General features: G+C 64.8%; 99 protein-coding genes, 1 tRNA gene, 1 other RNA gene and 2 pseudogenes. 58 read left to right on the forward strand and 45 right to left on the reverse strand.

What is annotated here, in order from left to right:
* Window positions 1-63 precede the first annotated feature (63 nt).
* On the forward strand, window positions 64-744 hold the full coding sequence (locus VNW74_RS10305) for an ATP-binding cassette domain-containing protein (protein WP_325676504.1): 681 nt from the start codon (window positions 64-66) through the stop codon (window positions 742-744).
* A 48-nt stretch (window positions 745-792) separates the two neighbouring features.
* On the opposite strand, the gene VNW74_RS10310 is transcribed toward VNW74_RS10305, so the two are convergent.
* Entirely contained in the window at window positions 793-1,074 is a 282-nt protein-coding gene (locus tag VNW74_RS10310) for a hypothetical protein (protein WP_325676505.1), read from the reverse strand.
* 133 nt (window positions 1,075-1,207) lie between these two features.
* On the opposite strand from VNW74_RS10310, the gene VNW74_RS10315 reads away from it, so the two are divergent.
* A complete protein-coding gene (locus VNW74_RS10315) occupies window positions 1,208-2,260 on the forward strand; it encodes a hypothetical protein (protein WP_325676506.1) in 1,053 nt (350 codons plus the stop codon).
* Window positions 2,261-2,278: 18 nt separating this feature from the next.
* Window positions 2,279-2,668, forward strand: coding sequence for a hypothetical protein (locus VNW74_RS10320; RefSeq protein ID WP_325676507.1), 390 nt, complete (start codon window positions 2,279-2,281; stop codon window positions 2,666-2,668).
* On the opposite strand, the gene VNW74_RS10325 is transcribed toward VNW74_RS10320, so the two are convergent.
* The 4 genes from VNW74_RS10325 to VNW74_RS10340 all read right to left on the reverse strand — a co-directional run bounded on the left by VNW74_RS10325 (window position 2,604) and on the right by VNW74_RS10340 (window position 5,763).
* Window positions 2,604-2,912, reverse strand: coding sequence for a hypothetical protein (locus tag VNW74_RS10325; RefSeq protein ID WP_325676593.1), 309 nt, complete (start codon window positions 2,910-2,912; stop codon window positions 2,604-2,606). The genes VNW74_RS10320 and VNW74_RS10325 overlap by 65 nt on opposite strands.
* A 69-nt stretch (window positions 2,913-2,981) precedes the next feature.
* On the reverse strand, window positions 2,982-4,469 hold the full coding sequence (locus tag VNW74_RS10330; protein WP_325676508.1) for a molybdopterin-dependent oxidoreductase: 1,488 nt from the start codon (window positions 4,467-4,469) through the stop codon (window positions 2,982-2,984).
* Window positions 4,470-4,482: 13 nt separating this feature from the next.
* Window positions 4,483-4,968: an oxidoreductase gene (locus tag VNW74_RS10335; RefSeq protein ID WP_325676509.1), complete on the reverse strand. Its 486-nt coding sequence runs from the start codon at window positions 4,966-4,968 to the stop codon at window positions 4,483-4,485.
* A gap of 582 nt (window positions 4,969-5,550) precedes the next feature.
* On the reverse strand, window positions 5,551-5,763 hold the full coding sequence (locus VNW74_RS10340; protein ID WP_325676510.1) for a hypothetical protein: 213 nt from the start codon (window positions 5,761-5,763) through the stop codon (window positions 5,551-5,553).
* A gap of 1,177 nt (window positions 5,764-6,940) precedes the next feature.
* On the opposite strand from VNW74_RS10340, the gene VNW74_RS10345 reads away from it, so the two are divergent.
* On the forward strand, window positions 6,941-7,186 hold the full coding sequence (locus VNW74_RS10345) for a hypothetical protein (RefSeq protein ID WP_325676511.1): 246 nt from the start codon (window positions 6,941-6,943) through the stop codon (window positions 7,184-7,186).
* A gap of 109 nt (window positions 7,187-7,295) precedes the next feature.
* Here VNW74_RS10345 and VNW74_RS10350 read toward each other — a convergent pair.
* The 5 genes and pseudogenes from VNW74_RS10350 to VNW74_RS10370 form a co-directional block, all read right to left on the reverse strand.
* Window positions 7,296-7,514 (reverse strand): annotated as a pseudogene (locus tag VNW74_RS10350) (zf-HC2 domain-containing protein); the annotation flags it as partial.
* 332 nt (window positions 7,515-7,846) lie between these two features.
* Window positions 7,847-7,981 (reverse strand): annotated as a pseudogene (locus tag VNW74_RS10355) (site-specific integrase); the annotation flags it as partial.
* Between the two features lie 166 nt (window positions 7,982-8,147).
* Complete coding sequence (locus tag VNW74_RS10360) at window positions 8,148-8,906, reverse strand: hypothetical protein (protein WP_325676512.1); 759 nt, start codon at window positions 8,904-8,906, stop codon at window positions 8,148-8,150.
* A gap of 696 nt (window positions 8,907-9,602) precedes the next feature.
* Window positions 9,603-11,093, reverse strand: coding sequence for a CoA transferase (locus VNW74_RS10365; RefSeq protein WP_325676513.1), 1,491 nt, complete (start codon window positions 11,091-11,093; stop codon window positions 9,603-9,605).
* A gap of 180 nt (window positions 11,094-11,273) precedes the next feature.
* Window positions 11,274-11,780 (reverse strand): restriction endonuclease, encoded by a 507-nt coding sequence (locus VNW74_RS10370; RefSeq protein WP_325676514.1) that lies wholly within the window; start codon window positions 11,778-11,780, stop codon window positions 11,274-11,276.
* Between the two features lie 320 nt (window positions 11,781-12,100).
* On the opposite strand from VNW74_RS10370, the gene VNW74_RS10375 reads away from it, so the two are divergent.
* The 4 genes from VNW74_RS10375 (at window position 12,101) to VNW74_RS10390 (ending at window position 16,317) form a co-directional block, all read left to right on the forward strand.
* Entirely contained in the window at window positions 12,101-13,459 is a 1,359-nt protein-coding gene (locus tag VNW74_RS10375) for a DUF7159 family protein (protein WP_422656549.1), read from the forward strand.
* A 74-nt stretch (window positions 13,460-13,533) separates the two neighbouring features.
* The gene (locus tag VNW74_RS10380; protein ID WP_325676516.1) at window positions 13,534-14,895 is read left to right on the forward strand and encodes a wax ester/triacylglycerol synthase family O-acyltransferase; all 1,362 of its coding nucleotides are present in this window, start codon (window positions 13,534-13,536) and stop codon (window positions 14,893-14,895) included.
* Window positions 14,896-14,904: 9 nt separating this feature from the next.
* On the forward strand, window positions 14,905-15,390 hold the full coding sequence (locus VNW74_RS10385) for an NUDIX domain-containing protein (protein ID WP_325676517.1): 486 nt from the start codon (window positions 14,905-14,907) through the stop codon (window positions 15,388-15,390).
* Window positions 15,391-15,411: 21 nt separating this feature from the next.
* Window positions 15,412-16,317, forward strand: a complete 906-nt coding sequence (locus tag VNW74_RS10390) for a haloalkane dehalogenase (RefSeq protein WP_325676594.1) — start codon at window positions 15,412-15,414, stop codon at window positions 16,315-16,317.
* 6 nt (window positions 16,318-16,323) lie between these two features.
* Here the strand turns inward: VNW74_RS10390 and VNW74_RS10395 are convergent, their stop codons facing one another.
* Window positions 16,324-16,761: a lipoprotein LpqH gene (locus VNW74_RS10395; RefSeq protein ID WP_325676518.1), complete on the reverse strand. Its 438-nt coding sequence runs from the start codon at window positions 16,759-16,761 to the stop codon at window positions 16,324-16,326.
* Window positions 16,762-16,853: 92 nt separating this feature from the next.
* Here VNW74_RS10395 and VNW74_RS10400 point away from each other — a divergent pair, with 92 nt between their 5' ends.
* Window positions 16,854-18,092 (forward strand): cytochrome P450, encoded by a 1,239-nt coding sequence (locus VNW74_RS10400; RefSeq protein WP_325676519.1) that lies wholly within the window; start codon window positions 16,854-16,856, stop codon window positions 18,090-18,092.
* A gap of 118 nt (window positions 18,093-18,210) precedes the next feature.
* Window positions 18,211-19,728, forward strand: coding sequence for an HNH endonuclease signature motif containing protein (locus VNW74_RS10405; RefSeq protein ID WP_325676520.1), 1,518 nt, complete (start codon window positions 18,211-18,213; stop codon window positions 19,726-19,728).
* On the opposite strand, the gene VNW74_RS10410 is transcribed toward VNW74_RS10405, so the two are convergent.
* The gene (locus VNW74_RS10410) at window positions 19,725-20,807 is read right to left on the reverse strand and encodes an ATP-dependent DNA ligase (RefSeq protein WP_325676521.1); all 1,083 of its coding nucleotides are present in this window, start codon (window positions 20,805-20,807) and stop codon (window positions 19,725-19,727) included. The two genes, VNW74_RS10405 and VNW74_RS10410, sit on opposite strands and share 4 nt — an antisense overlap.
* Window positions 20,808-20,845: 38 nt before the next feature.
* On the opposite strand from VNW74_RS10410, the gene ligD reads away from it, so the two are divergent.
* Window positions 20,846-21,877: a non-homologous end-joining DNA ligase gene (ligD, locus tag VNW74_RS10415; RefSeq protein WP_325676522.1), complete on the forward strand. Its 1,032-nt coding sequence runs from the start codon at window positions 20,846-20,848 to the stop codon at window positions 21,875-21,877.
* On the opposite strand, the gene VNW74_RS10420 is transcribed toward ligD, so the two are convergent.
* Entirely contained in the window at window positions 21,874-22,509 is a 636-nt protein-coding gene (locus VNW74_RS10420) for a cutinase family protein (RefSeq protein WP_325676523.1), read from the reverse strand. The two genes, ligD and VNW74_RS10420, sit on opposite strands and share 4 nt — an antisense overlap.
* A gap of 162 nt (window positions 22,510-22,671) precedes the next feature.
* On the opposite strand from VNW74_RS10420, the gene VNW74_RS10425 reads away from it, so the two are divergent.
* Window positions 22,672-23,955 carry a serine hydrolase domain-containing protein gene (locus VNW74_RS10425; RefSeq protein WP_325676595.1) on the forward strand — a complete coding sequence of 428 codons (1,284 nt, stop codon included), beginning with the start codon at window positions 22,672-22,674 and terminating at the stop codon, window positions 23,953-23,955.
* 16 nt (window positions 23,956-23,971) lie between these two features.
* On the opposite strand, the gene VNW74_RS10430 is transcribed toward VNW74_RS10425, so the two are convergent.
* The gene (locus VNW74_RS10430; protein ID WP_325676524.1) at window positions 23,972-24,820 is read right to left on the reverse strand and encodes a phytanoyl-CoA dioxygenase family protein; all 849 of its coding nucleotides are present in this window, start codon (window positions 24,818-24,820) and stop codon (window positions 23,972-23,974) included.
* Window positions 24,821-24,953: 133 nt separating this feature from the next.
* On the opposite strand from VNW74_RS10430, the gene VNW74_RS10435 reads away from it, so the two are divergent.
* The 5 genes from VNW74_RS10435 to VNW74_RS10455 all read left to right on the forward strand — a co-directional run bounded on the left by VNW74_RS10435 (window position 24,954) and on the right by VNW74_RS10455 (window position 28,561).
* Entirely contained in the window at window positions 24,954-25,481 is a 528-nt protein-coding gene (locus VNW74_RS10435) for a zinc ribbon domain-containing protein (protein ID WP_325676525.1), read from the forward strand.
* A 69-nt stretch (window positions 25,482-25,550) separates the two neighbouring features.
* A complete protein-coding gene (locus VNW74_RS10440; protein WP_325676526.1) occupies window positions 25,551-26,600 on the forward strand; it encodes an ABC transporter permease in 1,050 nt (349 codons plus the stop codon).
* A 3-nt stretch (window positions 26,601-26,603) separates the two neighbouring features.
* Window positions 26,604-27,596, forward strand: a complete 993-nt coding sequence (locus VNW74_RS10445; RefSeq protein ID WP_325676527.1) for an ATP-binding cassette domain-containing protein — start codon at window positions 26,604-26,606, stop codon at window positions 27,594-27,596.
* A 39-nt stretch (window positions 27,597-27,635) separates the two neighbouring features.
* Window positions 27,636-28,022: a PPOX class F420-dependent oxidoreductase gene (locus tag VNW74_RS10450; protein WP_325676528.1), complete on the forward strand. Its 387-nt coding sequence runs from the start codon at window positions 27,636-27,638 to the stop codon at window positions 28,020-28,022.
* A 50-nt stretch (window positions 28,023-28,072) separates the two neighbouring features.
* Complete coding sequence (locus VNW74_RS10455; protein WP_325676529.1) at window positions 28,073-28,561, forward strand: DUF5078 domain-containing protein; 489 nt, start codon at window positions 28,073-28,075, stop codon at window positions 28,559-28,561.
* A 19-nt stretch (window positions 28,562-28,580) separates the two neighbouring features.
* On the opposite strand, the gene VNW74_RS10460 is transcribed toward VNW74_RS10455, so the two are convergent.
* Window positions 28,581-29,285, reverse strand: coding sequence for a TetR/AcrR family transcriptional regulator (locus VNW74_RS10460; protein ID WP_325676530.1), 705 nt, complete (start codon window positions 29,283-29,285; stop codon window positions 28,581-28,583).
* Window positions 29,286-29,627: 342 nt separating this feature from the next.
* Here VNW74_RS10460 and VNW74_RS10465 point away from each other — a divergent pair, with 342 nt between their 5' ends.
* Together VNW74_RS10465 and VNW74_RS10470 are read left to right on the forward strand one after the other, a co-directional pair.
* Entirely contained in the window at window positions 29,628-30,014 is a 387-nt protein-coding gene (locus VNW74_RS10465; protein ID WP_325676596.1) for an MmpS family protein, read from the forward strand.
* Window positions 30,011-32,962: an RND family transporter gene (locus VNW74_RS10470; protein ID WP_325676531.1), complete on the forward strand. Its 2,952-nt coding sequence runs from the start codon at window positions 30,011-30,013 to the stop codon at window positions 32,960-32,962. Before VNW74_RS10465 ends, VNW74_RS10470 begins: the two co-directional genes overlap by 4 nt.
* Window positions 32,963-32,975: 13 nt before the next feature.
* Here VNW74_RS10470 and VNW74_RS10475 read toward each other — a convergent pair whose 3' ends face one another.
* Both VNW74_RS10475 and VNW74_RS10480 read right to left on the reverse strand, forming a co-directional pair.
* The gene (locus tag VNW74_RS10475) at window positions 32,976-35,939 is read right to left on the reverse strand and encodes an MMPL family transporter (protein WP_325676532.1); all 2,964 of its coding nucleotides are present in this window, start codon (window positions 35,937-35,939) and stop codon (window positions 32,976-32,978) included.
* Complete coding sequence (locus tag VNW74_RS10480; protein ID WP_325676533.1) at window positions 35,936-36,466, reverse strand: MmpS family transport accessory protein; 531 nt, start codon at window positions 36,464-36,466, stop codon at window positions 35,936-35,938. Before VNW74_RS10480 ends, VNW74_RS10475 begins: the two co-directional genes overlap by 4 nt.
* Before the next feature lie 245 nt (window positions 36,467-36,711).
* Here VNW74_RS10480 and VNW74_RS10485 point away from each other — a divergent pair, with 245 nt between their 5' ends.
* Window positions 36,712-37,050 (forward strand): DUF732 domain-containing protein, encoded by a 339-nt coding sequence (locus VNW74_RS10485; protein ID WP_325676534.1) that lies wholly within the window; start codon window positions 36,712-36,714, stop codon window positions 37,048-37,050.
* On the opposite strand, the gene VNW74_RS10490 is transcribed toward VNW74_RS10485, so the two are convergent.
* Window positions 37,047-38,102, reverse strand: coding sequence for a dihydrodipicolinate reductase (locus VNW74_RS10490; RefSeq protein WP_325676535.1), 1,056 nt, complete (start codon window positions 38,100-38,102; stop codon window positions 37,047-37,049). The two genes, VNW74_RS10485 and VNW74_RS10490, sit on opposite strands and share 4 nt — an antisense overlap.
* 45 nt (window positions 38,103-38,147) lie before the next feature.
* On the reverse strand, window positions 38,148-38,723 hold the full coding sequence (locus tag VNW74_RS10495) for a TetR/AcrR family transcriptional regulator (RefSeq protein ID WP_325676536.1): 576 nt from the start codon (window positions 38,721-38,723) through the stop codon (window positions 38,148-38,150).
* 85 nt (window positions 38,724-38,808) lie between these two features.
* Between VNW74_RS10495 and VNW74_RS10500 the strand changes: the two genes are divergently transcribed.
* Window positions 38,809-40,044 (forward strand): alpha/beta fold hydrolase, encoded by a 1,236-nt coding sequence (locus VNW74_RS10500; protein ID WP_325676537.1) that lies wholly within the window; start codon window positions 38,809-38,811, stop codon window positions 40,042-40,044.
* Here VNW74_RS10500 and VNW74_RS10505 read toward each other — a convergent pair.
* Both VNW74_RS10505 and VNW74_RS10510 read right to left on the reverse strand, forming a co-directional pair.
* On the reverse strand, window positions 39,991-40,845 hold the full coding sequence (locus tag VNW74_RS10505) for a hypothetical protein (protein WP_325676538.1): 855 nt from the start codon (window positions 40,843-40,845) through the stop codon (window positions 39,991-39,993). The two genes, VNW74_RS10500 and VNW74_RS10505, sit on opposite strands and share 54 nt — an antisense overlap.
* A 73-nt stretch (window positions 40,846-40,918) precedes the next feature.
* Window positions 40,919-41,004: transfer RNA gene (locus VNW74_RS10510), tRNA-Ser, on the reverse strand.
* Between the two features lie 77 nt (window positions 41,005-41,081).
* On the opposite strand from VNW74_RS10510, the gene ffs reads away from it, so the two are divergent.
* The 3 genes from ffs to VNW74_RS10525 all read left to right on the forward strand — a co-directional run bounded on the left by ffs (window position 41,082) and on the right by VNW74_RS10525 (window position 44,381).
* Window positions 41,082-41,176: signal recognition particle sRNA small type (gene ffs, locus VNW74_RS10515), an RNA gene on the forward strand.
* A gap of 39 nt (window positions 41,177-41,215) precedes the next feature.
* Entirely contained in the window at window positions 41,216-42,505 is a 1,290-nt protein-coding gene (locus tag VNW74_RS10520; RefSeq protein ID WP_325676597.1) for an aminotransferase class I/II-fold pyridoxal phosphate-dependent enzyme, read from the forward strand.
* A 34-nt stretch (window positions 42,506-42,539) separates the two neighbouring features.
* A complete protein-coding gene (locus VNW74_RS10525; protein WP_325676539.1) occupies window positions 42,540-44,381 on the forward strand; it encodes a DNA polymerase III subunits gamma/tau in 1,842 nt (613 codons plus the stop codon).
* A 107-nt stretch (window positions 44,382-44,488) separates the two neighbouring features.
* Here the strand turns inward: VNW74_RS10525 and VNW74_RS10530 are convergent, their stop codons facing one another.
* Both VNW74_RS10530 and VNW74_RS10535 read right to left on the reverse strand, forming a co-directional pair.
* Window positions 44,489-45,799: a class I SAM-dependent methyltransferase gene (locus tag VNW74_RS10530; RefSeq protein WP_325676540.1), complete on the reverse strand. Its 1,311-nt coding sequence runs from the start codon at window positions 45,797-45,799 to the stop codon at window positions 44,489-44,491.
* Window positions 45,796-47,175: an FAD-binding oxidoreductase gene (locus tag VNW74_RS10535; RefSeq protein ID WP_325676541.1), complete on the reverse strand. Its 1,380-nt coding sequence runs from the start codon at window positions 47,173-47,175 to the stop codon at window positions 45,796-45,798. Before VNW74_RS10535 ends, VNW74_RS10530 begins: the two co-directional genes overlap by 4 nt.
* Window positions 47,176-47,264: 89 nt before the next feature.
* Here VNW74_RS10535 and VNW74_RS10540 point away from each other — a divergent pair, with 89 nt between their 5' ends.
* A complete protein-coding gene (locus VNW74_RS10540) occupies window positions 47,265-47,702 on the forward strand; it encodes an SRPBCC family protein (protein WP_325676542.1) in 438 nt (145 codons plus the stop codon).
* Here the strand turns inward: VNW74_RS10540 and VNW74_RS10545 are convergent.
* Window positions 47,699-48,469 carry an Rv3717 family N-acetylmuramoyl-L-alanine amidase gene (locus VNW74_RS10545; protein WP_325676543.1) on the reverse strand — a complete coding sequence of 257 codons (771 nt, stop codon included), beginning with the start codon at window positions 48,467-48,469 and terminating at the stop codon, window positions 47,699-47,701. The two genes, VNW74_RS10540 and VNW74_RS10545, sit on opposite strands and share 4 nt — an antisense overlap.
* Window positions 48,470-48,569: 100 nt before the next feature.
* Here VNW74_RS10545 and VNW74_RS10550 point away from each other — a divergent pair, with 100 nt between their 5' ends.
* Window positions 48,570-48,905: a YbaB/EbfC family nucleoid-associated protein gene (locus VNW74_RS10550; protein WP_325676544.1), complete on the forward strand. Its 336-nt coding sequence runs from the start codon at window positions 48,570-48,572 to the stop codon at window positions 48,903-48,905.
* Between the two features lies 1 nt (window position 48,906).
* A complete protein-coding gene (gene recR / locus VNW74_RS10555) occupies window positions 48,907-49,518 on the forward strand; it encodes a recombination mediator RecR (protein ID WP_325676545.1) in 612 nt (203 codons plus the stop codon).
* 110 nt (window positions 49,519-49,628) lie between these two features.
* Here the strand turns inward: recR and VNW74_RS10560 are convergent, their stop codons facing one another.
* Together VNW74_RS10560 and VNW74_RS10565 are read right to left on the reverse strand one after the other, a co-directional pair.
* The gene (locus VNW74_RS10560; RefSeq protein ID WP_325676546.1) at window positions 49,629-50,333 is read right to left on the reverse strand and encodes a type 1 glutamine amidotransferase; all 705 of its coding nucleotides are present in this window, start codon (window positions 50,331-50,333) and stop codon (window positions 49,629-49,631) included.
* Window positions 50,326-51,573: a Mur ligase family protein gene (locus tag VNW74_RS10565; RefSeq protein ID WP_325676547.1), complete on the reverse strand. Its 1,248-nt coding sequence runs from the start codon at window positions 51,571-51,573 to the stop codon at window positions 50,326-50,328. The genes VNW74_RS10560 and VNW74_RS10565 overlap by 8 nt, the downstream gene beginning before the upstream one ends.
* Before the next feature lie 197 nt (window positions 51,574-51,770).
* Between VNW74_RS10565 and VNW74_RS10570 the strand changes: the two genes are divergently transcribed.
* On the forward strand, window positions 51,771-52,775 hold the full coding sequence (locus VNW74_RS10570) for a DEDDh family exonuclease (protein ID WP_325676598.1): 1,005 nt from the start codon (window positions 51,771-51,773) through the stop codon (window positions 52,773-52,775).
* Window positions 52,776-52,842: 67 nt separating this feature from the next.
* Window positions 52,843-53,379 (forward strand): hypothetical protein, encoded by a 537-nt coding sequence (locus VNW74_RS10575; RefSeq protein WP_325676548.1) that lies wholly within the window; start codon window positions 52,843-52,845, stop codon window positions 53,377-53,379.
* Window positions 53,380-53,525: 146 nt separating this feature from the next.
* On the opposite strand, the gene leuA is transcribed toward VNW74_RS10575, so the two are convergent.
* Window positions 53,526-55,355 carry a 2-isopropylmalate synthase gene (gene leuA, locus VNW74_RS10580; RefSeq protein ID WP_414686649.1) on the reverse strand — a complete coding sequence of 610 codons (1,830 nt, stop codon included), beginning with the start codon at window positions 55,353-55,355 and terminating at the stop codon, window positions 53,526-53,528.
* A gap of 174 nt (window positions 55,356-55,529) precedes the next feature.
* The gene (locus tag VNW74_RS10585) at window positions 55,530-55,910 is read right to left on the reverse strand and encodes a hypothetical protein (protein WP_325676549.1); all 381 of its coding nucleotides are present in this window, start codon (window positions 55,908-55,910) and stop codon (window positions 55,530-55,532) included.
* 214 nt (window positions 55,911-56,124) lie between these two features.
* Between VNW74_RS10585 and VNW74_RS10590 the strand changes: the two genes are divergently transcribed.
* Genes VNW74_RS10590 through VNW74_RS10600 form a run of 3 tightly spaced genes read left to right on the forward strand, consistent with a single transcriptional unit; the run spans window position 56,125 to window position 59,601 of the window.
* Window positions 56,125-57,390, forward strand: a complete 1,266-nt coding sequence (locus tag VNW74_RS10590) for an aspartate kinase (protein WP_325676550.1) — start codon at window positions 56,125-56,127, stop codon at window positions 57,388-57,390.
* Complete coding sequence (locus tag VNW74_RS10595) at window positions 57,390-58,439, forward strand: aspartate-semialdehyde dehydrogenase (RefSeq protein WP_325676551.1); 1,050 nt, start codon at window positions 57,390-57,392, stop codon at window positions 58,437-58,439. Before VNW74_RS10590 ends, VNW74_RS10595 begins: the two co-directional genes overlap by 1 nt.
* A gap of 7 nt (window positions 58,440-58,446) precedes the next feature.
* Entirely contained in the window at window positions 58,447-59,601 is a 1,155-nt protein-coding gene (locus tag VNW74_RS10600) for a DUF4185 domain-containing protein (protein ID WP_325676552.1), read from the forward strand.
* Window positions 59,602-59,661: 60 nt separating this feature from the next.
* Here the strand turns inward: VNW74_RS10600 and VNW74_RS10605 are convergent, their stop codons facing one another.
* Both VNW74_RS10605 and VNW74_RS10610 read right to left on the reverse strand, forming a co-directional pair.
* Window positions 59,662-60,582 (reverse strand): MBL fold metallo-hydrolase, encoded by a 921-nt coding sequence (locus VNW74_RS10605; protein ID WP_325676553.1) that lies wholly within the window; start codon window positions 60,580-60,582, stop codon window positions 59,662-59,664.
* Between the two features lie 10 nt (window positions 60,583-60,592).
* On the reverse strand, window positions 60,593-61,000 hold the full coding sequence (locus VNW74_RS10610; RefSeq protein WP_325676554.1) for a nuclear transport factor 2 family protein: 408 nt from the start codon (window positions 60,998-61,000) through the stop codon (window positions 60,593-60,595).
* Between the two features lie 597 nt (window positions 61,001-61,597).
* On the opposite strand from VNW74_RS10610, the gene VNW74_RS10615 reads away from it, so the two are divergent.
* The 10 genes from VNW74_RS10615 to egtE all read left to right on the forward strand — a co-directional run bounded on the left by VNW74_RS10615 (window position 61,598) and on the right by egtE (window position 70,564).
* Window positions 61,598-62,740 (forward strand): helix-turn-helix domain-containing protein, encoded by a 1,143-nt coding sequence (locus VNW74_RS10615; protein ID WP_325676555.1) that lies wholly within the window; start codon window positions 61,598-61,600, stop codon window positions 62,738-62,740.
* A 216-nt stretch (window positions 62,741-62,956) separates the two neighbouring features.
* A complete protein-coding gene (locus tag VNW74_RS10620) occupies window positions 62,957-63,316 on the forward strand; it encodes a hypothetical protein (protein WP_325676556.1) in 360 nt (119 codons plus the stop codon).
* Window positions 63,317-63,515: 199 nt separating this feature from the next.
* Entirely contained in the window at window positions 63,516-63,692 is a 177-nt protein-coding gene (locus tag VNW74_RS10625; protein ID WP_325676557.1) for a hypothetical protein, read from the forward strand.
* A 125-nt stretch (window positions 63,693-63,817) separates the two neighbouring features.
* Window positions 63,818-64,204, forward strand: coding sequence for a hypothetical protein (locus VNW74_RS10630; RefSeq protein WP_325676558.1), 387 nt, complete (start codon window positions 63,818-63,820; stop codon window positions 64,202-64,204).
* A 142-nt stretch (window positions 64,205-64,346) separates the two neighbouring features.
* A complete protein-coding gene (locus tag VNW74_RS10635) occupies window positions 64,347-65,003 on the forward strand; it encodes a sensor domain-containing protein (protein ID WP_325676559.1) in 657 nt (218 codons plus the stop codon).
* Between the two features lie 177 nt (window positions 65,004-65,180).
* Window positions 65,181-66,467 carry an ergothioneine biosynthesis glutamate--cysteine ligase EgtA gene (gene egtA, locus VNW74_RS10640; RefSeq protein ID WP_325676560.1) on the forward strand — a complete coding sequence of 429 codons (1,287 nt, stop codon included), beginning with the start codon at window positions 65,181-65,183 and terminating at the stop codon, window positions 66,465-66,467.
* The gene (gene egtB, locus VNW74_RS10645; protein ID WP_325676561.1) at window positions 66,464-67,771 is read left to right on the forward strand and encodes an ergothioneine biosynthesis protein EgtB; all 1,308 of its coding nucleotides are present in this window, start codon (window positions 66,464-66,466) and stop codon (window positions 67,769-67,771) included. Before egtA ends, egtB begins: the two co-directional genes overlap by 4 nt.
* Complete coding sequence (egtC, locus tag VNW74_RS10650) at window positions 67,771-68,472, forward strand: ergothioneine biosynthesis protein EgtC (protein ID WP_325676562.1); 702 nt, start codon at window positions 67,771-67,773, stop codon at window positions 68,470-68,472. Before egtB ends, egtC begins: the two co-directional genes overlap by 1 nt.
* Window positions 68,469-69,434 carry an L-histidine N(alpha)-methyltransferase gene (gene egtD / locus VNW74_RS10655; RefSeq protein ID WP_325676563.1) on the forward strand — a complete coding sequence of 322 codons (966 nt, stop codon included), beginning with the start codon at window positions 68,469-68,471 and terminating at the stop codon, window positions 69,432-69,434. The genes egtC and egtD overlap by 4 nt, the downstream gene beginning before the upstream one ends.
* A complete protein-coding gene (egtE, locus tag VNW74_RS10660; RefSeq protein ID WP_325676564.1) occupies window positions 69,431-70,564 on the forward strand; it encodes an ergothioneine biosynthesis PLP-dependent enzyme EgtE in 1,134 nt (377 codons plus the stop codon). The genes egtD and egtE overlap by 4 nt, the downstream gene beginning before the upstream one ends.
* A gap of 137 nt (window positions 70,565-70,701) precedes the next feature.
* Here egtE and VNW74_RS10665 read toward each other — a convergent pair whose 3' ends face one another.
* Genes VNW74_RS10665 through VNW74_RS10675 form a run of 3 tightly spaced genes read right to left on the reverse strand, consistent with a single transcriptional unit; the run spans window position 70,702 to window position 72,605 of the window.
* A complete protein-coding gene (locus tag VNW74_RS10665) occupies window positions 70,702-71,382 on the reverse strand; it encodes a class I SAM-dependent methyltransferase (RefSeq protein WP_325676565.1) in 681 nt (226 codons plus the stop codon).
* Between the two features lie 36 nt (window positions 71,383-71,418).
* Window positions 71,419-71,778 carry a hypothetical protein gene (locus VNW74_RS10670; protein WP_414686650.1) on the reverse strand — a complete coding sequence of 120 codons (360 nt, stop codon included), beginning with the start codon at window positions 71,776-71,778 and terminating at the stop codon, window positions 71,419-71,421.
* On the reverse strand, window positions 71,775-72,605 hold the full coding sequence (locus tag VNW74_RS10675; protein ID WP_325676566.1) for an IclR family transcriptional regulator: 831 nt from the start codon (window positions 72,603-72,605) through the stop codon (window positions 71,775-71,777). Before VNW74_RS10675 ends, VNW74_RS10670 begins: the two co-directional genes overlap by 4 nt.
* Window positions 72,606-73,209: 604 nt before the next feature.
* On the opposite strand from VNW74_RS10675, the gene VNW74_RS10680 reads away from it, so the two are divergent.
* Together VNW74_RS10680 and VNW74_RS10685 are read left to right on the forward strand one after the other, a co-directional pair.
* Window positions 73,210-76,386: an adenylate/guanylate cyclase domain-containing protein gene (locus VNW74_RS10680; protein WP_325676567.1), complete on the forward strand. Its 3,177-nt coding sequence runs from the start codon at window positions 73,210-73,212 to the stop codon at window positions 76,384-76,386.
* The gene (locus VNW74_RS10685; RefSeq protein ID WP_325676568.1) at window positions 76,377-79,016 is read left to right on the forward strand and encodes a helix-turn-helix transcriptional regulator; all 2,640 of its coding nucleotides are present in this window, start codon (window positions 76,377-76,379) and stop codon (window positions 79,014-79,016) included. Before VNW74_RS10680 ends, VNW74_RS10685 begins: the two co-directional genes overlap by 10 nt.
* 80 nt (window positions 79,017-79,096) lie before the next feature.
* Here the strand turns inward: VNW74_RS10685 and VNW74_RS10690 are convergent, their stop codons facing one another.
* Window positions 79,097-80,488: a 2-polyprenyl-6-methoxyphenol hydroxylase-like oxidoreductase gene (locus VNW74_RS10690; protein WP_325676569.1), complete on the reverse strand. Its 1,392-nt coding sequence runs from the start codon at window positions 80,486-80,488 to the stop codon at window positions 79,097-79,099.
* A gap of 580 nt (window positions 80,489-81,068) precedes the next feature.
* Between VNW74_RS10690 and VNW74_RS10695 the strand changes: the two genes are divergently transcribed.
* The 5 genes from VNW74_RS10695 (at window position 81,069) to VNW74_RS10715 (ending at window position 89,670) form a co-directional block, all read left to right on the forward strand.
* The gene (locus VNW74_RS10695) at window positions 81,069-82,817 is read left to right on the forward strand and encodes a peroxidase family protein (protein WP_325676601.1); all 1,749 of its coding nucleotides are present in this window, start codon (window positions 81,069-81,071) and stop codon (window positions 82,815-82,817) included.
* 49 nt (window positions 82,818-82,866) lie between these two features.
* Window positions 82,867-83,958, forward strand: a complete 1,092-nt coding sequence (locus VNW74_RS10700; RefSeq protein WP_325676570.1) for a catalase family protein — start codon at window positions 82,867-82,869, stop codon at window positions 83,956-83,958.
* A 66-nt stretch (window positions 83,959-84,024) separates the two neighbouring features.
* A complete protein-coding gene (locus tag VNW74_RS10705; protein WP_325676571.1) occupies window positions 84,025-86,625 on the forward strand; it encodes a LuxR C-terminal-related transcriptional regulator in 2,601 nt (866 codons plus the stop codon).
* Window positions 86,626-86,870: 245 nt separating this feature from the next.
* Entirely contained in the window at window positions 86,871-88,379 is a 1,509-nt protein-coding gene (locus VNW74_RS10710; RefSeq protein WP_414686651.1) for a S8 family peptidase, read from the forward strand.
* A 19-nt stretch (window positions 88,380-88,398) separates the two neighbouring features.
* Entirely contained in the window at window positions 88,399-89,670 is a 1,272-nt protein-coding gene (locus VNW74_RS10715; protein WP_325676573.1) for a serine/threonine protein kinase, read from the forward strand.
* Here VNW74_RS10715 and VNW74_RS10720 read toward each other — a convergent pair.
* A complete protein-coding gene (locus tag VNW74_RS10720; RefSeq protein ID WP_325676574.1) occupies window positions 89,667-91,148 on the reverse strand; it encodes a glutamate--cysteine ligase in 1,482 nt (493 codons plus the stop codon). The genes VNW74_RS10715 and VNW74_RS10720 overlap by 4 nt on opposite strands.
* Before the next feature lie 281 nt (window positions 91,149-91,429).
* On the opposite strand from VNW74_RS10720, the gene glpK reads away from it, so the two are divergent.
* Window positions 91,430-92,974, forward strand: a complete 1,545-nt coding sequence (gene glpK, locus VNW74_RS10725) for a glycerol kinase GlpK (protein WP_414686652.1) — start codon at window positions 91,430-91,432, stop codon at window positions 92,972-92,974.
* Window positions 92,975-93,048: 74 nt separating this feature from the next.
* On the opposite strand, the gene VNW74_RS10730 is transcribed toward glpK, so the two are convergent.
* Window positions 93,049-93,777, reverse strand: a complete 729-nt coding sequence (locus tag VNW74_RS10730; protein WP_325676576.1) for a PadR family transcriptional regulator — start codon at window positions 93,775-93,777, stop codon at window positions 93,049-93,051.
* A 147-nt stretch (window positions 93,778-93,924) separates the two neighbouring features.
* Here VNW74_RS10730 and VNW74_RS10735 point away from each other — a divergent pair, with 147 nt between their 5' ends.
* Window positions 93,925-94,320: a hypothetical protein gene (locus VNW74_RS10735; RefSeq protein WP_325676577.1), complete on the forward strand. Its 396-nt coding sequence runs from the start codon at window positions 93,925-93,927 to the stop codon at window positions 94,318-94,320.
* On the opposite strand, the gene VNW74_RS10740 is transcribed toward VNW74_RS10735, so the two are convergent.
* Complete coding sequence (locus VNW74_RS10740; protein ID WP_325676578.1) at window positions 94,321-95,139, reverse strand: RDD family protein; 819 nt, start codon at window positions 95,137-95,139, stop codon at window positions 94,321-94,323.
* A gap of 81 nt (window positions 95,140-95,220) precedes the next feature.
* Here VNW74_RS10740 and VNW74_RS10745 point away from each other — a divergent pair, with 81 nt between their 5' ends.
* Complete coding sequence (locus tag VNW74_RS10745; RefSeq protein ID WP_325676579.1) at window positions 95,221-96,213, forward strand: stage II sporulation protein M; 993 nt, start codon at window positions 95,221-95,223, stop codon at window positions 96,211-96,213.
* 1 nt (window position 96,214) lies between these two features.
* On the opposite strand, the gene VNW74_RS10750 is transcribed toward VNW74_RS10745, so the two are convergent.
* The 5 genes from VNW74_RS10750 to VNW74_RS10770 are packed head-to-tail and all read right to left on the reverse strand — an operon-like array spanning window position 96,215 to window position 101,627.
* Complete coding sequence (locus VNW74_RS10750) at window positions 96,215-97,537, reverse strand: DUF58 domain-containing protein (protein ID WP_325676580.1); 1,323 nt, start codon at window positions 97,535-97,537, stop codon at window positions 96,215-96,217.
* A complete protein-coding gene (locus VNW74_RS10755) occupies window positions 97,537-98,520 on the reverse strand; it encodes a MoxR family ATPase (protein WP_325676581.1) in 984 nt (327 codons plus the stop codon). Before VNW74_RS10755 ends, VNW74_RS10750 begins: the two co-directional genes overlap by 1 nt.
* Window positions 98,517-99,650: a DUF4350 domain-containing protein gene (locus VNW74_RS10760; RefSeq protein WP_325676602.1), complete on the reverse strand. Its 1,134-nt coding sequence runs from the start codon at window positions 99,648-99,650 to the stop codon at window positions 98,517-98,519. Before VNW74_RS10760 ends, VNW74_RS10755 begins: the two co-directional genes overlap by 4 nt.
* A complete protein-coding gene (locus VNW74_RS10765; protein WP_325676582.1) occupies window positions 99,647-100,300 on the reverse strand; it encodes a DUF4129 domain-containing protein in 654 nt (217 codons plus the stop codon). The genes VNW74_RS10760 and VNW74_RS10765 overlap by 4 nt, the downstream gene beginning before the upstream one ends.
* Before the next feature lie 13 nt (window positions 100,301-100,313).
* Window positions 100,314-101,627, reverse strand: coding sequence for a hypothetical protein (locus VNW74_RS10770; RefSeq protein WP_325676583.1), 1,314 nt, complete (start codon window positions 101,625-101,627; stop codon window positions 100,314-100,316).
* Window positions 101,628-101,757: 130 nt separating this feature from the next.
* Here VNW74_RS10770 and VNW74_RS10775 point away from each other — a divergent pair, with 130 nt between their 5' ends.
* From VNW74_RS10775 to VNW74_RS10795, 5 genes are all read left to right on the forward strand, one after another.
* Window positions 101,758-102,222 (forward strand): GatB/YqeY domain-containing protein, encoded by a 465-nt coding sequence (locus tag VNW74_RS10775; protein ID WP_325676584.1) that lies wholly within the window; start codon window positions 101,758-101,760, stop codon window positions 102,220-102,222.
* Between the two features lie 72 nt (window positions 102,223-102,294).
* The gene (locus VNW74_RS10780; RefSeq protein WP_325676585.1) at window positions 102,295-103,293 is read left to right on the forward strand and encodes an LLM class F420-dependent oxidoreductase; all 999 of its coding nucleotides are present in this window, start codon (window positions 102,295-102,297) and stop codon (window positions 103,291-103,293) included.
* 12 nt (window positions 103,294-103,305) lie between these two features.
* Entirely contained in the window at window positions 103,306-103,863 is a 558-nt protein-coding gene (locus tag VNW74_RS10785) for a type 1 glutamine amidotransferase domain-containing protein (RefSeq protein ID WP_325676586.1), read from the forward strand.
* 98 nt (window positions 103,864-103,961) lie between these two features.
* A complete protein-coding gene (locus VNW74_RS10790; protein WP_325676587.1) occupies window positions 103,962-104,654 on the forward strand; it encodes a HemK2/MTQ2 family protein methyltransferase in 693 nt (230 codons plus the stop codon).
* Window positions 104,651-104,863 carry a CDGSH iron-sulfur domain-containing protein gene (locus VNW74_RS10795; protein WP_325676588.1) on the forward strand — a complete coding sequence of 71 codons (213 nt, stop codon included), beginning with the start codon at window positions 104,651-104,653 and terminating at the stop codon, window positions 104,861-104,863. Before VNW74_RS10790 ends, VNW74_RS10795 begins: the two co-directional genes overlap by 4 nt.
* Here the strand turns inward: VNW74_RS10795 and VNW74_RS10800 are convergent.
* The gene (locus VNW74_RS10800) at window positions 104,843-105,802 is read right to left on the reverse strand and encodes an iron-containing redox enzyme family protein (RefSeq protein WP_414686653.1); all 960 of its coding nucleotides are present in this window, start codon (window positions 105,800-105,802) and stop codon (window positions 104,843-104,845) included. The genes VNW74_RS10795 and VNW74_RS10800 overlap by 21 nt on opposite strands.
* A 108-nt stretch (window positions 105,803-105,910) precedes the next feature.
* On the reverse strand, window positions 105,911-106,732 hold the full coding sequence (locus tag VNW74_RS10805) for an SDR family NAD(P)-dependent oxidoreductase (protein ID WP_325676590.1): 822 nt from the start codon (window positions 106,730-106,732) through the stop codon (window positions 105,911-105,913).
* Window positions 106,733-107,062: 330 nt separating this feature from the next.
* Between VNW74_RS10805 and VNW74_RS10810 the strand changes: the two genes are divergently transcribed.
* On the forward strand, window positions 107,063-108,253 hold the full coding sequence (locus VNW74_RS10810) for a class I SAM-dependent methyltransferase (protein WP_325676591.1): 1,191 nt from the start codon (window positions 107,063-107,065) through the stop codon (window positions 108,251-108,253).
* 122 nt (window positions 108,254-108,375) lie between these two features.
* Here the strand turns inward: VNW74_RS10810 and VNW74_RS10815 are convergent.
* On the reverse strand, window positions 108,376-109,658 hold a 1,283-nt coding region (locus VNW74_RS10815; RefSeq protein WP_325676592.1), incomplete at its 5' end, for a DUF1254 domain-containing protein.

Below are 109,658 nucleotides of genomic sequence, written 5' to 3' on the forward strand. Positions count from 1 at the left end.
AGGCGTTGCTGCAGGCTAATTTGGTGCTCGCCGAAGGCGTCATCGGCGAACAACGACACGATCATGCTCCACGCCGCCCACGCCGAACAGGACGCCTTGACCCTGCTCGCCTTTCAGGCCCCCGTCGCTGGCGACCTGCGCGGCGTCGTCGCCTCTCTAAAAAACGTCGCCGACGCCGAACGAATGTGTGCCCTGGCGCTGCACGTCGCCAAGATCGTCCGCCGCCTTGATGATGGCCGTCAGCGGCCGCACCGCACTGCTCGACAACCTCGACGGGCCCCGTTTTCGGTGCTCTCTGGTGGTGAACGTCGGTTGGCGTTGATGGCGCGCGCGTTGGTCCAAGACACGCCGGTGCTGCTGCTCGACGAGCCCACTGCCGGGCTCGATTTCAGCAACGAGGCCCGCATCCTCGAAGTGGTCGCGGGGCTGGCGCAGTCCGGGCGAACGGTACCCATGACAACCCACCAGCCCTGGCATGCACTGCTCTGCGGTGATCAGGCCGCGCTGATGGGTGATGGGCGGCTGGTCGGCATCGGGCCCGCCGATCAGATCGTCACCGCATCGCGGCTCAGCGAGCTCCACGGTGTGCCGGTGCGGCTGCTCACGGCCGTCGACGAATCCATGGAGCGCCCGGCGTACGCCTGTGCGCCGATCGTCGGCGCCGCCACCAAGACGCCCCGATTTTCCTGGAATCCAAGCTGTCTTAAACCCGGTGCGGCACAACGCGATCAGCGGCAGTGTTAAACCGGTTCGCGCTCAGCTGGCGCAGACCGGCGCACGACAAATCGTGCATCACCCGGGAGCGTCGTGCGGTGTTTCGAATCCTCGAACTCGTCGCGCTTCTCGGGCCAGCCAGAGCCCGCCGGCAGCAATCGCCACCGCCGCAATAACAATGGCGGCGACTCCGGCACCCGCCTGTCGGTGGGCCAAGCCGACCAAACCGATTGCCAACGCCACCAACCCGATCATGATGAACAGTAATCCTGGAACTTTGGCTGAACTCTTCAACGTTTGCCCCACCCGCGGACGGCTGGTCCGCTCATGGTCGATGGGGTCGCGGGAGATGTCGTCCATGGGTTCTTTCCCGTCTCTCACATCACTTTCGCCGTTATTGAAACGTACCCGGATGGGACGGCGATAAAACTGATGAGGACGTGTCACCGGCCTCCAGGCAGGGTATTGATTCGGGTGAATCATGGCGAGGCGGATGGTGAGAATCGTGGAGTTCGGGCAGCGGCACCGATGGGTTCCAGTGCTGGCCTGTGTTGTCACCGCGGCGGGCTGTGCGGCGCCGGGCACCGCGGTGGAGATGACGCCCGAGGTCACCGTGATGACGGCGGGTGCGATGCTGCGTGACCCGGTGTGGTCGTACCGCATTGATGCCCTCGTCGGACTCACCGACGACAACCGAGTCGCCGAAATCACCGATCTGCTTCGACCCGGCCGCGCCACGACGCGGTTGTCGCAACCGATCGCCGTGGGGCGCAACCTACAGATCAGTCGAAAAGACGATCGGCACATCTTTGTGCCACAGCCCCAAAACGGCAAGGTTGCGGTGATCGACCTCCACACTGTGCGCCAGGTCGATGAGTTCGACGCCGGGCCTGCGCCCGCCTACCTCTCCGAAGACAGCGGCATGCGGGTGTTGCTCGCGCTGTCAGCGGACGGATCGTCGGTGACTCCGATCGACGAATACGGTTTCCGGGCACTGCCGACGGCGGAGATCACCGGTGATCCCTCCGACGTGATCGACGGCGCCAACCGTGGGCGCGAGATCGAGTACCACATTTACGGGTCATCCGGGATCCGCTACTACAAAGGGCCCTCGTCGCCACCCGAGCGGCGTGGGTCGCTGCCCATGGACGTCGTCGCCTCCGCGGGTGATGGGACCGCGGTGACCCGCAGCTACGTCAGCCGCCGTAACGACGACATGCTGTATGCGGTCGACTCGCAACGTGGCGGGGAGGGCTTGACGGTGTTGGCCGTGACCCGACTGCCGTCGCCGATCCGGCGAATCGGCACCGACGACACCCGCATTTACGCTGCCACCGATCGGGAGGTGGTGGTGCTGGAGACGAACGATGTCACCGGCTACCCGCACCACACCATCCCGGTGCTGCGGACCACCAACTACCGAACAGGTCTTCCCGACGCGGAACGGTCGGCACCGCTGACCGGGATGGCCCTTGGACCACACCGGGTCTATCTGACTTTCGCAGGAACACCATTAGTGGTGAGCGTGGCCAAACCGCGCCTCTGACAGGACAAATGGAGGACCATGGCTGCCGAGATGGAAGAAAACGACGCACCGATCACCATCGACGATGATGTCGAGTGGCTCAGCCAACAGATACAGGTGCTCAAACAACTTGGTCAACAAGACGAAGTGCACGCGGGCGAGAAATACGACTTCAGCATCAGATGGGGTACGGCGCTCGCCGGGCGGCTGCCCCGCCTGGTGCACTACAGTTCACGCGGGCTGCTCGCCGAGACCGACGAGCGCCGGTTTGAAGCGCTGTGTGACGAACTGCGGGGGCTATCCGATCTGATCGATCGGATCGGACTCGCTCAGCCGGTGCTCACCGATACGCCGCCCGCCAAAGCTAAGCGCCAGCGGGAGCCGAAGCCATCCAAGTCGCGGCGCGGGCTTGCGTTCCGTCGCCGCTGAGAACGTCCTTCTCGCGCAGCCTGATTCCGGTATGCGGCTGCCTGCACTTCGGGTTGCGGCACGTCAACGCCACCATATAGGCGTCGTCGTCCTCGTCGAGAAACAGAAAACCGAGGTAAAGTGCATGGCCGACCTCGAAATCGGTTGCACCGCAAGCCTCACAGTACCCGCCTTTCGCGGCGACATGGGCCAAGACCCGGTCGCGGTCGGCAGGTTCCAGGCTGACCAACTCAGGGCGCACCATCGCATCGGTCACAAGCGCCGCTCCTCCTCATCGCTTTGCTCTGCATCGTCGACGGCGCGGTCGGCCACGTCAGATCTCCACGTCCTTGGCGTAGTAGACGTTGTCTTCGCGCCAGCCGCCCGCACCTTTGCCGATGCCGGAGTAGTCGTTGACGAACTCGATCTGGTTGATCCATTTGGCCATCTTGAATCCGACTTGGGTCTCCACCCGTAGCCGCAACGGTGCGCCATGCTTGATCGGCAACGGCTTGCCGTTCATCTCGTAGGCAAGGATGGTCTGCGGCTTGTACGCCAATTCGAGATCCATGACCTCGTAGAACTGGCCTCCGCCGTGCGAGCTGGGCTCGTCTCGGTCGTTGTCTTGCATCGTCAGAGAGCAGATGTATTTCGCCTGCGGTAGCGGGCGCACCAGTTCCACCAATGCGCTCAGGTGCAGGCCGCTCCACTGCCCGATGCTCGTCCAACCCTGCACGCAGTTATGCATCACCCGCTGAACTTCCGGTTCGCCCAGTGCGCGCAGCGCCGCCAAATCCAAAGTCACCGGATTTTCGACCAATCCGCCGACCCGCAGCCGCCAATCGACGAAGTTGTGCACGGCCATCACCTTGTACTCGCCCGAACAGGGCGGCTTGCCGTTGACGCGGTGCTGCGTGGTCAGCTTCCGCTCCGGATAGTTCTGCCGCGAATCCAACGGCCGCAACAGAATCCGCCGAACGCCGCCGACGACCGCGTCCAGCCGGCGCTGAACCGAACGAGGGTTGCGCAGGCTCCACAGCGTTGCCGCGACGTGGACGGCGATGACCGTCGCGATGATCAGCAGCGAACACGCGGTCGCCCAGTTGGTGTTGCGGACCGAGCCGAAGATCATCGCCGCGGTCAGCTTGCCCCAGCCCCAGAAGAAGACCATCGACAGATGGATGACGATGAAGCCGACAAAGGCGACCAGACCCACGAAATGCAGGCTGCGCGCCCATTGCCGGCCGCCCCACATCTGGACGTACCACGGGAATCGGGCCTCGACCGCCGGGGATTGAGCTGCGCCGGTCAGGATCTGGAACGGCGCCAGCACAAACACCACGCCTGCATAGGCCAGCTTCTGCATGGCGTCCAAGGGTTCACCCGGCAGCAACGGCGGCAGGTTGAACGTCATGTAGGTGACGACGTCGTTCCACGCCTCTGGGAAGATCGACCACGACCCCGGCCAGTAACGATGCCACTGTCCGGTCGCGAAAAGCAGGATGTAGTAGGACAGTCCCACCAGAATCCAGCCGATCACCGCGAAAAAGTGCCAGTGCCGCCCGAGGCCCAATTGCGCGTGGCCGGGCAACGAAATGAACGGGCTGTAGTCCTCCTCTTCGTCGAGGGTGTCGTACAGCTTGTTCTTCGGCATGACCTTGCGGGTAAAGCGCGCCCATTCGCTTCCGGGCCTGCTGTCGTCATTCCAATACAACTTGGGATGGGTGGCGAGGATCTCGATGCCGCTGCGGATGATCAACGTGACGAACAACAGGTTGAGCCAATGGTCAACTCGCAGCCACACCGGATAATCGAATGTCATCGCCGAAGTCCGATCAGTCCGACCACTGCTGACGTTGGGGGTATGCCACGTTGATTCCCAATAGCACCGACGTGTGCACGGCGATGAAGCCCAACGCGAACGCGCCCGCAAACGTCCCGGGTGCGAAATCCCACCGGCCGGTCACCGCCACCAGACCCGGCAGGGTTGGTGCTCGGCTGGCCAGATACACCCCTAGAAAGACGACCGAAACCAGATCACCAAAAAACCATCCTAATTGCGGCACACGGGGATTGCGTCCCAGCCACAGAAACGCGGCAGTTAACAGACAGCAGGCTCCCAGGATGGCGGCGTAGACGACGAAGTACACCGGCAACGACGGCTGGCTGCTCAACACGTAGACATGAGCCGCGGCGATTCCGGTCAGCAGGGCTGCGCCCAGCATGGTCACCGTTCGGGGCAGATTGAAGGCGACGTAACCCTTCAGGCGAAGCCAATCGTATGCCCGACTGCGCTTCCATCTTTCGATGACAACAGCCACCGCGGCTAAATACCCCAGAGCGTGTGATAGCAAACTGGCACGACCGACGACCCGCGAGATCTGCGCGACAGATCTTCCAACAACCGGGTAAGTGTCTGCTGCAGGAGGAGCGTGATCGGCCGTGACCGTACGCCAATAACATCGACTTGCGGGCCGTCGACGAGCTGCTGTCGCTAATGCGTCGCGTAAACGTGGCCCAGTTGACCACTCCGGAAGTCGTCGCCCTCGTAGCCGTTTTCGGTGCCGCGGATCAAAGGGTAAACGCAGCCGCCGCACCGGTTCTCGCGCTCATTGCCCGCGATGGCGAGGGTAGGCCATGAGCCGGCCGGCCGCGTTCCTTGCTACCGACGCATATCCCGGTACGCCGTGCCAAGGGCTGCGGCGCAGCACCGGCCATTGCTCCACGCCTGCGTTGTCCGTGATACATGTCGGCGGCATCGTGTATCCGGTATGCGGTGGGCACCTTTGGGCATTTAAACGCGAGTTGGGACTGTAAGCCATGAGCCGGTCAGCCAAGCTCGTGGCCGTGACCGTGGTGCTGGCGATATTACCGTGTGCACCGGCCGCCGCTCATCCGACCGTTCAAACCTTGGAGCCGTCGCGGCCTTTCACGCCGGCGCATGGCGGCGCCTTTCCTAGTTCTTTCGCCCGCTCGGCCACGCGGTACCAGGCAACCTTGAAAACCTCGTCGGTAAGCGGAAGATGGTCGCCCACTTGCGCCCATACCGCGTCGGAGAAGGCCTGCGCCAGGGCGTCGGCTAGCAGTTCGGTTTCGCGGTCGTCAGTGGTGGTCATGTATGCGGTCATGGCGGCCAGACTTCGTCGGTGCTGTTAAACATTTCCCATTCTTCTCCCTTAAACCGTTTGAATGACCCCTTGGAGTCGGGGCCAATGGCTACCGTTCGATGGTGCCGCGAAGCAGCTGCAACTGACGCGAGTAGTCCACTACCTGTCGTGTTTCGACGGTCACCGAGACAGGCAGGAACCGTCAGGCCACGCCTCACGTCCAAGATGGTGTGGACGCTGAAGAAGCCCAAGCTGTGCGGACTGAAGAGGGTCGCGAGTTTCCGTGCTTCTTGGAACTGTTGCCGAATGTCCTCGGGTATATCCAAGCCGTGCTCACGCGCTTGTCTCCGAATCGCAGCTATCTCGCGGAGATCCGCGACGGCGGCCTCGATAAAGTCCGCTAAGCAGTCGTGGAGCTGCGCAAGCAGCGCCTTCTCGTCTGCCTTGCTAATTCGGCTCATGCGTCGGCCCGTTCCGTCTGGTGCACACCGGCGGCAGTTCGCGCTGCCGTCGGGGCCGCCCCGCGGAATTGCGGGGGAGTCTTGGGTGTACACGTAGTCGCGAGCATTCGGGTTCGGGTACGCAGCCGATACCCAGCAGGCCGTATGGAAACCAACAGAGTCACCCGGCCTTTCGTGCGATTTGTGACCTTCGGATAATCTGCGATCTTGTAACGCTTGCGGTCCCGTGGACGCTGGCCGACCAGTCAGCTTCCAGTCCGCTTGTCGCGTTCGTCGAGCAGTTCGTCGACCTGACGACTTGACGGCTCGCCGCCATGTTTGGCCGCGCTGTGGCGTGCCTGCGTAGTTGAGCACATGCATAACAAGCCGCACATGCGGGTATCCGCAACCAGTGGGTCGGGGGACGAGGCGGCCAGGGGGCCGTTCCCCCATATATCCGCGGGCCCCCTGGCCTCCTTGTCGGCTACCCACAGATGCCAGTTCGGTAAACAACCGTTTACCACGAAGGCATAACTTCCCGCCGCCCAAGCTCAACGGAGCGGCCGATGCCACACCGACTCAGTGCCCTTCTCAGACAAGACGGGTACTGGACTACTCGCGTCAGTTGCACCTGCGTCGCGGCACCATCGAACGGTAGCCATTGGCCCCGACTCCAAGGAGTCATTCAAACGGTTTAACGGAGAAGAATGGGAAATGTTTAACAGCACCGACGAAGTCTGGCCGCCATGACCGCATGCGAGTTGCTGGACTTACTCATCGCCGAACTCGACCAGCTCCGCGCCGCCAACCGCAGGCTCAAGTTCGAACTCGCACTCGACCAGCTCCGCGCCGACAACCGCAGGCTCAACCTCGAACTCGCCGCCGCACGCAGCCAGCGTGACAGCTGTTCAAGTGCCAGTCCGCTTGTAGGCGTCACGGGCCGCCCAGAGTTGTGGTGGGGCGGCCCGATCAACTATTCAGACGCCGACTAGGGCGAGTCGGTTCCCGGCCCTAGCTCACCAGCTCGTCATCCGGACGGACGCAATCTGTTCGTGGTCGCGGCGGTAGCGACATCGCAGGTGTCACCGACTGCGTATGTCTGGACTCCTCGATCGCGGCGACCTCTTCGCGGTCAAGCTGTGAAAGCCGGGCCTGCATGCCGCTCAGGTCGGCGACGGCGTCCCGGCATGCCGAGCAGTTGGCCATGTGCGCTTCGAATTCGCGGCGGTCAGCGGCAGACAGCATGCCAACCACGTATGCGGCGTCCCACATGTCGTACCAGAACACGTACCAGAACACATCGTTGCACTGACTGGTCATGACAGCAGCGTGGCAGCGCGCGAAGCCGTACCACACGCGTAGTCGGCTACTCGAATTCACGGACATTCGCCAACGGGTACATAGTGACGCCCCGGCCCCGAGAGAGAAGGGGCGGGCCGATCAACTATCTCGGCGTGGACTCGATAGATCCGGTTCCCCATCGCCGTCGCAGGGCGGGAGCCGTGGGCACATTCTGGGCACACTTGGGCACAAAACGGGGAATCCCAGAGAATTACACCCGTTGTTATTTCGCAGGTGAATGCTGTTTCGGCGCTCTGACCTGGGTCACGCCGAGGGTTCAAATCCCTCCGCCACCGCCAGAGTTTTACGCCAAGAGCCGACGCGACGGCGTCGAGATCCGTGTCGAAAAGATCGGCGTGGGTGTCGAGGGTGACCTTCGCTGAGGTGTGTCCGAGCATCCGGCACAAGGCCAATACGTTGACACCGGAGCTGATTGCGATCGACGCGATGCCAGTTAAGCCGCCTGCGCCCAGCGGCGGGTCATCATCCGGTCACCACTCCCTTGGAGAGTTGAGACGAGGGTGTCGCGCTCGCACATTCTTTGGCGTACAACACGATGCGCAGGTGTCCGCGCTCCTTGCGCTTCCGCTGTCCCGGCTGATGTCGCGGTCATCAGCCCTTGATAAGTGCGGAATATACCTTGGCCACCGCCGGCACCGATTCGAACTCGGCAAATTCCGGGTGCTGCTGCAATGCGCAGTCAGCGACCTCCTCGCGGGTCAGCCCGGCGCCGTCGATCAGTTCACGCAAACCGTTCAGTACCGCGTCGGTCCCGTCGATTGTCTCGGCGAGCGGGCGCTGCGGTGCAGGCTCGGACCGCAGGCGGGCCAGCGCTTGCTGCATCACCCATGCGCCCTCGACCAAAACGCGCCGGACTGCGATCGTCGTGGCGAGCTGCTCGGGCCCACCGACCTTTTTCGATCCGACTAAGAGAATTTGGTGGTTGTCCGTCCCGCTAGAGCCAGACACGTCGACCCAAATCTTGCTGGTTAACCGGGACTTATACCCAACCGACACCACGTCGGCGTAGCCCGCGGCGAACGCATTGCGTTTCTGTAGGGCGGCCTGCACCGACGCTGAAACACCGATGGGCTGTGCGGCGTTGGCCTGCCTTCGATCGGAGACCGCCTTCGCGGCGCTTGTCACCGCTTCCCCCACGCCGTATACAGATTTCGCGCTTTCCGTGGCTGACTCGAGGAATACCCCACCGACTGAGCCGGGCAAGTACGCCACGCCCCCCGCGGTCAAGAGCAGAGTCCCGTCCATCGAAGTTTCCACAGTGCAAATGGTCGGGGCCAAGACGATGTCCGCGGCCGTTCGGGCGGGAACGAACCCGTGCCGGGCGACGGTCATAGTAGTGCCGGTGGCCATGGTTACTCCTCAGTTGACTGCGGTCGCACAAATGCCTGGCACGGGTGCGTACTGCTGTGATGCCGTGCGTCCGACAAAGTTCTTCGCCGCCAGTTGCACCAGGATCCGGGCACAGCCTTTCTGAATCATAGGGTTGAAGGAACGGCTTGGCGGTGTTTAGTGCACCGCGGCCTATCTCCCACTTCTAGTGCGAGCGCCGCTACCGTCGGCGTGGTGATAAACCGGTATGCGTTCAGCTACTCCTTGCGCATTGTGAGAGTTCAACAAGGGTGTAGGACTCGTACATTTCTTGGGCTGAATGTCACCCCGCCCTTGCGCTCTCTGCCGCGAAAGTTCTGTCGAAGTGGCAGCAGCCCGCCGAGACGCACTCGACGCCGCTGACGTCGAGCTGCGCCGCCTAATCCGCGAGGATTGGAGCTCGGCATCCCCGCTGTACAACTCGCCAAGGCTGCCGGCGTGACGAGAGCGCGCGACTACCAGATAAGGGACGGGCGAAGGTAGCCGGGGCCGCAGGGGGTCGGCGCTAGGGCGCCCGTCGCGGGCCGCCGTGGGCACATTTTGGGCACACTTGGGCACAAACCAGCACAATCTCAGCGAATTGCGTCGCTGTTATTCGCAGGTCACGGCCGTTTCGGCGCCCTGGCCTGGGGTACACCAAGGGTTCAAATCCCTCTGCCACCGCCAAGAGCTACCCGGTCAGAGCCAGCTTGGTTGCCACGAACCAAACGGTGTCAATGGGTACTTGTATTCACCGGGCGTCTTGGACATCTCGACCATTTCCGTGACGCCGGTGTAGTGACCCATGGGCGTATCGACCTCAAATCCATCGGGATCCGGATAGTGGTGCTCGTCGTTTGAGCCGGCCGTTTTCGTCGCGTAGTCGCGGTCGAAGATGCCCAATTCAGGAAGCCACAGAGCCGTGCGTACCAACGAAACCCTGACGCGGTAGCTCCCACCTTCCTTCGCGCGCCGCAGCAATGCCGACAGGATGCCGCAGGTGGCGAGCCAACCCGCCGCGTAATCGCAGGCCACGAAGATCGACGGATGTGCGGGCTTCTCGTCGCTGCCCTCGATGTTGTCCAGACCCAGTGCGAAGGTCGCCGTGACGTCGAACCCCACCCGAGACGACCACGGTCCACTTTCGCCGGCCCAGGTGATCTGCGTATCGATGAGACCTGGTCGCTCTTTGAGCACTTCGTCCGGCGTGATGTGGAAACGCTGCCGCCATCCGGGACGGCGGTTGGTGACCAAGACGTCGGCCTGGGACAGCAGCTCGCGGAACTTGTCATGGCCTGCATTGCTACCCAGCTCGAGCATGGTGGACCGGACTCCGACATGCGAGGTGTAGTGCCAGAGCGAGTGCTCGACGTCGGATGGCCGCCACACGTTGAGTGAATCGGCGCCATGCAGGGCCATTGCGCGACCGATCGACGGGGCGGCGATGACGTGGCTTGACGAGAGCAGACGGATACCATCGAGCGGCGTTGTCGGGTTGGGCGTGAATGGAATTGGATCGCTTTCGCCTACCTTCTCCACGCTGACCAGCGGGATGAGACCCAGGTTCTTGGTGAAGGCATCCAACTTCAGTACGTCTTTGATGTTGCGGGCGAGCGGCATAGGGATAGCCGCTTTCTCGGCGGCGGCTTCGAGTTCCTCGCCGTTCCATTCTTTCACCGCATCGCGTAGCGCCTCGTACGAACCGCCCCTCGGTTTAAGGAGATCGAGGCAACGCTGCCGCAGGGCGGGATAAATCTCGGCGAACATAATCCACTTGCCATCACCGGTCGGCACAATATCTGGACCGTCGGAAAATGGGCTGTACGGATCCGTGCGCCCGGGGAATCCATTGACCAGTTCCCACTTCCCGTCGAGGAAGGGTGTGAGGCGCCGCAAAGATTTACGCACGTCGACGTGGATGTCTTGGCCCTCGCCGGTGCGCTCCTTCCATATCTTCGCAACCAGGATCGCCTTGGCCGCCAGCGAGATTGCGCTGATAGATCCATACGGCAACCGATCCGGCGTAATGGGGTCAGCCCCGTAATAGGTGACTTTCCCTCCGGAATCGGAAGATGTTGCCCCTAAGCTTTGGAGTAAGGACTCAACCTGCGCTGGCACGTCTATGGAGCTGCGTAACGGATTGTCGTAATTAGCGGTTATCTTTTCCGCCAGCTTTTCTACCGCAACCACGGTCCGTCTCCTCTTTCTCATAAAACTCAGTTGCATGGAGTCGGGCCGTGAACCTCGACACGGCCCGACTCCTCACACAATCTTGAGAAACTCCGACGAGGGCAATGTCCTGCGCACCAACGATCGACCCCCGTCGTTGTGTCAGGTCACACCGGGCTGCGCCGACTGTCTGGTTGCTTGCTAAACCGCTCTCTGTGCGGGGTGTGGCACCCAGGCTTGCAATGCCCTGCGCCCAATGAGTTGGCAACGGTGGGTATAGGCCAATTGTCTTGCAGCAGTGGTGAACTCCTGGTTACTCACGACAAGGCTCCGGGTGCAGCCATGGTGCAGCGCACCCGAGACCACCTGCTGGACGGCCGCAACACCGACCGACTTGCCGTGGCGCTTGCACTGGATCGCCACGGACTGGCCGTCCTTTTCGGCGATCAAGTCGACGCCGTAGTCACCGACCGCCGGGGTGAATCTGACCTGCCAGCCCGCACGGCGCAGGCGCGCGGCGACGTAGCCCTCAAACTCCACCCCGCTCATGCCATCAATTGCTGTCATGCCGGCTGGTGGGCGCTCACGCCGCAGCAACAGCGCCAAGAGCACGCCGAAGATGGCTCCCGCCAAGCCCAGCCAGACGCCGCCGACGACGCCGACGACGAGCCCGAAGTAAAGCGGGAGAAAGATCAAGGCAATCTTCATGCCAGGAGTAGGTCCGGCCAGCTCGGGAGGCTACTGGTTGCCGAGGTGACCAGGGACGCCCGGTGCATGGGCCGATAATAAGGACCGGCAACGACAAGTTCGGGCTGCGCGACACGCGACGGCATGCTGACTGGCATCCAGCAGGACGCTATCGATCCCATTTTGGGCCAATCGGGCCACTCGGCGGACTGTTTACCAGTTGACCAGCCTGGCGCTGTTCGATTAATCGGCGAGTAGGATCAAATCGGCCGGGGGGCCGTGCGCGGTTTCGCCGATCGCCAGACCTCCACACTGCACCGCACAACTGCGTTGGAGGGGTTGTGGACATCGTTTTTGGAGTGTCGATGGCACCGTCAACAGTCCGAATGGTGCTGGTCGAAGGGGAAAGCGGTGACGGTGCCACCGTCGACCAGGACGCTTTCCCCGTCACCACGGCAGCGGCTGCCGGCAACGCCGTAACCTCGAGCGCGACCGATCAGGTTTTGGCGGCGATCCTGGGCACTCGACAAGGTGCCGCCGAGAGCGGTTATCGGCTGGCATCGACCGGTGTGACCTGGGTTGATCCCGTCGAGGCCGGCGTCTTGCGGGATGCCTTGGCTGCTCACCGGGTGGAAAACATCATGCTGGTCTCGGCCTTTCTGTCCGCGGCCGCGTTGGCTCAGGCACATGGCACCGCCATCGGCTACGCCCACACCGGGTTGCTGTTCGTCGAGCCGGACTGCGCGACGCTGGCCGTCGTCGACTCAGGGGACGGCTCGATCACCGATGTGCGCCGAGCTTCGCTGCCGAATGATGACGCGGATGCGGTGGCTGAGCTCACCGCGATGGCCGCCGGCGCGACCCGGCTGGAACCACATCCGCAGGGCCTGTTCGTGGTGGGTTCCAGCGGAGTTGACGTCGCGATGATCAAGGCGGAGCTCGACGCCGCGACTCCGCTGACCGTCAGCGCGCCCACCGAGCCGGAATCGGCGCTGGCTCGCGGTGCGGCGCTGGCATCCGCGCATGCGCCGCTTTTCGACTGGTCAACCTCCGCCTTGGCGTATGCCCAAGATCCCGGCACCGGAGCGGCGGAGCCGGTCATGCCGGTTTACGACGGCGCGGACAGCCAACAACGCGCGTACAGCGCTGTGCCGGACGAGGCCAACTTCTATACAGCGGTCGACGACGCTGAGTTCTTGGCCGAGGAAACCGAGCCGGGCCGTCGACCGTTCCTGGTTGCCCTCGGCGTACTAATGGTCTTCGTTTTCGGTGTTGCGGCGCTGACGATCTCGTTGGCGCTCGACATCCGTCCCTCGGTCAGTAGCCGACCCAGCCTTGGGAAAAGTGTGGTGGTTCCGGCCAAGCCGGTGCCACTACCGGCGCAGGCCCCGGCCGCTCCGGTGGTGGCCCCGGCAGCTCCGGCACCTGCTCCGGTCGCTCCGCCCCCGCCGGCCGTTGTGCCGGTGATACCGGTGCCGGTTGCGCCGCTACCAATGCCCGGTCCAGGCCCGCTGGCTCCTGGGCCGCCGCCCCCGATGCCCGGGCCTGGACCGTGGGCTCCAGGTCTCCACCCGGGGCCGCCGGGTCCTGGTCCCATGCCGGGCATCCCGCACGGCCCTGGTCCAGGTCTCCCAGGCATCCCGCACGGCCCGGGTCCTGGGCTCCCACACTTTCCGGGTCTCCCGGGCTTCCACCTGTGACCGCGCGGGTCTAAAACGCCATCGGGCTGTGCGGATCCGGTCGAATCCGCTTCACGCCGCGCTTTAATGGGGCGATGGAGCTGATGTCGCCAACCGACTCGATTTTCCTGCTGACCGAATCGCGCGAGCACCCTATGCACGTCGGTGGCTTGCAACTGTTCAAGCCGCCGGAGGGGGCCGGGCCGGAGTTCGTCCGAGAAGCCGCCGCCGCTCTGGCCGCCAACCGCGAATTCCAACCCACCTTTCGCAAGCGACCCGCCTGGGTCGTCGGCGGACTCGCCAACGTTGCGTGGGCTTACGACGATCCGGATGACGTCGACATCGACTACCACCTGCGGCGCTCGGCACTGGCGTCGCCGGGACGGGTCCGCGAGCTCCTCGAGCTGACCTCGCGACTGCACAGCAGCCTGCTGGACCGGCATCGCCCGCTCTGGGAGGCCTACTTCGTCGAGGGACTGAACGACGGCCGGTTCGCCCTTTACAGCAAGTTTCACCACTCGTTGATCGACGGCGTCTCCGCGCTGAAACTGATGCAGCGCACGCTGTCGACCGACGCGGATGATCCGGAGCTGCAGGCGATTTGGAGTCTGCCCCGACGCCATCGCCGTCCGGCCGAGCGGTCCCGATGGCAGGCGCTCAGGCAGCTAGCGGGATCCGTTGCGGCCTTCGGTCCCTCGACGTGGTCGCTGGCCCGGGCCGCGCTGGTGGAACAGCAACTGACCTTGCCGTTCGCCGCACCGCGCACCATGCTCAACGTTCCCATCGGTGGTGCGCGGCGGGTGGCCGCCCAGTCGTGGTCGCTGGACCGGGTCAAGACCATCAAGCGGGCCGCCGGAGTGACTGTCAACGATGTCGTGCTGGCGATGTGTTCCGGCGCGCTGCGCTCCTACCTGCTGGATCAGCATGCGCTGCCCGACGCGCCGCTGATCGCAATGGTCCCGGTCAGCCTGCGTAGAGCGGAGGAGGCCGACGCCGGCGGCAACATGGTCGGCAGCATCCTGTGCAACCTGGCGACCGACGTTGAGGATCCGGCGAAGCGGCTCGAGACAATCAGCGAATCGATGCGGGGCAACAAAAAGGTGATCTCGGAACTGCCTCGGCTACAAGCGTTTGCGTTGTCGGCGTTTCTCCTGGCGCCGCTGGGACTCGCTGCGGTGCCGGGCTTCGTCTCGTCGGCGCCACCACCGTTCAACATCGTCATCTCCAACGTGCCGGGGCTAACCGAACCGATGTACTGGGGCGGCGCCCGGCTCGACGGCAACTATCCGCTGTCGATCGCGCTGGACGGGCAGGCGTTGAACATCACCCTGACCAACAACGCCGACAACATCGATTTCGGCTTGGTCGGATGTCGGCGAAGTGTGCCGCATCTGCAGCGCCTGCTGGGTCATCTGGAAAGCTCGCTGAAAGATTTAGAACGCGCGATCGGAGTCTGACCGGCGACGATGCCTAGGCTGAGCGCGGGGCTGCTGCTGTTCCGGGTGCGCGACGGCGTCGTCGAAGTTCTTATCGGACACCCGGGTGGGCCGTTTTGGGCACGCAAGGATGACGGCGCCTGGTCGATCCTCAAGGGTGAGTACACCGACGGCGAAGACCCGTGGGCGGCCGCGCAGCGCGAATTCGAGGAGGAGACGGGGCTGGCACCGCCGACTGGCCCGCGAATCGACCTCGGCTCGGTCAAGCAGCCGAGCGGCAAGGTGCTCACCGTGTTCGCCGTGCGCGGCGATTTGGATATCGCCAACGCCCAGAGCAATACCTTCGAACTCGAATGGCCCAAGGGGTCCGGGCGGATGCAGGCCTTCCCCGAGGTCGACCGGGTGGGCTGGTTCCCGCTTGCGCAGGCCAAGACCAAGCTCCTCAAAGGACACCATGCCTTTCTGGATCGATTGATGGCACACCCCACCCTGGCCGGTTTGCGCCAAGGCCGATGAGCCTGGCGTATGTTCACATTTGTGCAGACGCTGCGAACATCTGACGACCGGTTCACGGACGTACCCGAATTCCCTTATAGCCCAAACTATTCTGACGTATCAGACGACGACGGCGGGTCGCTGCGAATGGCCTGGGTGGAAGACGGGCCAGGCGATGCTGACCCAGTGCTCATGCTGCATGGCGAGCCGTCGTGGTCCTTCCTGTACCGCAAGATGATTCCCGTGCTGACCGCTGCCGGGCGTCGTGTCGTCTGCCCGGACCTGGTCGGGTTCGGTCGTTCCGACAAGCCGGCGCGCCGAGAGGACCACACCTACGCCCGCCACGTCGAGTGGGTGCGGGCACTGGCGTTCGACATTTTGGACCTGCAGCGGGTCACGCTGGTCGGGCAGGACTGGGGCGGACTGATCGGGTTACGTTTGGCCGCAGAGCATCCCGAACGCTTCAGCAGGCTCGTCGTCGCCAACACCGGCCTGCCCACCGGCGATATCCCGATGCCGAAAATCTGGTGGCGATTCCGCGAGGCTATCCAGGGGCTGCCGACGATCGATATCGGCCGATTCGTGCAGGGGGGCTGTCGTCGGCCGATGAGCGACGCCGTGCGCGCGGCCTACGACGCGCCATTTCCCGACGACACCTATTGTGCCGCACCGCGCGCCATGCCCGGATTGGTGCCGACGTCACCGGATGACCCCGCGGCACCGGCCAACCGCTCGGCGTGGGCCAAGCTGTGCGCGAGTTCGACGCCGATGTTGGTCGCTTTCAGCGACGGCGACCCGATCACCGGCGGGATGTCGCCGATCTTGCAGCGCGAAATGCCCGGCGCGCGGGGGATCCGGCACCCGGTCGTGCACGATGCCGGGCACTTCCTCCAAGAGGATGCCGGAGAAGAGCTCGCCGGCTATATCGTCGAATTTCTACGCAGCTGACCGGCGTCAGCAGGACACGCGCAGCTCGAACGGCGCCGTCGTCCGTTCGGTCGCCTTGGCGCCGGCGAAGCCGACCGCGGTACCGGCAATGCGATACGTGGGACCGGTCATAGCAACCGCTGCCTCGCCTTGCATATGGCGGTCGTAACTGCCGGTGAAGCCGTCGAAGTTCTGGAACCGCACGAATTCGGCGACCAGCTTTTTCGCGCCGGAGAGCATCACGATGACACTCGAGGCCTCATCGCCGGTCTTGATGGTCCTCAGCCAATCGATGGACTCACATTGCACCGCATCGGTGGCCCGCGTCGTGCTGCCGTTGACGCTGAGTTCGGCAGTGCCGGGCGGCAACGTCCCGGGTGCCGACTTGATCGCTGCGTGCGATGAGCACCCGGCAACGCCGATCATCGCGACAGCCACCGCGACGACGACCGATTTACCGTTCACAACAATCCCCCTGCTGGCGATCCTTAAGCCGAATCTAGCGGGTTGACGTCGCGAAACGGCAACCATCTTTCGAACGCCTGCACAATGTGTGCATGACGAGTGTGTCGAGTGTCGCCGAGCCGCAGGCACTTCTGCTGCAACTACTGGATCCGGCCAACCGAGCCGACCCGTACGCGGTATACAAGCAGTTTCGTGACCGCGGCCCCATGTACCTGCCGGAAGCCAACCTGATCGTCTTTTCGGCCTATCGCGACTGCGACGAGGTGCTGCGGCATCCGTCATCCTCCGCCGACCGGCTCAAGTCGACGGTCGCGCAACGCCTGCTCGCCGACGGTGCGACCGCGCGTCCAATGGGGCCTCCCGGTTTCTTGTTCCTCGATCCGCCCGATCACACCAGGCTGCGCAAACTGGTCAGCAAGGCGTTCGTGCCCAAGGTGGTCAGTGAGCTGCAACCGGACATCGCCGAGCTGGTCGACGGGTTGCTGGAGCGCATCGCCGAGCGGGGCCGGTTCGACGCCGTCAGCGATCTCGCTTACCCGCTGCCGGTGGCGGTCATCTGCCGGCTGTTGGGGGTTCCGCTGGAGGACGAGGCTGAGTTCAGCCGCGCATCGGCGCTGCTGGCCCAGGCGCTGGACCCGTTCTTCGCGATCACCGGCGAACCGATGCAGGGTATGGACGAGCGCATTCAGGCTGGTCAGTGGCTGCGAGAATACCTCCACGAGCTGATCGGACAGCGCCGCTCACAACCCGGTGACGATCTGATGTCGCGGTTGATCGCGGTGGAGGAGTCCGGCGATCAGCTAACCGAGGAGGAGATCGTCTCGACGTGCAGCCTGCTGCTGATCGCCGGACACGAGACCACCGTGAACCTGATCGCCAACGCGATCTTGGCGATGTTGCGCAACCCCACGCAATGGGCCGCGCTGGGTGCCGACGCAGATCGCGCGCAGGCGGTCATCGAGGAAACACTGCGTTACGACCCGCCCGTGCAATTGGTAGCCCGAATCGCCGCCGACGACATGACGATCGGGGATAGCAGGGTCGTCAAGGGCGATTCAATGATGCTGCTGCTGGCCGCAGCTCAGCACGACCCCGCTGAGTTCGAGCGGCCAGAGACCTTCGATCCGGATCGAAACACGTTCCGGCACTTAGCATTCGGACGGGGTCTGCACTATTGCCTGGGCGCTCCGCTCGCTCGGCTGGAGGCGGCGGTCGCGCTGTCGGCGATCACGGCGCGTTTCCCCGGAGCGCGCCTGGACGGTGAGCCGATCTATAAGCGAAATGTCACGCTGCGCGGGTTATCGACGCTGTCGGTTGCGGTCTCGGTGTGAACGTGGGCCGGCCGGTTTTGCCGTCGCCGTTTTGACAGTTGTCCACAGTTAGCGGGTTGTCCACAGGCCGTGGGTTGCGGCGCTGCTCGTGACGCTGGTCGCTATTAGAATCGCACGTATGTTCGATACAGGGCTGCCGGGGCCGGAGGATTTAGCCGTCGCCGACGAGGGCATGGTGATCGCCGCCGTTACCGGATGGGCCTGCGTCGAGGCGGCGGCTTCGGCACGCCGGTTGGCGGCGATCGCGGAGTTGGTGCGCCGACGCGCTGACGGTCCCACCGACTGCGCGCAGTGGTCGTGCGACAACTGGGATTCAATGGCCGCCGAGGTTGCGGCTGCCTTGCATGTCAGCCACGGGATGGCGTCGGCCCAGATGTATCTGGGTGTCGCGCTGCGTGACCGGCTACCCAAGGTGGCGGCGTTGTTCGTCGAGGGGGCGATCAGCGCGCGGTTGGTGGCTGCGATCGTGTGGCGCACCGATCTGATCAAAGATGCGGCGGCACTGGCCTTGGCCGATACGACGTTGGCCGAAGAGGCCATCCGGTTTGGGCCGCTGTCGGTGGCCAAGACGGAGCAAGCGATCGACGCCATTGTTGATCGCTACGACCCCGCGGCGCTGCGCCGGACCCGGGCGGCGGCTCGTGGCCGTGATGTGGTGATCGACTCGCCGCATGGCCAGGACGGCACCACCAACGTGTGGGGGACGTTGTACTCGACCGACGCTGCGGTGCTGAACCGCCGCCTGGGTCAGATGGCTGATGGGGTGTGCGACGAGGATCCGCGCACCATTGCCCAGCGCCGCGCCGACGCGTTGGGTGCGCTTGCCGCCGGGGCCGACCGGCTGGTGTGTGGCTGCGGCGACGTTGCCTGCCCGGCCGGTGTCGATGTCGATCAGCGGGCCAGAAGCGTCGTCATTCACGTTGTCGCCGAAGAATCGGCGTTGACCGCGGCCCCCGACCCGCACATGTCGGGGGAACGGCGCGCGTCAGAGGCGCTTGCTGTCGACCCTGAACCCGATCCACCCGGTGACGGGATCAAACGGCCCGCCGGTCGGATGGTCAGCGGCGGTGCGGTGCCGGCTCCGCTGTTGGCCGAGTTGATCCGCGGCGGCGCCAAGGTCACGCCGGTGGGTCTTCCCGTGAACGCAGCGGCCGAGCCGTGCTACCGCCCGTCGGCCGCGCTGGAGCGGTTCATCCGCTGCCGCGATCTGACCTGTCGGTTCCCGGGCTGTGATCGGGCTGCCGAGTTCTGCGATATCGACCACACGGTGGCCTACCCGCTTGGGCCCACCCATCCGTCCAACCTCAAGTGCGTCTGTCGAAAACACCATCTGCTGAAAACTTTCTGGACCGGGTGGTCTGACGAGCAGTGGCCAGACGGGACCATCGTGTGGACCGCTCCCAGCGGTCAGACCTACACGACTCGCCCCGGCAGTCGGCTGTTGTTTCCCCGCATGTGCCTGCCCACCGGCGAACTACCCACTGCCCCAACGGATGATCGACCACTCGGTGATCGCGGGATCATGATGCCCCGACGTCGCCGAACACGCCAACAAGACCGCGCCTACCGCATCGACGCCGAACGCGCCCTCAACGCCGCCCACGTGGCCGAACGCAACAAACCCCCGCCTTTTTAGACCCCACCCAGGCTGGGCACGATGTCGCCGAGCTTGAAGGTGACCGGGGTTTCGAGCTGAGCGTAGGTGCATGACTGTGGTTCCCGATCGGGACGCCAGCGGTTGAACTGCGCGGTGTGCCGAAACCGTGCGCCTTCCATGTGGTCGTAGCGAACTTCAACTACCCGCTCGGGTCGCAGCGGGACAAACGAGAGGTCTTTGCCCGCGTTCCAGCGGGAGTATTCGTTCTTACGTGGCGTGCGTTCGCCTGCTTCGTGGGCAGCCCAATTCCACGGATGGCCATCGAAGGCGGTGACGAGCGGCTGTAGCTCGGTGAATAGGCGCCGCCGCTCGGCCATCGGGAACGCGCCGATGACGCCGACCGATGCGAGTGTGCCGTCGTTGTTGTAGAGCCCGAGCAACAGCGAGCCGATCGCGTCGCCGCCCGACTTGTGCACGCGATAACCGGCGACCACGCAGTCCGCAGTGCGCTCGTGCTTGATCTTGAACATCACCCGCTTGTCCGGCTGATACGTGATTCCCAGCGGCTTGGCCACGACGCCATCGAGGCCGGCTCCCTCGAACTCGTCGAACCAACGTTGCGCGGTCGCCAGATCGGTCGTTGCGGGCGTGACGTGGATCGAGCGGCCCGAGAGGCCCGCCGAACCAGCTAGAGCGTCGACAAGCGCGGCGCGGCGTTCGGAAAATGGCCGCCCGGTGTAGTCGTCTTCGCCGAGGGCGAGCAAATCGAACGCGATGAAGGACGCGGGCGTGTGTTCGGCGAGCATCCGCACTCGTGAATCGGCCGGGTGGATGCGCTGCTGTAGCGCCTCGAAGTCCAAGCCGTGGTCGGTGGCGATGATGATCTCGCCGTCGATCACACACCGTTCCGGCAGCTCGTCCTTGGCCGCCGCGACCAGCTCGGGAAAATAGCGGGTCATCGGTCGCTCGTTGCGGCTGCCCAGCTCGACCTCATCGACGTCGCGGAAGCATATGGACCTGAATCCGTCCCATTTCGGCTCATACGACGCCTCGGGCGGGATGGATTTGACCGATTTCGCCAGCATGGGCGAAACCGGCGGCATGACAGGCAAGTGCATGTGCACATTGTGCTGGAACCCTGTGCTGGAATCGGGATATGGCTGCGGCAGCAGAAGAACTCGACGTGGACGGGATCGCCGTCCGGCTCACTAACCCGGACAAGGTCTATTTCCCCAAGCTGGGAGCCAAGGGAACCAAACGCAAACTCGTCGAGTACTACCTCGCGGTCGGTCGCGGCCCGATGCTCACCGCGCTGCGGGACCGGCCCACTCATCTGCAGCGTTTCCCCGACGGTATCGACGGCGAGGAGATCTACCAGAAGAGAATTCCGCAGCACCACCCCGACTACCTGGAGACGTGCCGCGTCACGTTTCCGTCCGGGCGGACCGCCGACGCGCTGAAGGTGACCCAACCCGCGTCCATCGTGTGGGCGGCGCAGATGGGCACCGTCACACTGCATCCGTGGCAAGTCCGCTGCCCGGAGACCGAGCACCCCGACGAGTTACGCATCGACCTGGATCCCCAGCCCGGCACGGGTTTTGCCGAGGCCCGCGGCGTGGCCGTCGACGTATTGCGACCGCTGCTCGACGAACTCGGACTGGTCGGCTACCCGAAGACGTCCGGGGGCCGCGGTATCCACGTGTTCCTGCGGATCAAAACGGATTGGGATTTCGTCGCTGTGCGCCGCGCCGGCATCGCGCTGGCACGGGAGGTCGAGCGCCGGGCTCCGGATGCGGTGACGACCTCGTGGTGGAAGGAAGAACGGGGCAAGCGGATCTTCATCGACTTCAACCAGAACGCTCGCGACCGCACGTTCGCGTCGGCATACTCGGTGCGGCGCACCCAAATCGCGACGGTGTCGATGCCGCTGACGTGGGACGAGCTGGCCACCGCCGACCCCGACGACTACACCATGGCTACCGTGGCGGATCTGGTGGACCGCCGCGACGACCCCTGGGCCGACATGGATTCGGTCGATCAGTCGATCGCGCCGCTGCTCGAGATGGTCGAGGCCGACGACAAGCGCGGACTCGGCGATCTGCCCTACCCACCGAATTACCCCAAAATGCCGGGCGAGCCCAAACGGGTGCAGCCGAGCCGGGATACGGATCGGAAGAAGGAGCCCTAGAGTCGGCCCGCGACGAATGTGGCGGCCTGGTTGGTCGAATCGGGAACATATGACAGGTGTGCGAGCATGTTCCCGCCTTCGGCGCAGATCATGTCGTTGGGAACGCATATCGCATCCGTCTTCGCCTGATAGGCCGGGCCGATCGGCGGGAACTGGTCGGCCCCCAACTGCCTCGCGTAGCTACTTTGCGGATTGCCGAAGAGGGCGACCGCGGCGACATGACCACCAACGCGGGCAGGTAACTCATTGGTTGTCAGATCCATGACAGCCGCGCCTTGGGAATATCCACCAAGCACCATCTTGGTGTTTGGGCAGCTTGCAACCATGTCCTGGATGTGAGCACCCGCATCACCCGCGCCGGCCTTCGCGCTGTCGACGTAATCGTCGGTCGCCGGGTAGTTGACCGGGTAGACATCCACGGAACGCCCGGGCACCTGCGCGGTGAGCGAGTCGATGAACGCTTGGCCGGCCCCACCGACGCCAGGGGGCTCGCCGGTGCCGCGAGCGAACACCACCTGGGCGTCCGGACACGGATCGGCGTGGGCGACCCGAAGGCCCACCGGCGCGGTTGACAAGGCCCAAGCCAGCACCAGCGCAGTTGCAACGATGCGAGCAATGCTGCGTCTACTCATCATTAAATGCTGCCATCCTGCCGGAGATGGGGGAGCCGGCGGTCCCCCGTTACTCGTGAAAGTGGATTTCGATACGCCGGACTCTCCATGAGTAATAGCATCACGCCATGATCGGATCGCGGCGCGGCGGTGCGGGTCAACCTCGAGTTGCGCGATAGCACAGTGGTCCAGACGTCTCTGCTTCACGGCGACAGCGGCCTGCCACGCGGGGTCAGCGGCGCGGCCGATCCGCGCTTCGCCAATGTCGTCCGGTTGTTCGCCCGGCTGTTTCCCGGGCGCCGGTTCGGTGGCGGGGCCCTGTCCGTTTACATCGAGGGCCGCCCGGTCGTCGACGTCTGGACGGGGTGGTCAGATCGGGCCGGTGAGGTGCCGTGGACGGCCGATACCGGCGCGATGGTGTTCTCCGCGACGAAGGGCGTCGCATCGACGGTGATTCACCGGCTCGTCGACCGTGAGTTGCTGTGCTACGACACACCCGTTGCCGAGTACTGGCCGGAGTTCGGGGCCAACGGCAAAGCCGACATCACGGTCCGCGACGTCTTGCGGCATCGATCCGGGCTGTCACACCTGAAGGGCGTCAGCCCGACGGAACTGATGGATCACCACCTCATGGAGGAGCGGCTGGCCGCGGCACCGGTTGACCACCTGCGGGGCGCCCCGGCGTATCACGCGCTGACCTACGGCTGGCTGCTGTCCGGTCTGGCCCGATCGGTGACCGGCATGGGCATGCGCGAGCTGGTTCGCAGCGAGCTGGCGCAGCCGCTGAACACCGACGGTCTCCATCTCGGCCGACCGCCGGCCGGCGCGCCGACCAAGGTGGCCCAGATTCTGGCCCCGCAGAGCACTCGGCCCAATCCGGTGTTCAACTTCGTCGCGCCACGGGTGGCCGGTCTGCCATTCTCCGGGGCTCTGGGCGCAATGTATTTCCCGGGTATCAAATCGTTTGTGCAGGGCGATATCCCGTTCCTTGACGGTGAGGTTCCCGCGGCCAACGGTGTTGTCACTGGCCGCGGCCTGGCGAAGATGTACGCCGCATTGGCCAACGACGGTCGCATCGACGGAACACAGTTCCTGTCGTCTGAGTTGGTCACTGGCTTGGCCGGCAACCCGCGGGTGCTCCCGGATTTGAACTTGATGGTGCCGATGCCGTTTCACCTCGGTTATCACGAATCGCCGGTACCCGGCCTGCTCAAAGGGTTCGGCCATATCGGTTTGGGCGGAACCCTCGGATGGGCTGACCCTCAGACCGCCAGCGCGTTTGGCTATGTCCACAACCGGCTGCTGACACCGATGGTGTTCGACATGGCCTCGTTCGCGGGCTTGGCTCGTCCGCTGCGCAGTGCCATCGATGCGGCCCGGCACGCCGGTCCCCTCGAGGTGCCCCGGTTCGGCGCAACCTACCGCGAACCCCGACAGCGAAAGCGGGCGGTATCGGGAAGGCGCTAAGGCTGTTCCAGCAGCCTCATTCCAGCAGCCTTAGTGGATGCAACCCGTCGACCGCACCGACGAACGGCGGGTGGATGCTGTAGCCGAGCATGCGACGGATGTCGTCGGAGACCGTTCGGGCGATGTCGCGCGACACCGAGAGGGTGAAGGCTTCCATCGGTCGCAGCCACGGTTGGCAGTACTGGGCGGTGACAGCAAGACGGTCGTGGGTGGTGGTGTTGGCTCCTCCGCCGTGCCACAGGGTGCCGATAAAGAAGACGCACGAGCCCGCGGGCATCACCACAGGTAGCGAGGGATCGTCCGGGCCCGGTCGCCGCTTGCCCCACCGGTGGCTGCCCGGGTATAGCACCGTCGCGCCGTTGTCGGCGGTGAAGTCGTCGATCGCCCAGATCGTCGCGGCCGCCAACGGAGCCCGCGGGCGGGGAACCGGGTAGAACCCGTCGTCGTGGTGAGCCAGTTGTGCCGACTCTCCGGGCTGAATATTGATGGCCTGCAACGCCGAAAGCAGATAGTTGGCCATCAGCAACCGATCCAGCACCGCCAGCACCCGTGGATGATCGACAAGCCGGTCGCACACCCGCGTCCTGCTCAGCACGCTGTAGATGCGCTGGGTGCGATGGCCCTCGAAAGAATTGCGGCCGGTATGTCCCAGCCAGGGACGCACGACGTCGCGGATCTGCCGGCAGTCCTCGGTGCTCAGCAGGTTTTCCCAAATGACGTAGCCATCGCGGTCGAGGGCCGCCATGTCAGCCTCAACGATCGCGGGGTCGACCGAGGCCCCGCTGCTGGGCATCCACTTGTGTCGAAGCGCCAGATCGCCCCTGAGGTCTTCCAGAGTTGTGACGGACTCGTCGTCAGTGTTCATCTGCGTTCATCTGAAACGTTCATCTGCACTCGTCCTTACTGCTATGACCACACCCTAACTCCGCCAACAACCCTGCCGTCAGCTGTCTGGCGCCCTATCCTGTCAACACGGGGGAACGAGCGGCGGAGGTCGGATGACGGCCGGAACGGCGTGCCGCTCGTGTGGCGTCGAACTCCTCGACAACGCCCGGTTCTGTCACGGATGTGGCGCGGCGGTAGTCGCGACCCACACTCCTGCCGAATACAAGCCGGTGGCGGCGTTGTTCGCCGATGTCTACCTGGCGCGTGAGGGGGCTCGGCGTGGACATTGCGACGATGCCATCCCAGTCATGCGTGCCGCTTTCGACCATTTGTTGCGTGAGCGGGGGCTGTCGGGGTGGAGCACCATCGTCAACGGCGTTCTGGTCGAGACACTCGTGGATCGCGCGGGCGAAGGTGATCTCACTGAGGCCGAGGCCGCGATCGAACAGTTAGCGGGCGCGCCGGTCGATGATGATGACGGTCTGGCTATGCGCGACATCTGGCTGCTGCGGTCGCGCGCCCTGCTGGCCCGGGCGCGCGGCGAAGGTGTGAACTACCTGGAATTCGTGAATCGCTACCGCGACATGGCTGCATCGCTTGGCCTCGAGGGGCACATCGCCTGGGCCGAAGCAATGCCATGACACCCAGCGGGACTGCAAACATGGCCAAACCAGGCACGAAAATGCCTGGTCATCGGTAGCGTCGCAAACATGCTGTCCGCGGCCCTCCGTGACATGCAATGGCGAAGGCGGCGCCTCGTCATCGCGATCCTCAGCACCGGATTGGTCTTCGCGATGACGCTCGTCCTGACCGGGCTTGCCAACGGCTTTCGGGTGGAGGCGCAGCGGACCGTCGACTCCATGGGCGTCGACTCGTTCGTGGTCAAGTCCGGCGCGGCCGGACCGTTCTTGGGGTCAACCCCATTCGCGCAAGTCGACCTGGCCTGGGTGGCCGCTGAGCCCGGTATCGTCGCCGCGGCCCCGCTGGCCACCGCTGCGTCGACGATCAGGGAGGGCACGTCAACGCGAAACGCCACGGCGTTCGGGGCGCCCGAGCGCGGACCCGGCATGCCGGGCGTCTCGGAGGGTCGGGTGCCGTCGACGCCCGACGAGGTCGCGGTGTCGAGCACGCTGGACCGACACATCGGCGAAGATCTACCGGTCGGTGCGCGCACGTTGCGAATCGTTGGCATTGTGCCGAATTCCACCGCATTGGCGAAGATGCCCAACATCTTCCTGACGACCCAGGGACTGCAACAGCTGGCGTACACCGGGCAGCCAATGGTCACCTCGATCGGGATACTCGGCGTTCCACGACAGCTCCCGGACGGCTACCAGACCCTCGAGCGAGCGGCAGGTGTCAATGACCTGTTGCGCCCGTTGAAGGTCGCGGTCGTTTCGATCACGATCGTGGCTGGCTTGCTGTGGATCGTGGCGGTGTTGATCGTCGGATCTCTGGTGTACCTTTCAGCGCTCGAACGCCTGCGGGACTTCGCGGTGTTCAAGGCGATCGGCGTGCCCACCCGGTCGATTCTGGCGGGGCTTGCGCTGCAGGCGGTCGTCGTTGCGCTATTCGCGGCGGCGCTGGGCGTCGCCCTGTCGCAGCTGCTGGCACCGTTGTTCCCGATGACCGTGGTCGTGCCGATACGTGCCTACCTCGCGCTGCCGGTGATCGCGATAGTGATCGGCCTGCTCGCCAGCGTTGCCGGGCTGCGGCGCGCGGTGGCGGTCGATCCCGCGCTGGCGTTCGGAGGTCCCTGAACAGTGGGCGACCTCAGCATCCAGGACCTCGTCGTCGAATACTCCAGCGGTGGCTACGCGCTCCGGCCGATCAACGGCCTGAGCCTCGATGTGCCGGCCGGGTCGCTGTTGATCCTGCTAGGGCCCAGCGGCTGCGGGAAGACGACATTGCTGTCGTGCCTCGGGGGCATTTTGCGACCCAAATCTGGAGCAATCAAGTTCGACGACGTCGACGTCACAGCGCTCGAAGGCCGGGCGCTGGCGAAGTACCGGCGCGACAAGGTCGGCATCGTCTTCCAGGCGTTCAACCTCGTGCCCAGCCTGACCGCCCTCGAGAACGTGATGATCCCGATCCGCGCGGCTGGAATGTCACGCGCGTGGGCGCGTCGTCGTGCCGAGGAACTCCTGACCCGCGTCAATCTTTCAGACCGCATGAAACATCGACCCGGCGATCTGAGCGGCGGGCAGCAACAACGCGTCGCAGTCGCTCGTGCGATCGCGCTGGATCCGCCGTTGATCCTCGCCGACGAACCGACTGCGCACCTCGACTTCATCCAGGTGGAGGAGGTGCTGCGGCTGATCCGCTCGCTCGCGGAAGGCGAACGTGTGGTGGTGGTCGCCACCCACGACAGCCGGATTTTGCCGATGGCCGATCGCGTCGTCGAGCTGGCACCGGCGCTCGTGTCGGCGAACCGGCCACCCGAAACTGTGCGCCTGCGCGCCGGCGAGGTGCTGTTTGAGCAGTGCACGATGGGCGATCTGATCTATGTCGTATCCGAAGGCGAGTTCGATATTGTGCGCGAATTAGCCGATGGCGGAGAGGAATTAGCGAAGGTAGCCGGACCCGGCGACTACTTCGGCGAAATCGGCGTGCTGTTTCACATGCCGCGGTCGGCGACAGTGCGGGCCCGAACCGACGCGGCGGCCGTTGGCTACACCGCACAGGCGTTTCGCGAGCGACTGGGTGTGACGGGTATAGGCGAGCTGATCGAAGGTCGCGAGCTTGCCGACGACTGATCTGAGCACGGCATGCAGTGGGCAGATATAAAGAAGAGCGTGGCTCTTAGTTTTCAGGACGTCATCAGGTCCAAGTACCTACTGTTGACGACGTTCACCAAGGACGGCCGTCCCAAACCGACACCTATCTGGGGCGTGCCCGACGGCGACAAGCTGCTCGTCATCACCGACGACGGGTCGTGGAAGACAAAGCGGATCAACAACACGCCCAGGGTGACGATCGCCAAGAGTGGAGCTTTGGGTAAGCCCAAAAGCGACGAGGTCGAGGGCATCGCCCGGGTACTGCCGAAGTCAGAAACCCGGCGGGTCTACAACGCCGTCCTCAAGCGGTACTGGTATCACGCCCCGTGGTTCTACGTGCACTCGGTCGTCCGCGGCGGCATCGACAAGGTGCACGTCGGGCTTGAGGTCAAGCCTGCCGGATAGATACTTTGGTCACCTAGGCATGGCCTTTACCGAAGCGTTATAGTAGCCGCATGCGTCTTTCTCGTCTCGGCACTGCCGTCGGCGTCGCGGTGCTCGCCCTCGGTATCGCCCCTACCGCCTTCCCCCGGGTCGCCGCGGCCGATCCCGGGTTCCAACCGTGCAACGGCTGCTCGTCCAACGATTCCACCGAGGACTTCCCGATCCCGCGGAGGATGATCTCGACCACCTGCACCGCCGAGCAGATCTTGGCCGCCGCACGGGATTTCGAGCCGGTGTATTACCAGCGATACATGGCGGATTACGACAACCATCCGAACGTTCAGCAGGACACCCAAAACAAGGTGCACTGGTTCTATTCGTTGTCGGCGGCGGATCGCAGGGCCTATTCGGCTAACTTTTATGCGCCCCAGATCGATTCGCTGAACCTGGCCTGGCCCAACCACATGAAGATCTTCTTCAACAACAAGGGCGTCGTCGCAAAGGAAACCGAGAACTGCCAGAACTACCCGCCCAACGACATGTCGGTGTGGAACTGGTAGATCGCAATCCCGAGGCGAATCAGCCGGGATTGGACTCCGCGGGTTCGGCCATCAGGCCAACGCAGGTCGCCGCGATCAAGCGCGTCAGCGCGGACGTGAAGTCAATGTTCCAGTCGGGCGGCAGGTCTGTCGCCTTCGCCTCCGCGTAGGCGTCGGCGAGCTTTTTCGGCGGGTTGGCGACCTGCCACAACGGCCCCGCCAGCGAGTACGCGGCAAGAATGACGTCGTATGCGCCCGGATGTCCCAGCCCGGGCAACGCCTGGTCGATCGCATCGGCGAGCGACGTCACCGCATCGGTGCTGATCTGCTTGACCTCGAGAACCCGGTCGATTTCCACCTCATGCTCGAGGTGAAGATGCAGGTTGGCGAGGAGGTCGCAGAACAGTGGGTCGGCCGCCAGAGCGTCGGCCAACTCCTTGGCGAGCCGCGAGGGCGACACGGGACCGGCGTCGCGCAACCTCTCACACACCGTGTTAGACCACCGCACCCATCCTTCGGCGGCCAGATGCAGCAGCACCTCTTTGTGGGAGGTGAAGTAGCGGCGCACCGCCGAATAGTGCACGCCGGCACGGTTGGCGACGTCGGTCAAGGTCACCGACGCGACACCGGACTCCAGCGCCAGCGAGCGTGCGGCCTCGACCAGCGCCACCGCACGCTGGCGCTTCTTGTCCTCGCTGCGGGCGCGCTGGAACGTAAGCTGCGGCACCGCGCGAGAATAACGCACCTGAGCTGATTGCGGGTGGCCGCGCAACCCGGTAGCGTCCGTTTACGCACGTGCCATGCGTTACTTCGCACGCCTGCAGCGTGCAGCGAAGAGCCGTGGGGAAGGAGCCAACAATCCGGGCGAATGGCATGGTTTACTCGTCAAGGTTCGGTGGTGCCTCCTCGCCGCCGTCGCTCGGTCGCGGTGACTGCCAAGCAGGCACCCTGAGACGCCCCGCCGCGTTCGCTGTGCCGACGGTTGGCGTGGCTGGTGGGATGTCGCAGACCGGAAAGACGGCAAGAGGTGAAGGGGACTTCGATTTTCAGGGTTCTGCAGCGGTCGTGGATTGCGCTCGTGATCGTGATGGTCGTCGGCCTCGGGGGGTTCACGGTGTGGCGGATTCACGGCATTTTCGGCTCTGACAAGCGTCCCTCGTATTCGGACAGCGCGACCGACGACAGTAAGCCCTTCAATCCCAAGCGACTGACTTACCAGGTTTTCGGTCCCGCCGGCACCGTGGCCGACATCAGCTACTTCGATGAGCACGCTGATCCGAAACGAGTTGATGGAGCGCAATTGCCCTGGTCGTTGAACTTTACGACGACGTCGGCAGCGGTCATGGGAAACATTGTGGCACAAGGCAATAGCAACACCATCGGCTGTCGCATCGTGGTGGACGATGTGGTCAAAGCCGAAAAAATCTCCCATGAAGTCAACGCCTTTACCTACTGCGTGCTCAAGGGCGCATGATTAGCGAGCAGACGGGCAGCGGGCACGCCAAACCGCCTTTCGTGCCGCGGACGATCCATCGGCTTGCGGTTCCCATCATCCTGGCGTGGTTGGCGATTGTTTTCCTGGTGAGCACCGCCGTTCCACCGTTGGAGCAGATCGCGGCGCAACGTTCGGTGTCGCTGAGCCCCAAAGATGCGCCTTCGGTGCAAGCGATGACGGTTATGGGCCAGAAATTCAAGGAATCTGATTCCGACAGTTTCGCGATGATCGTCTTAGAAAGCCAGCAGAAACTCGGCGACGATGCGCACCTATACTACAACAGCTTGATTCGTCAGCTGAAAGACGATACGAAGCACGTGCAACACGTCCAGGATTTTTGGGGCGATCCGCTCACCGCGCCGGGTGCGCAAAGCTCCGACGGTAAATGCGTATACGTTCAACTCAACCTCGCCGGTAACCAAGGTACGACCTTGGGAGACGAATCGGTGGATGCTGTTCGGAATATCGTGAACCGCACACCCCCGCCGAAAGGTGTAACCGCGTATGTGACCGGCCCAGCCGCGCTCGTGAAGGATATGCACCATAGTGGCGACAAAACCCTCCTCAAGATCACTGTTGTAACCCTTTTGGTGATCTTCACCATGTTGCTGCTGGTCTACCGCTCCGTCATCACCGTGTTGCTTCTGCTGGTTATGGTCGGCATTGAATTGACGGCGGCTCGAGGAATTGTCGCGTTTCTCGGATATCACGAACTTATCGGTCTCTCTACATTTGCTATTAATCTCCTGGTATCCCTCGGGATTGCGGCCGGAACAGATTACGGCATATTCTTTTTCGGCCGCTATCAAGAGGCGCGCCAGGTTGGCGAAGATCGTGAAACCGCCTTCTATACGACGTACCGCAGCGTCGCCCACGTCGTCTTGGCCTCCGGTTTGACGATCGCCGGCGCGATATTTTGCCTGAGCTTCTGCCGGATGCCGTATTTCCAAAGCTTGGGCGTACCTTGCGCAGTTGGCATGCTCGTAGCGGTAGCGGTCGCGCTCACGCTGGTTCCGGCCGTGCTCGTCGTCGGTGGGCGCTTCGGTTTGTTCGATCCCAGACGCAAGATGCTCGTCCGTGGCTGGCGACGGATAGGCACTGCGATCGTGCGCTGGCCGTTGCCCATTCTGGCCGGAGCATGCGCGGTCGCGCTTGTCGGCCTGTTGACGCTGCCGGGATATCAAACCAGTTACAACGATCGGCTATACATACCTCACGACATTGCCGCTAATAAGGGATACGACGCCGCAGAGCGACATTTTTCCCAGGCGCGAATGATGCCCGAAGTGATGATGGTCGACGCGGACCACGATTTGCGGGATCCGGCAGACTTTCTCATCCTCGACAAACTGGCCAAAGGCATCTTGCATGTTCCGGGAGTCTCCAGGGTTCAAGCCATCACACGCCCCGAGGGCACGGCGATGGAGCATACGTCGATTCCGTTTCAGCTCAGCATGCAAAATGCCGGGCAGGTACAGACGATGAAATACCAAAAAGCCCGCATGGACGACATGCTCAAGCAGGCTGACGACCTCGAAGACACAATCGGGCGAATGCAGCGTATGTACAATCTGATGAAAGAACTCACCGATACGACACACAAAATGGTCGGTGAGACGAAGGAAATGCAAGCCGTCACCGAAGAATTGCGGGACGACATCGCAAACTTCGAGGACACCTGGCGGCCTATCCGCAGTTACTTCTACTGGGAAAAACACTGCTACGACATCCCGATATGCTACTCGTTGCGATCTATATTCGACGCCGTTGACGGTGTCGACGAGATCGACGATAAGTTCCAAATTCTGACCAAAGACTTCGATAAACTTGATTCGCTGATGCCGCAGATGATTGCGGAGTTCCCGCCGATGATCGCGACCATGGAGTCCATGCGGACGATGATGCTGACCATGCACAGCACCATGTCGGGGATCTTCGGGCAGATGGACGAGTTGAGCGACAACGCGACGGCCATGGGCAAAGCCTTCGACACCGCCAAAAACGACGACTCGTTCTATCTGCCACCGGAAGTCTTCAAGAACAAGGACTTCAAGCGTGCCCTGAACAATTTCTTCTCGCCGGACGGCAAGGCGGTCCGTTTGATCATTTCGCACCGGGGAGATCCCGCAACGCCCGAAGGGATTGCGCGTGTCGACTCGATCCGACAGGCAGCCGAGGAGTCGCTCAAGGCCACTCCGCTGGAAGACGCCAAGATCTATCTGGCCGGCACCGCGGCCACCTTCAAGGACTGGAAGGACGGCTCGAAATACGATCTCTGGATTGCCGGGATCGGTTCGCTGTGCCTCATTTTCATCATCATGCTGCTCATCACCCGAAGCCTGATCGCCGCCTTGGTCATCGTTGGCACGGTTGCGATCTCGTTGGGTGCATCGTTCGGGCTGTCCGTGCTCGTTTGGCAGTACATCCTTGGCTTCAAACTGCACTGGATGGTGCTGGCGATGTCGGTGATTGTGTTGTTGGCGGTGGGGTCTGACTACAACCTGCTGCTGGTCTCCCGATTCAAGGAGGAAATCCACGCCGGGTTGAAGACGGGCATCATCCGCGCCATGGGCGGCACCGGCAAGGTGGTGACGTCTGCCGGTCTGGTGTTCGCGTTCACGATGGGCTCCATGGTGGTCAGCGATTTGCGGATCATCGGCCAGGTCGGTACCACGATCGGTTTGGGTCTGCTGTTCGACACGTTGGTGGTCCGCTCGTTCATGACGCCGTCCATCGCCGCGCTCCTCGGGCGCTGGTTCTGGTGGCCGATCAAGGTCAGGCCCCGCCCGGCCAGCACGATGCTGCGCACGTATGGGACCCGTCCGTCGGTACGTGCCCTGCTGGGTGAGGGCAACGGCGAGGTGGCCAACACAGTGCTGGGCGACGGCCACGCCAGGACGGCCCCGTTGCCGAAGGCGCGGTCGTAGCGTCGACCGCTTCTCAGCTGCGGGCTGAACCCACCATCGATCCGTGCGGCCCTTGCCGCGGGTGCCCATCTCCGTTTGACGGATGCCCGTCAACGTCGCCCAGCAGTTCACGAACTGCTGGGCGGGGTCCGTACGGCCGCAGCATCGTGCTGGCGGGGCGCGGGCGCACGTGTTGTGGCCACCAGAACCAGCGTCCGAGCAGGGTGGCCAGCGACGGCGTCATGAACGACCGCACGATCAGGGTGTCGAACAGCAGACCCAAAGCGATCGTGGTACCCACCTGGGCCATGACCTTCAGCGGGCTGAACGCAAACGTGGCCATGGTGGCGGCGAACACCAGACCGGCAGAGGTCACCACTGAGCCCGAGCCGGCCACGGCACGGATGATGCCCGTCTTGAGCCCGGCGTGAATTTCTTCCTTGAACCGCGATATCAGCAGCAGGTTGTAGTCAGATCCGACCGCCAACAGCAGGATGATCGCCATCGCCAGCACCATCCAGTGCAACTTCATCCCGAGAATGTATTGCCACAGCAGCACGGAAAGCCCGAAGGAGGCGCCCAGTGACAGCAGCACCGTGCCAACGATGACCAGGGCCGCGACCACGCTTCGGGTGATGACCAGCATGATGATGAAAATCAAAGTGGCCGCGGCTATTCCGGCGATCATCAGGTCGAACTTGGAGCCGTCGTGCATGTCCTTGTACGTCGCAGCAGTACCGCCGAGGTAGACCTTGGCGCCCTCCCACGGGGTTCCTTTTATCGCCTCGTGCACTGCCTGTTTGATCGGGTCGATATGAGCAATCCCTTCAGGGGTCGCCGGGTCGCCTTCGTGCGAGATGATCAATCGAACGGCATGGCCGTCGGGTGACATGAACTGTTTGAGACCCCGCTTGAAATCCGGGCTTTTGAACGCCTCGGGCGGCAGATAGAACGTGTCGTCGTTCTTCGCTTTGTCGAAGGCCTCTCCCTGGGCCGTGGCGTTGTCGGACAACGCCTCCTGTTGATCGTTGAGACCCTTCGTCGTCGCATAGTTCGACATGATGGTCTCGAGATTGTTCTCCTGGCTGGCGATCTGCGGTGGTATCAGCGCGATTAGCTGCGGCTGAATTGCGTCTAATTTGTCGATATTCGTGCTGAGCGCCTCAATGTTCTCAGTCACTGCGTCGATGCCGTCGAGCGCGTTGAAGATGGATCGCAGCGCCCAGCATGCTGGAATGTCGTAGCAGTGCTTTTCCCAGTAGAAGAAGCTGCGGATCGGCCGGAAGAAGTCATCGAAAACAGCGATGTCGTCTCGCAATGCCTCCGTGATTTTCACGGTTTCTTTTGTGAGCAGCGCGGTTTGGTGCGTGGTATCGCTGAGACTCTTCGTGACCACCATCTGCTGGTGCAGAGTTGCCATCGTTTTCCGGAGCTCGTCCGCTTGCTTCAGCAGGTTCTTCGCCTGTTCTTCCTGGTAATGCTGCGTCTGGATTCGGCCGGCGCTTTGCGCGCTCATCTGGAAACCAAGCGTGCTGTGGTCGATCGGGGTCCCCAGGGGCCTGGTGATGGTCTGCACACGACCGATGCCGGGGATGTGGAAGATGGCTTTTGCCACCTTGTCCAACACGAGGAAGTCGGCCGAGTTACGCAGGTCGTGATCCGTTTCGATCATCAACAGCTCGGGATTCAGCCGGGCCTGGTTGAAATGCCGGTCGGCGGCTGCATAGCCGATGTTGGCCGGGGTGTCGGGCGGCAGGTAGTGACGAGTGTCGTAATCGGTCTGGTATCCAGGCAGGGTTATCAGACCGATCAGGGCGATCCCGATCGTCACCGCCAGAATCGGTGCGGGCCAACGGACGACCGCGGTGCCTATGCGTCGCCAGCCCTGGGTTTGCATCTTTCGCTTCGGGTCGAGCAGTTTGAAGAAGCTGCCCACCGTGAGCACCGCCGGGCCCAACGTCAACGCGGCTAACACCGCGACGAGCATTCCGACTGCGCAAGGCACACCCAAGCTCTGGAAATACGGCAACCGGCAGAAGCTCAAGCAGTACATCGCGCCGGCGATGGTCAGGCCCGAGCCCAACACGACATGCGCGGTGCCGTGGAACATGGTGTAGAAGGCCTGTTCTCGCTCCTCGCCGAGGCCGCGCGCCTCGTGATATCGGCCCATCACGAAAATCGCGTAGTCCGTTCCGGCGGCGATTGCCAACAACACCAGCATGTTGTTGGCGAAGGTGGAAAGCCCGATGATGTTGTAGTTTCCGAGGAACGCGACGACACCCCGGGCCGCGGCCAATTCGACGAAGACCATGAACATCATGATCATGACGGTGCTCACCGAGCGGTAGACGATCAGCAGCATCACGATGATCACCAGGATGGTCACCATGGTGACTTTCTTGACGCCCTTCTCGCCCGCATGGGACTGATCGGCGATCAGCGGACCCGCTCCGGTGACGTAGGCCTTGATCCCCGGTGGCGCAGGCACCGAGTTCACAATTTTCCGGACGGCTTCGGTGGACTCGGTGGACAAACTGCCGCCCATGTTGCCGGCGAGATAGACCTGGACGTACGCGGCCTTTCCGTCGGTGCTCTGCGATCCGGCAGCCGTCAGCGGATCACTCCAGAAATCCTGGATGTGCTGAACGTGTGTGGTGTCTTGCTTAAGCCGCCTGACTATCTCGTCGTAGTAGTGGTGCGCGTCGGGGCCAAGCGTTTGCTGGCCCTCCAAGACGACCATCGCCGAGCTGTCGGAATTGAACTCGTTGAACGTTCGTCCGACGCGCATCATCGACTGGAAAGATGGCGCGTCTTTGGGGCTCTGCGACACCGCGTGGTTTTTGGCGACGACCTCCAGTTGCGGCGCCATGGTATTGGTGATGAAGACAAGGGCCAACCACACCAGGACGATCGGCAGCGCAAGCCGATGGATCATCCGCGGCAGAAACGGCGGGATCAGCGGCTGTGAGACCGGCTGTTCGACCCCGGTCTGACTCATGCGGACTTGTCCAGGCAGAAGGTGAAGGCACGCACTTCGTTGACGACCCTTTCGGTCTTGACGACGCCGTCCACGGTGATCCGGCAGCCGAGGGAATTGCCGCTTCCCTGCGCCACGAGGTTGGCGGGAACCGCAGGCTTCGTAGTCGTCAACGTGATGGACCAGGGCAAGGGCACCTCGAGGGCCTGCCGCGGCTGGGAATCGACATCCAGGTAATTAATGGTTGCCACGTTGCCCGGCGAGCCCCAGACCTCGAGTTTCAACACCTTGGGGTTGAACGGGATGATGTTGTCAGCGACCGAGCCGCCACCGAAGGAATTGCCGTGGACGCCGAAGATGCCGTGCAGCCGGTACACGGCGAGCCCGGAGACCGCGACCACGCCGGCGATCACCAGCACGAGCCAGAATCGGGTAACGAAGCGAGAGAGGATTGACCCGCGCTTGTCCCGGCGCGGTTTGGCGACCGGGGCTTCGCCGTCGCCGACCCGAGTGGGCAGCGGCTCGGTCCTCGGCTCGGCGACGGTCATCGGTGCTTCCATCCTTAACCAGGGGCGAAGGGGGCTCAACTAATTAGCTTGTGTGTAACCTTAGCTACTCTAATCGGAATAGGCGACTAGAAAGATACCGGGAGGGAGAGTTTTCCGATGGTCACATCGCTCGTCCCGACCCGTGGTTCGGTTGGGCTTCGAATGGGGCGAGAGGATCTGTGACGATGGGCGCAAGGAGACGAGCTCGGTCTGCACGACGAACTGCGAGCGGTACGATTCAGCCTATGAAGGCGAAAGTGTTTGCGGGATACGCGGCGCTCGCCATCGCCGCGGCGATTGGCTTGGCCGCGCCCGCAACTGCCGACCCCGACACTGATTTCGACAATCAGATCGCGCGTTACGGCATTTACGGGCCGCATGACTACAACCCGTATCTGGCCAAGATCTCCTGCCGAAGGCTCGCTCAGGGCGTCGACCCCGACGCTGCGGCAACAGCTCATTTCCTCTCCAATAACCTCCCCAGGGGCACCACTCAGGTGCAGGCGTATCAGTTCCTCGGCAGTGCCATCAGCATCTACTGCCCCGACCTGGCGCCCAAGCTGCAGAACATTCCAGCGCACTAGCTCGGGACGACGCCGCGCGGCAGCGTCAGTGGCAGATCGGTGTAGGTGACGATGCCCGGCGCCGCGGCAACGACGGCAGGGATCGCGTTGATGGCGGGCATCGCCGTCATGATGTGACCCAGGTCCATGAATTCCTCGAGCGTGGTGGCCTCGAAGTACGGCGGCGGCAGGAAGCCGACCTTGGTTGTCACCGTCGGCTGCCCGTCGATCTGGATGACCCAGCCGTCCTGGTCGATCTTCCAGTCGGGTTCGAGCGTCTGTCCCTTGCGCCACCGCACATTCAGGTCGATCACGGTGTTGCCGCCGACGATGCCCTGCCAGCTTATGTAGACGCCCGCAACGCATCCCGCGGGTATCGTCCAGGACGCCATTTCGAGGTCAGCGGTGGTTTGGGCAAACTCGGCCACGCACCGCACCTCGTCCAGCTCGACGCCGAGCGCGTCGCCAACCAGCCGGACGGCCTCGCCGAAAATGGCCGTCCCCTTTGCCGCCATCGCGTCCAGCTCCGGGTGGTCGATCGGCTGGCCGAAGCCCACCGGTTTCTCGGTCTCCGGCGAGTCGTAGAACGTGGTGTCGGCGGCCTCGTTGACGGTGACCTTGTCGACCCGGTTGCACACCATCGCCGAAACGATGGCCAGCAGCTCGGCGAAGCCCGGGCTGATACCGGACCCGAAGATCGTGGAGCCGCCTTTCTCGCAGGCCGCCAACAGTCGATCGCGGCCCTCGCCAAGGTTGTGTCCGGTGATGAAGGACGCCGTGGTCACCACGTTGACACCCGCGGACAGGATGCGGACCAGGTCGTCGACGTCGATCCACATCGGGTTGTAGACCACGCAGTCGGGTTTCAGGGCGAGCAGCGCGTCGACATCGTTGGTGGCCGCAACGCCCAGTGGCGGGATCCCGACGAGTTCGCCGGCGTCGCGGCCGACCTTCTCCGCTGACCAGGCATAGCACCCGACCAACTCGAGTGTGGGGTTGGCGGCGATCGACTTCAGCGAGCTCTTGCCGACGTTTCCGGTGTTCCACTGCACGACTCGATAGCTGTTTGGCACTCGCTCAGCATAGGGAAGAGAAGCCGGGGCTGAGGCGACATCAGGTCATCGTCTAGCGGCGACGCCGGCGAGCACTTGGTCGACCAGCCGTTCGGCGAACCCGTCGTCGATGGGTTCACCGCTGAACAGCAGCCGACCGTGGATTGGCGCCACCAGCATCTCCAGCAGCAGTTGGGCGTCGATGTCGGCGCGCAGATCGCCACGCTCGATGCCGCGCGCCGCTACCGGAGACAGCGCGCCCAGGCGACGCGCCCAGAAGGCTTGGCGGGCACCGGCGTAGGCGTCGTCAACCGGCAGCATCGCCGCACGCATCACGGCCATGGCCGCGGGCGAGCGCATGTAGGCGATCACGTCGCGGACAAGCGCCAGAAAATCACCCCTGGTCGAACCCGTATCCGGGGCGGGGATGGCGTCGGCGCTCCGGTCGAGCAACGCCGCCACCAATAGGTTCTCTCGGGTCGCCCATCGGCGGTAAACGGTGGTCTCGTGCACCCCCGAGCGCTTGGCGATTCCGGCGATGGTGGCGCCGTCGAACCCGTTGGCGACCAACTCGTCGAACGCCGCGGACAACACGCTCCGGCGGACATGCTCGCCGCGACGATGTGCCACGTCAGCGCCCATGCGCTCGAGTCTATCGCAACTTTACTTGCAATCGCGGCGAATGCGGCGCATGCTATTGCAAGGTAACTTGCAATAGGAGGAAGTCATGGACGCATCAGCACCCCGGCTTGACTGCAGCGGCGCCACCCCCCCGATCGGTTTTCACCGCTTCCACTCCGATTTCAGCATCAACTTTCAGTGCAACCGCTGGGTGCAGTGGATCGGCCCCTCGGCCATCGACGAGGTGGCCGAAATGGCGGCGCGCGCCAACACCTATCCGGAGTTGATGGACGGCTTCCTCGGCCTCGCCGAGCGCGCCCGCGCCGCCGACCGGGCGCTCGCCGGCGCCTACTACGACCGGGCAGCCGAGTTCTTCATGACGTCGACCGACCCGCGCCGACCGGCCGCGCGCGCCAGGTTTCTGGAAGCGATGCGCAGCATCTACGACGTAGCTCCTGAGTTTGTCCCGTTCGGCTCCGGCTCCATGCCGGCCTACGATCTCCGACCGGACCGTCAGATCGGCGCCCCGATCGTCATGTTCGGAGGATTCGACAGCTACATCGAAGAATTCCTGCCGATGATCGCCGGCATGGTCGACGCGGGTCGGCGCATCGTCGTGTTCGAGGGCCCGGGTCAGGGCAGCGCGCTCGAGGACTTCGGACTCACGATGATCCCCGAGTGGGAGCGGCCGGTGGCCGCGGTGCTCGACCACTACGACCTCAAGAACGTTGCCGTCGTGGGAATCTCGCTGGGCGGTGGCCTGGTGATTCGCGCGGCCGCGTTCGAACCGCGGATCAGCCAGGTGGTGGCTTTCGACATCCTCGACGACTTTTTCGAGACGATCGCGCGCCAACTCGGCCGCGGCGTCCGGATTCCATTGCGCGCGCTACTTACCGCGCGCGCCCGTGGGGCCATCAACGCCGTCGCCGACTGGGCCGTTGGTCGCAAGCCGGTCTCACAGTGGGGATTGCGACAGGGCATGCACGTCACCGGCACTGCCACGCCCTACGACTTTCTTCGTTCGACGACCGCGATGACCACCCGCAAGATCTCCCACCTGGTTCGCGCCGACGTGCTGCTTCTTGCCGGCGCGGACGACCACTATGTGCCGCTGCGGCAATTGGGGCGCCAGGCGGGCACGCTGACTAACGCGCGCTCGGTGACCACGCGAATCTTCACCGCCGCCGAGCAGGCGAGCAACCACTGCCAGCTCGGCAATATCGGCGCGGCCGCCCGCTTGATGATCGCGTGGTTGGACTTGACGGCGTTCCCACCGCCGACGGTTGGTTCAGTCCTCGACGGCGATACCGCGGCGCGTGCGCCTGCGCCAATGCACTCCTGACGGTTTGCCGGTCGGGCGCCGATTGCGCAAGCCGCGCGCGGACGAATCGGCGCCGGTGTCGTCCAAGGCGTCGTCGGCTTCGGCGTCTTCCACCGGGGGCGCCTCTTCGGCCGTCGACTCGGGTTCGAGGCCTTCTGTGGTCGTCGGCTCGACTTCGGGGCCTTGCGCGGTAACCTCGGCGGGCTCCTCGTCGTGACCCGGCGTTTCTGCCGTCTCGGCTTCATCGCCGTCAGCTTCGGCGTCCTGTTCGGCTAGTGCTTCGGTGTCCTCAGTGGCTTCCGCCTCGTCGGCTTCGTCCGTCTCGTCCTTCTTGCGACGGCCCTTCTTACGACGGCCTTGCTTCTCTTTCTTGGGCTTCAGTGGTTTCGGTGGTGGCGGTGGAAGCTCGGCGATAAACGACAGATAGAACCCGAAAATCCCGAGTATCGCGATCGCGGCTGCCGCGCCGTAAACGCCGAACAGGTACTGCCCCACGGTGTCGAGGCTTAGCCAGATCTCGCTGATCGCCGTGCCGACGATCAGCACGCCGGCCAGCACATGCGCAACCGCCGACGACGTCTGCAGGTTGAGTGCGAGCTGCGGCGTGCCGTACTCCGGCTTGCGGGCCCGCAGCAGCGTCAACACCACCGGCAGCGCAGCCAGGGCGATCACCACCCCGGTGACGATCCGCAACGCGGTGCCGAGGGCGTGCGAGGTGTCGCCCATCAGCTCCCACCAGCGCGGCAGCACAAAGCCGAAATAGAGGAGGCCTGCGATAATCGAGAACGCCGCGTGCCAAACCACGGCAGCCTTGCGTCCCATGCGCCTCCTTGAGCTGGTATCCGGAGTAACCAGACCCCGGTCATTCAGGCCTGGCCACACCCCGGATTGTGCGCGGAGGATGCGGGATTTGAACCCGCGAGGGCTGTTAACCCAACCCGCGTTCCAGGCGAGCGCCATAGGCCACTAGGCGAATCCTCCGTCGGCCATGGTAGCCGAGCCCAGCTCGGCGTCTTGTGGCTGTCGACGATTGACCCGAGCCCGGGTACTAGACTCTCCGTGGACCCCGTGCGGCGTCTATCCTGTGAACTCCCCCAGGGCCGGAAGGCAGCAAGGGTCAATGGGCTCTGGCGGGTGCGCGGGGTCCCCCATGTCAGATCGTGGCGACCCAGGTGTCGACGGTGAAAGGTGGATGGTGTCGTACGGCTCGTTCAGTTCCCTAGGCCGTACCGACCTTGAGGCATTGCATGCCCGCCACCAGCAGGACTACGCCGAACTGCAGTCGATGAAGCTGGCCCTGGACCTCACCCGCGGCAAACCGTGTAGCGAGCAGCTCGATCTGTCCAACGCCTTGCTGAGCCTGCCCGGGACTGACTACCGCGACGGCGAGGGCACCGACACCCGCAACTATGGCGGGCAGCATGGCCTACCCGAACTGCGGGCGATCTTCGGCGAGCTGCTTGGCATCCCCGTGCCCAACCTGATCGCGGGCAACAACGCCAGCCTTGAGCTGATGCACGACGTCGTCGTGTTCTCGATGTTGCATGGCGGGGTGGACTCGCCGCGGCCCTGGAAAGACGAGCCGCGCGTCAAGTTCTTGTGCCCCGTACCTGGCTACGATCGCCACCACAACATCACCGAAACCATGGGCATCGAGATGATCTCGATTCCGATGCGCGACGACGGGCCGGACGTCGACCTGATCGAAGAGCTGGTCGCCGTCGACCCGGCCATCAAAGGCTTGTGGGCGGTTCCGGTGTTCGCCAACCCCACAGGCATCACCTACTCGTGGGAAACGGTTCGCCGGCTCGTCCAGATGCGCACCGCGGCAGAGGACTTCCGGCTGTTCTGGGACAACGCCTACGCGGTGCACACGTTGACGCACGATTTCGTCCGCCAGGTCGACGTGCTGGGTCTGGCCGCCGCCGCGGGCAACCCCAACCGGCCTTACGTGTTCGCGTCGACGTCCAAGATCACCTTCGCCGGTGCCGGGGTCAGCTTCTTCGGTGGATCACTGGGCAACATCGCCTGGTATTTGCAGTACGCCGGCAAGAAGTTGATCGGGCCGGACAAGGTCAATCAGCTGCGGCATTTGCGCTTTTTCGGCGACGCCGACGGTGTGCGCCTGCAGATGCTGCGTCACCAGCAGCTGCTGGCACCCAAATTCGCGTTGGCGCTGGAGATCCTGGACAAGCGCCTCGGTGAATCGAAGATCGCGTCCTGGAATGAGCCCCAAGGCGGGTACTTCATCAGCCTCGACGTGTTGCCGGGCACGGCGCGGCGCACCGTCGCGTTGGCCAAAGAGGCCGGTATCGCCGTCACCGACGCGGGCGCGTCGTTCCCGTACCGGAAAGACCCCGACGACAAGAACATCCGGATCGCACCGACGATGCCGCCGGTACCCGACCTACGCAATGCGATCGATGGGCTGGCCACCTGCGCCTTGCTGGCCGCCACCGAGTCGCGGCTGAGCCAGGGTTAGCTCGCGTCGGGCGGCGTCGGTAGCGTGGGCGACCGTGGCCCTCTACCGCAAGTACCGACCGGCAACTTTCGCCGAGGTGGTGGGGCAGGAACATGTCACCGAGCCGCTGTGCACCGCTTTGACGGCGGGCCGAATCAACCACGCGTATCTGTTCTCCGGCCCGCGCGGGTGTGGCAAGACGTCGTCGGCGCGCATCCTGGCCCGGTCGTTGAACTGTGCACAGGGGCCGACGGCGACGCCATGCGGTGTCTGCGACTCCTGCGTCGCGCTGGCGCCCAACGGACCCGGCAGCATCGACGTCGTCGAGCTCGACGCGGCCAGCCATGGCGGCGTCGACGACACCCGTGAGTTGCGGGACCGAGCTTTCTACGCGCCGGCCCAGTCGCGCTACCGGGTCTTCATCGTCGACGAGGCGCACATGGTGACCACCGCGGGGTTCAACGCGCTGCTCAAAATCGTCGAGGAGCCGCCGGAGCATCTGATCTTTGTGTTCGCCACAACCGAGCCGGAGAAGGTGCTGCCGACGATCCGGTCGCGCACCCACCACTACCCGTTCCGGCTGCTGCCACCACGCACCATGCGGGCGCTGATCCAACGGATCTGCGCCCAGGAGGGTGTCGTCGCTGACGACGCCGTCTACCCGCTGGTGATCCGGGCCGGCGGCGGTTCTCCCCGCGACACTCTGTCAGTTCTCGATCAGTTGCTGGCCGGTTCGGAAGCCGCGCCGGATGGCAACCGGATCAGTTATCAGCGGGCACTGGGGCTGCTGGGCGCTACTGACGTCGCGTTGATCGATGAGGCCGTCGACGCGCTCGCCGCCGGAGATGCCGCGGCGTTGTTCGGGGCGGTCGAATCGGTGATCGACGCCGGTCACGACCCTCGGCGATTTGCCACCGACCTGTTGGAGCGGTTCCGCGATTTGCTTGTGCTGCAAGCTGTTCCAGACGCCGCCGCGCGCGGTGTGGTCGACGCGCCAGAAGACGTGCTGGACCGGATGCGCGATCAAGCGGCCCGGATCGGCCCGGCGACGCTCACCCGCTACGCCGAAGTCGTGCACGCCGGCCTGACCGAGATGCGCGGCGCGACGGCACCCCGCCTGCTGCTAGAAGTGATCTGCGCGCGGCTGTTGTTGCCCTCGGCCAGTGACACCGAATCGGCGCTGCTGCAACGCGTCGAACGGATCGAGACCAGGCTGGACATGTCCATTCCACTCGGTGATCAACGGCCGGACTCCGCGCGGCCCGAACCGGCTGACGCCCCGACGCAATCGACGCCACCGGCCGCCGCCACTGAGCCGGCGCCCAGCCCGCCCCCGAGGCAGCCCGCACCCGAGCAGAGCCCGCCCGAGCAGAGCCCGGGTGAACCGGGTGCGGCGGCAGTCCGCACCTTGTGGCCGACGGTGCGCGACAAGGTACGTCAACGCAGCCGAACCACCGAGGTCATGTTGGCGGGCGCCACCGTACGCGCCGTGGAGGGCAACACATTGGTGTTGAGCCACGAATCGGCGCCGCTGGCTAAGCGGCTGTGCGAACAACGCAACGCCGACGTCATCGCCGAGGCGCTCAAGGACGCGCTAGGCGTTGATTGGCGGGTGCGATGTGAAGTTGGCGCGCCCAATCCGACGGCAACCGCAGAGCCGGTCGTGCCGCCGCGGCGGGCCGCGCGTGGCGCGGCTCCGGCTGCCCGTGGGGTCTCGCGTCCATCCCCGTCGGCGGAACCACCTGCCGCCCAGGATTCCACTCAGCGGGCCGAAGAGGAAAGCATGCTGGCCGAGGCGGGTCAGGACGACTCGTCGGCACCGCGCCGCGACCCCGAAGAGGCGGCGCTGGAGCTCTTGCAGAACGAACTGGGCGCACGCCGCATCGACAACGGCTGAGACTTTCGGGTCAAGCTCGCACCCGTTTGATTCGAACCAGGCCAGATGAACGGTTGGTGGCGGCCGTTAGCCTCTTACAGGCGACATACAGTCATACGCCTCAGCGCCTAGGGCTGCCACCACGGGCGTAGTGGCAGGTCGTCGGTGCCGCAAGCGTCGAGCTTGGTTGCTAACACGTGATGTAGTTGAATGTTGTTGTGCTCGAAGGCCACCCGAGACGCGGCCATGTAGAGGCCCCACACTTTCGCGGTGGCCAGACCGACCTCGGCGACCGCCTCGTCCCAATGCGCGACCAGATTGCGGCACCAGTCACGCAGCGTCATCGCGTAGTGCGTACGGAAGTTTTCCGCGTGCAGCACTTCGAGACCCACGTCTTGGACCGCCGACACGATTCGTCCCGAGCCGGTCAACTCTCCGTCCGGAAAGACGTAGCGATCGGTGAAACTGCTCGCGCGGAAGGTCGACTTGTTGTCGTTGCGGGTGATGCAGTGATTGAGCAGCAAGCCTCCGGTGCGCAGCTTGGACTGCAGGAAGGCGAAGTACGAGGGATAGTTTTTGACACCGATGTGCTCGGTCAATCCGATCGAGGAGACCGCGTCGAATCCGGTCTCCCGCACGTCGCGATAGTCGGAGTGGCGCACTTCGGCCAGGTGGGTCAGTCCCTCGGCCTCGATCGCCCTTTGCGCCCAGCTGGCCTGTTCGGCCGATAGCGTGGCACCGATCGCCCGCACGCCGCGGCGGGCGGCGTAGCGAACCATCCCGCCCCAGCCGCAGCCGACGTCGAGCAGCCGGTCACCCGGCTGCAGCCCCAACTTCTCGAAGACCAGCCGGTACTTGTTGTCCTGCGCCTCTTCCAGCGTCGCTTCGGCATGCGGATAGACCGCGCAGGTGTACGTCATCGACGGGCCCAGCACCCACTCGTAAAAGGTGTTGGAGACGTCATAGTGGTGATGGATGGCCTCGGCGTCACGAGTCTTGCTGTGCCGCATGCCTTCAGCGATCCGCCGCCAGCGAGGTAGCGCCTCCTGCGGCGGTGGTGGTGCGGGGACCAGGTGTTGGACGCCAACCGCACGGATGATGCTGGCCAGCAGGCGCGCCGAGGGCCTACCGAACTCGAGCTTGTCGGCCAGCAACTTGAGCAGCTCGTAGGGATCGCCCGGAGGCACCCCGCGCAATTCGACATCCCCGGAGACGTAGGCGCGGGCCAGCCCGAGTTCGCCGGGGGCGGTGGCCAAATAGGTGGTGCCACGGGGCGTCAGCAGGCCCATTCCCAGCGCGGCGGTTTCCGGTCCGGCGGTGCTGCCGTCGTAAGCCGTGAACCGCAGCGACCGCTTGGCGCCGCCGGTGACGACCGCCAAGACCTCGGCGAGGCTCAACTTGCCTGTCCTGCTGGCCGCGGATTCCTTGATGGTCGTCATCGTCGTTGCACCGCCTTTGCGTAGAGGTCAAGCAGGCGCGAATCCGGATCGTAGATTTTCTTCACGGTTTTGTAGGTTTCGCCGCCGTATAGCTCATCGAACTCCTCTCGGCTGTAGTAGGAGTCGGAATACAGCGATTTGTGGCCGTCGAGCGATCCCACCTTCGCTTCGATCAACCGATTCGTCGCGCCCTCGGTCGCGCCGACCGCAACCGAGGACCAGAACCCAACATTGACGTAGGTTGATCCAGGCCGGATCGGATAGAGCGGCCAGCGGTCGCGGTCGTGTAACCGTAACGGGCACAACCAGACCGGTGTGATGGGCACATGAGCGACGAACCAGTCCAGGAATGCAGCCGTGCGCTCGATCGGCACCTCGATATCCTGGACCACCCGTTCGCGCGGCGGACGACCGTTGCGTTTCTCGATCCGGTCGGCGATACCGAATCGGTGGTCCAGTGCCACCAGCTTCGAGTACATGTTGCTGCGCCGGTAGCGCCGAGGCCACCAACGCCGCACCCGGGGATTCTGCACGCCGAAAGAGCGTGAGCACCAGAACCAATCGGTGTCCCACCGCCAGAAATAGTCGTGCATCGTCAGCCGGTCTTCTTTGACGCCGGCGTCGTGCTGGATGGAGCGGTAATAGATGTGTTGGCCCGTGTAGTCGCTTACCGGGCCGGGGGTGGTGGTACGCACGCCGACGCAAAGGTAGCTCTCCTGGGCGCTGAACACCACACCGTCGAGATAGTCGACTGGCACACCGTCAAAACCGCCGGTGTCGATGATGCGGTCCATCGCCGACATCAAATCAGTCAGCGAGTTGAACCGCACGTGTCGCAGCGCCACGAACGGCTTGATGGGCTCCAGCTCAATGCGAATCCTGGTCGAATAGCCAAGGGTGCCGTAGGAATTCGGAAAAGTACGGTAGAGGTCAGTGTGCTGCTGGGGCGAGACGGTGAGCAACTCGCCTGTGCCGGTGAGGATGTCCATCTCCAGCACCGACTCGTGTGGCAGGCCGTTGCGGAACGAGGCCGACTCGATGCCCAACCCGGTGACCGCCCCGCCCAGCGTGATGGTCTTCAGCTGGGGGACCACTAAAGGCGATAGCCCGTAGGGCAGGGTCGCCGCCACCAAATCCTCATATGTGCACATGCCGGCCACATCAGCGGTACGCGAATCAGGGTCAACCGAAATGACGTTCGTCAGCCCCGATGTGTCCAGTCCCGGTGCATCGGTTTTCGTGCGGGTGCGAAACAAATTGGACGTGGGCTTGGCGAGTCGGACGGCCGCCGTCGCGGGAATCGAACGATAGCTCGCCAACAACCGCTCGACGCCCGCCGCATGAGCCGCCGGTGCGGATGCAGGGACAGGCACCACATATACGCTAGTCCCCGATATCAGCCCGCGCAGGGTCATCGCGCCCGCGCGTGGTGCCGACACATCCCCGCACAGAGGAGTTTCGCCTAATGGGACACGTCAGTGCAGCCAGCACCATCTTGATCAACGCCGATCCCGCGACCGTGCTGTCTGCCGTAGGTGACTACCGAGAAGTCCGCCCCAAGATCCTGTCCTCGCACTACCGCGACTACCAGGTGCTGGAAGGTGGGCAAGGGCAGGGAACCGTTGCCAGCTGGAAGCTGCAGGCCACCAAATCTCGCGTTCGCGATGTGCGGGCCAATGTCGACGTCGCCGGCCACGCCGTCATCGAGAAGGACGCCAACTCGACGATGATCACCAATTGGACGGTGGCGCCCGCCGGACCGGGTTCGAGCGTCACCATCACGACCACATGGGTGGGAGCAAGTGGCGTGAAGGGGTTCTTCGAGAAGACGTTCGCGCCGTTGGGGCTGAGAAGGATCCAAGCCGAGGTGCTGGCCAACCTGAAAAAGGAACTCGAGGGCTAGCCGGTTTGACCTTGGCTGCCCAGGTAGGCGGCGATGCCCTTGACCACGGCGTCGGCATACTTCTGCCTGCCCTCGGGGGACTCCATCAGCCCGGAGTCGACCGGATTCTTCATGTTGCCGCACTCGACCAGAACCGACGGATACTGGGCCAGGTTCAGGCCCGCCAGGTCCGAACGCCCGTACAGGCCGTCTTGGCCGATGTAGGTGGCCGGCGGGATGCCCGAGGCTTGTAGTTGGTCGCGCATGATGCGGGCGAACTGCACCGACGGGCCCGCCTGCACCTGGTTGAGCGGCGGCGCCGAGTAGTTCACGTGAAATCCCCGCCCGTTCGGCGGCCCGCCGTCGGCGTGGACGCTGACGACCGCGTTCGGGTGCAATGCGTTGGCCATCGCGGCACGCTCGTCGACGCACGGGCCCAGCGCATCGTCGTTGCCGCGCGACATCGCCGTCCGTGCGCCCAGCGCGGTGAGTTCGGCGCGGATGCGCAGCGTGGTGTCCCAGGTGAAGGTGTGCTCCGGGTAGCCGTCGTTGGTCGACGTACCGCTGGCCTGGCAGTCCTTGGTGCCGCCGCGTCCGGTTGGGACCTGACGGCTGATCGACGCGTCGTTGGCGCCGTTGTGGCCGGGGTCGAGGAACACGATCATGCCGGCGATGTTGCCCGGGGCTGCGGCGGCGTTCGGGGCCGTCGGCGTCGGTGCGCCCACGACGACAGCGACGATGCCAATAGCCAGCACGGACCCGACACGCAGGCGATGTAGTACGCGCACGGCGCCACGTTAGCCCCCGGCGTCTAGGCTTGAAACTTCGAACCGCCCGCGAGCCGCAGGCGAAACCAAGTCGAGACCAAGATGATGCAAGGGGACCGTCATGCAACCCGGAGGCCAGCCCGACATGTCGGCGTTGCTCGCCCAGGCACAGCAGATGCAGCAACAGCTGATGGCTGCCCAACAGCGACTCGCCAACTCCGAGGTGCAGGGAAAGGCCGGTGGCGGTCTGGTGGAGGTCATCGTCAAGGGCAGCGGCGATGTCGTGGCGGTGAAGATCGATCCCAAAGTCGTCGACCCGGACGACGTCGAGACGCTGCAGGATTTGATCGTCGGCGCGCTCGCCGACGCCTCCCGCCAGGTCACCGCGATGGCGCAGCAGCAGCTGGGTCCGCTGGCCGGTGGAGTGGGCGGCGCGCTGGGTATCCCGGAGTCCTAACTTGTTTGAAGGGCCGGTCCAGGACCTTATCGACGAGCTCGGCAAGCTGCCGGGTATCGGGCCAAAGAGCGCGCAGCGCATCGCCTTTCATCTGTTGTCCGTCGAACCGCCTGACATCGACCGGCTCACCGCGGTGCTGGCCAAGGTGCGCGACGGCGTACGGTTCTGCGCGGTGTGCGGCAATGTCTCCGACGACGAGCGTTGCCGCATCTGCGCAGACCCCCGCCGGGACGGCTCGCAGGTCTGCGTCGTCGAGGAGCCCAAGGACATCCAGGCCGTCGAACGCACCCGCGAATTCCGCGGCCGCTACCACGTTCTCGGTGGGGCGCTGGATCCGCTGTCCGGAGTCGGTCCTGAGCAGCTACGGATCCGCGAGCTGCTGAACCGGATCGGTCAGCAGGTCGACGGCGTGGATATCACCGAGGTGATCATCGCCACCGACCCCAACACCGAAGGCGAGGCGACCGCCACCTACCTGGTGCGGATGCTGCGCGACATTCCCGGCTTGGCCGTGACGCGGATCGCCTCCGGATTGCCGATGGGCGGCGATCTGGAATTCGCCGACGAGCTGACCCTGGGCCGCGCGCTGACCGGCCGCCGCGCGATGGCTTGACAGCCGCAAGGCGGCGCACAAACAGTCACATGGGTAACTCAGAAGGCACTATGCCCTGGTCGAGTGACGCGGGAGGCTGATGTGACTGTGTCGGCACGACCGGAAGCGCGCTAGGCCCGCAGCCTTTCGTGTCGCAACAGGTCCACCTCCGGCAGCTCCAGCGGCGCCAGCTCACCCACCACCCTGCTCAGCAGCAGGTCGGCGAGCTCGGGATTGCGGGCCAAGCAGGGCCCGTGCATGTAGGTGGTGAACACGCTGCCCTGGACCGCGCCGTCGAAGCCGTCGCCGGCGCGGTTGCCTGCACCCTTCCTCACCGCGCCCAGCGGCGATGCGGCGTCGCCGAGAACCGTTCCGCCGCGGTGGTTCTCGAATCCGGTCAACGGCTGCGTCAACCCGGCCAGCAGCGGCGTGCTGACCACCTCCCCGATGGTGCGAGCGGTCTGCGGCGAGGTGGTCACGTCGAGCAGGCCCACGCCCTCGACCCGTTCGCCCGCCGACGTCTCATACCAGTGGCCGAGTACCTGGATGGCCGCGCAGATCGCCAGCACCGGCGCGCCGCGGGCCGCGGCGCGCTGCAATCCCGGGTAACGGACGAGATGCTTGGTGGCCAGCCGCTGCGCGTAGTCTTCGGCCCCGCCCAACGTGTACAGGTCGAGGCTGTCGGGCACCGCGTCGGCCAGCGTGATCTCGACGATCTCGGCGGCGATGCCCCGCAGCCGTAGCCGTTGCCGCAGTACCGCCGCATTCCCGCCGTCGCCGTAGGTGCCCATCACGTCGGGCAGCACCAGCCCGATCCGCACCGCCGAGTCAGTCATGGCGAGCCAATTTGCGCTGCAGCTGCAGGAAAGCGGTGTAGTTGGCGACTACCTCGACCGGTCCGGGCGGACACGACGCGATGGCCGCGAGGGTGTCGTGCACCAGGGCGTGTTCCACGCCGGCGTAGCCCAACCGCACCGCGAGGTCGGTTCCGCGTTCGCCGGCGGCCACCACCGGGGTCCCTTGAAAGTGTTGTGCGAATTCCTCGAAGCGCACATCCCAGAGCCAGGACAGATCCTCGCCGTCGGGCACCCGCCCGTTGACGGAGATCACCACCCCGGCGGCATTCTTGTCCACCATCGAGAGGGCTTCCTGCCAGCCGGCGGGGTTCTTGGCCAGCAGCATCCGCACGCTGTGGGCTCCGACGCGAATGGTCCGGTAGCGCCCCGCCACCTCGTCGACCCCGGATACGGCGGCCACCGCGGCCGCCGGATCTGCGCCCAGCGCCACGGCGGCCGCGACCGCTTGGGCGGCGTTGCCCCGATTCACCGAGCCCGGTAGCGCCAACCGCATCGGCAGTGCCAGCCCGTCGGGTCCGTAGAGCATGTCGTCGTCGAACCACCAATGCGGGCTGGGTCGCTTGAAGTCAGCCCCGGTGGAATACCAGTGGCCCTGATCGCGGACGATCACCTCGCCGCTGCGCGGGCAGCTGACCGAGTCCGCCGCCCAGCTGCCGCCCGCGGCCACCCAGACGACCTTGGCGATGTCGTACGCGGCCGAGGTCATCAGCACGTCATCGCAGTTGGCGATTACGGCCGCCGGGTGCTCGGCTAGTCCGGCCCGCAGTCTGCGTTCGATCACGTTGATCTCGCCGACCCGGTCCAGCTGGTCGCGGGACAGGTTGAGCAAGACGACGACGGCGGGCTCGATGGCGTCCGCGACATGCGGCACGTGCATTTCGTCGACCTCGAGGACCGCCAGGGCGGCGTCGCGGTCAGCGGCGAGCGCGGCTACCAGCCCGGCATCCATATTTGCGCCCTCGGCGTTGGTGGCCACCGAGCTTCCCGGGCCCAGGGTGCGCAGCGCGGCCGCGGTCATCCGGGTCGTCGTCGACTTGCCGTTGGTCCCGGTGACGACAACGGTGCGCCGGCCGGTGCCGAGCTGACGCAGGATCGAACGGTCCAGCGTCATGGCCACCAGGCCGCCGATCATCGCGCCGGCCCCCCGGCCGGTCACCCGTGAGGCCCATCGCGCGCCGGATCCGGCGGCCAGGGCCAGGCGTCCTCGGGCGGTGATCACCCGCGCAGTTTAAGGGCGATCGCCAGCTCGGCGCTTTTCTCCAGCGCAGCGGGTCGGCCTCGTCGGGTTAAGGGCGATCGCCAGCTCGGCGCTTTTCTCCAGCGCTGCGGGTCGGCCTCGTCGGGTTGACTGCACGACACGGCACGCAGCGACCCGGTGATGTCGGTTCGACGTGCCATCCTCCAGTTATGGCCGACATGCCGGTGGCAATCCCGACGACGATCTGGGGTCGGCCGGCCACAGCGCCGGGGGCCGGATGGGCCGTCATCGACGTCGAAACCTCGGGCTTCCGACCGTGCGACGCCCGCGTCATCAGCCTCGCGGTGCTGGCCCTCGACAGCCACGGCCAAGTCGAGCAATCCGTGGTCAGCCTGCTCAATCCGGGGGTGGATCCCGGCCCCACCCACGTGCACGGCCTGACCGCCGCGATGCTCGAGGACCAGCCGCAGTTCGCCGATATCGTCGGAGATGTCGCGAAGTTGGTTCGTGGCCGCACGCTGGTCGCGCACAACGTTGCGTTCGACTATGCGTTCCTCACCGCGGAGGCCGAGATGGCCGGCGTCGAATTGCCGATCGACACCGTCATGTGCACGGTCGAGCTGTCTCGGCGGCTGGAACTGGGCACCGACAACCTGCGGTTGGAAACGTTGGCCGCGCATTGGGGAGTGCCTCAGCGGCGACCGCACGACGCATTCGATGACGCCGTCGTGTTGACCGATGTGCTGGCTGCCACGCTGCAGCGGGCCCGTGAGCGCGACGTCTGGCTGCCCGTGCGGCCGGTCACCCGTCGGCGCTGGCCCAGCGGCAGGGTTACCCACGACGAGCTTCGGCCGCTGAAGATGCTGGCCTCCCGGATGCCATGCCCGTACCTCAACCCGGGCCCGTACGTCCGTGGCAGGCCGCTGGTGCAGGGCATGCGGATCGCGCTGGCGGCCGAGGTCGAACGGACTCACGACGAGCTGGTCGAGCGGATCCTGCATGCCGGCTTGGCCTACGCCGATGCCGTCGACCGGGATACTTCACTCGTGATCTGCAACGAATCCCGTCCGGCGCACGGCAAGGGCTACCTGGCTCGCGAGTTGGGTGTGCCCGTGGTCTCCGACGCGAAGTTCATGGATTCCGTCGCGACTGTGGTCAGCGGCACCGGTGTCGAGGAGTTCGTCGACTCGGCGCGCGCGGGGGATCAGTTCGCGTTGTTCTGATGGCCCGGCTCTGATTGCCCGACTCAGCTCAGCGCGCATTCTCGCCGCGCGGTTGAATAAGTATGCGATGAAAGCGAAGACGACGTTGGTGTGGGCGGCGGTGCTGGCTGCCGCGGTTGTGACGGCCGCATGCGGCGGAGGTTCACACGGTGGCAATGCGGGGTCAGCGGCAAAGGGCGGCAAGGTGCACGTTCCCGCGAACTTCTGTGGCTTGTTGAGCGGAGCCGACATTAGTCAAGTGCTGGGCAGATCGTTTCCAGCGCCCGAGGGCAGCCAGTCCTCGAGTGAAGCGCAGTGCAATTCGGTGCCGTCGGCAGGCGACGACGTCAGCTTCAAGCTGTATTACAACGACCTGTACTGCGTCGACGGCCAGCTCGCCAACGAGCAGTGCCTCGACTCACAGTCGAAGGGGTTTGCCACCAACAGGCAGACTGCCGGCCAAGTCCAAGACGTTCCGGGGCTTGGCGACCGGGCGTTCTGTTTTGTGGCTCCTCCCGCGACGGTCGACGTGCTCAAGGGCTGGATCTATCTCACCGTTGTGGCCGATAGCTGCGTACAGGCGCAGACCCTTGCGGGGATGCTCCTGGCGAAAATCACGGCCTGATCGGCTAACCGGCTGTCACACCCAAGAAACGTCTGGGCAAACCGGCGACGCGATGGAGTCACTGCTCTCCACGCGCCGAGTACCGCTGCCCTTCAGCGCGACCGAGAATTCCTCGACACCTGTGACATAAGTCCGCCGCCGGCCGATCAGTTCCTAGCGGCCCTGTTCACCGCCGACACCACGGCACGCAGCGACGCGGTGGTGATCGACGGCGCGATCCCGACGCCCCAAACCGTCGTGCCGCCCACCGAAGCTTCCACGTAGGCCGCCGCCTGAGCGTCGTCTCCGGCGCTCATCGCGTGCTCTGAGTAATCCAGCACGGCCACGTCGAACCCGGCGGTGCCCAGCGCGTCGACAAAGGCGGCGAGCGGGCCGTTGCCCGAACCGCTGATCTCGGTCTCCACCCCGTCGATCTTGACGGTCGCGGCTATCGTGGTCGCGCCGCCATCCTGTTCGGATGCCTCGACGCGCTGCTTCATCCGCTCCAACGGCCGCACCGGCGCCAGGTACTCCTCGGAGAATGCCTCCCACATCGCCTTGGGACTGACCTCGCCGCCTTCTCCCGCTGTGCCCTCCGCGATCTTTTGGATCACGCCGGAGAATTCGATCTGCAGCCGGCGCGGCAAGGCCAGGCCGTGATCGGCCTTCATGATGTAGGCCACGCCACCCTTGCCGGACTGCGAATTGACCCGGATCACCGCCTCGTAGGTGCGCCCGACGTCGCGCGGATCGATCGGCAGATACGGCACCTGCCAGAGCATGTCGTCGACGTCGGCGTCGGCCTCATCTGCGGCAACCTTCATCGAGTCCAGGCCCTTGTTGATGGCGTCCTGGTGGCTGCCGGAGAACGCGGTGTAGACCAAGTCGCCGCCATAGGGGTGACGCTCGTGAACCGGCAGCTGGTTGCAGTACTCCACCGTGCGGCGGATCTCGTCGATGTTGGAGAAGTCGATCTGCGGGTCCACACCGCGAGAGAACAGGTTCAGGCCCAGCGTCACCAGGCAGACGTTCCCGGTACGCTCACCGTTGCCAAACAGGCAGCCCTCAATCCGGTCGGCGCCGGCCTGATACCCCAATTCGGCTGCGGCGACAGCTGTTCCGCGGTCGTTGTGCGGATGCAAAGAAAGGACCGCGGACTCACGCCATTTCAAGTTGCGGTGCATCCACTCGATCGAGTCGGCGTAGACGTTGGGCGTGGCCATCTCCACAGTGGCGGGCAGGTTGAAGATGATCGGATCGTCCGGCGTCGGTTCGATGATGTCGCCGACGGCGTCGCAGACCTGCTTGGCGTATTCCAATTCGGTCCCGGTGTAGGACTCCGGCGAGTACTCGAATCGCCAGTGCGTACGCGGGTACTTGGCGGCCTCCTCGACGCACTTGCGGGCACCGTCGGTCGCGATGGTCTGGACCGCGGGCCGGTCGGCGCGGAAGACCACGCGGCGCTGCAGGATCGACGTCGAGTTGTAGAAGTGCACGATGGCCCGGTGTGCGCCTTCGCAGGCTTGGAAGGTGCGTTCGATCAGCTCCGGACGGCACTGGGTCAGCACCTGGATGGTGACGTCGTCGGGGACGGCGTCCTGGGTGATGATCTCGCGAACGAAGTCGAAGTCGGTCTGGCTGGCCGACGGGAACCCGACCTCGATCTCCTTGTAGCCCATGCGGACCAGCAGGTCGAACATGCGGCGCTTGCGCGCCGGGCTCATCGGGTCGATCAGCGCCTGGTTGCCGTCACGCAGATCCACCGCACACCACAGCGGCGCGCGGGTGATCACCCTGTCCGGCCAGGTACGGTCGGGCAGCCGAACGGGCTCGACCTCCTCGGCGAAGGGTTGGTACCGGCCGATCGGCATCGACGATCCGCGCTGGGTGTTCCATGCCGGTTGGCCGGTGTTGGGTTGGCCGGCGGGTTTGGTGATCGTTCGAGCGGACCTGAATATGTCGGGGGAGTCTTCAGAGGGTCGGGAGAAGCTAGTCACGGTGATTGCTCCGGGAAATGAGAAGGGGCGCCTCAACGGCGGCGACCGGCGCGTCGCGAACACCCGCGACGGGAGGCCGGTCTAGATCAGGCCCCGCCGCGGCGTCCGAGAAGGAGCACCCGCTGCACGTTGTGTACTTTACCGCGCCCGCGCGAATGCCCAAAACCCAGGCCGTTAGTCCCCGGCCGGGACGATCTTGACCGGGATGTCGGTGTTTTCATCGGTGTGATAGCTGGCGCACACCCGGTGGTAGCCGTCGGCAATCTGCAACGCCACATCGTTGGTCAGGTCTCCGCGGACCACCAGGATCGGTGACAGCTGCTTGCCCTTCTTGATCTTCGTCAGATCCGCAGCGACATGCGGATTGTCGACAGGCAGCAGTGCCAGGCGTGATGCCCGCAGCAGATCCTTGGCCTTCTTGTAGACGATCGGGGCCTTCTTCAGCGCCGCCACAATTTCGTTGATCTGCCCGGGCGCGGCGAGCAGCGCGAGGTAGTCCGCCGCCGCCGGATAGTCATGCTCGTCTGGTTCGGTACCCCATAACACCGTAGCCATCCTGACGACCCCTTCCTCACCACATGTCCACCGCCGGTCGTGCGCCGGTCCTTATTGGATATCAAATACCGGCCGAGCATCAGCTGTTCGACGGACTGCCCGACCCGCATCGTCGCCCTGTCGATCCACGTATCCTGTTTTTCGACCCGAACCTCGCAACGCGCAGGGAACCCCCTGGTGCCGAAAAAGCCTGAAAAGGTCGGAAAGGATCGACGTGGCGCTCGTCGTGCAAAAGTACGGCGGATCTTCGGTGGCCGACGCCGAACGGATCCGCCGTGTCGCCGCGCGCATCGTCGAGGCCAAAAAGCAGGGCAACGATGTCGTCGTGGTGGTCTCGGCGATGGGCGACACCACCGACGGTCTGCTGGAGTTGGCCCAGCAGGTGTGCCCGGCGCCGCCCGCCCGCGAGCTGGACATGCTGCTGACCGCCGGCGAGCGCATTTCCAATGCGCTGGTGGCGATGGCCATCGAATCATTGGGCGCGCACGCCCGCTCGTTCACCGGCTCGCAGGCCGGTGTCATCACCACCGGCGCCCACGGTCGGGCGAAGATCATCGATGTCACCCCGACCCGGCTGCAGTCCGCGCTAGAAGAGGGACTGATCGTGCTGGTCGCCGGATTCCAGGGGGTCAGCCAGGACACCAGGGACGTCACCACCCTGGGCCGCGGCGGCTCGGACACCACCGCCGTCGCGCTGGCCGCCGCGCTGAACGCCGACGTCTGCGAGATCTACACCGACGTGGACGGCATCTTCAGCGCGGACCCGCGGATCGTCCCCAACGCCCGCCACCTGGACACCGTCACCTTCGAGGAAATGCTCGAGATGGCGGCCTGCGGCGCGAAGGTGCTGATGCTGCGCTGTGTGGAATATGCCCGTCGCTACAACATTCCGGTGCACGTGCGCTCGTCATACTCCGACAAGCCGGGCACCGTCGTTGCCGGATCGATCAAGGACATCCCCATGGAAGACCCCATTCTGACCGGCGTCGCACACGACCGCAGCGAGGCCAAGGTGACCATCGTCGGTATCCCGGACCACCCGGGCTACGCGGCCAAGGTGTTTCGCGCGGTCGCAGATGCCGACGTCAACATCGACATGGTGCTGCAGAACATCTCCAAGATCGAAAACGGCAAGACCGACATCACCTTCACCTGTCCCCGCGACAGCGGCCGGGTCGCGGTGGAGAAGCTGGACTCGCTCAAAGACGAGATCGGTTTCGCCCAAGTGCTTTACGACGACCACATCGGCAAGGTGTCACTGATCGGCGCCGGCATGCGTAGCCATCCAGGGGTCACTGCAACATTCTGCGAGGCGCTGGCCGGTGTCGGGGTCAACATCGACTTGATCTCCACGTCGGAGATCCGGATCTCGGTGCTGTGCCGGGACACCGAGCTGGACAAGGCTGTCGTCGCGCTGCACGAGGCGTTTGGGCTCGGCGGCGACGAGGCGGCGACGGTGTACGCCGGAACGGGTCGCTGATGAGCGGTGCGTCGGTCGGGTTATCAATAGGAGTTGTCGGCGCCACCGGCCAGGTGGGCCAGGTGATGCGCACGCTGCTCGACGAGCGTGATTTCCCGGCCAGCAGCGTGCGGTTCTTCGCCTCGGCCCGCTCGCAGGGCCGCAAGCTAACTTTCCGCGGCCAGGAGATCGAGGTCGAAGACGCCGAAACCGCGGACCCGGCCGGTCTGGACATTGCCCTGTTCTCGGCGGGCGGGACGATGTCGCGGGTACACGCGCCGCGGTTTGCCGCCGCCGGGGTGACGGTGATCGACAACTCGTCGGCTTGGCGTAAGGACGCGGACGTGCCGCTGGTGGTCTCCGAGGTGAATTTCGCCGACGCGCGGACCCGGCCGAAGGGAATCATCGCCAATCCGAACTGCACCACGATGGCCGCCATGCCGGTGCTCAAGGTGTTGCACGACGACGCCCAACTCGTTCGCTTGGTCGCGTCGACTTATCAGGCAGTCTCCGGCAGCGGTCTGGCCGGGGTGGCGGAGTTGGCCGATCAGGCGCGCGCGGTGATCGGCGACGCCGAGCAGCTGGTGCACGACGGCACGGCGCTGACGTTCCCAGCGCCGCGAACCTACGTCGCGCCGATCGCGTTCAACGTCGTCCCGCTGGCCGGGAAGCTGGTCGACGACGGCTCTGACGAGACCGACGAAGACCAGAAGCTGCGCAACGAAAGTCGCAAAATCCTGGGTATCCCGGACTTGCTGGTCAGCGGCACCTGCGTGCGGGTTCCGGTGTTCACGGGCCACTCGCTGTCGATCAATGCCGAGTTCGCCCAACCACTTTCACCGCAGCGGGCCCGGGAACTGCTCGATGGCGCGCCGGGCGTGAAGGTGGTTGACGTGCCGACACCGCTGGCCGCTGCCGGTGTCGACGAATCACTGGTCGGCCGGATCCGTCACGACCCCGGTGTGCCGGACGGACGCGGCTTGGCCCTGTTCGTCTCGGGCGACAATCTTCGCAAGGGCGCGGCATTGAACACCATTCAGATCGCCGAGTTGCTGGCCGCCGAGCTGTGATCCGCGGGTGAGCCCTGCCGATTCCCGCCGGATCGCGCGTTGCTCGCTCTTGGTCGCGTCGGTGGCGTGTCTGTTTGCCCAGCAAGACTTTTCACCCGCATATGCCGATCCGCCGGCTCCGATGCCAGAGCCGGTCCTGCAGCCGCTGGCGCCCGGTCAGGTGATGCGGATCGGTCCGACCGCAGGGACCGGCACGCCCACCCGCGACTACGGCATCGGTGCCACCGACTTGTGCGTGTTCGTGGAGTTTCCCACCGACGTCGTTCAGGTCTGCGGCGACAGCTTCGCCGGCGAGGGGGTCGGCTTCGGCGGCTACTACTCGCCCGTCGCCCTGCGGGTAGACACGTCATCGGTCGACGACCCAGCCGGCGTCCGCTACACGGGGGTTACCGGTGTAACCCAGCCGCTGCTGGCCGACCCGACGCCGGTGAGCGCATCGCAGTTGCCGGCGGGTGTCGTGCAGATCAACCGGCAGAGCTACCTGTTGGTCACCACCACCAAAGAACTGGTCCCGCAAAACTCACGGCTGGTGAAAGCCGAGCCGACACATGGGCTTTGGCAGACACTTCCGGGTTCGGTCCGGGAGGCCGGCTATGCGGGCGGCCGGCAGTCGCAGATCAGTGGCTATTACGACCCGATACCGACAGCAGAGTCGCCGAAAGGGTGGGTGTACATCGTCTCCGACAACTTCGACCGCAGCCAACCGGCGGTGCTGTACCGGGTCGCACCAGAGAATTTCGCCGACCGGTCCCGATGGCAGGGCTGGGCGTCTGACTCGGGAGGCGGTTGGAACAAGCCGGCAACGCCGTTGTGGGACGACCTGGTTGGTGAGATGAGTTTCAAGCAGATCGACGGCAAGGCGGTGCTGTCGTATTTCAACGCCAGCACCGGAAATATGGAAGTCCGGGTGGCGGACGACCCGACGTCGCTGGGCACCGCGCCGGTGACGACCGTGGTGCAGCACGATGACTGGCCCGATCCGGCGGAAAGCCTGCCGCCGCCGGAGGACAACCGACTCGCCCAGCCATACGGCGGGTACATCTCCCCGGGGTCGACGCTGGACGAGCTGCGGGTGTTCGTCAGCCAGTGGCATAACACCGATCCCCGGGCGCGAGCGCCCTATCGGGTAATCCAATTCGCCGTCAACCCGTTCAAGCCCTAATCAGAGGGTATATTTCAGCCTTCCGTCCGCCGTAGATCCGAGCGCCTGCCCGACGAGCGGTTATAGAGCTCGGGGCGGTGGAAACAGCACGGTAGTTGGCAGCGGCCGCCATGCGAGCGTGTCGGCTTCGCCAACGAGTGTGCCGAATTGTTGGTCGCCGAAGTGAACCGCGAACCCGACCGTGTTTTCCCTGCGGAGCTCGTCGAGGAGACGCTGGCGAGCCTTGGGCACTGCGGCCGGATTGATGTCGGGATCGCAGAACCATTCGGGGTGGAGCAGTTGTGCCGGTGTGTGGAAACAGTCGCCAAAGGCTATGAGGCGGTTACCTTTTGATGTCTCCACCAGATAGGATGTGTGGCCAGCGCTGTGGCCCGGCGTCACGACAGTGGTAACGCCGGGTGCAACCTCTTCGTTGTCGCCGATCAGCTGCAGCGCGGTGTGCATATGTAGTGGTTGGATGAGCTCTTGTTCGCCGGCGACGCCAGGTGGCCGTTGACCGTTTGCGATCGACTGCCATTCGAGCGTTGCCAGGAGGTAGGTCGCGTTGGGGAACGTTGGTTCGCGCCGACCGGAGGCGGACTCGACGAAAGCCCATCCGGTGTGATCGACGTGCAGGTGAGTTAGCCCGAACATGTCAATGTCGGCGGGGGCCATGCCAAGCTGTGTCAGCACGTCGAGGAACGCTCCACAGTTGACCCGGCTGAAGGCGTTGGTCGCGGCCGCCGGTCCAAATCCGGCGTCGATCAAGATGCGGTGGCCGTCCCGCTCGACCAGGAGCCCACCTGCTGACATCGCGATCCAACCCTGACTGTCGAGTTGTTCAGGGTGTTGCGCCCAATAAGCGGGCGGGGCGGTCTTGATGAAATCGTGCGGGGCCAGAGACATCGCGCCGTCCGCGATGAACGTGAATGTAACGTCGTCCATCCGGAGGCGGCGAACGGCAGCCTGTGCGTTCAGGTGGCCGGTTGACTCGAGGCCCATGATTTTCAAGCTACGACGCGGTTGGCGCTAGAACCGATTTGATCGATCGCGTGTCGTCGTAGAACACCCTGAGCTGCTGGAGTTGGCCGTTTCCGACGATCCAATGCTCGGCGATCCAGATTTCGGTTCCTAGCGCGGTGCGGGCGCTCATGAGCGCCGCTACCCGTTCGCCGTCGGCCGAGATGCTCTCCAATCGCATACTGCCGAAGTCGAGGGCTGCAGCCAGCTGGGGCAGCACAACTTTGACGAACTCATCAGGTCCCCGGTGTACTCCTCCCCAAGGCAGTACCGGTGGAACGTGAGCTTCGAAACCGGGGGCCATCGCACTAGGAAAAGCGCCGGCCTCGCCAGCAAAAGACGCAAGGTAGAGCTCTCGCAAGAAGTCCCGATTGTCGTTGTCGCGTCCAGGTGACGTCACGGCGGTCCTCCAATCCGTCGGCGGTCTCAGAAACGTGCCTCCGCGTCGGTTCATCGTCGCGCCTGCCCAGCCCGTCGTCGATGTTCGGCCCAACATCCGTCACGCGGGACCGGTGTCACGGTAGACACCGGCCGTCCACGGTCCTGGCCGCCCAGCAAGCGAACATGCTGAACGCCTGAGGTCGCAAGAGATCATCGACGCGGCCATCAACGTCATGGTCGAGCGCCGAATCCCAACCGCGCCCTCAAAGGCCGTCATGAATCGTGGCGCCCGTAGCTGCTCGACCGTTCCATCCTGAGCGCCGGTGTGGGTCGGCCCACCCATGACGCCTGAAAAGTGTTCGCAGCCACATCGACAACCCTTGAACGGGTCACCGATGCTCGAAGAGCCAGGATTTGTCGGGCGTTGACGCCGCGCTATAGCTAGGAGCCAATGTTGGCTGACACTAATGACTCTCTGTCACGTTCGCTGACGGTGTTTAGTTGCATTCCAAAAACCCGAATGCACGAGAGTCGCTCTGCGATACGCGACCGAACTGTGCTCATCGAGCCCCCGCCCGTGACCCCTCTGCCGCACACTGACAGTTTGGTTACGGCGTTGAGTGAGCGAGCTGAAGCGCTGGCTGGGGATCTGGTTGACACAATCACGACGTCCCCGACGGAAGCCGAGTACACATGGGTGCCGCCCCCGGACGCGGGATCCCAGACGTGCATGAACAACCTGGTTTCGGTGCTGCGGGGATCGATGCTGGGACCGTCGGCGCTCGACGAACAATCGGCGTTCGTCAATGGTGTCGACCGCGCCCGCCAGCGGATGGCGGTATCGACGATTATCGAGAGCGATCGCATCGCGTTTCGTCGGTTGTGGCGACTGCTCGTCGATGAGGTGCCCCGGCATCCCAACGTCGATATCGCAACGATGCACTACATGACGGCGAACCTGCACGTGGTCGAGGAGATCTTCGCAACGGCGATGTTCGCTGGCTATCGTGAAGAGCGTCGGCGGCAGGCGGTCGAGGAGATGTCGCAGGGCACCTCGGCGATGGATACTCTGCTCCACGGCCACACCCACGACAATTGGAGATTGTGGGAGATCGCCAACTGTCTGCACCTGCCCACCAAAGGCCCATTCGTGGTTGTCGCTGCCGACGTGCCTTGCGTGGGGTACGAGGCTCTGCCCAATATCGCGTCGAAGCTGCGCAGCCTAGATGTGTTCTCGGCATGGCGACTGATGCCTGATCTGCAGGTGGGAATCGTCCATGTTGCCTCGGAACGTCATCGCGACAACATCATTGGGTTGTTGGGGCGGGTGGCCAGGGGTCGGATTGGTGTCAGCGCCTGTTTCGAGGACCTGCTCGACACACCGATTGCGTTGCACTTCGCCAAGGTGTCGCTTCGCGGACCACACCGGGCGGGCGCGAACGTCGCCGTCTTCGACGGCTCCATGTTGGCCACCGCGGCCGTGAGCGCTCCTAGTGTCATGGTGAAATCGGCTTCGACTGCTCTCAACGGTTTCAGCGACCTGCCATACACGGACCGCGAGATGCTCACGCACACCTTCCAGACATGGCTCGACAACGATGCATCCGTGTGCGCGACGGCCGAGGTGCTCTTTTGTCATCCCAACACGGTGCGCAAGCGGTTACGCCGCATCGAACGGCACACCGGCCGTCGCCTTTCTAGGCCGCGAGATCTCATCGAACTGAGTCTGGCCTTTGAAGTGCAGCACAGGCTGATTTAGCCCGCAAATTCGGGTGTCTACGTGGAGAGGGCGCGCGCATTGGCTTCTGCCGGCGCCGTAACCGGTTCGCCGTCAACCCATTCAAGCCCTGGTCAGAGGACCATTGACGACACGTCGGGCTTGGCCAACGCTGCCGGGTTCGAGTGCGGGCCACTCATATGTTTTTCATAGCTAGTACCCAGCGCAGCCTATTCGTTGCCCACGCATCATTTCAGCATGAGTGAAACACCTGAAACCCCAACCAGGCCGACCACGGTCGCCACCACGCATACGACAGAGCCTGTTAAACCGTATTGGCTCTACCGGTTCGCGGCGTGGGTTGTGATCGTCGCCGGCATCCTGTTCGTCGTCATGAGTATTTTCTTCGCCGGCTTCAAACTGGCCGGCCACCACCACCACGGATGCCATCACTGGCACCAGCACGCCGCCCACGCCATGGGCCCGGGTGGCATGCATCACGGCGGTCCGGGCGCTGGTTTCCACGGCGGGCCTGGCGGCCCGGGTGGCGCTGCCAGCTTGGGTCCGTCACAGCCACCGCAGTCCGTCGCTCCGTCGCTGGCTCCGGCAGTCCCGTAGCCCGTAATCCGTTCCCGGGGAAGGAGTTCTGGGACAATATCGGGATGCGAAAGCCGCGGGCCAGCACCATCGCCATCAGCCCGGCGTCCCCCAGTGGGGCGCCGGGCTCCGAGTTTTACAGGCGACGACGGCGGGGTCACCGCTACTCACGGCCGCGTCCAGTCGCGGCCGATGCTCACCTGGGGCATGATGAAGAAGCATGAGCGAGACAAGTCAGCCATCGATTCCGCCGTCTCCCGCCACGCCGCCACCCGTCGCACCGCCACCAGCGCATTCTGAGCGGCTTTATCAGGCAGCGGCGTGGGTGGCAATCATTGCCGGAGTCGTGCTGATCGCCGTGGTCATTCTGCGTTTCGCCTGGTTCTTGTGCTGCTAGGACGGTAGCCACCCGGCCGGATCTGCGCTCTCGGCGGCAACGCGTCCGGTCGGGGGCGATAATTCATCCGCGACTCCACGCGCGGGATGTTTGATGGTCGGCGCGCACGTGGGCATTATCGAGGGATGACCCAAGCACCCGAACCCCAGATCCCGCCGCCCGTCGGCCCGCCGCCGCCTGCACCGGTGCATGTAGCAAAACCGTCTCGGCTCTACCAGGCTGCGGCCTGGGTGGTGATCGTGGCCGGCATTGTTTTCGTGGTGGCGGTCATCTTCTTCTCCGGTGCCACATTCGCTTGGCATCACCAGCGTCATCACCACCCCGGGATGTTCGGTCCGGGCGGTCCCGACGAGACGTTCGTCGTTCCCGGTGGGCAGTTTCCACCCGGGATGGGCCCCGGTTGGCCCGGTGGTCCGCCGATGATGCCAGGGCCCTTCGGCCCGGGTATGGGGCCCGGCGGCCATGGCGGCGGTCATGGTGGTCCCGGACAACTACCGCCTCCCGCGCCGTAACGCGGCAGACATTGAAAGTGTCCGCGGCACTGTTGAATTCGCCTGTAGACACGATTACCGTTCGCGCCGACGTGAGCCCGAGCTGTCGCGACGGCCAACTCCGGCTTCTGTTTGGGTGGCCCAGTTGGCATGATCAGGATCCATGACCATCGAAGTCGCGGCGGTGACGATTGGTGTGGTGGTCGGTGGTGTCGCGGCCGTGTTCGCGGCTCCGTTCGCGGTGGCGAAGCCCTCGGATCCGGGCGTGGTCAGCTATGCGGTCTTGGGCAAGGGCTCGGTGGGCAACATCGTCGGCGGGCCGATGCGGGACGAGTCGGCATTCACCCAGCCGTTCCAGCCGTACTTCGTCGACAACCCGGCGTGTAACAACTGGGCCGACATCGGGTTGCCGGAGGTCTACGACGACCCCGACCTGGCGTCCTTCAACGGCGCGAGCTCGCAGACCTCGCCGACCGACCAGACTCACTTCGTCAAACAAGCGGTCGGTGTCTTCGCAACCGGCGCCGCCGCCGGCGCGGCGTTTCACCGCGTCGTCGACCGCACGGTCGGCTGTTCCGGGCAGACCACCGCGATGCATCTGGACAACGGGACCACGCAAGTGTGGTCATTCGACGGCGGACCGCCCGGCCCGGCCGACGCGGCATGGACCAAGCAGGAAGCCGGCACCGACCGTCGATGTTTCACCCAGACCCGTCTGCGGGAAAACGTGCTCCTGCAAGCAAAGGTCTGTCAGTCCGGCAACGGCGGTCCCGCGGTAAACGTGCTGGCCGGCGCCATGGAGAACGCGCTGGGTCAATAACCGGGGCGGAGTGGCGGTGCGAGACGTAGCGTCTGAAACCACGGTCGTCTCCCAACGGCGGGAATATGTCGGTGCCCTCTGGAAGATGGAAGCTTGTGACTATCGTTGGGTAGCCGCGCGCAACCAGCGGACTCGATCGTTCGGGACCGGTGGCCTGGGACCGAAGGGATCGGGAATATGGCGTTTGCCGTCGCGTCGCAGCCGGATCACGCACGTCCCGCGGAAAGCGAACTGGCCAGTTCGTCGGCCGCCGCGCAGTACATCACCGACAGCTGCTTGTTCGACGGGCCAGTGGGGCGGGTCGGCTTGGAGGTCGAGGCGCATTGCTACGACCCGGCCGACCCGTATCGCAGACCGACCTGGGATGAAATCACCGGCATCCTGAAATCACTGCCGGCAATGCCGGGCGGCAGCGCGGTCACCGTCGAACCGGGCGGCGCCGTGGAATTGTCCGGGCCGCCGGTGAACGGCGTGGTGCCGGCGATCGAGGCCATGACCACCGACCAGGCCATCCTGGGAGCAGCTTTCGCCCGCGCCGGCCTGGGACTGGTATTGCTGGGCGCGGATCCGCTACGGCCGGCCAAGCGCATCAATCCGGGCGCGCGCTACCGCGCGATGGAACAGTTCTTCAAGGCCAGCCACACCGGTGTGGCGGGTGCGGCGATGATGACGTCGACGGCGTCGGTGCAGGTCAATCTCGACGCCGGCCCTGCGAACGGATGGACGGAGCGGGTCCGGCTGGCACACGCCCTCGGGCCCACCTTGGTCGCGATCGCCGCCAATTCGCCGCTGCTGGGCGGCAGCTTCTCCGGCTGGCGATCCACCCGACAGCGGGTGTGGAGTCAGCTCGATTCGGCGCGCTGTGGACCCATCCTGACCGCCAGCGGCGAGGACCCCGCGACCGACTGGGCCCGCTATGCCCTGAAGGCGCCGGTGATGCTGGTGCACAATCCTCCAGACGGCACTGCGGTGCCGGTGATGCACTATCTGCCCTTCGCCGATTGGGCCGATGGCCGCGAGCTGCTCGGCGGTCGCCGGCCGACCCCCTACGACCTGGAATACCACCTGACCACGCTGTTCCCGCCGGTGCGTCCACGGCAGTGGCTGGAAATCCGCTACCTGGACAGCGTCCCTGATGCCGTCTGGCCGGCGGTGGTGTTCACGCTGGTCACCCTGCTCGACGACCCGGTTGCCGCCGATATCGCGGCGGAAGCCGTCGAACCCGTCGCGACCGCCTGGGATGTCGCGGCCCGGGTCGGGCTGAGCGACCCGCGGCTCTACGCCGCGGCCAGCCGGTGCGTGGCCGCCGCCGCCGACCGCGTGCCGCCCGCGCTCGACGAGGCGATGCAGCGGCTGGTCGTGGCGGTTGAGCTGGGCCGCTGTCCCGCCGACGAGTTTTCCGACCAGGTGATCGGCAACGGCATCGAGGCGACGATCGGCAAGCTGGCGCTAGGGGAGACGTGACTCCGACCGAAGCACTCGCCCGCGATCTGAGCCGAGCCCGGGAACGAACCCTGCGGCTGGTCGAGTTCGACGACGCCGAGCTCCGCCGTCAGTACGACCCGCTGATGAGCCCCTTGGTGTGGGACTTGGCGCACATCGGCCAGCAGGAAGAGCTGTGGCTGCTGCGCGGTGGTGACCCGGACCGGCCGGGGATGCTGCCCCGCGACGTCGAAAACCTCTACGACGCCTTCGTGCACGCCCGGGCCAGTCGCGTCGATCTGCCGCTGCTGTCGCCGGACCAGGCGCGGGTGTACTGCCGGACCGTGCGATCGGCCGCGCTGGATGCTCTCGATGCGCTGCCCGACGAGCCCGACCGCACGTTTGTCTTCGGGATGGTGGTCAGCCACGAGAATCAGCACGACGAAACGATGCTGCAGGCACTGAATCTGCGGGGAGGTCCGCCGCTGCTGCCGGACACGGCGACGCTGCCGCCGGGCCGGCCAGGGCTCGCCGGGACGTCGGTGTTGGTACCCGGCGGTCCGTTCGTTCAGGGTGTCGACGCGGCCACCGAGCCGTTCTCGCTGGACAACGAACGCCCGGCGCACGCCGTCGATGTCCCGGCGTATCGCATCGGCCGGGTTCCGGTCACCAACGACGAATGGGCGCAGTTCGTCGACGACGGCGGCTACGCGCAGCCGCGGTGGTGGTCGACCCGCGGCTGGGAGCACCGCCAAAACGCCGGCTTGACCGCGCCGCAGTTCTGGAATGCCGACGGGCAGACCCGTAGGCGATTCGGTCGGGTCGAGAACATCCCCGCCGACGAACCGGTCCAGCACGTCAGCTACTTCGAGGCCGAGGCCTACGCCGCGTGGGCGGGTGCCCGGCTACCCACCGAAACCGAGTGGGAGAAGGCCTGCGCGTGGGATCCGGAAATCAACGCCCGGCGTCGTTATCCATGGGGAGCCGAGGAGCCATCGGCTACCCGTGCCAACCTCGGCGGCGAGGCGCTGCGCCCGGCACCGGTCGGTGCGTACCCGGCCGGCGCGTCCGCCTACGGCGTCGAGCAGATGCTCGGAGACGTCTGGGAGTGGACCAGCTCAACGTTGCAACCATGGCCGGGCTTCACCCCGATGATCTACCAGCGCTACTCCGAGCCGTTCTTCGGTGGGGACTACCGGGTGTTGCGCGGCGGGGCATGGGCCGTGGAGTCGGCCATCCTGCGGCCCAGCTTCCGTAACTGGGATCACCCCTATCGGCGGCAGATCTTCAGCGGTGTCCGGTTAGCGTGGTCCGTCGATGACGATCAAGCCGGGGGACGCGCCTGATGTGCCGCCACCTCGGCTGGCTGGGACGCGACGTCTCGGTCTCCTCGTTGATGCTCGACCCACCGCATGGTCTCCGGGTGCAGTCGTATGCCCCGCGCCGGCAGAAGCACGGCCTGTTGAACGCCGACGGTTGGGGAGTCGGGTTTTTCGATGGCGCGACACCACGGCGCTGGCGCAGCGCCGCACCGTTGTGGGCCGACGCCTCATTCGGCTCCGTCGCGCCGGCGCTGCGCAGCCACTGCGTGGTGGCAGCCGTACGCTCGGCGACAGTCGGCATGCCTATCGAAGCCAGCGCGACCGCACCGTTCACTGACGGGCAGTGGCTGTTGTCGCACAACGGAATTGTCGACCGCAATGTCCTTCCCGCGAGTTTGCCGGCCGAATCGGTTTGCGACAGCGCACTTCTCGCTGCACTGATCTTCGACCGTGGCATCGATGCGTTGGGAGAGACGATCGTCAAGGTCGGCGGCGACGACCCCAACGCGCGGCTGAACATTTTGGTGGCCAACCGTTCCCGGCTGCTTGCCACAACCTGGGGAGACACCCTGTCAATTCTGCGCCGCGACGACGGCCTAGTGTTGGCCAGCGAGCCGTATGACGATCAGCCCGGCTGGGAGGACGTGCCGGACCGCCACCTCGTCGAGGTCACCGCCGAGGGCGTCACATTGACCGGCCTGGAACATACGAAGGGACTTCGATGACGCTATCGCTGTGCAACCACCTGGCCGCGGACTCGGCGTATCAGGCTCTGCGCCTTGACGTGCTGGGCGGTCTCGCCGCTTCTCCGAAATCTCTGCCGCCCAAGTGGTTTTACGACTCGGTAGGTAGCGAGCTGTTTGACCAGATCACCCGGCTGCCCGAGTACTACCCGACACGTGCCGAGGCGGAGATCCTGCGTGCCCGGTCAGCGGAAATCGCGTCGGTCACCGGCGCGGACACCCTGGTCGAACTGGGCAGCGGCACGTCGGAGAAGACCCGCACCCTGCTGCAGGCGCTGGACGACGGCGGCACTCTGCGCCGGTTCGTGCCGTTTGACGTCGACGCGAGCATGCTGTCGGCAGCCGCGACGGCCATCCAGCGCGAATATCCCGATATCGAAATCGCGGCTGTCTGCGGCGATTTCGAAGAGCACCTGTCGGAAATCCCGGACGGTGGGCGTCGGCTGTTCGTATTCTTGGGCTCGACGATCGGTAACCTCACCGCTGACCCGCGTGCGGAATTCCTGGCGGCGCTGGCGGCGGTGATGCGTCCGGGCGACTGCCTGCTGCTGGGCACGGACCTGGTCAAGGACACCGATCGACTCGTCGCGGCCTATGACGATGCCGCCGGCGTCACAGCACAGTTCAACCGCAATGTCCTGGCCGTCATCAACCGGGAACTCGACGCCGACTTCGACGTCGACACCTACCGGCACGTGGCCCGCTGGAATGCCGACGACGAGCGGATGGAGATGTGGCTGCGCGCCGAGAGCGCGCAGCGGGTGCGCATCGCTGCACTGGACCTGACCGTCGAATTCGCGGCCGGCGAAGAGATCCTCACCGAAGTGTCCTGCAAGTTCCGCGCGGACGCGGTGGCCGACGAACTGGCCCTGGCCGGGCTGCGGCCCACCCGGTGGTGGACCGACGACGCCGGCGACTTCGGGCTGTCGCTGGCCGTCAAGTGAGCCAGGGCCTTTCCGAGGCATGGCGGGCGGCCCGGCCGCCGGTGGCGGGATTACATCTGGACAGCGCGGCCTGCTCACGGCAAAGCTTCGCGGTACTCGACGCAGCCGCCCGGCACGCGCGGCGCGAGGCCGAAGTCGGTGGATACGTCGCGGCTGAGGCCGCCAAACCTGTTCTCGACGCCGGACGCACCGCGGTCGCCACGCTCGCTGGCATGCCCGACGCAGAGGTGGTGTTCACCACCGGGTCGCGGCACGCGCTGGACCTGCTACTGGCCAGCTGGCCGCCCGGCCGTCGCAGGCTGGCGTGCCTGCCCGGCGAATACGGACCCAACCTGGCCGTCATGTCCGCGCACGGCTTCGCCCGCCGCCCGCTACCGACCGACGATGAGGGCCGAGTCGTGATCGACAAAGCGGCCGCCGGCCTGGCCGCCGACCCGCCCGACCTGGTCCACCTGACTGCGGTGGCCAGTCATCGCGGCGTGGTGCAACCGTTGCGCCAGATGACCCAGTTGTGCGGCGAATTAGGTCTGCCGCTTGTCGTCGATGCCGCCCAAGCACTCGGACAGGTGGGCTGCGCGGCGGGCGCCGACGTGACCTACACGTCGTCGCGTAAATGGATCGCCGGACCCCGCGGCGTCGGCGCGCTCGCGGTGCGCCCGACGCTGATGCAGCGGCTTCGACCGCGGCTGCCGCCTCCGGAGTGGATATCGTCGCTATCGGTGGCTCAACGACTTGAACTCGGCGAGGCTAATATCGCCGCACGCGTGGGGTTTTCGCTTGCACTGGTCGAGCACGTGGCGTTTGGATCGGCTGCGGTGCATGCACGTCTGGCCGAGGTGGGCAGGATCAGCCGGACGGTGCTCGCCGATGTGCGCGGATGGCGGGTGGTCGAATCCGTCGATGAGCAAAGCGCCATCACCACGCTGGCCCCCGTCGACGGGGCCGACCCGGAGAAGGTCCGGGCGTGGCTGATCGCCGAACGTCGCATCCTGACCACGTGGGCGTCGGTGGAGCGGGCGCCGATGGAGTTGACGGCGCCGGTGCTGCGGATTTCGCCGCACGTGGACACCACCGTCGACGATCTGTCGACTTTCGCCGCGGCGCTCGCCGACGCTACCGCTGCGGTGTAGTGCGGGTGGCAGCCGGTTTGCCCTGGTCAGGGTCCCTTAAGCATTGACATCCGCCACGGCAACCTTCGATCCCACTCGGATCTACTCATTACGCCGTTTGGGGACTTCCAGACCTGGCCTCTGTATTCGAGTAGCTTTCAGCGGGCCTTGTGCGCGGTGACCAGGTAAGCGGGAAGCTTCATCCTGCCCTTCTCGTCGCGGTTGTGTGCCGGCATCGGAACATCCGAGTCCGGCGGCGCCGGCGGGTTGTTGGCGTGAATGTAAGCCGGCCGGACCTCGTCGACGTGCCAATACTTGCTCACCGCGGCGCGCAACTCGTCCTCGTCGACCTCGTTCGGCTTGGTCTCCCATTCGGCCGGGAACGCGCCCTTGGCGAACACCAACACGTAGTAGCTGGCCCCGTCGGCAGCCGCGCGGTGCACCGACCGCAGATAACCGTCCCGGCCTTCGACCGGCAGCGAATGAAACAGCGTGCTGTCGACCACGGTGTTGAACCGGCCGTCGTGACCGCTGAACGTGGTGATGTCGGCCTGTTCGAAGCTGGCGTTGCCCAGCCCGCGCTCCTCGGCGGCCTTGGTGGCGGCGGCGACAGCGGTGGGCGTGAGGTCGACGCCGAGCACGGTATAGCCTTCGGCGGCCAGGGTCAGCGAGAGCTCGGCGTAGCCGCAGCCAGCATCGAGCACATCACTGCGGAACTTGCCCGCGGCGAGCAGCGCGGCCAATTCGGGCTGCGGCTCACCGATGTTCCACGGCGGCGGGCCTTCGAACCTGCCCTGCTCGCGGTATGCGCTATCCCAGTCCATTACTTCATTTGCCATGTGTTCCAAGCTACTCCGGGTCGCCGCGCACCCTGCTTACGGCAACGGCACTGCGACCGTTACGTCTACGGACAGGAGCTCGCCGATGGCGTAGACAGCAGGCCAGTCGCCGCTTCGCACCGCTCGCGCGAGATCCTCCGCCATGGGGCTATAGGCTCCCAACTCGGCCAGCCACTCAGACACGGTGGTCGCGATCGCATCGGCCGCCACTCGAGCCGTTCTTTTTTCGTGCAGCCGGTCGGCGATCTGATAGATCGCCGGCGCTGCTACTGCCTGAATTGGTCGCTGAGGCCGCGACCGCAGCGGGAAGCGATTGCGCCATGGGCAAAATGAATGGACAAGTAGGCGCAAAATCGACCGGAGCCCCGAATCCGTATCGGCCAGAGGGATGTTCATGATGTGCTCCTTATCAAGGCCTGCATCTGCGGCCTAGGTGGTCGACAAACCGATGTCTCGGTTAGCTGCTGAAGCGTGGTAGTAATGCGACGCGCCGTACGGGAGACCAGATCGGGCAGACGCGGCGGACACTTGGTCGACTGCACCAGCGCGGTGAGAGCGCCCGCGCACGTACCGTTCGGCCACCACACCGGCGCGGACGCGCAGCAGATACCGGCAAAAGCTTCTTGATGGTCAATCACCGTTGCGTATGGCTCACTGATGGATTCGCGGAGACGTCGCCACTCGCGCGGTGTCCAGCAGTCTGGCAGCAGCGCTATCTCGGTGTCGCGGTCGGCGGCGTAAAGAACGCGCCCAGTGGCGGTTTGGGCTGTCGATTTGGAATCGATGGGCGTAGGCATGTAGCCGTGGCCGCACGGCACGGTGGTGCAGATCACCCTCAAGGCGTCGTCATGAATGATCCGCAGCGATGCTATTGCGCGTGAGTGCTTGGCCAAATCGCGCACCAGTGCTTGACCGGCCCGCCGTAGCAGCGGGTCGGGCTGCCATCGTTGCCCAAGATGTCCCATCCGTGCGCCGATGTAGTAACGCTGAGCCACGCGTTGCACCGCGCCCAGGACGACGAGTTGTTCTGCCAGCCGATGAGCCGACGTTTTGGCCAGGCCGCTCGCGCGGGCCAGATCGGTCAGGCCGAGTCCCGTGTGAGAGTGGGCGAGTGCATCGAGGACGGCGAACGCGCCGTCGAGGACGCCCCGGCCGGCACGAGCGCTTGCCGTCTCCCCGGGGGCAGATAGCGCGCGACGTGTTCGCTGCGACAGCACGCCCATCGCGACATTCGGTTTATTGTCAACGCAGTTCGAAGTTGTCAACGGCAGTGTCATGGTCGGCATTTCCTGTTTATGGAACAGTTGCTGATGGTGACGTTAGAGCGGAGCGCTAGTACCTGACCCGCGTAGTCGACTACTCCAATCGCATCGCGTTCGAAGGCTCCTACTCAGTAGGTAGTTCACCGGTGTGGATGTGCGCCACACACGACGCTGTGTTTGTCGCAGATCACCGACCCGCACCACACGGGCGTGGCCCCATCCCTGTTCGGCCGGCGTTCTTGGCTGATCATCACGCTGCGTGCTGGCGGCGGCGAGCCCGGTGGCGTGACTGCGCTACGGAAGGCTGGGCTACTCGCTCGAATCGCTATCGCGACGGCGACGGCGTGCGGTTTTCGGGGCCACATGGCAATGGCCGAGGGGATGACTTGACGCTGTTTTACGCACCGGCGGCACCTGCATGACGGGCCCATACGCACGGACCGGAAAGTCTATTAACTAATTCTCAGGTTTAGCCGGTGGGCGCAGTAGTCCGGAAGTATGCTTCTCGCGTCGGCTAACCGCAAGCAGATTAGGTCAGTCAGCAGACGGATACGGGGGCACTCGGATGGGATCTGCGCCTCTAACATGCAGTCGGTGTGGCACCGGACCCATTCGGGACGGAGCCCTATTTTGCGATGTCTGCGGGGCGCCGACAGCAACGACGCCCCAACCGGCCGAGTACAAGCAGGTTACGGTGCTCTTCGCCGATGTGGTGCGCTCCATGGATATGGCGTCGACCCTGGAGCCGGAACGATTCCGCGAAATAATGGCCGCGGTCTTCGATCGATCGGCAGTTGTCGTGCAGCGGTACGGCGGTACCGTCGACAAGTTCACGGGCGACGGCCTGATGGCGCTGTTCGGGGCGCCGGTTGCGTTGGAGGACCATGCGCTGCGCGGTTGTTTGGCCGCGTTAGGCATTCTGCGGGAGATCAAGGGTCTGGCCGCCGAGGTGGATGCTCGTGACCATGTCGCGCTGCAGCTTCGGGTGGGTTTGGACTCGGGCCAGGTCGTTGCCGGGGGGATCGGTACCGGCCGGACTAGTTACACCGCGTTCGGTGAGCATGTCGGGATAGCCCAGCGGATGGAGTCCGCGGCGCCGCCGGGCGGGGTGGCCGTCAGCGAGTCCACCGCCCGGCTGGTCGAGAACACCGCCGTGCTTGCTGAACCGGAGCTGGTGCACATCAAGGGGACCGATGTCGCCGTTCCTGTGCGTCAGCTGCTTAAGACGGTCGCCGATCCGGTGCTGACCGGTCGTCGCGAGTGGACCCTAGTTGGACGGCAATGGGAGATGGGCGCCCTGAAAGCATTGCTGGACGAGTCAATTGCTGGCCGGGGATGCATGGTCGGGGTGGTGGGAGCGCCGGGCATCGGCAAAACCCGGCTGGCCCGCGAGGTCGCCAGGATCGCCAATGAGTCTGGCGTCGAGGTGTTTTCCACGTTTTGTGAGTCGCACGGTCTCGAGGTCTCGTTTAACGTCGTCGCGCGAATGCTGCGAACGGCATTCAGGCTGAACCAGCTGGACGCCACCTCCGCGCGCGCCGTGGTCCAGGCCAGGCTTGCCGCTGCGGAGCCGGACGATGTGGCGTTGCTAAACGACCTGATTGGCATCCAGGACAACGATGTCGCGCTGCCCGATATCGAACCGGATGCCCGGCGGCGCCGACTAGCGCAGATGATCAACGCCGCCTTGCTGGGGCGACGGGCGCCGGCGCTGTACGTAATCGAAGACGCGCATTGGATCGACAGGGCCAGCGAGGCGATGTTCGCGGAGTTCTTCTCCGTGATTCCCCGGATCCCAGCGATGGTGCTGGTCACCTACCGACCCGAGTACCACGGTGTGCTGACCCAGACACCGGGTTCCCACACGATTTCGCTTTCACCGCTGAGTCATTCGCAAACCGCGGTGCTTGCAGGCGAAATGCTTGGCCCACACGCGTCGGTGAAGACACTGGCCAGGCAGGTCGCCGAGCGTGCGGCGGGTAACCCGTTCTTCGCCGAGGAAATCGTGCGCGACCTCGTCGAGCGCGGCGTCTTGCATGGAAAGTGGAGCTGCTATGCGTCCGCCGGCGACGTCACCGAGGTCAGCGTGCCGGCCACAGTTCAGGCCATCATCGCCGCCCGGATCGATCGCCTTGGCGGGCGCGCCAAGCACACCCTGCGTGCTGCCGCCGTGATCGGTTTGCGGTTCGACAAGGAGACGTTGGTCAGCGTCCTCGAGGACGCCGCTGTCGAGGAGTTGACTGCAGCGGAACTGGTCGATCCGGTGGTGTTCGCCCCGCACACCGAGTACGCGTTCCGGCATCCGCTGATCCGCGCGGTGGCCTATGAGTCGCAGCTGAAGTCGGGACGCGCCGAGTTGCACCGCCGCTTGGCCCGCGTGATCGAACAGCGTGACCCGGGTTCGGTCGACGAGAATGCCGCACTGATCGCCACCCACCTGGAGGCCGCGGGCAATCTGCGGGACGCGTTCAGCTGGCATATGCGGGCCGGGTCATGCTCAAGATATCGCGACATCGGTGCGGCGCGGGTGAGTTGGCAGCGCGCCCGGCAGGTCGCGGATCGGCTGACGGCGGCCGATCGGGATGGCATGTCGATGCGGATCGCACCGCGGACCTTGCTGTGCGGGAGCGCCTGGCATATCGGTGGCGCTGTCGCCGACGCCGGTTTCGACGAGCTTCGCGACCTCACCGCAGAGGCCGGTGACAAGCGGTCGCTGGCCATCGGAATGGCCGGGTGGGTGTGCTTGCTTGCGTTTCGCGGCCGCTACCTCGAGTCGTCGCGGCTGGCCTCCGAATGCGTGGATCTCATCGAGTCGGTTGGCGACTCCGCGATGACGGTCGGGCTGCTCTATGGGCCGACTTACGCGAAGTACCAGGCGGGCGAGGTGGTCGAAGCACTGCGTCTGGCACAGCGTCGCATCGACCTCGCGGCCGGCGACCTCGCCAAGGGCAACCTGATCCTTGGGTCACCGCTGGCGTTGGGGATATCGGAGCGTGGCGCGGCCAGATGTTGCTTGGGCATCTCGGGATGGATGGAGGATTTCGACAACGCCATCGCCATGGCTCGCGGGTTCGACGCGACGACGCGGGTGATAGCGAACTGGTTCAAGTACGGCACCATCCCGAATGGGACGTTGTTGGCCGATTCGGGCGCCTTGCAGGACACCGCGGAGGCATTGCAGGTCGCTGAGCAGTGCGCGGACGATTTCAATTTGGGCCTTGCTCAGCTCACTCGGGGCCTTGTGCTGGTCCATCGCGACGACGCGAATCGGGAGGCCGGCTTCGAACTGATGGCCTCAGCCCGGGAAAAGGCCGTGCAGGAACGCTTTACCTTTGTGGCGCTGCCGATCGTTGACACTCAAACTGCGAAGGAGAAGGCCCGGATCGGCGATCTTGATGGCGCCATCGCCCTGTCGCAGGCGATCGTCGACGGTCAGTTCGACACTGGCGAGATGATCTACCGTGGTCCCGCCGTCACTGTTCTGGTGGAGTCGCTGTTGCAACGCGGCGCGGCCGGCGACGTTCAGACGGCGCAGGAAGTGATCGACCGGCTGGCTGCGGTGCCAACCGACCCCGGGTTCGTGCTGCACGAGATTCCGCTGCTGCGCTTGCGAGCGTTGGTGGCACGGCAAGGTGGCGATCAGACCGGCTGCCGCGATTGGGTGGAGCGCTATCGCGCCACGGCGACGGCGTGCGGTTTTCAGGGCCACATGGCAATAGCCGAGGCGATGACATGCCCGTGATCAGCGGCGATCCCCTGACTGGACGCGAGAAGGAACTCGAAGTTATTCAGCGCGCGCTGAACAAAGTTGGCAATTCCTCCGGGGTGGTGATCGTCGGTGCCCCCGGCGTGGGCAAGACTCGCCTCGCCCGCGAAGCGCTGATCCGCGCGGAGGCTTCCGGCGCGCGCACCAACTGGATCGTTGGCACCGAATCTGCCCGCCCGCTTCCGCTGGGCGCATTTCACGCGTCGCTGGGCAGCATGATGTCTGACCCGATGCTAGACGTGCAGCGCCTCGTTGATTCCTTTGTCGCCCAACAACGTCGGGGTCGCGTGTTGATCGGTGTTGACGACGCACACCTTCTCGATGGACTGTCCGCGCACGTTGTGCATCGACTTGCCCAGTCGCGTGGTGTGCACCTGGTGGTCACGCTGCGCGCGAATGGTGGTGAGCCCGACGCCGTGACAGCACTATGGAAAGACGGCCATCTCGCCCGACTGGACCTGCAACCGTTGTCGGCTGCGGCCACCCGCCGGGTCATCGAAGCCACGCTTGGTGGACCGGTGGATGCTCTTAGCGCCAAACGATTCTCGAAGCTTACTGGCGGAAACGCGTTGTTCGTGCGGCAACTGGTGACGGACCAGGTTGCGGCCGGCTCTATGCGTCAGGTGGCGGGGGTATGGATGTGGGACGACGCCGTTGCGGTCTCACCCACTATCGGCGACTTGGTCGGCAACCAGCTGAGTCGCCTCACACCCGATGCCGCAATGGTGATCGACATCCTTTCGCAGTGCGAGCCGCTCGCGATCGATGTGTTGTGCGACCTGGTGCGCCGCCGCGATCTCGAAGATGCCGAACAAATGCACTTGATCACTGTTGAGCACAGCGGCAGCACGCTGATGGCCCGACTGGCACACCCTCTTTTCGGCGAGATTCGCCGCGCCACCTTGGGCGAACTGTATCCAGCGCGGATCCGCGGTCGGCTGGCGCAACGGCTGGCCTGGGAGGTCGACGCCGATATGCCCGCTACCGTGCGTCGGGCACTGCTCACCCTGGAATCCGACCTCGCCCCCGACCCGGACCTCTTCCTTCGGTCGGCGCGGTTTGCCATGACCCTGCTCGATCTCGACTTGGCCGACCGATTCGCCAGGGCCGCTGCCGATGCCGGCGCGTCGGAAGCAGCAAGCCTGCGGGCAATGAACCTGGTGCTTCTCGGACGTGGTGACGAAGCCGAGGCCGCCTTGCGAGAAATGGGTGAAGCCGACCGCCCTGACGGCCACCACTGGGCTACGGTGCGGGCAGCCAATCTGATCTGGATGCTCGGCCGACCCGCGGAAGCATGGACCATCCTCGAGGCCCTCTCCGCAAAACCGGAGTCCGCAGCGGAGCGCGCTGAGCGCGCCGCCGTCGAAGCCTGTGTGGACGCGGTAATGGCGCGCTGTGAATCGGCCGCCGAGAAGGCAAGGACTGCCATGAAGTCCGCAGCATTGCCCGACTTTCACGCGATGATGGCATCGGTGGCGTTGATCATGGCTCAAGGCGCGCTGGGACGAGTTGACGACATCGCCGAAGTAGCCGACGAGGCCCTCCACCGTGCCATAACATCGTTTCAAGCGTCGCATATGCGATTCTGGTTCGGGTCCGTATATGCGCGGGCGTGCCGGCTAACTGGCCGCATCGATGAGGCCGTGAACTCTGCCAAACGGATCGCCGACTCAGCGAGCGACATTCCCGGGCTCGCCTATGCCAACCTCGCGTTTCTGTTGGGCCACGCCGAACTGATAGGAGGCGCTGTTCCCAACGCGGTGAAGCTGTTGCATGAAGCGCTGGCAGGCGTTGAAAAGCATGGCGTAACAACAGGCTTACGGCCTGCGAGCTGCTTTGCGCTGGCGGAGGCGCACGCCAAACTCGGGCAGCCAGACGAGGCGAATGCCGCGTTGAGCGAAGCCCAAAAGTGTGTGCCGGAAGATTACCTGTTCATGAAGACCGCGCTGAGCCTGTCGACTGGGTGGACGCTGGCCGCTGCCGGCTCGCTGAGCGACGCGATCGCGATGGTGCAGGTGGCCGCCGCAGATGCGCGTGCGCGAACTCAGCCGACCCACGAGCTGGCCTGTTTGCAGGCGGCGGCTCAGTGGGGCGACGCCTCCGGGGCTGCGCGAGTGCGGGAGCTCGCCGACATGCTGTCGCTACCGCTGGCCAATGCCGTTGCTCGGCATACGGAATCGCTGCAAGCCCGCGACGGCGAGGGGCTGCTAGCGGCATCGACCGACTACCGGGCGATCGGTGATCGCGCCACCGCGGCTGACGTCGCGGCACAAGCGGCCGTAGTTTTTGGCCACGCCCAGCAGCGCAGACGTGGGATGTATGCCGCAGCTTTGGCGCGGGAACTGGCCGACGGATGCGGTGGGCTGTGCACGCCGGCACTGCGGACTCCGGTGGGAGTTCCGTTGACTCCTCGCGAGCGCGAGGTCATCGAATTAGTCATAGCCGGTTTGTCCAATCGCGAGATCGCCGACCGACTTGTCACGTCGGTCCGCACCGTGGAGGGACATCGCTATCGTGCATGTCAAAAGGTGGGGGCCACGTCGCGCGCCGACTTGGCCGCAATCCTGCGCGCCGGTCCGGGCGAACTTGCAAAGTCTGACGTTTGAGCGACGAAAGGGATGCGCCTGATCGCTCCAAATAGAACCGAGTGCGATCGGTTCGGAAGGCCTGCGCTGACGGTTCGCGGTCAGATCACCGAGATCTCAACCATGCCGGTGGGGTCGTCGGTCTGGTGTTCGTAGAGCCGACGGCGGTGTTTCGCCAATGCCGCGCGCCACACCATGCTCGGTCGCAGCAGCCGGGTCGTCGGGTCGACCAGCGAGGTGACGCGGGCGAACTGATTCAGTGCGGCGGGGTCGAATTCGGCCGCGGTGAGCACTCGCTCCAGATAGCTGTTGAGCAGTCGCGTTGTCAGCGATCGTCCGCCCTCGATTTCAGGTAGGGCGAGGTCGGCGACGGCGGCCAGTCGCCAGGCTTGCCGGATTGGCCGTGCCGCGGCTCGGAAGAACCTCCGTGCCAGATCGTTCGTGCCGCACGCCAAACAGTCGCGTAGCGCCAGTGCCTCCAGGGCGGCGACGGTCATTCCCTGGCCGTAGATCGGGTTGAAGCCGCAGATCGCGTCGCCGATCACCAGCAACCCGCGTGGAAATCCCCGCATCAGGTCGTAGCGACGCCACACGCTAGACGGCACGCGGTGCTGCACGACCTCGCTGATCGGTGTCGCGTCGCGTATCGCCTCGAGTGCGTGCGGCGGAGCGAATTCTTCGACGAATGGGTACATTCCGGCGCGCTCACCCGGAGCCTCGTGACCGGCCATTCCGAACACGGTGAATAGCCATGAGTCATGCTCACAGCGCAGGAGCCCCATTCCAGTGGGTCGGCCCGGAACGGGGCCGATCAGGAACATATGTTCGTGCAGGGCGCCGGGCCGCATCCGCAGCGACTGGCTGGTACAGGTCACGTGGACGTTGATGTGGTCCTCGGATGGGCGGCCATAACCCAGGTTTTCCAGTAACAGGGGTGTCCGTGTGCCGCGGCCCGTAGCGTCGACGATCAGATCAGCAGCCAACCCAGATTGGATGCCGCTGTGTCGGTCCGAAATTCGGGCCCCGGTGATCTGCTTGCAGTCGGGGGTAAGGCTCAGCTCGACGACGTCCTGACCGTCAAGCAATGTCACATTGGCGATGCCCAGGACCCGTCGTCGGACGAAGCACTCCACGAAAGGTCTGCTTGACGTATAACCGGTGAACGACTCGGCCGAACCGGTCCTGACCGCTTGGTGTCCGCCCATGTTGTAGTAGAGCTTCGACAAATCGCGGCCGTCGAAATAGGGAACGCCATCAGTGACCAGCTCGTCGGGCAGCCCGGGGAAGAACTCCTCCAGCACCTGCGCGCCCCGTGCGAGCAGCGCGTGCAGGTGTCGTCCCTGCGGCACCCCCCGGCGGTTCGCGGCGTCATCGGGCAACACATCGCGTTCCACCACCGTGACCGTCTCGAAAGAGTCGGACAATGTCCGCGCCGCGAGCAGCCCGGCCATGCTCGCACCCACAACCACGGCGTGATCACCCATCTTCGCCATCGCACACTCCCATGTCACCCCGCAGTTGCCGACGAAAAGCAATGCTCACGGGCGGTGCGGGCGCCGGATAGAGTAACCGACTACCTGATCTCCCCCTATCCACCATTCGTACGAGCCCAGGAACAGGTAGCGCGCTACTCATCCGAAGGGCTGTGCTCCGCCGTAGCTTTCTTCCGTCAGCGCCGATCCGATCGGCCGAACTGTGAAACAGGCAACGGCGACGATGAAACGCCAACGCTATCAACGGAGAAAACGATGACCGTGGCCATCTACATCTGCTCGGCCGCGTTCCTCGGCGCCATCGCAATAGCTGTCCACAACCTCGAATCATGGCTCGAGCGTGGGGAATACAAGCGCCACCTCGAGGATTGAGATGCCCGGACAGGCGATATCCGGCACTCGCGCCGATGAACATGGCGGTGACCTGTCCGCCGATCGACGAATAGTCGGTTATTTCGTGTCGCCGGGTGCATATTGTTACTCTCCGAAAGCGTCGTGCGCGAGCAATACGACGAGCAATACGAGAGGTTCAGTGGTGGCAGCGGTACTGTCGCGGCTATTGTCGTGGTTCGCGGGAAGGATTGATCGGTCGGTCGGATGGTACCGATTACCAACGCCATTAGGACTGGCAGTGTTGGTCGGACTACGAAACCAGCTGCGGGCGCACAACCTGTTCGACACCGGTCGCGGGCCTCAGGACGAGCCGCCCTACGACGACCCGGACATCGCGAACCGTCTCACCGCCCGCATGTTGAACGGGACCTACAACGACCTCACCGACCCCCTGATGGGGTCGTTGGGGTGCAGATTCGGCCGCAATGTCCCGCCGTCGCACACATATCCCAAAGAGCCGCTGGCACCCAACCCGCGGCTGATTAGTCGGCGTCTACTCACCCGCGACACCTTTCAACCGGCGACCACACTGAACCTGCTGGCTGGCGCGTGGATCCAGTTCGAGGTCCACGACTGGTTCAGCCACGGCACCATCACGACGCAACCGTGGGCGATCCCACTGGAAAACGACGATCCATGGCCCACCCGGCCCATGACGATCAGGCGGACCGCTCCGGACCCCAGCCCCGACCCCGAGGGTCCGCCCACCTTCGTCACCCAAGACACCCACTGGTGGGACAGTTCCCAAATCTACGGTGGCTCAGCGAATATGAATTTCGCCGACGGGTTGCGCTCCGGCCACAAGGGCCAGCTCCGCATCGATGACCTCGGGCTGGCACCCGCCGATCTCGACCAATATCTGGACTTGACCGGCCCCGCCGGAAACTTCTGGGTCGGCCTGGCCATCCTGCACTCGCTATTCATGCGCGAACACAACGCGATATGCGACCAGCTCGCCACGCAGCACCCGGAAATGACCGACCAGCAGCTGTATGACACGGCGCGACTGGTCAACGCGGCACTGATGGCCAAGATCCACACCATCGACTGGACACCCGCGATCATCGCGCACCCCACGACCGTGGCAGCGCTTCGCGCGAACTGGTTCGGCATTCTCGGGGAGCGGTTCGATCGGTGCTTCGGGCGGATCACCGATAACGAAGTGTTGCAAGGCATACCGGGTTCGCCGACGAACCAGCACGGCGTTCCGTACTCGCTGACCGAGGAGTTCGTCGCGGTGTACCGGATGCACCCACTGATCCCCGACGACTTCCTCTTCCGCTCTCTGGCCGACGACCAGGTCATCGCCGAGCACGAGCTGACCGACTTGACCGTGGAGCACGTTCGCGAGCGGCTGTCCGAACTACCGATGGACGATATCTTCTACTCGTTCGGCCGGTCCCACCCCGGCGCCCTCATCCTGCACAACTTCCCGAGACACCTGCAGCAGCTCCAGCGAGCCGACGGAGAACTGGTCGACCTAGCCGCTATCGACATCCTGCGGGAGCGCGAACGGGGCGTCCCGCGGTACAACGAGTTTCGGCGGCTGTTCCGCCTCAAACCCGCATCGTCGTTCGAGGAACTGACGGACAACCCGACCTGGGCGGAGGAGTTGCGGGAGGTCTACGGCGACGTCGAGCAGGTGGACCTGGCGATCGGGTTGTATGCCGAAAGCAAACCGCCGGGATTCGGGTTCAGCGACACCGCATTTCGCGTTTTCATTCTGATGGCGTCTCGCCGGCTGGAGAGCGATCGCTTCTTCACCCGCGATTTCCGCCCCGAGATCTACACCGAGGCCGGCATGGCCTGGGTTAAAGCGAACACGATGCGCACGGTGCTCCTGCGGCACTTCCCGTCGCTTGAACCCGCGCTGCGCGGCGTCGCAAACCCATTTGCTCCCTGGCAAGCGATCCGAAGTGATGAGGAGCGGCGCTGATGACCCGCGCCGGTGACGATGCAGAGCGAAGTGATGAGGAGCGGCGCTGATGACCTATGTGCGCTACAGCGAGGACCTGGAGTCCCGACGACCGGACGAGGACGAGCTGATCGACAAGATGGTGAAGGTCCTGCACAGCAACAACGAGTGGGCTTTCAAGAAATACCACCACGGGATTCGCGACGCCCACGCCAAAAGCCACGGCATTCTCGGTGGAGAACTCACTGTCTACCCCGATCTGCCAGATGAGCTGCGGCAAGGTCTGTTCGCAAGCCCAGCGACCTACCCGGTCATTGCGCGGCTCTCCACCACCGCAGGAGCGATTCGCAGTGACCAGATCCGCGGGGTACACGGCCTTGGGATCAAGGTTCTGGGCGTGCACGGACCGCGGACGCTGCCCGACGACACGGCCACCACCCAAGATTTTGTGCTGGTCACCCACCGGGAGTTCCCGTTCGCCGACGTGCACGCCTACTACGTCAAAGGGATGCCGTTCGCCTGGCTGCTGGCACGATTGCCCGATCGCGCGCTGAAAGTCATTACCGACGCGTTGGCCGGTGCTGGGCGGATGCTTGGGCTGGTCGGTCTTTCACTCCCGATGACTCTTGCCGTGTTCACTCCACCAAACACGCAAATCTTGGGCGACCTTTTTTATTCATCGGCGCCGCTGCGTTACGGTGACTACGTCGCGAAGCTTTCTGTCGTGCCATTGTCGAATTCCGTGACGTCGTTGCAAGACCAACCCGTCCCGCGCGCCGCGGGCAGCGACGCATATCGTGACGAGGTCGTCGAGTTCTTTCGGCACAACAGCGCCGAATATGAATTGCGGGTTCAACTGTGCACCGACGTTAAAACCATGCCCATCGAGGACGCGAGCGTGCAGTGGCCGGAGTCGGCGTCGCCGTACGTGGGCGTGGCAAAAATAACGTATCCGGTCCAGGACGCATACAGTCCCGAGCGCCAAGTGTTCGGTGACGACGTGTTGTCCTTCAATTCGTGGCGCGGATTGGCCGCCCACCGGCCGATGGGATCCATCAACCGCCTCAAACAGAAGGTGTATGAGGCGTCGAGCAACTTCCGGCACGAGAAGAACCACGTGCCACGCCTCGAACCGACCGATATAGCTGAGCTGCCCGAATAGACCGCGACAACCCGTCGCGTCGCGAAGAGCTGCGGAAACCGGACAGCAAACTTACACTCTGATCCCATGGCGCGCCGCTGGCAGTTGCTTGAACGCCCCGCGGAGCAGGAGGCCATTCGAACGGCCCTGGGCGCCGGGGAAACCTGCGGTGCGATCTTGGTCGGGCCGGCCGGAGTTGGCAAGACGACCCTGGCCCGCACCGTGACGGCGTCGCTGCGCGCCAAGGTCAACTGGGCGGCGTGCACCGAGACCTCGCGCAGCATCCCGCTGGGTGCTTTCGCCCAGTGGGTGGGTCCGTCACCGATACGCGATCCGATCGCGCTCATCGCATCGGCCCGCGAATCCATTCTCGCCGATGAGAATACGGTCGTCGGCGTTGACGACGCGCATTTGCTGGACCAGCTGTCCGCGACGTTGCTGCACCAAATTGCGATCGACCGGGCCGGCCACATCGTGGCTACCGTGCGCAGCGGCGAACCCGTTCCCGACGCCCTCACTTCGCTGTGGAAGGACGGCTACTTGCAGCGTTTGGAACTTCAGCCGTTCACCAAACGGCAGAGCATCGCACTCGTCGAATCGGTGCTCGGCGGCACGCTCGAGGGTCTGAGCGCTGACGTCATGTGGGAATCCTCGGGCGGAAACCCCCTGTTTCTTCGGCACATGGTCGAGGGCGCGATCGACGCCGGAACGCTGAGCGAGGTCAACGGGGTGTGGCAGCTGCGCGGGCACACCGGTGTTTCGTCCGGGCTGGCCGCACTGCTGGAAGACCGTCTTGATCATGCGGGCCCTGATGTCGTCAACGCGTTGAAGCTGCTGGCGTTGTGCGAACCGCTCGACATCGACACGCTCTGCGAGCTGGCCGGTGACGATGCGGTGGATACCGCAGAAATGCAAGGCTTGATCCGGATCGTTCACGACGGCCCAGACGTGAATGTCCGCTTTGGGCACCCGCTCTATGGCGATGTCTTGCGCCGCCGTATCGGCACCGCGTCGGCGCGCACGCTCCGAGGCCGTATCGTCCGGGTTCTCCGCGGCCGTGAACTCAATGCGGCCACCAGCAGGATCCGGATGGCGCAGCTATGCGTCGACAGTGACGAAGGCGTCGACTCCCAGTTGCTGGTCGCCGCCGCCAAGGATGCGATGTTTCTGTCGAACCTGCCGCTCGGTGAACGGATCGCGCGAGCGGCGTACGAGCTCGGAGGTGGAGTTCAAGAAGCTGAGCTGCTATCGCGGGCGCTGTTGTGGCAAGGCCATCCGGTGCAGGCCAACGAGATTCTCACCAAGTTTGAGCCCGAGAGCCTCGATGAACTGCAGCTCGTCCAGTGGGGCATTCCCCATCTTTCGATTCTGTTTTGGTCGATGGATGACGTCGCACGAGCGGGCGAGGTGTTGGCACTGCTGCGAAAGCGGGTGACGCATCCAAGCCTGAAGCTGGTCGTGGCGGCGACTGAGTCGGCAATAGCAGTGCACCAGAACAGAGTCAGCGAGGGGATCGCCGAAGCCGAACGCGTCCTGGCGGACCCGCACGCCCCCAAACAGGCTATCGATTTCGCCGCTTTCGGTGCGGGAATGGCTATGCCGGTCGCCGGCCGCGGCGGTGACTTCGAACCGATCGCGGCCAGGTGTCGTGCGGATCAGAAGGCCACCGACGGCATGATCCGGGTCATGGTGCGCTATTGCGACGTGCACGCCCTCGCCGCCGTCGGCGAATTCGATCTGGCTGATCAGCGCGCTGCCGAATACGCCGAATTCTCATCGGTCGGGCAGTTTTTGGGTTGGGGTATCGCGAAGGTCATGGCGGGTTTGGTTGCCACCTATCGCGGCAAGTTCCCCGAGGCTATATCCTCGCTCGAGCAGGCGCTGGCGGCGCTCAATGCAGAGGACGCTCTTCCGTGGCTGTTGCCAGCACGGCTGCTTTTGGCGAGGGCCTACGCCGCGTTGGGCAGCCCGGACCAGGCCGAGGGAGTTCTGGAGGATTGCAAGGAACACGCCGGCCGCTCAATGGCCCTGCACGAACCGCAGCGGATGATCGCCCAGTCCTGGCTGGCCGCAGCCAGCCGCGGCGAACGTCCGGCAGTCGAACTCGCGTGTGCAGCTGCTGATCTCGCACACCGGTCGGGTCAACACGCCGTAGAAGCAGAAGCGCTGCATCACGCGGCACGTTTTGGCGACCGCACCGTGGCAACGCGACTGGCGGCACTCACCGAACATGTCGGTGGACGGCTGGTGGGTTTATACGCGCGCCACGCCGCGGCGGTGGCCGACCTCGACGGTGCGGCCCTGGACGCGGCTAGCGCGGATTTCGAAGAGGCGGGCTTGATGCTGTCAGCCGCGGATGCGGCTGCTCAGGCCGCGGTGCGGCACGATCACGACGGGCGGCGACGCGATAGTTCTGAATCGGCAGCGCGGGCTTTGCGGCTGGCCGCGCAATGCGGCGGAGCGGTAACGCCGGCGATCAGGTCCGCAGCGCAACCTCTGCCTGTGACGTCCCGCGAGCGAGAGATCGCCTCGCTCATCGCCGCAGGGCTCTCGAACCGGGAGATCGCCGAACGGCTGACGGTCTCGGTTCGTACCGTTGAAGGCCACATCTACCGGGCCTGCATCAAGCTTGACGTCACCGACCGAGACGAGCTCGGGAAGATCGTGTCGAAGGATCTGAAGAAATAACTCAAAGCGAGATATCGGCACCGAGCCCGCCCAATCCCGCAAAAGACGTAGTCGACTAGCCGTACCGTGCTGCGGCGACCGCTTCAGCGTCGACGCATCAGGCTTCGCCAACAGGAGGGCAACTGAAGGTAGCCGATGACAGCGGGGGCAATCGAGCCGGTTTCGTCGTATCTCATGCGTGAAGTCGCTAATCGCGGGCAGACTTGGTTGGTGCCTGCACATCTCCGACGGCAAGGCTGGTCAGCATGACCACCGTCCCACCGCCACACGGTCCTCGGCGTACGTCAGTCGTCAGCCCACTTGTCATGGGCGACACCCAAACTGCTCCACGCGGCGCGGAGCGGATGGTCCTCGTCGACGCCCAAGACCGGCGCGTGGTGCTGATCGAGCTGCGCTTAGACCGCGGCGCGAGTCCGCCAACCGTCCGCCGGCGCTTCAACAGATTGTTCAAAGATGTTTTCGGCAGCACAGGACCACCGCCGCCGGTGCCGGTGGCTCGCCATTACGTGCGGTGCGTGCTCACACCAGACGAGATCACCGAGTTGGTGCGCGGGGGAGACGCCGACGGGCAGCGCGGCCTCGGGCTCATCTACCGAGTTTGGCCGGATCTGGTGTTGAGTGCGCATCTGGACCGCTCGGTGAGCACCATCAAAGGCGACGCAGCTATCCGCACTTTCGGCTCCGCCGGCGCGGGAATCGTATGGGCGGTACTCGATTCCGGCATCGACGCAACACACCCGCATTTCGCCACTCACGACACCCTGACGGCCGACGCAGTCGCTAAATTGCACCGCGACTTCACTATTCCCTCGTCTCCGGCCACCAAGCCGTCTCCGTTGGCCGACGCCTACGGGCACGGCACCCATGTGGCCGGAATCATCGCGGGCCAAGCTCCGACGGACACGGCGACTCTACGGATCGCCTACAACGAACCGACCGCTCAAGACCTGCCGCAATGGGCGCTGCGTACGCTGCCCGAGGGAGCCACCCTGTCCGGGGTTGCGCCGAAAGCCAACCTGGTCAGCATCAAAGTCTTGGATGACAACGGCAACACCCTGTCCAGTGCCGTCATCCAAGCGATCGACTACATCCGCACCGTGAACAGTGGCGGTCGAAACCTGCAGATCCACGGGGTGAATCTGTCTTTCGGCTGCCCCTGGCCTCCCACCGAGTACGCCGCGGGGCAAAGTCCGTTGTGCCGCGAGTTGGACCTGCTGGTCGGCACCGGCGTGGTAGCCGTCGTCAGCGCCGGCAATGCGGGCGCCGGCGGAACCACCGAGGGTCCGTCTACTGACGTCTACGGGCAGCTGTCCACGATCACCGATCCCGGAAACGCAGCCAGTGCCATCACCGTCGGTTCCGTGCATCGCTATCGGCCACACACCTACGGCGTCACCTTCAACTCGTCGAAGGGGCCCACCCTCGACGGCCGCTCGAAGCCGGACGTGGTGGCACCGGGTGAACGCATCACCTCGGCCGCCACCGGGGATCTGGTCGCCGGCGTTCCGCCGCTGGCGCCGACCGCAGGCGACCCGCCGCATCTGGCGCGCTACCGCGAGGACAGCGGAACCTCGATGTCGGCCGCGCACGTATCCGGGGCAATGGCCGCCTTCCTGTCGGCTCGCGACGAATACATCGGCCAGCCGGATCTGCTCAAAAAGCTGTTCTCCGATACGGCAACAGATTTGGGACGCCATGAGTTCTACCAGGGCACCGGTCTGATTGATCTGATGCGGGCTCTCTCCAACACCTGAAACCGAAGGGAAAAGTCTCGTGGGCGACATCAACGGATTGGCTTATTACGAAGTCGATTTCAATGCCGACGGCTCACTCAACACAGCGAACGGCGACGGCGACGGCGGACTGCCGGCCGCGGTGGCCGCCGGCGGGATCACCGATCTTTTCGTGCTCTCGCACGGCTGGAACGACGGCGTCGTCTCGGCCCGCCAGCTTTATCAGGCGATGTTCGGGCTGCTCGCCGACCAGCTCGGCACGCACCTGTCCAGCAGTGCTGCCGTCGGGGTCATCTGGCCGTCATTGTTGTTTCCCGACGATGACCCGGCGACGGCCACTGCGGTGCCGTCGACCGGCGCCCAGCTGGCCCAGGCCCTGACCCCCGCATTCCCGGGCCAGCAACAGCAGCTGGGCACCATGGGTCAACTGCTCGATCAGCAGCCACAAGACCCCGCCAAGCTCACCGAATTCCATCAACTGGTAAACGGTTTGGTGACCACCAAACCGCAGGGCGTCGAAGACACCGGGGAAGCCGCGCTGCTCACCGCCGACACCGCGACCGCATTCGGCCACGCGGCAGCGATGGCACCGCACGTGAGCACCTCTGCGCAGGCAATCCCCAATCCATTCGCCGGGCTGTGGAGCGGGGCGCGCGAGGTGTTGCGCACGCTGAGCTACTACGAGATGAAGAACCGTGCGGGCGTGATCGGCCAGAACGGGCTTGGCCCGCTGCTGGCGAACCTGCGCGGACCCGACGGTCCGCCGCGAATCCATCTGATGGGGCACAGTTTTGGCGCCCGGCTTGTCGCATACGCATTAGCGGGTTTGCCTGCTAACCAAACCGGTTCGGCCAGCCCGGTCAAGTCGCTCACGTTGATCCAGGGCGCGTTCTCCCACTTCACGTTCGCGTCGTCGCTGATGTTCGACCCGTCGCGCGCGGGCGGCCTGGCGGGCGACGGCAGCCGCGTCGACGGTCCGCTGCTGGCCACGTTCAGCGCCGCCGACCGAGCGGTCGGGTGGTGGTACCCGGCGGCCAGCATGCTGGCCGGCCAAGACAGCGAATCAGCCGCCGACTTGGTTTTCCGGTGGGGTGGAATGGGCCATGACGGATACCAGCAGACCCCAACTCCCACCACCGCGGTGCTGGCGCCGCAGGGAACGCCCTACGGTTTCAAGCCCGGCTGTTTCTACAGCCTGGACGCCAACAGCGTCATCCGCGCAATTCAGTCGCCGTTCAGCGGAGCGCACAGTGATATCCAGCACCCTGAAGTGCTCTGGGCGGTGGTCGACGCGGCGGGTCTCGGCGCCTAACCGGTTGCCGTGTCCCAGGTGTGCACCGGCTCGTTGGTGTGCATGTGCTCGCAGTAACGCCGCAGCATCTCCGCAAGCGCTGCGGCACGAGACAATCCGCGTTGTTGTAGCGCGCGCACGGTAGACACCTGCCACACCGCGCCGTTTCGTCCGGTGCGGGCACGGCCCTCGATGACGCCGAGAAACCGGTCCCGCACCTCGCTCGCGACGCCCCACCGCTGCAGTCCGTCGTGCGCCATCGGCAGCAGTTTGGTGAGCACAAGTTCCTTGGTGCCTACCGCACCCAATCCCGGCCAGTACAGGCTTGCCTGCATGCCGTGGCGGGCGGCGTCGACGAAATTCTGTTGCGCCGCAACGAAGCTCATCTTGGTCCACAGCGGACGATCTTCTTCGGACAGCGTGCGCAACATGCCGTAGTAGAAGGCGGAGTTGGCCAGCATATCGATGACGGTCGGACCGGCCGGCAGCACGCGATTCTCTACCCGCAGATGCGGGCGGCCTCCCACGACGTCGTACACTGGCCGGTTCCACCGGTACACGGTGCCGTTGTGCAGGCGTAACTCCGACAGGTGAGGGGTGCGCCCGGCGGCGAGTTCGGCGACCGGATCCTCGTCGGAGACCTCCGGCAGCAAGGACGGAAAGTAGCGAACGTTCTCTTCGAACAGGTCGAAGATCGACGTGATCCAGCGTTCACCGAACCACACCCGCGGCCGAACGCCCTGGGTTTTGAGCTCATCGGGCCGGGTATCGGTGGACTGCGCGAACAGTTCGATCCGGGTTTCGGACCATAGCTGATGACCGAAGAAGTACGGCGAGTTCGCCCCGAGCGCCAACTGCGGCCCGGCCAGCACCTGCGCGGCGTTCCAGTTCGCGGCGAAATCGTCGGGCGACACTTGCAGATGCAATTGCGTGCTGGTGCAGGCCGATTCGGGAGCGATCGACGCCGAGTTCACACTGAGTGGCTCCGGTCCGCTGATGTCGATCTGGATGTCCTCGCCGCGCGCGTTGAAGATGGATTCGTTGAGGGCCGCGTAGCGCCTCGACTGACTCATCCATTCGCCGGTGAGGTGCTCGGGCATCAGCGTCGGCAGAATCCCGATCATGACGATGTGGGCGCCGCCGGCATCGGCCTTGGCCTCCGCGGCATTCAAACTAGCCCGCACCTCGGCTTCCAAGTCGACCGCGGTGTGCCCTCCCAGTTCTCGCGGCGGCACGTTGAATTCGATGTTGTAGGCGCCTAATTCGGTCTGATAGGCAGGGTCGGCGATGGCGGCCAGCACGTCCTGATTCGACATTGCCGGCTGATAGTTGTCGTCGACCAGGTTGCACTCGATTTCCATCCCGGTCAGGGGCCGATCGAATTCGAAGCTGGCCTGCGACAGCATCGTTTCGAAGACGTCGAGGCACAACTGCACCTTGCGCCGGTACTCCTGCCGGTGTACGCGCTGGTAGGCCGTCCGCTTGACTTCTTCGCCCACACTGCCGATGCAACCGGTTTGCTCACCGGTGCGCAACAGATCTACACAATGAACCAATCCGGCAGCACATCGTCGGCCCAAACACCGCGGCGTCGCCTGTTGAACGTGAGCGGAGTGTGATATTGACGTCCGTGACAATCTCAGCTTATTCACAGGCTAGGTGGCGACAACCTCTTAGGCATCGACTTCATCCCCAGCGATGCGGGCCTGGCACTCCTCGATTAGCGTGCCGACCGGCTGCGCTTCGGTCGATGTGGAGGATTTGGCTGCCGGCGTAGTCCATGATGGACGAGATCGCGGGAGGACAGCACGTGGCCGAATTCGTCGCTTCGATCGACCAGGGCACCACCAGCACCCGCTGCATCATTTTCGACCACGACGGCAACGAGGCGGGCCGCCATCAGCTCGAGCATGAGCAGATGCTGCCGCGTGCAGGCTGGGTCGAGCACAACCCGATCGAGATCTGGGAGCGCACCACCTCGGTCTTGATGTCGGCGCTCAATGCGACGAACCTGTCAGCCAAAGACATTGTCGCGCTGGGGATCACAAATCAACGGGAGACGACGTTGGTGTGGAACCGGCGTACCGGCCGACCGTACTGCAACGCGATCGTCTGGCAGGACACCCGCACCGACCGCATCGCGTCGGCATTGGACCGTGACGGCCGTGGCGACGTGATCCGGCGTAAAGCCGGTCTGCCGCCGGCAACGTACTTCTCCGGTGGCAAGTTGCAATGGATTCTGGAGAACGTCGAGGGGGTGCGGGCAGCAGCCGAGGACGGTGACGCGGTGTTCGGCACCGCGGACACCTGGCTGTTGTGGAATCTGACCGGCGGTCCTCGCGGCGGGGTGCATCTCACCGATGTCACCAACGCCAGCAGGACCATGCTGATGGATTTGGAGACGCTGGACTGGGACGATGAGTTGCTGTCCTTCTTCGGCATCCCGCGCGCGATGCTGCCGTCGATTGTGGCGTCGTCGCCGAGCCGGCCGTTCGGCGTCACGGTGGAGGCGGGACCGCTCGGCGGTGAGGTGCCGATCACCGGGATTCTCGGTGACCAGCATGCGGCGATGGTTGGCCAGGTGTGCCTGGACCCCGGCGAGGCCAAGAACACCTACGGCACCGGAAATTTTCTGCTGCTCAACACCGGCGAGCAGATCGTTCGGTCCGGCAACGGTCTGTTGACGACGGTCTGCTACCAATTCGGCGACGCCAAACCTGTTTACGCGCTTGAGGGTTCGATCGCTGTGACCGGCTCGGCGGTGCAATGGCTGCGTGACCAGTTGGGCATCATCAGCGGCGCTGCGCAAAGCGAAGCGCTGGCCCGTCAGGTCGATGACAACGGTGGGGTGTACTTCGTTCCGGCGTTTTCCGGGTTGTTCGCACCGTATTGGCGCTCTGACGCCCGCGGCGCGATCGTGGGGCTGTCGCGTTACAACACCAACGCGCATTTGGCCCGCGCGACGTTGGAGTCCATCTGTTACCAGAGCCGCGACGTGGTCGACGCGATGCAAGCCGATTCGGGTGTGCGCCTTGAGGTGCTGAAGGTCGACGGCGGGATCACCGACAACGAGTTGTGCATGCAGATCCAGGCCGACGTCCTGGGTGTCGACGTGGTGCGCCCAGTGGTCGCGGAGACCACTGCGTTGGGCGCGGCGTACGCGGCGGGTCTGGCGGTCGGCTTCTGGGCCGACCCGAACGAACTGCGGACCAATTGGCAGGAGGGTAAGCGGTGGACGCCGCGGTGGAGCGATGACGAGCGCTCCGCGGGATATGCGGGCTGGCGCAAAGCCGTTCAGCGCACCCTGGATTGGGTCGACGTTTAACTGACGAGCAGTCGCAAAAGCCCCCGACACGCCGGGGCGTGCGGGGGCGTTCGCGACTGGTCGCGGGTCGACCGTCAGTTGTCTTCGCCGAGGATCGTGTAGATCTCGCGGCGAGCGTTGTTGACGATCTCGACGATGCGTTGCTGTTGCTCAGTACTGGCGGCGTGGGCGGATTGCGCCACGGCGCCGAACAGTTGCCCGACTGCAGCCCGCAGGTTCAGGTGAGAGGGATCGACACCTTCGGCGATCTCGTCCCATGGCGGCGTCTCGACCTTCTCCGCGGCAGCCTTGCCGGTATCGGTCAGCTCGAAGAGCTTTTTGCTGCCTTCTGTTTCCGTGCCGATGATCAGTCCCTCGTCGACCAGCAGTTGCAGGGTCGGGTAGACCGAGCCGGGGCTGGGTCGCCACAGGTCCTGGCTGCGCTCGGCGATCTCCTGGATCATCTCGTAGCCGTGCATCGGCCGCTCGGCCAGCAGCACCAGAATGGCGGCGCGGACGTCGCCACGCTTGCCACGCCGGCCAGGTCCGCCACGCCGTCTACCGCGTGGGCCGGGGCCGAAGCCCAAGCCGAATCCGCCGGGACCGAAACCCCGGCCGAAACCGGGCCCGAAGCCGGGCCCGAAGCCCGGGCCGAAGGGCCCGTCGTGGCCGGCGTCGTGACCGCGGACGTGGTCGCGGAAATCGCGACGGGCCTGCCTACGCTGCTCGTGCAGGGCACGCCGTGCATGCGGGTGGAAGCCGAAGCCCTGGGCGCCGAGGCCCCCGGGGAACGGCCCATCTTGATCGGGGAATGGGTTGTTCATATGTCTTCTCGTTTCTGGAAAGGTGGCACCGGATGCGCCACCGATGCAGTAACGATATATCGAAAACTATCGTGATGCAACGTTGAGTTTACGGTGGCCGCTTTACCAGGGGTTTGTGGCTCGAACCATCCGGGTAGCACACCAGTAATGAATCAGGAGAACCGCGATCCGACGATCGGCGCAGGTGTTGACCCCGACGAGCCGCCCGCCTCGACCGGCGGGCCGCATCGCAGCAGGTCGCTGCGGTTGTGGGTGAACTGGGCGCTGGCGGCCTTGACGGTGGTGGGCGCCGTCGTTGTCATGGCCTATTTCTTCGGTGCCGTGATGAGCACTGCCGCTTGCGGCCAAAAGCAATGCCCTCATCTCGGGCCGGACGGGATCAGCCCTGACGTGCTGCTCTACGGACCCCCCGTGGTGGCGGCACTGACGTTGGTCGCTTCGTTTTTCACCGCGCAACGCCGATGGGGCGTGGTCGTCCCGGTGGCGGCCCTGGCACTGCTCGGCGCCGACATCGGGATCCTCGCCGCCACGGTCGCACAGTAGCTAGCGGGGCGGCGAAAAGCCGCCAGTCGATGGTGGTCCCGTAGGCCCGGCGGGCGGCCATGGTGCCTGCCCGTTCGGGGAGGGCCGTAATCGCGCGAGTTCCCGGCGGTGTCGTTCGGCCAACACCGCGGCAAGGACCAGCTGCGGCGGGGTGCCGGGCGGCGGCGGCGGGGCGACTCGACTCAGCACGTCACCGGCGATCCGGTAGGCCATCTGCTCGCGTAGCTGCGGATCGAGTTGCGATGCACGGGAGACGAATTGGCGCGCAACTTCGGCTTGCTCGGCGCCCAGCCCGGACAGCTGCAGCGACGCAGCCCACCAAGCCAACGGCGGTGGCATCACCGGCGGTGGACTTAACTTGGGCCCGCGTTCGCTGATCACCATCGTGCCCGCGAAGATATCGCCGATCCGTTTGGCTTTCGGCGAGAGCATGCTGCAGATCACCGCGGGGCTGCCCAACAACATCCAGATCTCGACGACGGACGCCAGTGCGCGAAACAGCGCCTGGCGGAAGCGCTCCGGGCCGCCGTCGTCCGACACCACCCGCAGTCCCATCACCATCTTGCCGACCGAGCGACCACGCGTTGCGGTTTCGAAGACGACGGGATATCCGACGAACACCAGCACGGTGAAGATGACCATGATCGCCGCGGTCACGGCCTCGTCGAATTGGGTCAGCGTGGCCGCCGACAACATCAGCGCCACCAGATAGCCGATGGCGATGACCGCGATGTCGATCAGGGCGCCGACTGCGCGCACCGGCAGTTGAGCGATCGGCACGTCGAGCACCACCGCGTCCCCGGTCACCACTTCCGGCATACTGCGAACGCTACCCGGCTTGTCAGACGCCGGCCTGCGTCGGCATGCCCCGAGTTTGCCCGTAACGCTAGGCTCCGAATAATGGATGTCGACGCGTTCGTGCTCGCTCATCGCGACACCTGGGATCGCCTCGAACGATTGGTGAAACATCGCCGGCAGTTGACGGGCGCTGAGATCGACGAACTCGTCGAGCTTTACCAGCGGGTGTCGACGCACTTGTCGATGCTGCGCTCGGCGTCGTCAGATTCAGCCCTGGTCGGCAGCCTTTCGAGTCTGGTGGCCCGCGCCCGGGCCGCGGTCACCGGTGCGCACGCCCCGCTGTCTCGCGAATTGGTCCGGTTCTGGACGGTGTCATTTCCGGTGGTCGCCTACCGTGCCTGGCGGTGGTGGCTGGCGACGGCGGTGGTGTTCTTCGCTGTGGCGACGGTTATCGCGGTATGGGTAATCGGCAGCCCGGAGGTGCAGTCCACCATCGGAACACCAAGCGAGATCGATGAATTGGTCAACCATGAGTTCGCCTCGTATTACAGCGAGCACTCCGCTGCCGCGTTCGGGCTGCACGTCTGGGTCAACAATTCCTGGGTGGCCGCCAAGTGCATTGCGTTCTCGGTCGTGCTGGGTGTGCCGATCCCCTTTGTTCTGTTCGCCAACGCCGCCAACCTCGGAGTCGTGGCCGGGCTGATGCTGCAGGCCGGTAAGGGTGACGTCATGCTGGGGTTGCTTATCCCGCATGGTCTTTTGGAGCTCACGGCGGTGTTTCTGGCGGCTGCCGCGGGCATGCGACTGGGGTGGTCGGTGATCTCGCCGGGTGATCGCCCGCGGGGACAGGTGCTTGCCGAACAGGGCCGTGCTGTCGTTGCGGTCGCCGTCGGGTTGGTTGTCGTGCTGCTCGTCTCGGGTGCCATCGAGGCGCTAGTCACCCCGTCGCCGTTGCCGACATTCCTGCGGATCGGCGTCGGAATCCTGGCCGAGGCCGGCTTTTTGACGTACATCGTGTATTTCGGTCGGCGCGCGGTTCGCGCCGGCGACACCGGCGACATCGCCGATGCGCCGGACGTGGTGCCAACTCGTTGACTTAGAGCCGGCCGGTTGCCTTCATCGCCAGGTAACGGTCGGCCAGTGCCGGCGCGAGTTCGGTGGGGGGTGCGTCGATCACCTCCACTCCGCCGTGCCGAAGCCGCGTAGCGATTACCTGCCGGTCGTTGCGCGAGTGTTCGGCGGCCGCGGCGTCGTACACCGCGGCCGCATCGGCGCGCCCGGCGGCCAGCTGGTCGACGCGCGGGTCGGCGACCGCGGCGATGAGCACTCGGTGCTTGGCCGACAGCTGGGGCAATACCGGCAGCAGCCCCTCGTCGAGAGCGCTCGCGTTGAGATCGGTCAGCAGCACCACCAGCGCCCGCCGCCGTGTCCGGCGGATGATAGCGGAAACCATTGCAGCGGCATCAGATTCGATCAGCGTCGGTTGCAGCGGAGCCATTGCGTCGACCAGGCGGGCCAGCAGGTCAGTCCGTGCGGCGCCGAACACGCCAGCCCGGGTCGTCCGGTCGTGCGCCATGAAGTCGACATGGTCACCGGCCCGCGAGGCGAGCGCCGCCAGCAACAGGGCGGCGTCCATCGACCAATCAAGCCGTGGCCAACCGCTTGGATCGCTGGCCGTCGGATCGACACCGACACGGCCGGCGGCCGTGCGTCCGGTGTCGAGCACGATGACGACGCGCCGGTCACGTTCGGGCCGCCACGTCCGCACCACGACGTCGGCCCGACGGGCGGTTGCCCGCCAGTCGATTGAGCGGACATCGTCGCCGACGACATACTCTCGCAGCGAGTCGAATTCGGTGCCCTGCCCGCGGGTCAAGGTCGGCAGCAGGCCATCGATCTCCCGGAGTCTGGCCAGACGCGACGGCAAATGCTTTCGTGACAAGAACGGCGGCAGCACCCGGACCTGGGCGGGTACCGGACGCGATCGCTGCCGCCCCGCCAACCCCAGGGGGCCGATGGACCGCGCAGTGACCGCCGCCGAGCGCTGATCACCGCGGCGGACCGGCCGCAGGCAGGTGCCCACGCGCTGCACCTGCCCGGCGGCGATGTCGACGGCGTGGCTGGCCGGTTCGGCGCCTGCACTGGGAGCCCAGGCGTCGCGAACCTGTCCGCGGAACCGCCGTCGGCCGGCATTGTGAATCAGCAGACCGGTATTCACCGCTTCGCCCAGCCGCACCGAGCCGTTGTGGGTGCGGGTGTACTGCAATTGGGATGGGCTCGCGGCCCAACCGATGTCGGCGATCACCCCGACGGCCAGCAGAGTCAGCAGCACCAGAAAACAGGGTGCCGGCCAGGGTGATAGCGCGATTGGCAGAGCGCACATGAGTGCAATCAGCCCGGTGCGCCCGGTCAGGATCACTAGCGTGGCACCGGGACCGACGCCAAAATTCCGTCGAGTATGCCATCGGGTGTGGCGCCCTCCAACTCCGCCTCCGGCCGAAGCATCACCCGGTGGCGTAGCGTCGGCCGGGCCATCGCCTTCACATCGTCGGGCGTCACGTAATGGCGTCCGGAGAGCCACGACCACGACCGCGCGGTGGCCAGCAATGCCGTTGCGCCGCGCGGTGAGACACCGAGTTGCAGCGCCGGCGAGTGGCGGGTGGCACTGACGATGTCGACGATGTAACCCAGCACCTCATCGGCGACAAGTACCCGACGCACCGCGTCACGGCCCGCTGCCAGCTCGGTCGGCCCGGCCACGGGACGGATCGCGGACAGGTCGCGTGGATCGAAGCCGTGCGCGTGGCGGCTGAGGATGGCGATTTCGGCATCGCGTGGCGGCAGCGGCACAGTCAGTTTCAGCAGGAACCGGTCCAGCTGGGCCTCTGGCAACTGATAGGTGCCCTCGTATTCGATCGGGTTCTGCGTCGCCGCGACGATAAACGGGTCAGGCAGCGCCCTCGGTTCGCCGTCGACGCTGACCTGACGCTCTTCCATCGCCTCCAGCAGGGCCGCCTGAGTCTTGGGTGGCGTGCGGTTGATCTCGTCGGCCAGCATGAGATTGGTGAAAACCGGGCCGCTGCGGAAGACGAACGCGGCGGTGCGAGTGTCGTAGACCAGTGATCCGGTGACATCGCCGGGCATCAGGTCCGGCGTGAACTGGACGCGCTTGAACTCCAGTTGCAGTGCCGCGGCCAGGGAACGAACCAGCAGCGTCTTCGCGACGCCGGGAACACCTTCGAGTAACACGTGGCCGCGGCATAGCAACGCGATCACCAGCCCGGTGATCACCGCGTCCTGGCCGACGACGGCCTTGCCGATCTCGCCGCGCAGCGCCAACAACGCATGCCGCGCTGACTCCGCGACCGGCAGCTGAGCGGACGTGGGGCGCGAGTCAGTCATGATTGTGCGACCTGCCTTTCGATGTCGTCGAGTGCACGGGCAAGCTGTACTAAGTCGGCATCGGTAGCCGGTGGTGGACCAAATAACATATGCCACAAGTACTCTGGGTTCGAACCGCTACGCTGCGCAACGGCGGTCACCACCCCAGGCGACGATGTGTCGATGCCTAGGCCGAGCCGGGGCAGCAGCCGCTGCAGTGTCGCAGCGCGCAGTGCTTTCGCCGCGCGGTCGCGGGCTCGCCGCGACCGGTACAACCGGCCGCGGCCCTCGACCGTCTCCGACGCGCGCACTACCACGGGCAGTTCCTCGGCGACCAGCGGGCCGAGTCGACGACCCTTCCACAAAGCGGCCAGTAACACTGCCACCCACAGCTGCAGAACCATCCAGACGACGTTGTCCGGGATCAGGCCGAAGATTGTTGCCGAACTGGATGATTCGCCCTCGACCCGCTGCGGCGCGTACCACACCAGGCGGTAGTCCTGGCCGGCAAGGTTCATTGCCAGCGCGGCGTTGCCGGCCTGCAACAGGCCTCCGTTGCTCATGAAGTCGGTACTGCCGACGACTGTCACGATGCGTTCGCCGTCGCGGTAGCGCACCAGCGCTCCGCCGTAGCAGCTGGTGACCGCGTGGTCACCGACAGCGCTGTAGGTGTTGGATGGCCCGAAATCCACCGATCCAGCCCGGTCCGCTTCGCGCAGAGCACAATTCGGAGTGTTATCGCGGGCGCTGGCGCCGCTGCTGCGGATACCCGGGGCAAGGGCGGCGCGGGCGCGCGAGGTCGGCTCGACCAGCAGCAGATCGCCTGACGTGGCGGCCAGCCGTTGAAGCAGGGAATCGTTGGTGACGCGCTGGGTCTGGGCGAACAGCAGCAGTGTTCCTGAGCCGGCTGCGCTTTCCGCTTCGGCGACGCTGGTAGCAACCACAACGGTGACCCCACGGTCTCGCAGCAGGGTGACCAGCGCGTGCGCGCCGTCAGGTCCAGTCGATGCCGGGTCCATCCTCCCGCCCGGACGTGGTGCGGTCAGGTACGTGCCGATCGTGGCGACGGCGCAGACGGCGGCCAGCACGAGTAGCACCCAACGCCATGATCTCCGTTGGCGCACCGGGATGACCCTGTCGGCGACGGTCATCGAACCGGTGCCCACGAGTCGACTGTGGCGGGCTGATCCAGCCCGGGACGGCCGGTGGCGGACCGGAACCGCAGGTCGTCATCGAGGTCGACAATCGTCTGGTAGGCAGCCGGTGTTCCCGGTCTTTCGCCGTAGGTGACGTCGTTGAATGCCATTGCGGCTTGCAATAATTCGGACTCCAAGTGAGGTACGCGGGCGCCGGCATCGCGGGCTAGCTCGTTCGCAGTGCGACCGGGCGCCGGGTCGAGGATCCGGGTCTCCTCGAGACCGCGGGCCACTGCACGCAGCCGATGTCGAATTGCCGCAGTCCAATTACCCTCGGCGGCAAAGCGCTCCGCGATGGCGCGATGCTGGTCAGCGCTCAGCTGCGTGGTATCGAATAGTTGATAGTCGCCACCCTGATGAGTGCGGATGGTGCGCCGGGCGACGCGGATGCCGATCACGATCGCGACAATCAGCACGGTGAACAGCACGCAGAGGGTCAACCATCCGCCCGGCACGGAAGAGCCCTTTTCAAGAAGGCGAAACAGCAAGTCGTGGATCCATTCATGCACCCGCTGGCTCAGCGACGCTTTGGGATAGATCGGTTTGTCGAGTTCGCGTTGGGCGGCCTGGTGTGCGGCATCGTGGTCGATATCGATAGCGGGCATCCTCAGCTGGTCCTTACACCGGCCGCGTTAGCCAGAGGTAGTCGGTGGAAGCAGTCGCCGCGGTTCCGCCGGTGGCGCCCGTCTGCAAGACCAGATCGAATGCCTCGGCCCGGATCCGGCGGTCCGTGTACAGCAAGACCACGACGCCGGCGCTGAATGGATCGGTGATGATTCGGCCGATCGCCGATCCGACTGCCCCCACTATCGCGCCGATCAGCGATGCGCCGCTGGGTCCGATCAACAGGTGACCGATGAAGTTGAACGGCGCCGCCACCGCACCGGCGACCAAAACCACCACCACCCAAGTCAGCACCCGGATGCCGAGCACTCGCCAAAAACTGTTGCGAACCAACGCAAATGACCGCGTGATCGCGTCTATCACCGGCAGCCGCTCCAGCACGATCAGCACCGGCGCGAACGACAGCATTGTGTAGAAGTAGACCACCGTCGCTACCGACACCAGCACCAACGGCACACCGATGAGTAGGGCCGCCGCCGCGCTGCCGGCGGCGCCGATCGCCGCGATGATCAACCCCACCAGTCCGCTCAGCAATATCAGCCCAACGGACTCCAACGCCACCAGCCCGATCAATGCGGGCAGCCGACCACGAACCTTAGCCCATGTCTCGCCGGGTCCGATTGTCGAACCGAACACCGCCCGGCCGACAACGACCGTGAGCATGCCGCTGAGCAGGACGCCGGCCAGCCAGCCGACCATGCCGGTAAGCCCCGCCGACAGCAGCCAGGCGACCACGTCACCGCCGGTGAGTTCCTCGGGCGGGGCCGTCCGTAGCCGGCCGGCAGCGGCCAAGGGTCCGACGGCGGCGATCAGCGAGACGATCTCGGTACTCACCACGACGATCGCGGTCAGCCCCAAGGTGGCCCTGATGTTGGTCCGAATGTAGGCGGCCGCGCCATTGAAGATGTCGCTGAGGCTCAACGGTCGCAACGGGATTATCCCGGGCTTGCGTGTCCCAAAGGCGTGCTGTGGCGGCCTGCCATAGCCGGACGGGAAGGCATAACCGGGGGCAGGCGGGTAACCCGGCGGCGGGTAGGGACCGTAACTCGGCGGCGGATAGGGACCGTAACTCGGCGGCGGATAGGGACCGTAACCCGGCGGCGGATAGGGACCGTAACCCGGCGCCGGCGAATAACCCCACGACGGATACCCAGGCGCTGGGTACGCGGGAGGACGGTAACCGAGCGGCGGATAATCCTGATCTGGGTAATCCGGGTAATCGGGCGGCGGCGCGCTCACCAGGTGGAGCTGTCGTCGTCGATCATGAGCGCCGCTTGCCCCCGCGAGCGGGTGGTGTCCCCACCCCATCGCTGCTCGCTGGATTTTCTGCGGCGCGGACCATGACTCCCATACTGTCGACCACCGGATCATTTCTCAACGTATTGCGATGCGTGCCGTGGCGCGCTCTGCTGCTGGTGCGGCGCGTAGCGTCTCCGCTATGGCGGAACTCAAGTCCCAACTGCGGGCAGATCTGACTGATGCGATGAAGACGCAGGACAAGTTGCGTACCGCGACGTTGCGCATGCTGCTCGCGGCGATTCAGACCGAGGAAGTCTCCGGCAAGGAGGCGCGGGAACTCTCCGACGACGAGGTCCTCAAGGTGCTGGCCCGGGAGTCCAGGAAGCGCAACGAGGCAGCGGAGATCTACACCCAGAACGGTCGCGGCGAGCTGGCGGCCAACGAGCACGCCGAAGCACGGGTCATTGACGAGTATCTGCCGGCCCCGCTCAGTGAAGCCGAGTTGGCTGAGGTCGTCGACACCGCCATGGCGCAGGTGGCCGAGCAGTTGGGCGAGCGGCCGGGCATGAAGCAGATGGGCTTGGTGATGAAGGCCGCCAACGCGCTGGCGGCCGGCAAGGCCGACGGGGCCCGGCTGTCCGCGGCAGTGAAGGGCCGCCTCTAGTCCCCCGCAAGCGGGAGGTGCTCCACGGCGACGGGTCGTTTGCTCCGGCCATGCAGGGGTACCCAATGTGGTATGACACGCTTTGGCTACACTCTGATGACAGAGCAGAATGGCCCGAAAGACCTTGTCCGCTACGCTGTTTCGGCTGAGCATCGAGGTTTTGACTTCGAAGTCAGCAGTGACCACGTTTCGCCCTGGCTGGCATCACAAGGTCATGCACCTAACGCGTGGGTGATGCTGGGAGCGGTCGCACAAGCCACCGAACGGGTCGATCTCTACACGTATGTGACATGCCCGACCATGCGCTATCACCCAGTGATCGTGGCGCAGCAGGCGGCGACCCTGCAGATCCTGGCGGATGGCCGGTTCACCCTGGGACTGGGCAGCGGCGAAAACCTCAACGAACATGTGGTCGGCAACGGTTGGCCGGCCATCACGCAACGGCAAGACATGCTTCGGGAGGCTATCGAGATCATCCGCGCGCTGTTCGGCGGTCACCTGGTCGACTGGCGCGGCGACTACTACCAGGTGGATTCTGCACGGTTGTGGGACCTGCCCGATGTTCCCGTCGGGATAGGCGTGGCGGTGGGCGGGAAGAAGGCCATTGAGAAATTCGCCACCCTCGCCGATCACCTGATCGCGGTGGAACCTAGCGGAGATCTCGTGCACGAGTGGCACTCGACGCTGCAGGCCAACGGCATGGCCCGAGGGGGCCGGGTAGTCGGGCAGATCCCAATCGCTTGGGACCCGGACCGCGACGCCGCCATTGAGCGCGCCCACGACCAGTTCCGTTGGTTCGGCGGTGGGTGGAAAGTGAACGCCGAGTTACCGACGCCGGCTGGTTTTGCCGGCGCGACGCAGTTCGTCCGCCTCGACGATGTCGCGGACAGCATTCCGTGCGGACCGGATCTGGACGCGATCGTCGACGCCGTGCGCCCATATTGGGAAGCAGGCTTCACCGATATCGCGCTGTTGCAAATCGGCGGTCAGAGCCAAGACCTCTTCTTGAAAGAGGCCGCCGAGCCACTGCTGACTGCGCTGCGGGCGGCAGTCACCGACAGCGACAAGTAAAGGAGATTCCAGATGCCAAACTCATTGCAAGGCAAGATAGTAGCTATCTTGGCTGCTGATGGCGTGGAGAAGGTGGAACTTGAGCAGCCGCGTGCGGCGCTGACTCAGGAAGGTGCACAGGTTCAGCTGCTCTCGCTGAAAACTGGTGAAATCCAAGCTCGCAACCACGATTTGGAGCCGGCTGGCACATTCAGCGTCGATCGGGCGGTCTCAGACGCATCGGTCGACGAGTTCGACGCGTTGGTCCTGCCCGGTGGCACGGTGAACCCGGACAAACTACGCCTCGATGATTCGGCCGTGGGATTCGTGCGTGACTTCGTCAATTCCGGAAAGTTGGTCGCCGCCATCTGCCACGGGCCCTGGACGCTGGTGGAGGCCGGCGTGGTTGCGGGAAGAACGCTGACCTCGTATCCGAGCATTCGCACCGATCTACGCAATGCAGGCGCCAAAGTCGTCGACGAGGAAGTCGTCGTCGATCGAAATCTGGTGACCAGCCGATCACCGTCGGACCTTCCGGCGTTCTGCTCAACTATTGTCGAGCACTTCGACCATGCGGCGGCGGGCACGTAACTACTTCGCTGCCGAATCCGGTTTCGGGGCCGTGGATTGTGGGCATGAACTAGCTCGAGCCGTGACCGCCGCGGTGATCACGACCTCGGAAGGCCGAAGTGACCATCGCCTACACTGCACAGCGCGATTCGCTGGATGTCGACGGTGTCTACCCGCCGCAACACGACTCTCTGTTGCTCATTGACACATTGGAGCGGGCCGCGCTGGCCCGGGGGCGACGGGTGTTGGATCTGTGTACCGGCAGCGGCGTCGTAGCGATCGCCGCGGCCGCGCTGGGAGCGGCCAGCGTGACTGCATTCGACGTTTGCCCGCGGGCTGTGCGGTGTTCGCGTGGTAATGCCGTCCATGCCGGTGTCGATGTCGATGTTCGCGAGGGATCGTGGATCGGCGCACTGGATCTCCCGCCATTCGAAGTCATCGTGTCGAATCCGCCCTACGTGCCCACCCCGCCGGTCCCCGACCCCAGGGTTATCCCGCTGACGGCCGGCCCGGCGTGGGCCTGGAACGCGGGAATCGACGGGCGGATGGTCCTGGACCCGTTGTGCAGATCGGCGTCCGGTTTGCTGGCCGCTGGCGGTTCCATGCTGCTGGTGCAGTCAGCCATCTCTGGCGTTGAGAAGTCGCTGGATTATTTGCGATTAACCGGCCTGGATGCCGGAGTCGTTGCTTCGCAACGAGTTCCGTTCGGGCCGGTGTTGTCGGCACGGGCCGGGTGGCTGGAAGCTACCGGCAGGATTCGAAAGGGCAGCCGGACTGAAGAACTGGTGGTAATCCGGGCGGACAAGCCATGACCGATCGCACGCGGGTGCAAGTGATACCCAACGGCCCGGTGTTGGTTTCCGGGCCGGTGCGCATCGAGACGCCCGATGGCAACGTCGTGGAGTCGGACCGGTTCATGGTGGCTATCTGCACGTGTCGGCGCAGTAAGAACTATCCGTTGTGCGACACCAGTCACCGGCGTTGCCGACCTTCCCGGCGCTCAGCCCAGCGGTCGTCGTAACGACGTCGCTCCGGCCTTCCATGCCGTCATGATGACATCGGCAAGTCGATCCTCGACCACAGCGTGAGCACGGATACCAAACACGACATCGTGTTCCAGCTGCGGTTCACGGGCGACGAGATCGCCCACCACGTCGACGCGTACCACCTGCTCGTGTACCGCGTCGGCCTCGACATGCTCGCGGTAGAACGCAACACATTCCGGTGGCGCGGCGAGCCGCTGCAGTGCCTCGACCAACCGGCGCGAGCCTGGCGGAGAGGTGATTTCGGTAGCTGCGAAATGCCCTATGGCCGCGCCGCGTAACTGGCGGTGCAAGCCGAATAACGACATCAGGTTCACCACCGCCAACGACTCGGCGGGGACCCCGTCAAGGTAACCGAGATAGGTCGGATCCAGGCCCGCGGCGGTCAGCAAGTCGGCGAACAACTGCTGGTGGAGGTGGGGGCCGCGGCCGGCTCCGTATTCGTCGAATTCAACAGCGACGAACGACGCTTTGGCCTGGCCGGTTAGACGTGGAATAGCCCAGGCGTGTGGATCACCCTCCTTGAGGTGGTAGAGCGATCGGTGCACGAAATACTCGCGCATCTGTTCCCATGTTCCGCCGTCACGCAGCCAGTACGACGGGCCCGTCCCATCGACGGATTCCACTGAGAGGGCGTCCATTTCAGCTTCGGCGGTATGGCCGGGTTCGATGCCGACAACGTCGCGACGCACTCCGGTGAGAAAGGCCCGCTCTAATTGCGCACGCAGATGCAGCAAACCGGGATTCCATTCCCAGGTGGGGTCGACGCCGGCGAAACCCCGGTAGTGCAGCTCGTAGCACATGTAGAGCGCCAGCTGCAGATCAAGCCCGTAGGGATCCGAGTCGCGCACCGAGGCGCCGATGCGTGTCAATTGCTGGCGGGGTGCCAGTTCGGTGAGACTGCACCGAACGGCCATCGACAGCGGCCCGTATGCAGCGGGCAGCTGAGGTTCGATCGTCGTCGGTGCGTGGGTCACGCAGCGGTTTACCCGCGAAGCCGCACCTCTCAAACGCCTGCCGGAAACCTACCCCTCGTCGCTGTTCTGCCAGTCGCAGCCGGTCAGCTCGACCGACAACTCCCACAAACGGCTTGCCATCGCCGGGTCGCGCGCCTTCTTGCGCGGCCTGGTCACCCGTGGCTTGCCCCACTGGCTGAAGCGCGGCGCGAGATAGCTGCCGTTGGGCAGGTCGGTGGTAACCGCCTGAATGCTGGACCGCGCGCCGGTGGCCGCGCTGTGCGCAGGAAACCGGCGGAAGGTGTGTTCCCGCACCCAGGGCAGCAAACCGCTGGTGTCCCTGGTGATATCGGTATCCGTCGCACCCGGATCGGTCATGTATGTCAGGACGCCGCGACGAGCCAGCTCGCGGCTGAACAGCATGATGGCCAGCTTGGACTCCCCGTAGGCCGCCCACTTCGAGTACTTGCGGTTGTGCCAATTGAGGTCGTCGATGTGCAGGCGGCTAAGGGCGTAGGCCGAGCTGACCACCGAGATCACTCGATCCTTGATTTTGTGGCCGAGCAGGCACGTCAAAGCGAAATGGCCGAGGTAGTTGGTGCCCATGTGCGCTTCGAATCCGTCGGCCGTGCGCGTCAGCGGCAGGCCCAGCACGCCGGCGTTGTTGATCAGCACGTCAACGCCGTCCACCGAGTCAGCGAACTTTCGCACGCTGGACAGATCGGCGAGATCGAGGTGGGCTATCTCAACGTCGCCGGCCATCGTGGCTGCGGCTTGCTCACCTTTCGGGATCGTGCGGCAAGCGATGACGACACTGTGACCGTTGGCTGCGAGTGCGGCAGCTGTCGCCTTGCCGACGCCGCTGTTGCCGCCCGTGATGATGGCCCTCACCCGGCGATCATCCAGCGTTTTCAACAGTTACGCACCGGATCTGAAGGAGTTGGTGGGATCCATTGACCACTTCGCAGTTTCCCTCCGAGGTCTTCAACATCGCCAACTATTTGCCCCCTGACGCGTGGTTCCCGGCCATCGACGACATGCTCCCTTCCGGCTTGACGTAGCCGGCCCGCCGCGGACCCGTTAACCGGATCATCACCCATCACGGCCACTGACGATTCTCGTCAGCAGCAGGGGCTCTTGCGATTTGCGCCGGCGCGACCGTATAACTCCTACTGAAAGCGTTCAAAGGGGTGGTGGAGCTGGGACCCGATCCGCGCGACGATGTACCAGCGATGGGCATACCCCGCGCCAGTACTCGACCTCGAGGAGTGGAGCGCCGGGAACTTTGACTGGATGGACCCAGTCCACGCTCATCGGATCTACTGGCCCGACCGCGGATACACCCCCGAGCTGGACATCCTGATCGCCGGTTGCGGGGCCAACCAGGCCGCGTGCATTGCCTTCACCAACCCTTCGGCGAAAGTCGTGGCCATCGACGTCAGCCAGCCGTCACTGGATCACCAGCGATATCTGAAAGACAAACACGGGCTGAAGAACCTGGAACTGCATCTGCTCCCCGTCGAGGAGCTGTCAGCACTGGGCCGCGACTTCGATTTGGTTGTGGCGAGCGGCGTTCTGCATCACCTGGCTGACCCACAGCAGGGGATGCAAGCCATTGCCGGATGCCTGCGGGGGGATGGCGTCGCCAGCGTGATGGTTTATGGAAAATACGGCCGCATCGGCGTCGATTTGTTGGCGTCGGTGTTCGGCGAACTGGGGTTGAGCCAAGACGACTCCTCGCTGCAAGTGCTTCAGGAAACGCTCGCGGTGCTGCCGGCCGATCACCCCGTGCGGAGCTATCTGAAATATGCGTCGGATTTGAAGACGGACGCCGGTGTGGTGGACACGTTTCTGCATGGGCGGCAGCGTAGTTACACGGTCGGGGAGTGCACCGATTTGGTCACGTCGGCGGGGCTCGTTTTTCAGGAATGGCTCTTCAAGTCTGGCTACCACCCACACCAGGGTTATGCGCTGCCTGACCGGCTGTTGTCGGCTTTGAACACGTTGCCAGACATCGAGGTCTGGTCGTTGATGGAACGCCTGCAGGCCGTCATCAAATGCCACTACTTTGTGGCTTGCCGCCCGGACAGGCCCACCGCTAGTTACGCCGTCGATTTCTCCTCCGCGGAAGCTCTGGACTATGTCCCGATGATGCGTGCATTCAGCGGGATGTCCGGCAATGACGTCGTCATGCCGCACGGGAGGATGCCACTAAGCGCAGCCCAGTTGCCATTCGCTCAGCTTGTTGACGGGCAACGCACGATTCGAGAAATTGCCGCGCAGGTGGCCGGGGATGGCGCGCCGCGCGCCGCCGTGGCTGACCTTGAGAATCTCGCGCGCAAGGTTTTTCAGAATTTCTGGCAGCTCGATCTACTCGCGATGGCCCGAACCCCGCCGAGACTCCACAAGTGAGCTAAGGCCGCGATCTTCGCCGTCAACTCGGATAGCTGTCAGACCAGCAATCTTCATGGTCGGGGTCCGACCACCGGAACGATGTCCACGCTGATACCGGACGGAGAGACGCCGCCGGTCGGCTACGCCTTGTGGACGGCCGGGGGATGCCACCGGCCGTCGAGGACTTCACGTTTCGGCGCGTAGAGCCGCATCGTTATCCCGAGGGGTCCCAGCGGTGCGGGCAGCCAATTCGACTCGCGCACTGGGCCGGGGTTGGTGTGCTGTAGGTAAAGGTCCAGCGAGCCGTCGGCGTTGTAGGTCAACGGATCGCGGTCACCGATAGCGAAGCGGTCGAGTTCGTTGGCGACCTGGAAGCCTTCGGCGTCATACATCGTGACCGACCAGAACGCGTAGGCCGGCGGCAGCTTGTCGGCGTCGAAATGGATGACGTAATCGTTCTCACCGGCGACCGGATTCCCGTCGGCGTCGGCGGTCAGCAGCGGGTAGACGGCGTCTTCGGCCGGGTTGGCACCCAAGCCGACCAATGTCACCACCGCACGCTTGAAGTAGTAGTTGCCGTACACGCCCATGGTCTCGGTGAACGTGGTCCAGCCGTCGATGTTGGTGCCCAGCGTATTCAGCGCCGCCAGCATGTCCTGCAGCGCGGCCGCGCGCCCAGTGTCGATCTCGGCGAGTTCCTCGGCGCTGAAGCGGCTGGCGTCGAACGGTTCACCGGCCACGATGCCAAGGTTGGCGATGCGGGCCAGCTGCGAGAAGTCCGTCGGGTGTGGTGGGTTGACCGCCAGCAGGTCGGCAGCATAGGTGAAGAAATCCGCCGCGCTCATGTTGTTGACCAGCTTCAGCGGTTCGGTGGTGGTGTCGTATTCCGGGTCGACGATGTGGTCTGGCGCCTCTCCTACCGGGGTGATGCTGTAACCGTCCTGGACCTTGTGGACCGCGTCATAGTCCGCCGGACCGTTGGTCTGGGTACGACCGATGATCCAGACGTACGGTGTGGGCGCCGCGATCACCGGCAAGCCGTCGGGCAGTTCGCCGGTGTACCCGGGGCCGGTCACGACGAAGTCCTTGGCGTCGGTTCCGGTGGTGCGCTTGCCTGGATTGGCGAAGACGTCGGTCCACATGTCGATTAGCGGCAGCATGTAGTAGCGGTCGTCGGTGTCGGGTGCGTGCAGGATCACCGGGCCGGCGGTGAGATCGAGGAACGCCGAGGAGTAGAGGGTGTCGAAGTTCGGCCGGACCACATTGCGGAAGTCAGCGGTCGGAAACGCCCTGAAGTGATGAAACTCGTTGGGCGGCCCGAATCCCGGCTTGGTACCCGCCGGGGCGTTGATTGCCTGCAGCCGGGTGATGTCCATCGTCACCAGCGGGTAAAAGTACAGGGCTGCTTCGTAACTGAGCGTGC

The organism is Mycobacterium sp., assembly GCF_035570115.1.
Taxonomy (GTDB): Bacteria; Actinomycetota; Actinomycetes; order Mycobacteriales; family Mycobacteriaceae; genus Mycobacterium.

Excerpts from the sequence above, each read along its gene's own strand:
- VNW74_RS10455 (WP_325676529.1), top strand. The coding sequence starts at position 28,073 with ATGCGTCTTTCTCGTCTCGGCACTGCCGTCGGCGTCGCGGTGCTCGCC.
- VNW74_RS10620 (WP_325676556.1), top strand. The coding sequence starts at position 62,957 with ATGAGTGAAACACCTGAAACCCCAACCAGGCCGACCACGGTCGCCACC.
- VNW74_RS10665 (WP_325676565.1), bottom strand. The coding sequence starts at position 71,382 with ATGGCAAATGAAGTAATGGACTGGGATAGCGCATACCGCGAGCAGGGC.
- VNW74_RS10495 (WP_325676536.1), bottom strand. The coding sequence starts at position 38,723 with ATGGGCGCTGACGTGGCACATCGTCGCGGCGAGCATGTCCGCCGGAGC.
- VNW74_RS10310 (WP_325676505.1), bottom strand. The coding sequence starts at position 1,074 with ATGGACGACATCTCCCGCGACCCCATCGACCATGAGCGGACCAGCCGT.
- VNW74_RS10745 (WP_325676579.1), top strand. The coding sequence starts at position 95,221 with ATGGATGTCGACGCGTTCGTGCTCGCTCATCGCGACACCTGGGATCGC.
- VNW74_RS10760 (WP_325676602.1), bottom strand. The coding sequence starts at position 99,650 with ATGACCGTCGCCGACAGGGTCATCCCGGTGCGCCAACGGAGATCATGG.
- VNW74_RS10770 (WP_325676583.1), bottom strand. The coding sequence starts at position 101,627 with ATGGGGTGGGGACACCACCCGCTCGCGGGGGCAAGCGGCGCTCATGAT.
- glpK (WP_414686652.1), top strand. The coding sequence starts at position 91,430 with ATGATGGACGAGATCGCGGGAGGACAGCACGTGGCCGAATTCGTCGCT.
- VNW74_RS10410 (WP_325676521.1), bottom strand. The coding sequence starts at position 20,807 with ATGCACTTGCCTGTCATGCCGCCGGTTTCGCCCATGCTGGCGAAATCG.
- VNW74_RS10635 (WP_325676559.1), top strand. The coding sequence starts at position 64,347 with ATGACCATCGAAGTCGCGGCGGTGACGATTGGTGTGGTGGTCGGTGGT.
- VNW74_RS10710 (WP_414686651.1), top strand. The coding sequence starts at position 86,871 with ATGACCACCGTCCCACCGCCACACGGTCCTCGGCGTACGTCAGTCGTC.
- VNW74_RS10305 (WP_325676504.1), top strand. The coding sequence starts at position 64 with ATGCTCCACGCCGCCCACGCCGAACAGGACGCCTTGACCCTGCTCGCC.
- VNW74_RS10700 (WP_325676570.1), top strand. The coding sequence starts at position 82,867 with ATGACCTATGTGCGCTACAGCGAGGACCTGGAGTCCCGACGACCGGAC.
- VNW74_RS10380 (WP_325676516.1), top strand. The coding sequence starts at position 13,534 with ATGGAGCTGATGTCGCCAACCGACTCGATTTTCCTGCTGACCGAATCG.
- VNW74_RS10520 (WP_325676597.1), top strand. The coding sequence starts at position 41,216 with ATGGTGTCGTACGGCTCGTTCAGTTCCCTAGGCCGTACCGACCTTGAG.
- VNW74_RS10340 (WP_325676510.1), bottom strand. The coding sequence starts at position 5,763 with ATGACCACCACTGACGACCGCGAAACCGAACTGCTAGCCGACGCCCTG.
- VNW74_RS10765 (WP_325676582.1), bottom strand. The coding sequence starts at position 100,300 with ATGCCCGCTATCGATATCGACCACGATGCCGCACACCAGGCCGCCCAA.
- VNW74_RS10780 (WP_325676585.1), top strand. The coding sequence starts at position 102,295 with ATGACACGCTTTGGCTACACTCTGATGACAGAGCAGAATGGCCCGAAA.
- VNW74_RS10530 (WP_325676540.1), bottom strand. The coding sequence starts at position 45,799 with ATGACGACCATCAAGGAATCCGCGGCCAGCAGGACAGGCAAGTTGAGC.
- VNW74_RS10585 (WP_325676549.1), bottom strand. The coding sequence starts at position 55,910 with ATGGCTACGGTGTTATGGGGTACCGAACCAGACGAGCATGACTATCCG.
- VNW74_RS10550 (WP_325676544.1), top strand. The coding sequence starts at position 48,570 with ATGCAACCCGGAGGCCAGCCCGACATGTCGGCGTTGCTCGCCCAGGCA.
- VNW74_RS10740 (WP_325676578.1), bottom strand. The coding sequence starts at position 95,139 with ATGCCGGAAGTGGTGACCGGGGACGCGGTGGTGCTCGACGTGCCGATC.
- VNW74_RS10400 (WP_325676519.1), top strand. The coding sequence starts at position 16,854 with ATGACGAGTGTGTCGAGTGTCGCCGAGCCGCAGGCACTTCTGCTGCAA.
- egtA (WP_325676560.1), top strand. The coding sequence starts at position 65,181 with ATGGCGTTTGCCGTCGCGTCGCAGCCGGATCACGCACGTCCCGCGGAA.
- VNW74_RS10345 (WP_325676511.1), top strand. The coding sequence starts at position 6,941 with ATGACCGCATGCGAGTTGCTGGACTTACTCATCGCCGAACTCGACCAG.
- VNW74_RS10330 (WP_325676508.1), bottom strand. The coding sequence starts at position 4,469 with ATGACATTCGATTATCCGGTGTGGCTGCGAGTTGACCATTGGCTCAAC.
- VNW74_RS10575 (WP_325676548.1), top strand. The coding sequence starts at position 52,843 with ATGAAAGCGAAGACGACGTTGGTGTGGGCGGCGGTGCTGGCTGCCGCG.
- VNW74_RS10440 (WP_325676526.1), top strand. The coding sequence starts at position 25,551 with ATGCTGTCCGCGGCCCTCCGTGACATGCAATGGCGAAGGCGGCGCCTC.
- VNW74_RS10370 (WP_325676514.1), bottom strand. The coding sequence starts at position 11,780 with ATGAAGATTGCCTTGATCTTTCTCCCGCTTTACTTCGGGCTCGTCGTC.
- VNW74_RS10435 (WP_325676525.1), top strand. The coding sequence starts at position 24,954 with ATGACGGCCGGAACGGCGTGCCGCTCGTGTGGCGTCGAACTCCTCGAC.
- VNW74_RS10470 (WP_325676531.1), top strand. The coding sequence starts at position 30,011 with ATGATTAGCGAGCAGACGGGCAGCGGGCACGCCAAACCGCCTTTCGTG.
- VNW74_RS10385 (WP_325676517.1), top strand. The coding sequence starts at position 14,905 with ATGCCTAGGCTGAGCGCGGGGCTGCTGCTGTTCCGGGTGCGCGACGGC.
- VNW74_RS10540 (WP_325676542.1), top strand. The coding sequence starts at position 47,265 with ATGGGACACGTCAGTGCAGCCAGCACCATCTTGATCAACGCCGATCCC.
- VNW74_RS10500 (WP_325676537.1), top strand. The coding sequence starts at position 38,809 with ATGGACGCATCAGCACCCCGGCTTGACTGCAGCGGCGCCACCCCCCCG.
- VNW74_RS10360 (WP_325676512.1), bottom strand. The coding sequence starts at position 8,906 with ATGGCCACCGGCACTACTATGACCGTCGCCCGGCACGGGTTCGTTCCC.
- VNW74_RS10625 (WP_325676557.1), top strand. The coding sequence starts at position 63,516 with ATGAGCGAGACAAGTCAGCCATCGATTCCGCCGTCTCCCGCCACGCCG.
- VNW74_RS10705 (WP_325676571.1), top strand. The coding sequence starts at position 84,025 with ATGGCGCGCCGCTGGCAGTTGCTTGAACGCCCCGCGGAGCAGGAGGCC.
- VNW74_RS10795 (WP_325676588.1), top strand. The coding sequence starts at position 104,651 with ATGACCGATCGCACGCGGGTGCAAGTGATACCCAACGGCCCGGTGTTG.
- VNW74_RS10680 (WP_325676567.1), top strand. The coding sequence starts at position 73,210 with ATGGGATCTGCGCCTCTAACATGCAGTCGGTGTGGCACCGGACCCATT.
- VNW74_RS10675 (WP_325676566.1), bottom strand. The coding sequence starts at position 72,605 with ATGGGCGTGCTGTCGCAGCGAACACGTCGCGCGCTATCTGCCCCCGGG.
- VNW74_RS10810 (WP_325676591.1), top strand. The coding sequence starts at position 107,063 with ATGTACCAGCGATGGGCATACCCCGCGCCAGTACTCGACCTCGAGGAG.
- VNW74_RS10755 (WP_325676581.1), bottom strand. The coding sequence starts at position 98,520 with ATGACTGACTCGCGCCCCACGTCCGCTCAGCTGCCGGTCGCGGAGTCA.
- VNW74_RS10735 (WP_325676577.1), top strand. The coding sequence starts at position 93,925 with ATGAATCAGGAGAACCGCGATCCGACGATCGGCGCAGGTGTTGACCCC.
- VNW74_RS10670 (WP_414686650.1), bottom strand. The coding sequence starts at position 71,778 with ATGAACATCCCTCTGGCCGATACGGATTCGGGGCTCCGGTCGATTTTG.
- VNW74_RS10315 (WP_325676506.1), top strand. The coding sequence starts at position 1,208 with ATGGTGAGAATCGTGGAGTTCGGGCAGCGGCACCGATGGGTTCCAGTG.
- ligD (WP_325676522.1), top strand. The coding sequence starts at position 20,846 with ATGGCTGCGGCAGCAGAAGAACTCGACGTGGACGGGATCGCCGTCCGG.
- VNW74_RS10320 (WP_325676507.1), top strand. The coding sequence starts at position 2,279 with ATGGCTGCCGAGATGGAAGAAAACGACGCACCGATCACCATCGACGAT.
- VNW74_RS10690 (WP_325676569.1), bottom strand. The coding sequence starts at position 80,488 with ATGGCGAAGATGGGTGATCACGCCGTGGTTGTGGGTGCGAGCATGGCC.
- VNW74_RS10480 (WP_325676533.1), bottom strand. The coding sequence starts at position 36,466 with ATGACCGTCGCCGAGCCGAGGACCGAGCCGCTGCCCACTCGGGTCGGC.
- egtD (WP_325676563.1), top strand. The coding sequence starts at position 68,469 with ATGACGCTATCGCTGTGCAACCACCTGGCCGCGGACTCGGCGTATCAG.
- VNW74_RS10685 (WP_325676568.1), top strand. The coding sequence starts at position 76,377 with ATGCCCGTGATCAGCGGCGATCCCCTGACTGGACGCGAGAAGGAACTC.
- VNW74_RS10605 (WP_325676553.1), bottom strand. The coding sequence starts at position 60,582 with ATGGGCCTCGAGTCAACCGGCCACCTGAACGCACAGGCTGCCGTTCGC.
- VNW74_RS10420 (WP_325676523.1), bottom strand. The coding sequence starts at position 22,509 with ATGAGTAGACGCAGCATTGCTCGCATCGTTGCAACTGCGCTGGTGCTG.
- VNW74_RS10405 (WP_325676520.1), top strand. The coding sequence starts at position 18,211 with ATGTTCGATACAGGGCTGCCGGGGCCGGAGGATTTAGCCGTCGCCGAC.
- VNW74_RS10730 (WP_325676576.1), bottom strand. The coding sequence starts at position 93,777 with ATGAACAACCCATTCCCCGATCAAGATGGGCCGTTCCCCGGGGGCCTC.
- VNW74_RS10570 (WP_325676598.1), top strand. The coding sequence starts at position 51,771 with ATGCCGGTGGCAATCCCGACGACGATCTGGGGTCGGCCGGCCACAGCG.
- VNW74_RS10465 (WP_325676596.1), top strand. The coding sequence starts at position 29,628 with ATGGTCGTCGGCCTCGGGGGGTTCACGGTGTGGCGGATTCACGGCATT.
- VNW74_RS10775 (WP_325676584.1), top strand. The coding sequence starts at position 101,758 with ATGGCGGAACTCAAGTCCCAACTGCGGGCAGATCTGACTGATGCGATG.
- VNW74_RS10630 (WP_325676558.1), top strand. The coding sequence starts at position 63,818 with ATGACCCAAGCACCCGAACCCCAGATCCCGCCGCCCGTCGGCCCGCCG.
- VNW74_RS10800 (WP_414686653.1), bottom strand. The coding sequence starts at position 105,802 with ATGGCCGTTCGGTGCAGTCTCACCGAACTGGCACCCCGCCAGCAATTG.
- egtC (WP_325676562.1), top strand. The coding sequence starts at position 67,771 with ATGTGCCGCCACCTCGGCTGGCTGGGACGCGACGTCTCGGTCTCCTCG.
- VNW74_RS10325 (WP_325676593.1), bottom strand. The coding sequence starts at position 2,912 with ATGGTGCGCCCTGAGTTGGTCAGCCTGGAACCTGCCGACCGCGACCGG.
- VNW74_RS10785 (WP_325676586.1), top strand. The coding sequence starts at position 103,306 with ATGCCAAACTCATTGCAAGGCAAGATAGTAGCTATCTTGGCTGCTGAT.
- VNW74_RS10595 (WP_325676551.1), top strand. The coding sequence starts at position 57,390 with ATGAGCGGTGCGTCGGTCGGGTTATCAATAGGAGTTGTCGGCGCCACC.
- VNW74_RS10475 (WP_325676532.1), bottom strand. The coding sequence starts at position 35,939 with ATGAGTCAGACCGGGGTCGAACAGCCGGTCTCACAGCCGCTGATCCCG.
- VNW74_RS10505 (WP_325676538.1), bottom strand. The coding sequence starts at position 40,845 with ATGGGACGCAAGGCTGCCGTGGTTTGGCACGCGGCGTTCTCGATTATC.
- VNW74_RS10485 (WP_325676534.1), top strand. The coding sequence starts at position 36,712 with ATGAAGGCGAAAGTGTTTGCGGGATACGCGGCGCTCGCCATCGCCGCG.
- VNW74_RS10430 (WP_325676524.1), bottom strand. The coding sequence starts at position 24,820 with ATGAACACTGACGACGAGTCCGTCACAACTCTGGAAGACCTCAGGGGC.
- VNW74_RS10560 (WP_325676546.1), bottom strand. The coding sequence starts at position 50,333 with ATGACTGACTCGGCGGTGCGGATCGGGCTGGTGCTGCCCGACGTGATG.